120 protein-coding genes and 1 rRNA gene (2 of these 121 cut by a window edge) are annotated in these 102329 nt (G+C 31.1%); 60 read left to right on the top strand and 61 right to left on the bottom strand.

Features of this window, described 5'->3' with window-relative positions:
* A 16S ribosomal RNA gene (locus tag AC8GER_RS00910) occupies window positions 1-798 on the bottom strand (it extends 688 nt beyond the left edge of the window).
* Between the two features lie 404 nt (window positions 799-1202).
* Here AC8GER_RS00910 and AC8GER_RS00905 point away from each other — a divergent pair.
* Complete coding sequence (locus tag AC8GER_RS00905; RefSeq protein WP_506598107.1) at window positions 1203-2498, top strand: M23 family metallopeptidase; 1296 nt, start codon at window positions 1203-1205, stop codon at window positions 2496-2498.
* Between the two features lie 6 nt (window positions 2499-2504).
* On the opposite strand, the gene AC8GER_RS00900 is transcribed toward AC8GER_RS00905, so the two are convergent.
* The 5 genes from AC8GER_RS00900 to AC8GER_RS00880 form a co-directional block, all read right to left on the bottom strand.
* Window positions 2505-2939: a DUF4167 domain-containing protein gene (locus AC8GER_RS00900; RefSeq protein WP_506598106.1), complete on the bottom strand. Its 435-nt coding sequence runs from the start codon at window positions 2937-2939 to the stop codon at window positions 2505-2507.
* Between the two features lie 121 nt (window positions 2940-3060).
* The gene (prmC, locus tag AC8GER_RS00895; protein WP_506598105.1) at window positions 3061-3909 is read right to left on the bottom strand and encodes a peptide chain release factor N(5)-glutamine methyltransferase; all 849 of its coding nucleotides are present in this window, start codon (window positions 3907-3909) and stop codon (window positions 3061-3063) included.
* 4 nt (window positions 3910-3913) lie between these two features.
* The gene (gene prfA / locus AC8GER_RS00890; RefSeq protein ID WP_506598104.1) at window positions 3914-4990 is read right to left on the bottom strand and encodes a peptide chain release factor 1; all 1077 of its coding nucleotides are present in this window, start codon (window positions 4988-4990) and stop codon (window positions 3914-3916) included.
* A 6-nt stretch (window positions 4991-4996) separates the two neighbouring features.
* Window positions 4997-6103 (bottom strand): flavodoxin-dependent (E)-4-hydroxy-3-methylbut-2-enyl-diphosphate synthase, encoded by a 1107-nt coding sequence (gene ispG, locus AC8GER_RS00885; RefSeq protein ID WP_506598103.1) that lies wholly within the window; start codon window positions 6101-6103, stop codon window positions 4997-4999.
* A gap of 5 nt (window positions 6104-6108) precedes the next feature.
* Window positions 6109-7320, bottom strand: coding sequence for an aspartate kinase (locus tag AC8GER_RS00880; RefSeq protein WP_506598102.1), 1212 nt, complete (start codon window positions 7318-7320; stop codon window positions 6109-6111).
* Between the two features lie 67 nt (window positions 7321-7387).
* Between AC8GER_RS00880 and ubiG the strand changes: the two genes are divergently transcribed.
* Window positions 7388-8128 carry a bifunctional 2-polyprenyl-6-hydroxyphenol methylase/3-demethylubiquinol 3-O-methyltransferase UbiG gene (gene ubiG / locus AC8GER_RS00875; protein ID WP_506598101.1) on the top strand — a complete coding sequence of 247 codons (741 nt, stop codon included), beginning with the start codon at window positions 7388-7390 and terminating at the stop codon, window positions 8126-8128.
* Here ubiG and AC8GER_RS00870 read toward each other — a convergent pair.
* The 3 genes from AC8GER_RS00870 to AC8GER_RS00860 are packed head-to-tail and all read right to left on the bottom strand — an operon-like array spanning window position 8125 to window position 9537.
* The gene (locus AC8GER_RS00870) at window positions 8125-8559 is read right to left on the bottom strand and encodes a DUF1178 family protein (RefSeq protein ID WP_506598100.1); all 435 of its coding nucleotides are present in this window, start codon (window positions 8557-8559) and stop codon (window positions 8125-8127) included. The two genes, ubiG and AC8GER_RS00870, sit on opposite strands and share 4 nt — an antisense overlap.
* Window positions 8560-8597: 38 nt before the next feature.
* Window positions 8598-9155 carry a DUF3833 domain-containing protein gene (locus AC8GER_RS00865; RefSeq protein WP_506598099.1) on the bottom strand — a complete coding sequence of 186 codons (558 nt, stop codon included), beginning with the start codon at window positions 9153-9155 and terminating at the stop codon, window positions 8598-8600.
* Window positions 9127-9537 carry an NUDIX domain-containing protein gene (locus tag AC8GER_RS00860; RefSeq protein ID WP_506598098.1) on the bottom strand — a complete coding sequence of 137 codons (411 nt, stop codon included), beginning with the start codon at window positions 9535-9537 and terminating at the stop codon, window positions 9127-9129. The genes AC8GER_RS00865 and AC8GER_RS00860 overlap by 29 nt, the downstream gene beginning before the upstream one ends.
* 85 nt (window positions 9538-9622) lie before the next feature.
* Here AC8GER_RS00860 and AC8GER_RS00855 point away from each other — a divergent pair, with 85 nt between their 5' ends.
* The gene (locus AC8GER_RS00855) at window positions 9623-10723 is read left to right on the top strand and encodes an alkene reductase (RefSeq protein WP_506598097.1); all 1101 of its coding nucleotides are present in this window, start codon (window positions 9623-9625) and stop codon (window positions 10721-10723) included.
* Between the two features lie 3 nt (window positions 10724-10726).
* Here the strand turns inward: AC8GER_RS00855 and AC8GER_RS00850 are convergent, their stop codons facing one another.
* Entirely contained in the window at window positions 10727-11611 is an 885-nt protein-coding gene (locus AC8GER_RS00850) for a cation diffusion facilitator family transporter (protein WP_506598096.1), read from the bottom strand.
* Between the two features lie 97 nt (window positions 11612-11708).
* Between AC8GER_RS00850 and AC8GER_RS00845 the strand changes: the two genes are divergently transcribed.
* A complete protein-coding gene (locus tag AC8GER_RS00845; protein ID WP_506598095.1) occupies window positions 11709-12131 on the top strand; it encodes a DUF4149 domain-containing protein in 423 nt (140 codons plus the stop codon).
* A 7-nt stretch (window positions 12132-12138) separates the two neighbouring features.
* Here AC8GER_RS00845 and AC8GER_RS00840 read toward each other — a convergent pair whose 3' ends face one another.
* From AC8GER_RS00840 to AC8GER_RS00830, 3 genes are all read right to left on the bottom strand, one after another.
* A complete protein-coding gene (locus tag AC8GER_RS00840; protein ID WP_506598094.1) occupies window positions 12139-13581 on the bottom strand; it encodes a sodium:solute symporter family transporter in 1443 nt (480 codons plus the stop codon).
* Between the two features lie 146 nt (window positions 13582-13727).
* Window positions 13728-14447, bottom strand: coding sequence for a TorF family putative porin (locus tag AC8GER_RS00835; RefSeq protein ID WP_506598093.1), 720 nt, complete (start codon window positions 14445-14447; stop codon window positions 13728-13730).
* Between the two features lie 145 nt (window positions 14448-14592).
* The gene (locus AC8GER_RS00830) at window positions 14593-15051 is read right to left on the bottom strand and encodes an Lrp/AsnC family transcriptional regulator (protein ID WP_506579607.1); all 459 of its coding nucleotides are present in this window, start codon (window positions 15049-15051) and stop codon (window positions 14593-14595) included.
* Window positions 15052-15211: 160 nt separating this feature from the next.
* On the opposite strand from AC8GER_RS00830, the gene AC8GER_RS00825 reads away from it, so the two are divergent.
* From AC8GER_RS00825 to AC8GER_RS00805, 5 genes are all read left to right on the top strand, one after another.
* Window positions 15212-16129: a sulfurtransferase gene (locus AC8GER_RS00825; protein ID WP_506598092.1), complete on the top strand. Its 918-nt coding sequence runs from the start codon at window positions 15212-15214 to the stop codon at window positions 16127-16129.
* A 115-nt stretch (window positions 16130-16244) separates the two neighbouring features.
* The gene (locus AC8GER_RS00820) at window positions 16245-17429 is read left to right on the top strand and encodes a YeeE/YedE family protein (RefSeq protein ID WP_506598091.1); all 1185 of its coding nucleotides are present in this window, start codon (window positions 16245-16247) and stop codon (window positions 17427-17429) included.
* 10 nt (window positions 17430-17439) lie between these two features.
* Window positions 17440-18420, top strand: coding sequence for a cysteine synthase A (locus AC8GER_RS00815; RefSeq protein ID WP_506598090.1), 981 nt, complete (start codon window positions 17440-17442; stop codon window positions 18418-18420).
* Window positions 18417-19550, top strand: a complete 1134-nt coding sequence (gene metX, locus AC8GER_RS00810; RefSeq protein WP_506598089.1) for a homoserine O-acetyltransferase MetX — start codon at window positions 18417-18419, stop codon at window positions 19548-19550. The genes AC8GER_RS00815 and metX overlap by 4 nt, the downstream gene beginning before the upstream one ends.
* A gap of 4 nt (window positions 19551-19554) precedes the next feature.
* A complete protein-coding gene (locus tag AC8GER_RS00805; protein ID WP_506598088.1) occupies window positions 19555-19956 on the top strand; it encodes an OsmC family protein in 402 nt (133 codons plus the stop codon).
* Here AC8GER_RS00805 and AC8GER_RS00800 read toward each other — a convergent pair.
* Window positions 19953-21254, bottom strand: coding sequence for an O-acetylhomoserine aminocarboxypropyltransferase/cysteine synthase family protein (locus tag AC8GER_RS00800; RefSeq protein ID WP_506598087.1), 1302 nt, complete (start codon window positions 21252-21254; stop codon window positions 19953-19955). The two genes, AC8GER_RS00805 and AC8GER_RS00800, sit on opposite strands and share 4 nt — an antisense overlap.
* Window positions 21255-21482: 228 nt before the next feature.
* Between AC8GER_RS00800 and AC8GER_RS00795 the strand changes: the two genes are divergently transcribed.
* The 3 genes from AC8GER_RS00795 to AC8GER_RS00785 are packed head-to-tail and all read left to right on the top strand — an operon-like array spanning window position 21483 to window position 23852.
* Complete coding sequence (locus AC8GER_RS00795; RefSeq protein WP_506598086.1) at window positions 21483-21788, top strand: DUF1476 domain-containing protein; 306 nt, start codon at window positions 21483-21485, stop codon at window positions 21786-21788.
* An 8-nt stretch (window positions 21789-21796) separates the two neighbouring features.
* On the top strand, window positions 21797-23095 hold the full coding sequence (locus AC8GER_RS00790; protein ID WP_506598085.1) for an NAD(P)H-dependent oxidoreductase: 1299 nt from the start codon (window positions 21797-21799) through the stop codon (window positions 23093-23095).
* Window positions 23088-23852, top strand: coding sequence for an LOG family protein (locus AC8GER_RS00785; protein ID WP_506598084.1), 765 nt, complete (start codon window positions 23088-23090; stop codon window positions 23850-23852). The genes AC8GER_RS00790 and AC8GER_RS00785 overlap by 8 nt, the downstream gene beginning before the upstream one ends.
* Here AC8GER_RS00785 and AC8GER_RS00780 read toward each other — a convergent pair.
* The gene (locus tag AC8GER_RS00780) at window positions 23849-24793 is read right to left on the bottom strand and encodes a 2-hydroxyacid dehydrogenase (RefSeq protein WP_506598083.1); all 945 of its coding nucleotides are present in this window, start codon (window positions 24791-24793) and stop codon (window positions 23849-23851) included. The genes AC8GER_RS00785 and AC8GER_RS00780 overlap by 4 nt on opposite strands.
* 64 nt (window positions 24794-24857) lie before the next feature.
* Here AC8GER_RS00780 and AC8GER_RS00775 point away from each other — a divergent pair, with 64 nt between their 5' ends.
* On the top strand, window positions 24858-25988 hold the full coding sequence (locus tag AC8GER_RS00775) for an MBL fold metallo-hydrolase (protein WP_506598082.1): 1131 nt from the start codon (window positions 24858-24860) through the stop codon (window positions 25986-25988).
* 43 nt (window positions 25989-26031) lie between these two features.
* Window positions 26032-27099: a dual-specificity RNA methyltransferase RlmN gene (gene rlmN, locus AC8GER_RS00770; protein WP_506598081.1), complete on the top strand. Its 1068-nt coding sequence runs from the start codon at window positions 26032-26034 to the stop codon at window positions 27097-27099.
* 3 nt (window positions 27100-27102) lie between these two features.
* Here rlmN and AC8GER_RS00765 read toward each other — a convergent pair whose 3' ends face one another.
* The gene (locus AC8GER_RS00765) at window positions 27103-27393 is read right to left on the bottom strand and encodes a TIGR02300 family protein (RefSeq protein ID WP_506598080.1); all 291 of its coding nucleotides are present in this window, start codon (window positions 27391-27393) and stop codon (window positions 27103-27105) included.
* 91 nt (window positions 27394-27484) lie between these two features.
* On the opposite strand from AC8GER_RS00765, the gene aroA reads away from it, so the two are divergent.
* The 10 genes from aroA to AC8GER_RS00715 are packed head-to-tail and all read left to right on the top strand — an operon-like array spanning window position 27485 to window position 37060.
* On the top strand, window positions 27485-28783 hold the full coding sequence (gene aroA, locus AC8GER_RS00760; protein WP_506598079.1) for a 3-phosphoshikimate 1-carboxyvinyltransferase: 1299 nt from the start codon (window positions 27485-27487) through the stop codon (window positions 28781-28783).
* Entirely contained in the window at window positions 28780-29466 is a 687-nt protein-coding gene (gene cmk / locus AC8GER_RS00755) for a (d)CMP kinase (protein WP_506598078.1), read from the top strand. Before aroA ends, cmk begins: the two co-directional genes overlap by 4 nt.
* Entirely contained in the window at window positions 29441-31171 is a 1731-nt protein-coding gene (locus AC8GER_RS00750) for a S1 RNA-binding domain-containing protein (RefSeq protein WP_506598077.1), read from the top strand. The genes cmk and AC8GER_RS00750 overlap by 26 nt, the downstream gene beginning before the upstream one ends.
* A gap of 58 nt (window positions 31172-31229) precedes the next feature.
* The gene (locus AC8GER_RS00745) at window positions 31230-31568 is read left to right on the top strand and encodes an HU family DNA-binding protein (RefSeq protein WP_029167474.1); all 339 of its coding nucleotides are present in this window, start codon (window positions 31230-31232) and stop codon (window positions 31566-31568) included.
* Window positions 31565-32251 (top strand): orotidine-5'-phosphate decarboxylase, encoded by a 687-nt coding sequence (gene pyrF / locus AC8GER_RS00740; protein ID WP_506598076.1) that lies wholly within the window; start codon window positions 31565-31567, stop codon window positions 32249-32251. Before AC8GER_RS00745 ends, pyrF begins: the two co-directional genes overlap by 4 nt.
* Window positions 32252-32860 carry a phosphoribosylanthranilate isomerase gene (locus AC8GER_RS00735; protein ID WP_506598075.1) on the top strand — a complete coding sequence of 203 codons (609 nt, stop codon included), beginning with the start codon at window positions 32252-32254 and terminating at the stop codon, window positions 32858-32860. It abuts the gene before it with no gap.
* Window positions 32857-34095: a tryptophan synthase subunit beta gene (gene trpB, locus AC8GER_RS00730; protein WP_506598074.1), complete on the top strand. Its 1239-nt coding sequence runs from the start codon at window positions 32857-32859 to the stop codon at window positions 34093-34095. Before AC8GER_RS00735 ends, trpB begins: the two co-directional genes overlap by 4 nt.
* Window positions 34088-34891, top strand: a complete 804-nt coding sequence (gene trpA, locus AC8GER_RS00725; RefSeq protein WP_506598073.1) for a tryptophan synthase subunit alpha — start codon at window positions 34088-34090, stop codon at window positions 34889-34891. Before trpB ends, trpA begins: the two co-directional genes overlap by 8 nt.
* Window positions 34888-35829, top strand: coding sequence for an acetyl-CoA carboxylase carboxyltransferase subunit beta (locus tag AC8GER_RS00720; protein WP_506598072.1), 942 nt, complete (start codon window positions 34888-34890; stop codon window positions 35827-35829). The genes trpA and AC8GER_RS00720 overlap by 4 nt, the downstream gene beginning before the upstream one ends.
* The gene (locus tag AC8GER_RS00715) at window positions 35771-37060 is read left to right on the top strand and encodes a bifunctional folylpolyglutamate synthase/dihydrofolate synthase (protein ID WP_506598071.1); all 1290 of its coding nucleotides are present in this window, start codon (window positions 35771-35773) and stop codon (window positions 37058-37060) included. Before AC8GER_RS00720 ends, AC8GER_RS00715 begins: the two co-directional genes overlap by 59 nt.
* Here AC8GER_RS00715 and trxA read toward each other — a convergent pair.
* From trxA to rmuC, 3 genes are read right to left on the bottom strand one after another with little or no spacing between them, the layout of a single operon-like run.
* Window positions 37057-37377: a thioredoxin gene (gene trxA / locus AC8GER_RS00710; RefSeq protein WP_506598070.1), complete on the bottom strand. Its 321-nt coding sequence runs from the start codon at window positions 37375-37377 to the stop codon at window positions 37057-37059. The two genes, AC8GER_RS00715 and trxA, sit on opposite strands and share 4 nt — an antisense overlap.
* A gap of 55 nt (window positions 37378-37432) precedes the next feature.
* Window positions 37433-38857, bottom strand: a complete 1425-nt coding sequence (locus tag AC8GER_RS00705; protein WP_506598069.1) for an exonuclease domain-containing protein — start codon at window positions 38855-38857, stop codon at window positions 37433-37435.
* Window positions 38854-39753: a DNA recombination protein RmuC gene (gene rmuC, locus AC8GER_RS00700; RefSeq protein ID WP_506598068.1), complete on the bottom strand. Its 900-nt coding sequence runs from the start codon at window positions 39751-39753 to the stop codon at window positions 38854-38856. The genes AC8GER_RS00705 and rmuC overlap by 4 nt, the downstream gene beginning before the upstream one ends.
* Before the next feature lie 235 nt (window positions 39754-39988).
* On the opposite strand from rmuC, the gene AC8GER_RS00695 reads away from it, so the two are divergent.
* Window positions 39989-40429, top strand: coding sequence for a hypothetical protein (locus AC8GER_RS00695; RefSeq protein WP_506598067.1), 441 nt, complete (start codon window positions 39989-39991; stop codon window positions 40427-40429).
* Between the two features lie 683 nt (window positions 40430-41112).
* Here AC8GER_RS00695 and AC8GER_RS00690 read toward each other — a convergent pair.
* Window positions 41113-41820 carry a hypothetical protein gene (locus AC8GER_RS00690; RefSeq protein WP_506598066.1) on the bottom strand — a complete coding sequence of 236 codons (708 nt, stop codon included), beginning with the start codon at window positions 41818-41820 and terminating at the stop codon, window positions 41113-41115.
* Between the two features lie 121 nt (window positions 41821-41941).
* Between AC8GER_RS00690 and AC8GER_RS00685 the strand changes: the two genes are divergently transcribed.
* On the top strand, window positions 41942-42247 hold the full coding sequence (locus AC8GER_RS00685) for a hypothetical protein (RefSeq protein WP_506598065.1): 306 nt from the start codon (window positions 41942-41944) through the stop codon (window positions 42245-42247).
* Between the two features lie 100 nt (window positions 42248-42347).
* Here the strand turns inward: AC8GER_RS00685 and AC8GER_RS00680 are convergent, their stop codons facing one another.
* Together AC8GER_RS00680 and AC8GER_RS00675 are read right to left on the bottom strand one after the other, a co-directional pair.
* Window positions 42348-45650: a DEAD/DEAH box helicase gene (locus AC8GER_RS00680; protein ID WP_506598064.1), complete on the bottom strand. Its 3303-nt coding sequence runs from the start codon at window positions 45648-45650 to the stop codon at window positions 42348-42350.
* Window positions 45647-45820, bottom strand: coding sequence for a DUF4177 domain-containing protein (locus tag AC8GER_RS00675; protein WP_506598063.1), 174 nt, complete (start codon window positions 45818-45820; stop codon window positions 45647-45649). The genes AC8GER_RS00680 and AC8GER_RS00675 overlap by 4 nt, the downstream gene beginning before the upstream one ends.
* Window positions 45821-46249: 429 nt before the next feature.
* Here AC8GER_RS00675 and AC8GER_RS00670 point away from each other — a divergent pair, with 429 nt between their 5' ends.
* Window positions 46250-46684 (top strand): hypothetical protein, encoded by a 435-nt coding sequence (locus AC8GER_RS00670; protein ID WP_506598062.1) that lies wholly within the window; start codon window positions 46250-46252, stop codon window positions 46682-46684.
* Here the strand turns inward: AC8GER_RS00670 and AC8GER_RS00665 are convergent.
* Complete coding sequence (locus AC8GER_RS00665) at window positions 46681-47040, bottom strand: hypothetical protein (protein ID WP_506598061.1); 360 nt, start codon at window positions 47038-47040, stop codon at window positions 46681-46683. The genes AC8GER_RS00670 and AC8GER_RS00665 overlap by 4 nt on opposite strands.
* A gap of 161 nt (window positions 47041-47201) precedes the next feature.
* Between AC8GER_RS00665 and AC8GER_RS00660 the strand changes: the two genes are divergently transcribed.
* Window positions 47202-47834 carry an outer membrane beta-barrel protein gene (locus tag AC8GER_RS00660; RefSeq protein WP_506598060.1) on the top strand — a complete coding sequence of 211 codons (633 nt, stop codon included), beginning with the start codon at window positions 47202-47204 and terminating at the stop codon, window positions 47832-47834.
* A gap of 109 nt (window positions 47835-47943) precedes the next feature.
* Window positions 47944-48378, top strand: coding sequence for a hypothetical protein (locus AC8GER_RS00655; RefSeq protein WP_506598059.1), 435 nt, complete (start codon window positions 47944-47946; stop codon window positions 48376-48378).
* 60 nt (window positions 48379-48438) lie between these two features.
* On the opposite strand, the gene AC8GER_RS00650 is transcribed toward AC8GER_RS00655, so the two are convergent.
* Window positions 48439-48867 (bottom strand): CBS domain-containing protein, encoded by a 429-nt coding sequence (locus AC8GER_RS00650; protein WP_506598058.1) that lies wholly within the window; start codon window positions 48865-48867, stop codon window positions 48439-48441.
* A gap of 771 nt (window positions 48868-49638) precedes the next feature.
* On the opposite strand from AC8GER_RS00650, the gene AC8GER_RS00645 reads away from it, so the two are divergent.
* Window positions 49639-50475 (top strand): DMT family transporter, encoded by an 837-nt coding sequence (locus tag AC8GER_RS00645; protein ID WP_506598057.1) that lies wholly within the window; start codon window positions 49639-49641, stop codon window positions 50473-50475.
* Here AC8GER_RS00645 and AC8GER_RS00640 read toward each other — a convergent pair.
* Genes AC8GER_RS00640 through AC8GER_RS00625 form a run of 4 tightly spaced genes read right to left on the bottom strand, consistent with a single transcriptional unit; the run spans window position 50465 to window position 54189 of the window.
* Complete coding sequence (locus AC8GER_RS00640; protein WP_506598056.1) at window positions 50465-51394, bottom strand: dihydrodipicolinate synthase family protein; 930 nt, start codon at window positions 51392-51394, stop codon at window positions 50465-50467. The two genes, AC8GER_RS00645 and AC8GER_RS00640, sit on opposite strands and share 11 nt — an antisense overlap.
* Window positions 51391-52506 carry an NAD(P)/FAD-dependent oxidoreductase gene (locus AC8GER_RS00635; RefSeq protein ID WP_506598055.1) on the bottom strand — a complete coding sequence of 372 codons (1116 nt, stop codon included), beginning with the start codon at window positions 52504-52506 and terminating at the stop codon, window positions 51391-51393. Before AC8GER_RS00635 ends, AC8GER_RS00640 begins: the two co-directional genes overlap by 4 nt.
* A complete protein-coding gene (locus AC8GER_RS00630) occupies window positions 52503-53924 on the bottom strand; it encodes an FAD-dependent oxidoreductase (RefSeq protein WP_506598054.1) in 1422 nt (473 codons plus the stop codon). The genes AC8GER_RS00635 and AC8GER_RS00630 overlap by 4 nt, the downstream gene beginning before the upstream one ends.
* A gap of 7 nt (window positions 53925-53931) precedes the next feature.
* Window positions 53932-54189: a (2Fe-2S)-binding protein gene (locus AC8GER_RS00625; RefSeq protein WP_506598053.1), complete on the bottom strand. Its 258-nt coding sequence runs from the start codon at window positions 54187-54189 to the stop codon at window positions 53932-53934.
* A 107-nt stretch (window positions 54190-54296) separates the two neighbouring features.
* Between AC8GER_RS00625 and AC8GER_RS00620 the strand changes: the two genes are divergently transcribed.
* The 7 genes from AC8GER_RS00620 to hydA are packed head-to-tail and all read left to right on the top strand — an operon-like array spanning window position 54297 to window position 60705.
* Window positions 54297-55094 (top strand): transporter substrate-binding domain-containing protein, encoded by a 798-nt coding sequence (locus AC8GER_RS00620; protein WP_506598052.1) that lies wholly within the window; start codon window positions 54297-54299, stop codon window positions 55092-55094.
* 38 nt (window positions 55095-55132) lie between these two features.
* Complete coding sequence (locus AC8GER_RS00615) at window positions 55133-55843, top strand: amino acid ABC transporter permease (RefSeq protein WP_506598051.1); 711 nt, start codon at window positions 55133-55135, stop codon at window positions 55841-55843.
* Between the two features lies 1 nt (window position 55844).
* Window positions 55845-56528 carry an amino acid ABC transporter permease gene (locus AC8GER_RS00610; RefSeq protein WP_506598050.1) on the top strand — a complete coding sequence of 228 codons (684 nt, stop codon included), beginning with the start codon at window positions 55845-55847 and terminating at the stop codon, window positions 56526-56528.
* Complete coding sequence (locus AC8GER_RS00605) at window positions 56509-57246, top strand: amino acid ABC transporter ATP-binding protein (RefSeq protein WP_506598049.1); 738 nt, start codon at window positions 56509-56511, stop codon at window positions 57244-57246. Before AC8GER_RS00610 ends, AC8GER_RS00605 begins: the two co-directional genes overlap by 20 nt.
* Window positions 57247-57249: 3 nt before the next feature.
* Window positions 57250-58155, top strand: a complete 906-nt coding sequence (locus tag AC8GER_RS00600; protein WP_506598048.1) for a DUF6282 family protein — start codon at window positions 57250-57252, stop codon at window positions 58153-58155.
* Complete coding sequence (locus tag AC8GER_RS00595; protein WP_506598047.1) at window positions 58148-59293, top strand: ArgE/DapE family deacylase; 1146 nt, start codon at window positions 58148-58150, stop codon at window positions 59291-59293. Before AC8GER_RS00600 ends, AC8GER_RS00595 begins: the two co-directional genes overlap by 8 nt.
* Entirely contained in the window at window positions 59290-60705 is a 1416-nt protein-coding gene (gene hydA, locus AC8GER_RS00590; protein ID WP_506598046.1) for a dihydropyrimidinase, read from the top strand. Before AC8GER_RS00595 ends, hydA begins: the two co-directional genes overlap by 4 nt.
* Window positions 60706-60805: 100 nt before the next feature.
* Here hydA and AC8GER_RS00585 read toward each other — a convergent pair whose 3' ends face one another.
* Together AC8GER_RS00585 and AC8GER_RS00580 are read right to left on the bottom strand one after the other, a co-directional pair.
* Entirely contained in the window at window positions 60806-61162 is a 357-nt protein-coding gene (locus tag AC8GER_RS00585) for a DUF2784 domain-containing protein (protein ID WP_506598045.1), read from the bottom strand.
* Window positions 61163-61209: 47 nt separating this feature from the next.
* Window positions 61210-61503, bottom strand: a complete 294-nt coding sequence (locus tag AC8GER_RS00580) for a hypothetical protein (protein WP_506598044.1) — start codon at window positions 61501-61503, stop codon at window positions 61210-61212.
* A 220-nt stretch (window positions 61504-61723) separates the two neighbouring features.
* On the opposite strand from AC8GER_RS00580, the gene pal reads away from it, so the two are divergent.
* The 3 genes from pal to AC8GER_RS00565 all read left to right on the top strand — a co-directional run bounded on the left by pal (window position 61724) and on the right by AC8GER_RS00565 (window position 62833).
* Window positions 61724-62191: a peptidoglycan-associated lipoprotein Pal gene (pal, locus tag AC8GER_RS00575; protein ID WP_506598043.1), complete on the top strand. Its 468-nt coding sequence runs from the start codon at window positions 61724-61726 to the stop codon at window positions 62189-62191.
* A 318-nt stretch (window positions 62192-62509) separates the two neighbouring features.
* Entirely contained in the window at window positions 62510-62653 is a 144-nt protein-coding gene (locus AC8GER_RS00570; protein WP_506598042.1) for a hypothetical protein, read from the top strand.
* 3 nt (window positions 62654-62656) lie between these two features.
* Window positions 62657-62833: a hypothetical protein gene (locus AC8GER_RS00565; RefSeq protein ID WP_506598041.1), complete on the top strand. Its 177-nt coding sequence runs from the start codon at window positions 62657-62659 to the stop codon at window positions 62831-62833.
* Between the two features lie 84 nt (window positions 62834-62917).
* Here the strand turns inward: AC8GER_RS00565 and AC8GER_RS00560 are convergent, their stop codons facing one another.
* On the bottom strand, window positions 62918-63184 hold the full coding sequence (locus AC8GER_RS00560) for a hypothetical protein (protein ID WP_029167410.1): 267 nt from the start codon (window positions 63182-63184) through the stop codon (window positions 62918-62920).
* A 167-nt stretch (window positions 63185-63351) separates the two neighbouring features.
* The gene (locus AC8GER_RS00555; RefSeq protein ID WP_506598040.1) at window positions 63352-64215 is read right to left on the bottom strand and encodes a DUF6279 family lipoprotein; all 864 of its coding nucleotides are present in this window, start codon (window positions 64213-64215) and stop codon (window positions 63352-63354) included.
* 78 nt (window positions 64216-64293) lie between these two features.
* Here AC8GER_RS00555 and AC8GER_RS00550 point away from each other — a divergent pair, with 78 nt between their 5' ends.
* A complete protein-coding gene (locus AC8GER_RS00550; RefSeq protein WP_506598039.1) occupies window positions 64294-64959 on the top strand; it encodes a cupin domain-containing protein in 666 nt (221 codons plus the stop codon).
* 155 nt (window positions 64960-65114) lie between these two features.
* A complete protein-coding gene (locus AC8GER_RS00545) occupies window positions 65115-65708 on the top strand; it encodes a superoxide dismutase (protein ID WP_506598038.1) in 594 nt (197 codons plus the stop codon).
* A 1-nt stretch (window position 65709) separates the two neighbouring features.
* On the opposite strand, the gene AC8GER_RS00540 is transcribed toward AC8GER_RS00545, so the two are convergent.
* Both AC8GER_RS00540 and AC8GER_RS00535 read right to left on the bottom strand, forming a co-directional pair.
* Window positions 65710-66783 carry a PQQ-dependent sugar dehydrogenase gene (locus tag AC8GER_RS00540; protein ID WP_506598037.1) on the bottom strand — a complete coding sequence of 358 codons (1074 nt, stop codon included), beginning with the start codon at window positions 66781-66783 and terminating at the stop codon, window positions 65710-65712.
* Window positions 66784-66788: 5 nt separating this feature from the next.
* Entirely contained in the window at window positions 66789-66926 is a 138-nt protein-coding gene (locus AC8GER_RS00535) for a hypothetical protein (RefSeq protein ID WP_506598036.1), read from the bottom strand.
* A 67-nt stretch (window positions 66927-66993) separates the two neighbouring features.
* Between AC8GER_RS00535 and AC8GER_RS00530 the strand changes: the two genes are divergently transcribed.
* A complete protein-coding gene (locus tag AC8GER_RS00530) occupies window positions 66994-67377 on the top strand; it encodes a phosphate-starvation-inducible protein PsiE (RefSeq protein ID WP_506598035.1) in 384 nt (127 codons plus the stop codon).
* 121 nt (window positions 67378-67498) lie between these two features.
* On the opposite strand, the gene AC8GER_RS00525 is transcribed toward AC8GER_RS00530, so the two are convergent.
* Entirely contained in the window at window positions 67499-67723 is a 225-nt protein-coding gene (locus tag AC8GER_RS00525) for a DUF6552 family protein (protein WP_506598034.1), read from the bottom strand.
* Window positions 67724-68064: 341 nt separating this feature from the next.
* Complete coding sequence (gene katG / locus AC8GER_RS00520) at window positions 68065-70236, bottom strand: catalase/peroxidase HPI (RefSeq protein WP_506598033.1); 2172 nt, start codon at window positions 70234-70236, stop codon at window positions 68065-68067.
* A 120-nt stretch (window positions 70237-70356) separates the two neighbouring features.
* On the opposite strand from katG, the gene AC8GER_RS00515 reads away from it, so the two are divergent.
* The 3 genes from AC8GER_RS00515 (at window position 70357) to AC8GER_RS00505 (ending at window position 72023) form a co-directional block, all read left to right on the top strand.
* On the top strand, window positions 70357-70713 hold the full coding sequence (locus AC8GER_RS00515) for a thiol-disulfide oxidoreductase DCC family protein (RefSeq protein ID WP_506598032.1): 357 nt from the start codon (window positions 70357-70359) through the stop codon (window positions 70711-70713).
* Between the two features lie 5 nt (window positions 70714-70718).
* Window positions 70719-71288: a peroxiredoxin gene (locus AC8GER_RS00510; RefSeq protein ID WP_506598031.1), complete on the top strand. Its 570-nt coding sequence runs from the start codon at window positions 70719-70721 to the stop codon at window positions 71286-71288.
* A gap of 135 nt (window positions 71289-71423) precedes the next feature.
* Window positions 71424-72023: a CBS domain-containing protein gene (locus tag AC8GER_RS00505; protein WP_506598030.1), complete on the top strand. Its 600-nt coding sequence runs from the start codon at window positions 71424-71426 to the stop codon at window positions 72021-72023.
* A gap of 3 nt (window positions 72024-72026) precedes the next feature.
* Here the strand turns inward: AC8GER_RS00505 and AC8GER_RS00500 are convergent, their stop codons facing one another.
* The 4 genes from AC8GER_RS00500 to AC8GER_RS00485 are packed head-to-tail and all read right to left on the bottom strand — an operon-like array spanning window position 72027 to window position 74640.
* Window positions 72027-73028 carry an asparaginase gene (locus AC8GER_RS00500; RefSeq protein WP_506598029.1) on the bottom strand — a complete coding sequence of 334 codons (1002 nt, stop codon included), beginning with the start codon at window positions 73026-73028 and terminating at the stop codon, window positions 72027-72029.
* Between the two features lie 20 nt (window positions 73029-73048).
* Window positions 73049-73255 carry a PspC domain-containing protein gene (locus AC8GER_RS00495; protein WP_506598028.1) on the bottom strand — a complete coding sequence of 69 codons (207 nt, stop codon included), beginning with the start codon at window positions 73253-73255 and terminating at the stop codon, window positions 73049-73051.
* 43 nt (window positions 73256-73298) lie between these two features.
* Window positions 73299-74222 carry an ATP-grasp domain-containing protein gene (locus tag AC8GER_RS00490; RefSeq protein WP_506598027.1) on the bottom strand — a complete coding sequence of 308 codons (924 nt, stop codon included), beginning with the start codon at window positions 74220-74222 and terminating at the stop codon, window positions 73299-73301.
* 40 nt (window positions 74223-74262) lie between these two features.
* Window positions 74263-74640, bottom strand: a complete 378-nt coding sequence (locus tag AC8GER_RS00485) for a thioredoxin family protein (RefSeq protein ID WP_506598026.1) — start codon at window positions 74638-74640, stop codon at window positions 74263-74265.
* Window positions 74641-74854: 214 nt separating this feature from the next.
* On the opposite strand from AC8GER_RS00485, the gene pyk reads away from it, so the two are divergent.
* The 4 genes from pyk (at window position 74855) to AC8GER_RS00465 (ending at window position 77185) form a co-directional block, all read left to right on the top strand.
* On the top strand, window positions 74855-76267 hold the full coding sequence (gene pyk / locus AC8GER_RS00480; RefSeq protein WP_506598025.1) for a pyruvate kinase: 1413 nt from the start codon (window positions 74855-74857) through the stop codon (window positions 76265-76267).
* Window positions 76267-76464 (top strand): DUF2905 domain-containing protein, encoded by a 198-nt coding sequence (locus AC8GER_RS00475; RefSeq protein ID WP_017943870.1) that lies wholly within the window; start codon window positions 76267-76269, stop codon window positions 76462-76464. The genes pyk and AC8GER_RS00475 overlap by 1 nt, the downstream gene beginning before the upstream one ends.
* A 17-nt stretch (window positions 76465-76481) precedes the next feature.
* Window positions 76482-76823, top strand: coding sequence for a CopM family metallochaperone (gene copM, locus AC8GER_RS00470; RefSeq protein WP_506598024.1), 342 nt, complete (start codon window positions 76482-76484; stop codon window positions 76821-76823).
* Window positions 76824-76939: 116 nt separating this feature from the next.
* Entirely contained in the window at window positions 76940-77185 is a 246-nt protein-coding gene (locus tag AC8GER_RS00465) for a hypothetical protein (RefSeq protein ID WP_506598023.1), read from the top strand.
* A 52-nt stretch (window positions 77186-77237) separates the two neighbouring features.
* Here AC8GER_RS00465 and AC8GER_RS00460 read toward each other — a convergent pair whose 3' ends face one another.
* Both AC8GER_RS00460 and AC8GER_RS00455 read right to left on the bottom strand, forming a co-directional pair.
* A complete protein-coding gene (locus tag AC8GER_RS00460; RefSeq protein WP_506598022.1) occupies window positions 77238-77675 on the bottom strand; it encodes a hypothetical protein in 438 nt (145 codons plus the stop codon).
* Window positions 77676-77826: 151 nt separating this feature from the next.
* The gene (locus tag AC8GER_RS00455) at window positions 77827-79053 is read right to left on the bottom strand and encodes a cation:proton antiporter (RefSeq protein ID WP_506598021.1); all 1227 of its coding nucleotides are present in this window, start codon (window positions 79051-79053) and stop codon (window positions 77827-77829) included.
* 131 nt (window positions 79054-79184) lie between these two features.
* Here AC8GER_RS00455 and AC8GER_RS00450 point away from each other — a divergent pair, with 131 nt between their 5' ends.
* Window positions 79185-79928, top strand: coding sequence for a serine hydrolase family protein (locus AC8GER_RS00450; protein ID WP_506598020.1), 744 nt, complete (start codon window positions 79185-79187; stop codon window positions 79926-79928).
* Here the strand turns inward: AC8GER_RS00450 and AC8GER_RS00445 are convergent.
* The gene (locus AC8GER_RS00445) at window positions 79925-80311 is read right to left on the bottom strand and encodes a hypothetical protein (RefSeq protein WP_026371185.1); all 387 of its coding nucleotides are present in this window, start codon (window positions 80309-80311) and stop codon (window positions 79925-79927) included. The genes AC8GER_RS00450 and AC8GER_RS00445 overlap by 4 nt on opposite strands.
* On the bottom strand, window positions 80311-80685 hold the full coding sequence (locus tag AC8GER_RS00440; RefSeq protein ID WP_506598019.1) for a Fur family transcriptional regulator: 375 nt from the start codon (window positions 80683-80685) through the stop codon (window positions 80311-80313). Before AC8GER_RS00440 ends, AC8GER_RS00445 begins: the two co-directional genes overlap by 1 nt.
* A 97-nt stretch (window positions 80686-80782) precedes the next feature.
* On the opposite strand from AC8GER_RS00440, the gene AC8GER_RS00435 reads away from it, so the two are divergent.
* Window positions 80783-81268 (top strand): arsenate reductase ArsC, encoded by a 486-nt coding sequence (locus AC8GER_RS00435; RefSeq protein ID WP_506598018.1) that lies wholly within the window; start codon window positions 80783-80785, stop codon window positions 81266-81268.
* The gene (locus AC8GER_RS00430; RefSeq protein ID WP_506598017.1) at window positions 81261-81911 is read left to right on the top strand and encodes an aquaporin; all 651 of its coding nucleotides are present in this window, start codon (window positions 81261-81263) and stop codon (window positions 81909-81911) included. Before AC8GER_RS00435 ends, AC8GER_RS00430 begins: the two co-directional genes overlap by 8 nt.
* Window positions 81912-82080: 169 nt before the next feature.
* Here the strand turns inward: AC8GER_RS00430 and AC8GER_RS00425 are convergent, their stop codons facing one another.
* The 6 genes from AC8GER_RS00425 to AC8GER_RS00400 form a co-directional block, all read right to left on the bottom strand.
* Window positions 82081-82275: a hypothetical protein gene (locus AC8GER_RS00425; protein ID WP_029016248.1), complete on the bottom strand. Its 195-nt coding sequence runs from the start codon at window positions 82273-82275 to the stop codon at window positions 82081-82083.
* 177 nt (window positions 82276-82452) lie between these two features.
* Window positions 82453-83040, bottom strand: a complete 588-nt coding sequence (locus AC8GER_RS00420; protein WP_506598016.1) for an SOUL family heme-binding protein — start codon at window positions 83038-83040, stop codon at window positions 82453-82455.
* Window positions 83018-83623 carry a YjbE family putative metal transport protein gene (locus AC8GER_RS00415; RefSeq protein ID WP_506598015.1) on the bottom strand — a complete coding sequence of 202 codons (606 nt, stop codon included), beginning with the start codon at window positions 83621-83623 and terminating at the stop codon, window positions 83018-83020. Before AC8GER_RS00415 ends, AC8GER_RS00420 begins: the two co-directional genes overlap by 23 nt.
* A 9-nt stretch (window positions 83624-83632) precedes the next feature.
* Window positions 83633-84232, bottom strand: a complete 600-nt coding sequence (locus tag AC8GER_RS00410) for a YjbE family putative metal transport protein (protein ID WP_506598014.1) — start codon at window positions 84230-84232, stop codon at window positions 83633-83635.
* A 30-nt stretch (window positions 84233-84262) separates the two neighbouring features.
* Entirely contained in the window at window positions 84263-84955 is a 693-nt protein-coding gene (locus AC8GER_RS00405; RefSeq protein ID WP_506598013.1) for a formylglycine-generating enzyme family protein, read from the bottom strand.
* Window positions 84955-85677, bottom strand: coding sequence for an SDR family NAD(P)-dependent oxidoreductase (locus AC8GER_RS00400; RefSeq protein ID WP_506598012.1), 723 nt, complete (start codon window positions 85675-85677; stop codon window positions 84955-84957). The genes AC8GER_RS00405 and AC8GER_RS00400 overlap by 1 nt, the downstream gene beginning before the upstream one ends.
* A gap of 50 nt (window positions 85678-85727) precedes the next feature.
* On the opposite strand from AC8GER_RS00400, the gene AC8GER_RS00395 reads away from it, so the two are divergent.
* Window positions 85728-86075 carry a hypothetical protein gene (locus AC8GER_RS00395; RefSeq protein ID WP_506598011.1) on the top strand — a complete coding sequence of 116 codons (348 nt, stop codon included), beginning with the start codon at window positions 85728-85730 and terminating at the stop codon, window positions 86073-86075.
* An 11-nt stretch (window positions 86076-86086) separates the two neighbouring features.
* On the opposite strand, the gene AC8GER_RS00390 is transcribed toward AC8GER_RS00395, so the two are convergent.
* From AC8GER_RS00390 to AC8GER_RS00380, 3 genes are read right to left on the bottom strand one after another with little or no spacing between them, the layout of a single operon-like run.
* Entirely contained in the window at window positions 86087-87586 is a 1500-nt protein-coding gene (locus AC8GER_RS00390; protein WP_506598010.1) for a cryptochrome/photolyase family protein, read from the bottom strand.
* A 12-nt stretch (window positions 87587-87598) separates the two neighbouring features.
* Window positions 87599-88876 (bottom strand): Y-family DNA polymerase, encoded by a 1278-nt coding sequence (locus tag AC8GER_RS00385; RefSeq protein WP_506598009.1) that lies wholly within the window; start codon window positions 88874-88876, stop codon window positions 87599-87601.
* Window positions 88863-89240 (bottom strand): LexA family protein, encoded by a 378-nt coding sequence (locus AC8GER_RS00380; protein WP_506598008.1) that lies wholly within the window; start codon window positions 89238-89240, stop codon window positions 88863-88865. The genes AC8GER_RS00385 and AC8GER_RS00380 overlap by 14 nt, the downstream gene beginning before the upstream one ends.
* 137 nt (window positions 89241-89377) lie before the next feature.
* Here AC8GER_RS00380 and AC8GER_RS00375 point away from each other — a divergent pair, with 137 nt between their 5' ends.
* Genes AC8GER_RS00375 through AC8GER_RS00365 form a run of 3 tightly spaced genes read left to right on the top strand, consistent with a single transcriptional unit; the run spans window position 89378 to window position 90673 of the window.
* On the top strand, window positions 89378-89929 hold the full coding sequence (locus tag AC8GER_RS00375; RefSeq protein WP_506598007.1) for a YeeE/YedE thiosulfate transporter family protein: 552 nt from the start codon (window positions 89378-89380) through the stop codon (window positions 89927-89929).
* Between the two features lie 2 nt (window positions 89930-89931).
* Window positions 89932-90462 (top strand): YeeE/YedE thiosulfate transporter family protein, encoded by a 531-nt coding sequence (locus AC8GER_RS00370; protein WP_506598006.1) that lies wholly within the window; start codon window positions 89932-89934, stop codon window positions 90460-90462.
* A gap of 25 nt (window positions 90463-90487) precedes the next feature.
* Window positions 90488-90673: a YgaP family membrane protein gene (locus AC8GER_RS00365; RefSeq protein WP_506598005.1), complete on the top strand. Its 186-nt coding sequence runs from the start codon at window positions 90488-90490 to the stop codon at window positions 90671-90673.
* Between the two features lie 7 nt (window positions 90674-90680).
* Here the strand turns inward: AC8GER_RS00365 and AC8GER_RS00360 are convergent, their stop codons facing one another.
* The 4 genes from AC8GER_RS00360 to AC8GER_RS00345 all read right to left on the bottom strand — a co-directional run bounded on the left by AC8GER_RS00360 (window position 90681) and on the right by AC8GER_RS00345 (window position 93989).
* Window positions 90681-91430, bottom strand: coding sequence for an enoyl-CoA hydratase/isomerase family protein (locus AC8GER_RS00360; protein ID WP_506598004.1), 750 nt, complete (start codon window positions 91428-91430; stop codon window positions 90681-90683).
* Between the two features lie 8 nt (window positions 91431-91438).
* On the bottom strand, window positions 91439-92635 hold the full coding sequence (locus tag AC8GER_RS00355) for an acetyl-CoA C-acetyltransferase (RefSeq protein WP_506598003.1): 1197 nt from the start codon (window positions 92633-92635) through the stop codon (window positions 91439-91441).
* Window positions 92636-92659: 24 nt separating this feature from the next.
* Window positions 92660-93382, bottom strand: coding sequence for an acetoacetyl-CoA reductase (gene phbB / locus AC8GER_RS00350; protein ID WP_506598002.1), 723 nt, complete (start codon window positions 93380-93382; stop codon window positions 92660-92662).
* A gap of 151 nt (window positions 93383-93533) precedes the next feature.
* Window positions 93534-93989, bottom strand: coding sequence for a phasin family protein (locus tag AC8GER_RS00345; protein WP_029792924.1), 456 nt, complete (start codon window positions 93987-93989; stop codon window positions 93534-93536).
* A gap of 194 nt (window positions 93990-94183) precedes the next feature.
* On the opposite strand from AC8GER_RS00345, the gene AC8GER_RS00340 reads away from it, so the two are divergent.
* Together AC8GER_RS00340 and AC8GER_RS00335 are read left to right on the top strand one after the other, a co-directional pair.
* Window positions 94184-96049 (top strand): PHA/PHB synthase family protein, encoded by a 1866-nt coding sequence (locus AC8GER_RS00340; protein WP_506598001.1) that lies wholly within the window; start codon window positions 94184-94186, stop codon window positions 96047-96049.
* Window positions 96046-96519, top strand: a complete 474-nt coding sequence (locus AC8GER_RS00335; protein ID WP_506598000.1) for a polyhydroxyalkanoate synthesis regulator DNA-binding domain-containing protein — start codon at window positions 96046-96048, stop codon at window positions 96517-96519. Before AC8GER_RS00340 ends, AC8GER_RS00335 begins: the two co-directional genes overlap by 4 nt.
* 1 nt (window position 96520) lies before the next feature.
* Here the strand turns inward: AC8GER_RS00335 and AC8GER_RS00330 are convergent, their stop codons facing one another.
* Genes AC8GER_RS00330 through AC8GER_RS00320 form a run of 3 tightly spaced genes read right to left on the bottom strand, consistent with a single transcriptional unit; the run spans window position 96521 to window position 100671 of the window.
* On the bottom strand, window positions 96521-97486 hold the full coding sequence (locus tag AC8GER_RS00330; protein WP_506597999.1) for an NAD(P)/FAD-dependent oxidoreductase: 966 nt from the start codon (window positions 97484-97486) through the stop codon (window positions 96521-96523).
* Between the two features lie 19 nt (window positions 97487-97505).
* Window positions 97506-100022, bottom strand: coding sequence for an ABC transporter permease (locus tag AC8GER_RS00325; protein WP_506597998.1), 2517 nt, complete (start codon window positions 100020-100022; stop codon window positions 97506-97508).
* Window positions 100006-100671, bottom strand: coding sequence for an ABC transporter ATP-binding protein (locus AC8GER_RS00320; RefSeq protein WP_029166892.1), 666 nt, complete (start codon window positions 100669-100671; stop codon window positions 100006-100008). Before AC8GER_RS00320 ends, AC8GER_RS00325 begins: the two co-directional genes overlap by 17 nt.
* On the opposite strand from AC8GER_RS00320, the gene AC8GER_RS00315 reads away from it, so the two are divergent.
* Window positions 100670-101284, top strand: coding sequence for an arylesterase (locus tag AC8GER_RS00315; RefSeq protein ID WP_506597997.1), 615 nt, complete (start codon window positions 100670-100672; stop codon window positions 101282-101284). The genes AC8GER_RS00320 and AC8GER_RS00315 overlap by 2 nt on opposite strands.
* A 1-nt stretch (window position 101285) precedes the next feature.
* Here AC8GER_RS00315 and AC8GER_RS00310 read toward each other — a convergent pair whose 3' ends face one another.
* On the bottom strand, window positions 101286-102329 hold the 3' portion of the coding sequence (locus AC8GER_RS00310) for a protein adenylyltransferase SelO (protein ID WP_506597996.1). 393 nt of this gene lie beyond the right edge of the window; only the last 1044 of its 1437 coding nucleotides appear in the window; the start codon falls outside the window, past its right edge; the stop codon is at window positions 101286-101288.

Raw genomic sequence — 102329 nt, 5'->3', positions numbered from 1 at the left:
CGATACTGAAAATAAATTTCCAACATCTAGCAATCATCGTTTATGGTATGGACTACGAGGGTATCTAATCCTCTTTGCTACCCATACTTTCGCGCCTCAGCGTCAGTGTTGATCCAGAAAGCCGCCTTCGCAACTGGTGTTCTACATAATATCTACGAATTTCACCTCTACACTATGTATTCCGCTTTCCTCTATCAAACTCTAGTCGAGCAGTTTTAATTGCAGTTCCAAAGTTAAGCTTTGGGATTTCACAATTAACTAACTCAACGGCCTACGCGCGCTTTACGCCCAGTAATTCCGAACTACGCTAGGTCCCTTCGTATTACCGCGGCTGCTGGCACGAAGTTAGCCGGACCTTATTCTTAGGGTACAGTCATTATCTTCCCCTACAAAAGAGCTTTACAACCCAAAGGCCTTCTTCACTCACGCGGCATCGCTGCATCAGAGTTTCCTCCATTGTGCAAGATTCCCCACTGCTGCCTCCCGTAGGAGTCTGGGCCGTGTCTCAGTCCCAGTGTGGCTGATCATCCTCTCAGATCAGCTATTGATCATTGTCTTGGTGAGCCATTACCTCACCAACTAACTAATCAAATGCGGGCTCATCTTATGGCATTAAAACTTTCCCCGTAAGGGCTTATCCAGTATTAGCATCGGTTTCCCAATGTTGTCCTGAACCACAAGGCAGATTCCCACATGTTACTCACCCGTCTGCCACTCAGTATTGCTACTGCGTTCGACTTGCATGTGTTAGGCGTGCCGCCAGCGTACGTTCTGAGCCATGATCAAACTCTCAAGTTTAATAACGGCGTACACAAGCTTTTACTATCTGTTTAATTAAAAACAGCTTGTACAAAATTACTTTTGTATTTTTATAGAAGTGTGTACAGCCAAATTTTTTTTACAAATATAGCCGTCCACGCTTCTCTTCCTAATTTACGTTTTTAAAGAGCTCAACAAGACAACAAGAAATCTGTTAGGATTTCTTTTTGTCTTATTTAAATTTTTATTAATTTGCCCCTAAATAATTAATTATTCAGGGCAAGGGACGATGTATGTACGTCTAAAATGTTGCTAAGTCAACACAGCTATTGGCTATTTAAACCCAATAAAATAGCCTCTAATTAACTATAATATACATACTTAACAACTTAAAATTGAGGTTTGGGATGACTCTAAAAAGCTAATGAGATATTTAAGTCCAAATGTATAAAAAAATCCTAAGTTACAGGCCAAGCTTTAAGCCTAGTTTAGTATTTTTAATAATTCCAATCCTGATTATTTTTATTTTTATCTCTAAATATTTTGATCAATATAGTGAGAATAGCGAGAGTAAAGATCAGGAGTTAGAAAATAATTTAATAACAGTAAAGGATTTTTTATTTAATCAATTTAATTCTGGGGCAACAAAAGTTGAGCTTAAAGTAAGAAACGGAGATAGCATACAGAGAATTCTTTATGATCAAAAAATTTCACCTACAGAAGTTAATAATGTTCTTAACGCTCTACGAAGAGAATATAATGTTGGCACACTAAGAAATGATCAAAAAGTTTATTTAATTGTAAAAAGAGAAAAAAATGGAAATTTTGTTTCAAGACTAACGGTCAATATAGACAACATTACTTCAGTTCATGTTTTCTTAAACAAAGATAATGTTTACGAGACAAAAAGAGTTACAAAAATTTTAACAAAAAAAAATCATTTAGTTGAAACAACAATTGATAGAGGGATTTATAGAACAGCTAAACAATCTGGTATTGAAAATAGTATCGTAGCCCAGTTTGCAAGGCTTTATGGATTTGAAGTGGATTTCCAACGTGATTTGAAAAAAAATGATAAAATTAAAATATTTTACGAAAGATATTTAGACGATGATGGTGTGTCACAAAGAACAGGGAATATTATTTACAGTGAGATTACCAATGTTGAAAGAAATATTGCCCTTTATCGTTACGAATATCCTAATGGAAGTATTGCTTACTTTACTCCTGAAGGAAAAAGTATTGAAAAAAGTTTAATGAGAACTCCAATAAATGGAGCAAAATTATCTTCACGTTACGGATTTAGAATTCATCCAATTTTAGGTTACAACCAAATGCATCAAGGTACAGATTTTGCGGCGCCTATTGGAACACCTGTAATGGCCTCTGGAGCTGGCACGGTTGAATATTCTGGATGGAAAGGTGGTTATGGAAAATTTATTTCAATTCGTCACAGTCCTGTTTATCAAACAAACTATGCTCACTTACAAGATTATGCCAAAGGCATGAGACGTGGAACTAAAGTTCAACAAGGTCAGGTAATAGGATATTTAGGAAGCACTGGAAGTTCTACAGGTCCGCACTTGCATTATGAAGTTGTGGTAAATGGAAGAAAAGAAAATTCACAAACATTAAAGTTACCTTCAGCAGCACCGTTGGAAGGCAATAATAAAAACTTCTTTGAGATACAAAAGCGAAATGTCGATAACTTAATTTTAGAAGCTTCTAAAAAGAAATAATAAATTTTAAGAATTTCCGTCTGCTTGTTCTGAATTAGCAGCAGCTGTTTCTTGCGGTTCATCTAAATGAACGCCTGGGATTTTATTAATAATTTCGGTCGTTCCAGTTGGCGCCTCTGTCTCAGTTCCATTTCTTTCTGATCTGTGTTGTGGAGGAGCTATTCTTATATAATGATCTGCATGCTGATAATAATTTTCAGCTAAAATAATATCACCTGAGGCAAGAGCTTCTCTTGCTAGGTTGTTATACTTTTCAACTAACTTATGCGCACCATGAGCTGATCCGTTATTTCTATAACCATTATTTCCGTTATTATTAAAAGAGTGCTCAATGTTTTGAGATCTATTAGTTCTAAAACCACCATTACTTGGTCTTCTCATTCCACCACCGCTTCTTTGATCTGGGCGTCTTCTTGGTGGTCTCCTTACAAAACTATTCATCAATTATTTAAATTAAAATTATTATTTTTTGTTTGATTTTTTCTATTTCAATTTCAGGGAAGTCCTTAAACTTCCATAAATGCCATTTAATGTCAATTCTTAGTTATTATTATAATGTTTTCTAAAGTTTAGTTGCTAATAAACAACGAACTTGTTTGTTAATTAAAATATATTTATCTAAAATTTTAAAGCGATTTTTTTTTAAATATGTCGCTAATATGTGAAACTGATTATCACCAATTTCAAGCGCTAGCAAACCATTTATTTTTAAAATTTTTGAAGCTAAATTTATAATTTTGCATAAAAAATCAACACCCTGCACACCTCCTTGCAGAGCAATTTTAGGTTCGTAAAGTTTAATATCTAGATTCAAATTCTTTAATGAAACATCTGGTAAATATGGGGGGTTCGAGACAATAAGATCAAATTTTTTATCAAACTTTATCTCTTCTAAATTAACATTTTTAAATGATGCACGATTATCAACCTGCTGTGAAATTGAATTTTTCTTTGCAATAGCAATTGCTTTTGTAGATTTATCTACTCCAATTCCTTTGGCTTTAACTATCTCTTTTAATAAAGATATTAGAATACATCCAGAACCTGTTCCAATGTCTAAGATATTCCAATAATTATTCTTATTACTAATTTGAGACAAAATTAAATCAATTAATACTTCAGTTTCAGGTCTTGGTATTAGCACCGAACGATCAACGTAAAAATTTGTACTCCAAAATTCTTTATTATTTAATATATAGGCAATAGGTTCTTTTTTTACTCTTCTGCTTACTAACTTCTGTAGTTCTTCAGTTTTACTGTGCGAAAGATTTTCTTTTAATTTAGAATAAATGCTCTCTCTTGGAATATTAATTAAATGAGAAACTAATATCTCAGAATCTAATCTAGAGTTTAAATTATTACTTCTTTTTAATTCTTGTTCTGCAAAGGCAATTGCTTCATTTACTAACATATATTCATATCTTTAAGTTCTCCAACTGCTCTTCTTGGAATTGAATTTGTATAGCGTCTGACAATTCTTTAAACGCATCACCGGCTAAAAAATCTGTTAATTTATAAAGGGTCATATTAATTCTATGATCTGTAACCCTTCCTTGTGGAAAGTTATAAGTTCTAATCCTTTCAGATCTGTCTCCTGTTCCAATCTGACTTTTTCTAGCTTTCGCTCTTTCACTTTCTTGTTGAGATCTTTGCAAATCATAAAGTTTTGATCTTAAAATTTTTAAAGCCTTTGCTTTATTTTTATGTTGTGATTTTTCATCTTGTTGCGAGACAACTATTCCTGATGGAATGTGAGTTACTCGAACTGCACTATCAGTCGTGTTAACTGATTGTCCTCCTGGACCGCTTGATCTAAAAACGTCAATTCTTAAATCTGCATCATTAATTTTTACATCTACTTCTTCAGCTTCAGGCAGAACTGCAACTGTTGCTGCTGATGTATGAATTCTTCCTTGTGTTTCTGTATCGGGTACTCGTTGAACTCTATGAACTCCTGACTCAAATTTTAATTTAGAAAAAACATTACGACCTACAATAGATGCGATAATTTCTTTGTAACCACCACCCTCACTGTTTGATAAATTTATAATTTCAACTTTCCAACCATTTAGCACTGCAACTTTTTGGTACATATTAAATAAGTCAGCGGCAAATAAAGCGGCCTCCATACCGCCTGTTCCTGCTCTTATTTCAATAATAGCGTTCTTTTCATCTGCTTCATCTTTTGGAAGTAAGAAAACTTTAAGTCTTTTTACACAATCTTCTTCTTGCTGTTTTAAGTCCTTAAGTTCTTTCTCAGCCATCTCATAGAATTCTTTATCAGTAGACTTGTCCTCTAAAATATTCTTGGTGCTTTTTAAATCCTCTAAAACTTTTAAATAATCTTTCGCATAACTTATTATATCATTAAGGTTTGAATATTCTTTCGAGTTACTAACAAACTCATCTTTTTTAAGATCAGGTTTCGCTAAAATATTTTCTAGCTCATTGAATCTACTTACGATGTTCTCAACTTTATCTATGGGTATCATTTAAATTTAAAGAGCTTGATTTCTAATCTGTTCTGCTTTTTTTTCAACAAGACCTACAATGTGATCAATAATGTTTTCACTAGGAACTTTATGATCTGCTAAGCCCGACAAGTAAATCATATTACTACCTTTGCCACCACCTGTTAAACCGATATCTGTTTGTGATGCTTCACCTGGTCCATTTACAACGCAACCAATAATAGACAATGTTAAAGGTTCTTTAATGTGAGATAATCTTTGCTCTAATATTTCTACAGTCTTAATAACTTCAAATGCTTGTCGTGCACATGATGGGCAAGAAATTATTTTAACACCTCTATTTTTTAAATTTAAACTTTTTAATATTTCAAGTCCTGCTTTAACTTCATTTACTGGATCCGAAGAAAGGGAAATTCTTATAGTATCTCCAATCCCCTCGCTTAATAACATTCCAATTCCAATTGAAGATTTAATAGTTCCTGCGAAATAACTTCCAGCTTCTGTTATTCCAAGATGTAGTGGATAATCACATTTTTTTGAAAGTTGTCTGTAAGCATTGACTGCTAAGAAAATATCTGAAGCCTTGACACTTATTTTAAAATTAAAAAAATCTAAATCTTCTAAAATCTTAATATTTCTGTCAGCGCTTTCAACTAAAGCTTCTGGGCATGGTTCTTTATATTTTTCTAATAAATCTTGCTCTATTGACCCACCATTAACTCCAATTCGAATTGAACAACCAAAATCTTTTGCAGCTTTAACAATTTCTTTTACTCTATCTTTTGAACCAATATTTCCTGGATTAATTCTAAGACAACTTGCTCCTGCTTCTGCAGCTTCAATTGCTCTTTTATAATGAAAGTGAATATCTGCAACGATTGGTACGTTTGCATGTTTTACAATCTCTTTTAATGCCTTTGTAGATTCTTCATCTGGACAAGAAACTCTAACAATATCAGCGCCTGCTTCGGCTATTTGATTAATTTGTAAAATGGTCGCTTTAGCATCCGTTGTTAAAGTATTAGTCATGGACTGCACAGATATCGGAGCATCACCACCAACATAAACGTTGCCTACTTTAATTTTTTTTGTTTTTCGTCTTAAGATTTCTCGAAAAGGTCTAATACTGCTCATATAATTTAATCTAAATCAAATGCAGCATGAATAGCAACTACAGCTTTTTGTGTTTGATTTTCATCTATTAATACAGAAATTTTAATTTCTGAAGTTGATATTACCAAAATATTTATGCTTTGATCTGATAATGCTTTAAACATTTTAAAAGCAACGCCTGGATGGGTAATCATACCGGCACCTACTATTGAAACTTTAGCAACTTTGTCATCAAAAGTAATTTTTTCAAATTTAAGGTTACTATTTTTTTTAATAAGATTTACAGATTTATCCAGATCTTCTCTTTTAATTGTAAAAGTAACGTCAGTTCTTTTATTATCGGCTGATACGTTTTGGACAATCATATCAACGCTAATATTATTTTCATACAAAGGTTTGAAAATGCTAGCTGCAATTCCAGGTCTATCTTCAACTCCTATTAAAGTTATTTTGGCATCATCTTTAGAGTAAGCAACACCTGTTATAACTTTGTCATAAGAAATTTTATCGTCGCTCGTAATGCTGGTCCCTTCATTATTTGTAAATGTTGAACGAACATGAATTTCAACATCGTTCATCATGCCTTGCTGTACAGAGTTACTTTGCATAACTTTTGCTCCTAAAGATGCCATCTCTAACATTTCTTCATAAGAAATTTTTTCAATTTTTTTTGCTTTAGGATTAATAGCGGGGTTAGTTGTATAAACGCCATCTACATCTGTATATATTTCACAATAATCAGCTCCTATGCATTTAGCTAAAGCAACTGCTGAAGCATCAGATCCACCTCTTCCTAATGTTGAGAGCCTAAAATCTTTTGAAACTCCTTGAAAGCCTGGAACAACTGGAATTTCACCTTGATCCAAAGACTTGTTAAGTTTTGTAGTCTCAATTGAAACTATTCTAGAGTTAGAATGAAAGCCTTCAGTTACAATTGGAATCTGCCAACTCAACCACGATCTTGATTTAAGACCAAGTTTTTTTAAAGCACCCGCGAATAATGTTGAGGTAACTTGTTCGCCCGTTGAAAGTAGAGCATCATATTCCTCTAAATCAAAATTCTGATCTATTTCTTTTGATTTTTTTATTAAATCATTAGTAACGCCAGACATTGCTGAAACTACAACAACAACTTTATGACCTTCGTCTACCTTACTTTTGATAAGTTTTGCGGCATTTAAAATTCTTTCTATGTTTGCAACAGATGTGCCGCCAAATTTAACTACAATTTTACTCATGAATGCTAATTTATATATTAAAAATTTAGATTTATAATTACCCCTATGTTAAATATTTCGCAAGAAAATGAACATAGATAATAAAAATAATCAAACAGATGATCTACGAGAAATAAAAAAATTCTCAGAAATGGCTTCTGAATGGTGGGATCCAAATGGAAAATTTGCACCCTTACATAAATTTAATCCTATTAGACAAGAATATTTAGTAGATAAAATTAAAAATCATTTCTCAATACTACCTAATGGATCTTATCCATTTAAGAACTTAACTTTATTGGATGTTGGATGTGGAGGAGGTTTAATTGCAGAACCTATGACAAGATTAGGTGCAAAAGTTACTGCAATTGATGCTTCTGAAAAAAATATAAATGTTGCAAAGTTTCATGCCGAACAAATGAATTTAAAAATTAATTACTTATGCGCAACTCCTGAAAAGTTAAATGAACAATTTGATGTTATTTTATGTTTAGAAATAATTGAACATGTTGCTGACGTTGATTTATTTATAAAATCTTGCGCTAAATTATTAAAAAAAAATGGCGTTATATTTTTTGCAACATTAAACAGAACTGCTAAATCATTTTTGTTTGCAATTGTAGGAGCTGAATACATATTAAATTGGCTACCCAAAGGTACTCACGATTGGAATAAGTTTTTAAAGCCCAATGAAATAATCTCAACGGCCTCTAATTATCAACTAGCGCTTAAAGAAACGGTAGGTTTTAAATTTAATATTTTCTTAAGGGAATGGCAGAAAAGTAAAGACATGGACGTTAATTACGCGGTAAGTTTTAAAAAAAATTAAGCGTCTTCTTTTGGAGCCCAAGGAATGGTCGCAACATCAATTCCCTCTTCTTGTAATTCTTTAGTCTCTTCTAAAGTGGCATTGCCATAAATGTTTCTTTTTTTCTTTTTGTCGTAATGAATAGATCTAACCTCTGATACAAATTTATCTCCTACAAACTCAGCGTTCTTAGCAACATAATCATTCAATTCTCTGATTTTGCTTTTTACATTTTTGAAAAACTCTTTTTTTTGCTCAACATCTTTTTCAGGGACAGAAGTTTTAGAGGTTGCAACACTTGGGGCCATTATACTCTTCTTAACGGTTTTTGAACGACCACATACGTAACAATTTATTAAATTCTTTTTTAATAACTTTTCATATTCATTGGAATTTTGAAACCAGCTTTCAAAGGTTTCACCACAAGAACATTCAAGATTATATTTAATCATACCCTTAATGTAGTAACGTTCGTCTTAATTTCAATACGTTAAGTTTTATTGAAGAATAGAATAACTTTTCCAAGCGTTATTCCAAATTTTGACATGGTTGCAATATTGACTAAATAATTATTGTCCTGCAAAAACATCCAGTCATCAAAGCTAACTTTGTATTTGCTAGAGCCAATTGGAAGATCAAAATCATATTTCCAATTAAATGCATTTCCAGAAGTTGAACCTGAGGCAAGACCTATAACTCCGTCAGCATATCCTTGATACTGATTGGTGCCAATTTTTTCAAGTTTCCACTCTCTATATTCTTTAGTTCCATCGTCATAAATAAAATTCTCCTTCATAATGAGATATTTTCCGTCCCAAGTCCCATCGATATCAACTTTAAAACTTTTTTTAATGTTACCAAAACGATCTTCGAATACTCCACGTGCAATTGTTTTGCCCTTGAAATACTCTTCTAATTTAAATTCAGGTTTATTATTTTGAAATTGTTCTAATTTCATAGATGAAGAACACTGTGTTACACTAAAAAAAATAAAAAATATAAATAATATTTTAATATTTTTATTTAAAAAATTTGTAATAATTTTCATATATTCTATCAAAAACAATCTGACTTCCTGGTAAAAAATTAAACTCTTTTATTTGCTTACGATTTATCCAGTTTAATTGTTGTTTTTCTTTAAGTTTAACCTTTCCTGACCAATATTCTACCAGATAAATCATCATAATAATTATGTTATTTTTGTAACGATGTGTAATTAGATCTATATTTTTTAAATCTTCTTTATCTATATTAACTCCTATTTCTTCGTATAATTCTCTAACAGCACAATCTTCGAAAGACTCGTTGTTAAAAAGTTTTCCACCTGGTATCTCCCAAAACCCACTTAAAAATTTACCATTAGGTCTACTGGTAATTAAAATCTTATTAGACTTTTTAAGTAAGCATGATGAAACGTAAGTTATTTTCATAAAAAATTTAATAAATATTTAATATTAACAAAATTGACATTGATGACTATGCTACTTATACAACACTTCAATCAAAGAGAAACATATGCCAACAATTTTCGATAATTTAAAAATAGGCAATCTAACACTTCCAAATAGAATTATTATGGCTCCGCTTACACGTATGCGAAGCAAACAGCCTGGCAATATTCCTTGGGAATTAAATGCTACTTATTATGCTCAACGTGCGTCGGCTGGTTTTATTATAACTGAAGCAACACAAATTTCTCAACAAGGTCAGGGTTATCCTGGGACTCCTGGAATTCACAGCAAAGAACAAGTGCAGGGATGGAAATTAATTACTGACGCTGTACATAAAAATGGAGGTCATATTTTTTTACAATTATGGCATGTAGGAAGAATTTCTCATTCATCTCACCAGCCAAATAATAGTTTGCCCGTTGCACCTTCAGCAATTGCTGCAAAAAATTCAGGAACATTTACTGCTGATTGGAAACCTACTCCTATTTTAATACCAAGAGCATTAGAAGCATCAGAACTTCCAGGGATTGTTCAAGATTATGTGAACGCTGCAAAAAATGCAAAAGAAGCTGGCTTTGATGGCGTTGAAGTTCATATGGCTAATGGATATTTGCTCGATGAGTTTTTACAAGATGGAAGCAACAAAAGAACCGATGAGTTTGGCGGCACCATAGAAAATAGAGTTAAATTTCCTATACAAGTATTGGATGCTGTCATTGATGTTTTTGGAAAAGATAGAGTTGGCGTAAGACTTTCTCCTTATGGAACATTCAATGATATGAGTGACTCTAATCCTGTAGAATTATTCACTTATTTAATAGATCAATTAAATCAAAGAGAAATTGCATTCCTAGATATGATTGAACCTAGAGCAACATTAGCTGGTGGTGGTGATGCTGTTGATGCTAACGCTCCTTCTGCTACAAAATTATTTAGAAAAAAATTTAAAGGAATATTTATTTCTGCTGGAGGTTACACGCCTGAAGATGCAAAAACAGCCGTTGAATCAAATGATGTGGATGCTGTGGCATTTGGTAGAATTTTTATTGCGAATCCAGATTTGCCAAAACGTGTCAAAATAAATGCGCCTTTAAATCCTTATAACCGCGCAACTTTTTATGGTGGTGATGAAAAAGGCTATACTGATTATCCAGCTTTAAACTAAATTTTAAACAGGATCAATGTGAGTCATTAGGTTTAAGACCCTAGAGCTGCGCATAACTCTATTTCTTGCCTCAACTGCAATTGCATGACCTTCCGCTACTGTTAAAGTTCCTTTAACTTCAATATGAACATCTGCAATAATACTATCGCCTACTTTTCTTGTTCTTAAATCATGAACATTAACAACGCCTGGCGTTTCTAATATTATTTTTTTAATTTTTTCAACTTCATAAGTATCAGCAGCTTTATCTGTTAGAGCATGAATTGCTTCATGACTAAAAGTCCATCCCATTTTTAAAATCATAACACCAACAATGATTGCAGCGATTAAATCAAAACTATGATATCCAAGAAGATTAAAAATAATTCCAATTGCAACAATTAAAGACGATGCTGCATCAGAACGTGCATGCCAAGCATTGGCCATTAACAGACTTGATTTAGCTCTTTTTGCAATATTTAAAAGATAACGAAATAATAATTCTTTAACTACTAAACAAATAATTGATGCATACAAAGCTGTAACATGCACTGCCACTATCTGATCAGAGTTTTCGAGCTTTTTACCTGCGCTCCAAATCATGGCACATCCAACAAAAAATAAAAGAACTCCTAAGAATAAGCCTACGGCATTTTCATATCTATGATGACCATAATTATGATCATCATCCGGTGGATTTAAAGATTTCTTACTTGTAATTAAAACTATTAAGTCGGAGAGCATGTCAGCTAAGGTATGAAAACCATCTGCTATCAATCCTGATGATTTAGAGAAAAATCCAACAACTATTTGAAAAATAACTAGAAAAAAATTAACGACTACACTTGTCCATGTACTCTTGTTCGCAATTTTTCTTTTTCTAACATAATTGGATAAAGAATCTGACATGTGTTCTGGTGTATAAAATATAGAATATGAATAAGCTATTTTATTTATTTGATTAAATAAAGTTTACCTATATGGTCTTTTTTTTATTAATATTTAAATGCCAACAATACTTGATTACCTTCTATTAACAGTTATCACGATATTTCCAGTTTTAAGTCTTGGAATAATGTTATTTTTTTCTTTTGTAATCGCACCAACTGTTCATAAATTCTTACCTACTACACAGTCAGGTCCATATATTAGAAGATTGTTCCCTATTTATTATATTATTAATGCAGCTCTTGCTTTGGGTTCCCTAATCGCAATTGCTTCTCTTGGTGTGTTTAATGCAATTTTTTACGCAAATGTAATTATCTTTGTTTTATTTGCGCTTTGTTATTTTTATTTAATGCCAACAATCAATAAACAAAAAGCAAAAGATAATCGCACATTTAAAATCTTACACGGTAGTTCTATCGTGATAAATTTCATTCAGATAATTCTACTAATATTAATTACTGTAGTACTATTAGATTTTTAAGATCCTTTTACTTAGCTCTTCGATAAATAATATCAAAAACCATCGGTGAAAAGGTTGCAAATAAGAAAGACCAGAATAACAACGAATTAGTAAAAATTTCATTAAAAATACTTTTATTAAAAATAACTCCAATTAATAAAGATTTAGAAAAATCTGTGCTTGGAAAAAATAATAATCCTAAACAAAGTCCAATCATTATTAAAACTAGAGATCTAAAAGGATAAGTTTTTTTTTGGTATAAACCTTTAAACACTACGTAAGCACAAGCGCAACAAAGAAGATCTGCTAATAAAAATAAATAAAGAACACTAAATTGATAAAGAGCAATAATTAAACAAATAATTGATAATAAAATTAAAATAATATTTGAAAGTCTTTTATCTTTTAAATATTTAAAATTAAAAAAATCTTTGCTGTGAACAATTGTAAGGCTTGATATTGAATTTAATAAAGTATCAACAGTACTAATAGTTAAGCACAGAGAAAAAATAAGAATAATTAATGAAATTAAAATATCACTTTTATTTAAAATAATAGAAAAGAAAGCAAGATCATCATTAAATTTTAATCCATTTAATTTAGAAACGCTTCCGGTCAGTCCCATTAATAAAACAATAAAAAAAATAATAAAAAATGAAATAAGCAAACTATTCACTAAAATCTTGTCATTCTTAGCTGCATAAACCCTTTGCCAATTTCCTTGATGAAATAAATTAGTTGCAGCTACTGCTATAAAAAAAACAAAGCCAAATTGAAAAGAGGATATTAAAGATTTGCTATCAAATTTAATAAAACCATCTTGAAAAATATTAAGATTTAAATTGTTATTATTCTGTAAAAATACTGAAAAAATTAAGTATAAAAATAATAAGATGATAACAACAAATTGAATACCATCACTTCTAATAGTTGCTTTTAATCCGCCAAATAGAACGTATGTTAGTGTAAAAAATAAAATAATAGATGCTGAAATCCAAATATTAAGTCCTGAAATATAATAAATAAGCTTGGATATTGCAGTTACTTCTGCGCATAGAAATATAAATAAATAAAAGATCATTAAGGAAAAAATTAATTTGAATAAATTCTTTCCAAACTTCTTTAATACTAATTCAGTTAGAGATTTTCCTTTAGGTAATAATACTCTTATTTTTTTTCCAAAAAATATTAGCAAAATCATTGGAAAAGCAGTTCCAAGAGCATAACCAATAATAGATCCAAAACCACCCCATGTTGCGGCTGTTGGTGGTCCAAATAATATCCATGCACCAAGAGATGATGCAATTAAAGTAGCACTTAAACTAAAGACACCTTCATTACGATCTGAAACTAAATAAGTGTTTAAGCTAACTTTTTTTCTAGAATAAAATATTCCAATAAATAAAAATAACGTTGAAATAAAAACTACAACTGTGAATGCAAGATTTAAACTTAAGAAACTATTTATCATTTTTCCCTAATTGAATTACCAATCCAGGTTCAAGAGTCTAATCTCAGCCTCTTTCGAAGCACCCCTAAAACTTAGTGAAAGAAATACTAAAACAGTATTTAGAGACTTACAATCTCTAAATACTGAATAGTAATAATGTTATTTAATTAAAATACTTTCTTAGCAGAAAGTGTAACGTATTCTCTGTCTTTATTTAAATAAGTACCGTTGCTTCCATCTTTCTGCGCGTCTATGTAAGAAAGAGTAAAACCAATGCCTGCTATTTCTTTTAAAGCAGAAACTGTGATTGTTTCGCTTTCATACTCATATAATCCATAGCTAACCAATCCTTGAACTGGACCAAAATTATATGTTGCATTAAATTCATAGTAGCTTCCAGCAACTTCTTTTGTTGAGTTTTTGTATCCACCTGTATCATCAACGTAATAAGCCGCACCAAAAGTGTAAGGCTTTTTATCTGGAGCGATAGTAACTTTTGCATAAGCTTCTGAAACTTCTTTTTCAGATTTAATGCTTGCGCCAGGATATGTCATAATGATGTAACCTAAATCAAAAGTCGCAGGACCAAAAGATTTTGTAATTCCAGCATAGTAATCAATTTCTTGTCCACCAGCTCCTGTTACGTTATCTTGAGCTCCAGTCCAAGCTCCTAAGTATAGATTAAAATCTCCTACTGGATGAGTAAAATCAGCTCCTACAAATGGAGAAGCAGCATCTTTATTTTGATCGATTCCTCTAAAAATATACTGGCTAGAAACTCCAGCGTTGAATGTTAAAGAACCTTTTCCAATTTTAATTTCAGCATTTGCAGCTTGCGATAAAAAAAACAAAGAAGCAAAAGAAGAAAGAATTATTTTTTTATTCATTTTTTTCCTTAATAATTAAATTAGTTAATGGAAGAACTTCTATATAAATTTCATACTTAATGAAGATCTAAATGCAAATAACAGTAGTGTGTTGCTTGCATGACACGCTATGCATTTGAAACATATGCATTAGATGCATAATTGTTCAGACGTAATTTAATGGTAGGCTTGATGTTTGTTTTATTTCTTCCATTGAAAAAGAAGTTGCTACTGAAAAGATATCTATTTGATCAGTGAGTTTGGTATAGAACTTATTGTATTCTTCCATAGTTGGAACGAGTACTTTTAATAAGTAATCAATGCTTCCACTTAATCTATAAAACTCAACAACCTCAGGCATAGAGCTTATAATGCTTATAAACTTCTTGGCCCATTCCATATTGTGTTGATTGGTTCTAATAGAAACAAAAGCTACAGTTTTAAGATTAAGCTTATTACGATCTGCCACCGCAACCTTCTTCTTTATGTATCCCTCTTTATATAATTTATTAATTCTAGCCCAACATGGAGTGGCTGAAAGGTTCACTTTCTTCGATAATTCAGCAATTGGAATATCCGCATTCTCTTGGAGTTGGGATAATATTTTTTTATCTATCTCATTCATATAATTTTATTCTGATATAACTAGCATATTTAAAATAAAATACTAGTTTTTGTCTATTAAAAGCTAATTTTTAACTTATTTTTCTACATATATGGAATTAAACAGAAATAAATACTAAATCAGTTTCACATTAAAAAATTATTACAGAAAGAAATATAAAATGAAACTAATTAAAAAAGTTGTTCTACTTTGGGCTCTGTTATTTACGGCTCCAGTAGTTGCGGCTCCAAGCGATTTTTTAGTAACTACTGATTGGTTAGAAAAAAATCTTAACAACCCTAAACTTCGATTAATTGAAGTAAGTGTTGATACTGGAGTATACGAAAGAGGTCATATTCAAGGTGCAGTAAATTTTAAATGGCACACTGATCTAGTAGATCCTGTAAAAAGAGATATCGCTAGCAAAGAAAATTTTGAAAAATTACTTCGTCAAGCAGGCGTTAACAATGACAGCACAATTGTAATCTACGGAGATAGTAATAACTGGTTTGCTGCATGGGGCGCTTGGGTGTTTGATGTTTACGGAGTAAAAAATGTTAAATTGCTTGATGGTGGAAGAAAGAAATGGGAAGCAGAAAAAAGACCTTTAACTCCGCTTGCAACTAAAGTTGCTGCTGGAAATATCAAAGTATCTGATGCTAACAATGCTTTACGCGCAAGATTAATTGACGTTGTTGCAATTGTTAATAAAAAATCTGATACAGCATTAGTAGACATTAGATCACCAGATGAATTTACTGGAAAGATTTTTGCTCCAGCTGGTGTTCAAGAGACTGCGATTAGAGCTGGCCATATTCCAGGTGCAGTGAATGTTCCTTGGGGACAAGCTGTTGCTGAAGACGGTACGTTTAAATCTCCAGAAGAACTTAAAAAAGTTTACGCGGCAGTTGGTATTGATGGAAAAAAACCAATTATCACATATTGCAGAATTGGAGAGCGTTCTAGTCATACTTGGTTCGCACTAAGTAAAATCCTAGGTTACAATGTTAGAAATTATGATGGTTCATGGACAGAATATGGAAATTCTGTTGGTAACCCTGTAATTAATACAGCTGGAACTGTTTGGGGTGGAAAATAATAACTAATTAGCGAATTAAATCGCTACTTGTTATCTTTCTAGAATTTAGTAAATCTTTTCTATTATAAAATAGTGGCACACGTAGTGCCGCTATTTTTTTATTTTAGGAGTTAAAATGGCAAAAGTGAATTATCAGATTAATAGCAGTATTCCTGCTTTTAAAAATTTTTTAGGAATAGTTGTAATTCTTATTATTGCTTTCATTTTAAATTCTCGAATTGAAAATTTACAAGGAGGCACTGCCCTCTCTTTATCTTTGTGGCTTGGAATTGCCTTTGGTGCAGTTTTGCAAAGAAGTAGATTTTGTTTTTATTGTATAAGCAGAGATTTTATTGAAATAAAAAACGCTAAAGGATTATTTGGAATTATCGTAGCTCTTATTATTGGAACACTAGGTTATCATTTAATATTTGGTGCTTTCCTTATTGATCCAATAGCACCTCGTCTTCCACCAAATGCTCATATCGCTCCAGTTAGTTGGGTTTTAGTATTAGGATCTTTTAGCTTTGGTCTTGGAATGGCAATTGCTGGATCCTGCATTAGTGCTCAACTTTATAGACTTGGTGAAGGTCTCTTGTCTGCGTTATTTGCATTTATTGGAATTATACTTGGGTTCGTTTTAGCTTTTTTAAGTTGGAACTTTCTTTATCTTAAAGCTATTCAGCAAGCGCCTCTTATTTGGTTTCCTCATTATCTTGGATACAAAGGATCAATCGTTTTACAAATTACATTATTAATTTTTTTAGCTTTGTTACTTTTAAAATTTCATAAAAAACAAAAAGAAATAAATAAAATTCAAAAATGGTGGCAAATAAAATGGCCAACTTATGTTGGTGGAATTTTAGTTGCCCTAATTGCAACTGTTGCATTCTTAAGAGTATCACCTTTAGGCGTTACAGCTGAGATTGGAAGTATAGCAAGAACAAGCGCTAGTTATTTTAATATTTTACCAGCACGTCTTGAGGGCCTAGATGTTTTAAGAGGATGTTTAACGATTGTTAAAGAGACATTCTGGTCTAATAACGGCTTATTTATTTTTGGTTTAGTGCTTGGATCTTTTGCTCTTGCAATCTTCTCTGGTGATTTTAAAATTCAAATTCCTAAAATTAAAGAAAGTGTACAATCATTTGTAGGTGGAATATTAATGGGGTTTGGTTCTATGATTGCACTTGGTTGTACAGTTGGAACTTTATTATCAGGTATTATGGCAGCATCATTATCTGGTTGGATATTTTTAATATTTTGTGGAGCTGGGTTATATTTAGGCTGGTTTCTTAGAAAAAAATATAAACTTAATTAAAAAAACTTAAATGACTACAACAAGTTTAATAAGCAAAATTGGAAATACTCCTTTAATTTATTTAAAGAAGGCATCAGAGATTTCTGGCTGTAAAATTTATGGTAAAGCAGAATTTTTGAACCCTGGAGAATCTGTAAAGGATAGAGCTGCGCTTTATATTTTAAATGATGCCATTAAAAATGGTAAATTAAAAAAAGGTGGAACTATTGTTGAGGGGACCGCTGGTAATACTGGAATTGGAATTGCATTAATTGCAAAAGAACTTGGTATTAAAACAGTTATTGTTATTCCAGATACACAATCAAAAGAAAAAAAAGACACTCTAAGACAGTTAGGTGCTGAACTAATTGAAGTTCCAGCTGTACCTTATGATAATCCAAACAATTATGTAAAACATGCAAAAAAAGTTGCTGATGACATTGGCGGTTATTGGGGTAATCAATTTGACAATACAATCAATCAACAAGCTCATATTGAAACAACTGCTGAAGAAATTTGGACTCAAACCAATGGTGAAATAGATGGTTTTATATGTGCCTCAGGAACAGGTGGAACAATTTCTGGTGTTTCGATTGGTCTAAAGAAGCATAATAAAAATATTAAAATTGCAGTAAGTGATCCGCATGGTTCTGCTCTTTATAGCCATTTTAAAACTGGAAAATTAGTAATGAATGGCAGTTCCATCACTGAAGGCATTGGAACATCAAGAATAACTAAGAATTATGAGGGTGCTTTGCTTGATGATGCTTTTCAAATTAATGATACTGATGCTTTAAATATTGTGTTTGATTTGCTACGTGATGATGGATTGTGTCTTGGCAGTTCGTCTGGAATAAATGTTGCAGGAGCAACTGAACTTGGAAAGAAAATGGGACCAAACAAAATTATAGTTACAATTTTATGTGATGTTGGAACTAGATATGCAAGCCGACTGTTTAATCGTGAATTTTTAAAATCAAAAGGACTACCGTGTCCAGATTGGATTAAATGATTATTGATAAAAGTAAAATTAAAACCATAGATATAAAAAAACCTCTACAATTAGAGTCAGGTCAGGTTCTAGATAGCTTTACAATTGCCTATGAAACTTTTGGAACGTTAAACCAAAATAAGGATAATGCTATTTTAGTATTTCATGCTTTAAGTGGCGATCAATTTGCAACAGGAACTAATCCTATTACAGGAAAAGATGGCTGGTGGGTGACAGCAATTGGACCTAACAAGGCGGTCGATACGAATAAATATTTTATAATTTGCGCAAATGTTTTAGGTGGTTGCATGGGAACAACGGGTCCAACATCTGTTAATCCTAAAACTAAAGAATTTTATTGCAACTCTTTTCCATTAGTTACTATAAAAGATATGGTTAATGCGCAGGTTTTATTGCTTGATCATTTTCAAATTGAAAAAACTTTATGTGTATTAGGTGGCTCAATGGGTGGAATGCAAGTTCTTCAGTTTTGTTCGTCCTATCCTGATAGAACTTATTCTGCGATTCCAATTGCGTGTACAGCAAGTCACTCTGCACAAAATATTGCATTTAATGAATTATCTCGTCAGGCCATTATGGCTGATCCTGAGTGGAGTAATGGTGATTACTTAAAATTAAATAAAAATCCCAGAAAAGGATTATCCATTGCCCGTATGGCAGGTCACATTAGTTATTTATCTGAAAAAGGATTACAGGAAAAATTTGGAAGAAAACTTCAGCAGACTGGTGATTTTAAATTTACTTTTGATGCGGACTTTCAAGTTGAAAGTTATTTAAAGTATCAAGGAAGTGCTTTTGTTGATCGCTTTGATGCGAATAGCTATTTGTATTTAACGCGCGCTATGGATTATTTTGATTTATATCGTGAGAATAATGGTGTGCTTGCTAATGCATTTAAAGATGGAAAAATTAAACATTGTTTAATTTCTTTCTCAACAGATTGGCTTTACCCAACAAGTGAGTCAAAAAAAATTCTTATTGCGCTCAATTCAATTGGCGCTGATGTGAGTTTTGTTGAAATTATTACTAATAATGGTCACGATTCTTTCCTTCTTAATGAGCCTGAGTTTTTAAGAAGTCTTAAAGGATTTTTAGATTCAGCTTATGAATCTTTGAAATCAACTCATTAATTATATGTCAGAAATTAATAAAGATAATACCGTTACAGTTTCTGAGGTTGGCCCTGGCCCTTTTGTACAAAGCGTAACTGTTAGAGGACATAAGCTTTTTGCTGATGAACCATTATCTTTTCCTGAAGGAACAGATAAAGGCTTAAGTCCAAATGACTTTTTACTTTCCTCACTTGGTTCTTGCACTTCTATAACTCTTAGAATGTATGCTCGTTTAAAAAAATTACCTCTCGATAAAATTATTATTACTCTAAACAGAAATGAAAATGGGGATATTGATAGAAAGATTGAGCTTATTGGTAATTTAAATGATGAACAAAGAAACCGATTATTTGAAATTTCAAATAAGTGCCCTATTCACAAAGCTCTGACGAATTCTGTAAAGATTAATTCTAAATTAATCTAAATAATTGCAAGTGCCTGTTCAATATCAGCTAAAATATCATCTGGATGTTCAATTCCAATTGATAATCTTACATACCCTGGTGTAACTCCTGCTTTTAATTGTTCCTCAGGAGAAAGCTGAGAATGCGTTGTTGAAGCTGGATGGATTGCAAGACTTCTTGCATCACCAATATTTGCAACGTGATATAAAAGTTTTAAAGCATTAATAAATTTCTTGCCGGCATCTACGCCACCTTTTAATTCGATACCACACAAAGCTCCAAAGCCACCTTTTAAATATTGTTTAGCACGCTTTCCAACTTCACCATCGTAAAGACTTGGATAAATAACTTTTTGAACTTTGCTGTGTTTAGTCAAATATGAGACAACTTTTTCAGCATTAGAACAATGTTGTTTCATTCGTAAAGCTAACGTTTCTAATCCTTGAATTATTTGCCATGCATTAAATGGTGATAATGGCGCTCCTAAATCTCTAAGCAAAACAACTCGTGCTCTTATTATAAATGGAATGTTAGCACCTGTTAATTTTGGAACAACTTCACCCCAAACAGCACCACCGTAAGAAGGATCTGGCTCATTATAGAATGGTTGTCTTTTTTTATTTGCAGTCCAATTAAAATTTCCACCATCAATAATTACACCACCAATAGAATTTCCATGCCCACCAATAAATTTAGTAAGAGAATGCATAACGATTGCAGCACCATGCTCTAGAGGTTTGCAAATAATTGGTGAAGCAGTGTTATCCATAATTAATGGTATTCCAAATTTTTTACCAATTTCTGCAACTTCTTTAATTGGAAAAATTCTAAGATAAGGATTTGGACATGTCTCTCCATAATATCCTCTTGTCTTATCATCTGTTAATTTTTCAAAATTTTTAGGATCAATTGGATCTGCAAAACGAACTTCAATGCCTTGATCTTTTAAAGTATTTTTAAATAAATTTACTGTTCCACCATATAAATCAGTGGATGCAACAATATTGTCTCCAGCTTTACATAAATTTTGCACACAAAATGCAGACGCTGCTTGCCCTGATCCTACAGCTAGAGCTGCAACTCCACCCTCTAAAGCTGCTACTCTTTTCTCAAGAACATCTACCGTTGGATTCATAATCCTTGTGTAAATGTTTCCAAATTCTTTTAAGGCAAATAAATTTGCCGCATGATCAGTGTTATTAAATTGATAACTTGTTGTTTGATAAATCGGTACTGCAACTGATGTTGTTGCTGGATCGCTTCTATAATCTCCGCCGTGTAAACCTATGGTCTCTGGATGTTTGCTTGATGTAGTCATTTATTTTTTAGTTAAATAATTTTTATAGGAAATATAAGTTATTTAATGCTCTTAAATCAATAATAATTAAAATTACTTCCTTCTAAAAAGTAAAATTAATAAAAGTATGATTACAATAAGTAATCCTATGATAATAATGGCCATCCACTCATTATAGCTTATTTTTTATAAATTATCTAAATTAATAGCCACTTTATTGAATCTTTTTTTAAGTTTATAATAATTAATATGAATACATTTAAAGATAGAGAAAAAGGATTTGAAAAAAAATTCGCTAACGACCAAGAGGCAGAATTTAAAATAAGTGCAAAAAGAAATAAACTTTTAGGAAGTTGGGTTGCTGATATTTTAAAATATGATGAAGAAAAAAAAAAAAATTACATAGTTGAAGTCATAAAAGCCGATTTTCAAGAAGCGGGTGATGAGGATGTGTTTAGAAAGATTAAAAAAGATTTAGAAGGAAGTAACATTCAAGATGCAGATATTAGAAAAAAAATGTCTGAATTTTTAGAGGCGGCTAAGCAACAAATATAAATACTATAATGTATTTATATTCTAAACTTCAAAGTCTAAATAAAGATATTTCTATTTGTTTTATTGGATGTGGAAAATTTATTTCCATGTTCTTATCTCAATACAATCAATTACAAAAAATTAAAATTACAGCAATTGTTGATGTTAATATTGAGAAAGCAAAATCTAATTGCAAAAATAGTGGCCTTAGTCAAAAAACAATTGATCAAATTCAATTTACTAATTCTTTAGATGAGGCATTAAAAAAAGATATAGATATTTTTATTGAAGCAACAGGCGATCCTATTATTGGAACTGAACACGCGGTTAAAGTTATAAATAATAAAAAAAATATTATTATGGTGAACGTTGAAGCGGACGTTCTTTGCGGAAAATATTTATCAGATCTTGCTAAAAAAAATAATGTAATTTACAGCATGGCATATGGTGATCAGCCAGCACTCATTATGGAACAAATTGAATGGGCAAAACTTAATGGTTTTTTAGTTGTTGGTGCAGGAAAAGGTACAAAATATCACCCAAGTTTTGAATACTCTACACCTGATACTGTTTGGAAAAATTACGGGATGACGGATGAGCAGGCAAAGAAAGCTGGAATGAATCCTAAAATGTTTAATTCCTTTACGACAGGAGATAAATCTTCAATAGAAATGGCGGCTGTTGCAAATGCATCGGGACTTAAATGCCCAAAGAATGGTTTAACTTATCCGGCTGTTGGCGTTTATGATATTGCAAATAAGCTTATTCCAAAATCTGCTGATGGAGTTTTAGATTTTGAAGGACAGGTTGAAGTTATTTCTTCAATTGGTGAAAATAAAAATAATATTCCAAATGATTTAAGATGGGGTGTTTACATCGTCATTAAGGCTCAAAATGAATATTCAAAAAATTGTTTTAAAGAATATGGAATGATTACAGATAAATCTGGTAATTATTCTGCTATCTGGAGACCTTATCATTACATTGGTCTTGAGCTTGCGCAATCTATGTATGTGATTGCAATAGACAAGCGTGCAACAGGACAAACTAATTATTTCAATGCAGATGTTGTTTGCGTTGCAAAAAAAGACATTAAAATTGGTGAAGTATTAGATGGTGAAGGCGGATTTGCTGCCCGGGGTCGATTATTTACTGCAGAAAGAAGTATTAAAGAAAACCTTCTACCCTTGGGTCTTTCAAGTGGTGCGGTTGCTAAAAAGAATATAAATAAGGATGATCTTATCTATATGAACGATGTTGAGATCAAATGGAATAAGGAAGTATTAAAAGCTAGAGAGTATCAAAAAAATCTAATTATCAATGGATAACCCAAAAGAAGCATTTAAAGATGAACAATTTCTAGAAAGTCCCGAAGGAAGATCTATTAGAATTTTATCTGAATATGAGAAAGTAAAATCCTTATTTGAAATACATAAAATCATCGATACAATCACTTTTTTTGGTAGCGCTAGATTTAAATCAAAAGAACATCAAAATAATAATTCAGAAAGAGATTCTGAAAATTCAGAATACTATGAACAAGCTCGCACTCTCGCATTTAAATTTACTACTTGGGCAAAAGAATATTCAAAGCAAAGTAATCGATTTGTAGTTGCTACAGGAGGGGGGCCTGGAATTATGGAGGCTGCAAATAGAGGGGCGCTCGAAGCTGGTGGAAAAAGTATAGGACTTGGAATTAGACTTCCTGAAGAACAAAAAAATAATAATTACATAACTCCAGGTTTAAGCATGCAGTTTTATTATTTTTTTATGAGAAAATTTTTTCTAACCCAGCCTACCAAAGCAACGATTATGTTTCCTGGTGGCTTTGGAACACTGGATGAGTTAACAGAAATTTTAACTTTAAAACAAACTGGTAAAGCTCAACAACCCTTGCCCATCGTATTAATAGGAAAAAAGTTTTGGAATACCACTCTTAATTTTAACTATTTAGTTGAAAAAAAAGTCATCGGTAAAGACGATCTTAATTTATTTTTAATCACTGATTATGTTGATCAGGCCTTTGATTTTGTATCGTGCATTTTAAAAGAAAAGTGCTTGGATAATACACAACCACTCATTTAATATCCTCTTTTTAAATCTACTGATTTTGGAATTTTACTAGTCAGTCGGTAAAATTTAATATTTTTACAAACTATATTAGATGCAGTGTCCATGTCAGTGTGAGCTGAGATATGCGGAAGCACTGTTACATTTTTATGTTTCCATAAAATACTTTTCTTAGGCAAAGGTTCTTGTTCAAACACATCAAGTACTGCATGTTTAATTTTTCCAGAGTTTAAATATTTTACTAAGTCTTTTTCGTTAATAATTGCCCCTCTTGCAAAGTTAATGATGCTCGCACCTCTTTTTAAATAAGAAAGTGTTTTAGAATTTAGTAAATACTTAGTCTTTCTAGTCAAAGGTATTAGGCACACTAAAATGTCAGTTTTTTTTAGCATTTTTTTTAAACCTAATTCACCTGTAAACGATTTAACTTTTCTAATATTTTTCTTACCCCTGCTCCAGCCACAAACATTAAAACCATTCTCTATTAATTTTGCAGCAGATGTCGAGCCAAGTTCACCTAAGCCTATAAAGCTGACAACTTTTTTTGACGGTTTTATATAATCGCTCTCTTTCCACAATCTTTTATTCTGCTGAAGTCTATAAAAATGCATATCGCGATGAAGATATAAAACCCAAGATAATACAGCCTCCGACATAGTTCTGTTCATCTCAGGATCAACAAGACGAACAATTTTAACTCTCTCACCCTTAAAGATTTCAACTAATTTTTCTACACCCACCCAAACGCTTTGGATCCACTTTAAATTTAATAATTTTTTAACTTCAGTTGGATTTGGATTTGCAACAATAGCTACATCTATTTTTTTGTAATCTGATTTTTTTAAATTTGAGAATTTAACAATTCTTTCCTTTGGAAGCTTTTTCTTTAAAATTTTTAACCACTGATCGATATCAGCTTTTGGAAGCATGGATATGAATGGAACAATTGATTTCATTGGTAATATTTATTTAATATAATTGACAACAAAATAACATAAAATTAGTTTATCAACTAAATTCATGAATGCTTTTAATAACAAACGAAATTTCTTTAGAGTAGCAAAAGACAAATCTTTATCATTTTTATTATTATTACTTGCAAGTTGCACTTCAGTTCCTGTCACTAATAGAAGTGGTAAACAAGATCCGGAAACAGTCTTCAAAACAGAAGAATCTTACATCAGACCCTACCACCATTTACCTGATGGAACTTTTAGAAATCCTGAAGGAAGTATTGAAAGAGAAGATTATGAATTTCCTTGGTTTAAATTCACTAAAGAAAGAATGTCAATCAAAGTTAAAGTTCCTGAAGATCATGTTATTCCAAAAGATAAAGTTCTTCCAGATTTGGCAGCTTTAGAAAATGAAGATACTATCACTTGGATTGGTCATGTGACTTTTCTAATTCGATTAGGGGGTAAAACTATAATTACAGATCCTTTCTTCTCGCCCAATGCAGGTCCATTAGCATTAGGTCCAAGACGATATATTAATCCTGCAATTAAATTGTCTGAACTTCCAAAGACAGATTTATTGTTACTCACTCACAATCACTACGATCACTTAGATGAGGAGGCGACTAAAAACTTTCCACATAAAAAAGCGAAAGTATTATGTCCTTTAAAACTTTCGAAATTTTATAAAGATCATAGATTTAGAGATGTTAGCGAGATGGATTGGTACCAAGAAAAACAAGTAGATGATTTAAAAATAACTTTTCTTCCAGCAGTCCACTGGTCAAAAAGAGAATTATTTGACCGTAACAGAACTTTATGGGGAAGTTATTTAATTGAATATCAAAGAAAGAAAATTTTATTCTGCTGCGATACTGCAACGGGTGAAGTTTATAAAAAATTAGGAAAAGAGTACGGTCCAATTGATATTGCCTTTATAAATATTGGCGCCTATGAGCCTGTGGAAATTATGAAATACTCCCACGCAAATCCTGCTGAAGCCTTAGAGATTGGCAGAAATTTAAGAGCTAAAAAAATAGTAGGCACACATTGGGGTACTATCTTAATGTCTTTAGAGGATCCATTCGAACCACCTGCAAAATTCTTAGCTAATGCTAAAAATTTTGGTTATGAAGAAAAAGACGCTGTACTTTTTAAAATTGGTGAAACTAAAACAATTAATCAAATTTTAAGCTAAAATTTCAAAGTAATTTAATAAATTTCAAGTAAAAGTATTGTTCATGAGTTTAAAAAACTTCTTCGATTTTAACTTTCAAACTTTAAAACAATTTTTATTAACGGACCTAAGAATTGAAGAGAAGAAAACCTCCATGCGTGCAAAACAGCTTTGGCAGGCTGTTTATAAAAAAGGATTAGAAGAGTTAAATCACTTAACAACTTTACCTGTGGAACTTAGGGATGAATTAATTTCAAAAATAACATTAGAAAAACCTAAAATTGCAGATACGCAAACATCTGAAGATGGAACTATAAAGTGGTTAATTGAGTTATTAGATGGGAATAAAGTTGAGTGTGTTTTCATTCCAGAGAAAACTCGAGGCACTCTTTGTATTTCATCACAAGTTGGCTGCACATTAAACTGTAGATTTTGTCATACCGGAACCCAAAGACTTGTAAAAAATTTAGATTTTTCTGAAATTGTTAACCAAGTCATGATTGCAAAAGAACAATTAGATGATTGGAAAGAGCAAAAAATAATTACCAACATTGTACTTATGGGAATGGGTGAGCCTTTTTATAATTATGACAATGTTAAAACTGCAGTTGAAATCTTAAAAGATAAAGACGGTCTAAATTATGGACCAAAGAAAATAACAGTCTCAACGGCTGGTATTGCAGATAAAATTCCACTAGCTGCAAAAGAAATTGGAACTTATTTGGCCTTATCATTACATGCCCCAACAGATGAAATTAGAGAATTAATAATGCCTATTAATAAAAAATTTAAAATCAAAGATTTAATTGAGCAGTGCAAATACTATGCGGAAACCGTTAATGAAAAGATTACTTTGGAGTATGTGATGTTAAGAGGAATTAACGATAGTAAAGAATGTGCAAATCAACTTACAAAAATAATGGCGCAGTTCCCTTGCAAAGTTAATTTAATCGAATTTAATCCATGGCCTGGCGTTAATTATTTGCCAACGGAGAGAGAAGATATGGAAAGTTTTTCTAAAATTATTCAAGATGCGGGCTACGTTTCAACGATTAGAAGATCTAGAGGACAAGATATTTTAGGCGCCTGTGGTCAGCTTAGAACTGAAAGTGAGAGAAAAAAACTTAATTAAGTTTTAGTTATCTTGATCTTTTTCTAAAGTTTCTTCGATTTCTTTTTGATCATCTAAAGAAATTACCATTTCTTCAGCCTGATCCTCTTTAGCTACAAAATCTTCTCCATCTGCTATTGCATCTGGATCAATCTCTTTTTTTGCACTCACTGGTTTTACTGCTGCAAGTTTTGCAAATTTATCTTCGTAATTTTGAGTTTTTCCACAAGGACAAACGATTGGATTTTTATTGAAATCGTAAAATTTTTTACCGCACTCACAAAGTCTTTTGGTACCCCAGTTTTTTTTATCCAATGTAGCCTCTAAATATTGTTAAATTTGTCGATTAATTTTTGCTTGTATATAAAGTTTAATGTAATTATCAACTTAATAAAAAATCAGCAAAATGGATAAAAAATTGCCAAAATTTGTAGGAACTATCAACATCCCAGGCGATAAATCTATTTCACACCGAGCACTCATCATCGGATCACAAGCAACGGGAATTGTAAAAGTTTCAAATCTTTTAGAATCTGCAGATGTTTTTAGTACAATGAACGCGCTTAGAAAATTTGGCGTTCATATTGTTAAACGAGGAAAAGATTACTACGTTTATGGTTTGGTAGTTGGCGGACTTAGAGAATATAACGGCACGATCAATTGCGGAAATAGCGGAACCACAGCAAGATTAATGATGGGACTGCTTTCGACATATCCAATTACAATAAATTTTATCGGAGACAAGTCTCTATCTAAACGTCCAATGGCTAGAGTGATTAATTTACTTAGAGAATTTGGTGCAAATGCATTGCCAGAAAATAAAAATACAATGCCATTTAAATTTCTAGGCTCTTATGTTGGATTGCAAAATGATCAAAAATTAAACGTTCCAAGTGCACAATTAAAATCAGCTTGGTGTTTAGCTGCATTAAATACAAAAGGAATTTCAACATTAGAAGAGCGTTTTGAAACGCGTGATCATACTGAGATCATGCTTAAATATTTAAATGCTAATATTAAAGTTAAAAAATCAAAGAATAAAAAGATCATCTCTATCTTTGGAAAAACTCCAATTGATGCAAAAGATATTTCAGTTCCAGGAGATATTTCATCTGCAGCCTTCATGATCATCCTTGCGCTTATTTCTAAAAATTCAACAGTGATGATTAAAAATGTTTTATTAAATCCAACACGAACTGGGATCTTAGATGTTCTTAAAAAAATGAAAGCTAAGATTAAAATTAAAAATAAAAAAACTGTTTGCGGAGAAATCGTTGGCGATATTGAGGCTAAAAGTTCTAATTTAAAAGCAACAACAGTTTCTGAAAAAATGGCACCACGTTTAATTGATGAGTACCCTATCCTTTTTATTGCAGCTTGTTTTGCAAAAGGAGCTTCTAACTTTAAAGGAATAGAAGAGCTTCGTGTAAAAGAATCTGATCGGATTAAATCTATGGAAGATGGATTAAAACCATTAGGTGTTAAAATTAGCTCAACTAAAAGTTCGGTAAAAATTACAGGTACAAATTATTTTAAATTAAATAAAAAAATTAAAATCGATGCTAAGGGAGATCACAGAATTGCAATGTCATTCTATGTGCTTTCACAAGTTCTAAATAAATCATTCAAGATTAAAGACTTTAATTACGTAAAAACTAGTTTTCCAAGTTTTACTAAAACAATTAACACACTTAAAAAAAATTGAAAAAAAAAGTAAATAGATTACGAGTTGCAATCGATGGGCCAGCAGCCTCTGGTAAAAATACTTTAGCTAAGCAAATTGCAAAAAAATATAAACTTCTTCATTTAGATTCTGGAAAACTTTACAGATACTTTGCTTTACAAGTGTATCAGAGCAAAGATCAAAAGGTTAATTATACAAAACTAAATCAAGCTTTAAAAAAATTAACCCTTAAAAAACTAAAAGATAAAAAACTTACAACAGAACCTGTTACGAAAATTGCATCCATCATCTCAAAGAAAAAAAGAATAAGACAAATGTTAAAAAAGGTTCAACATGATCTTGCTTATAATCCACCAAAAAAATTTAAAGGATCCATTCTAGATGGACGAGATATAGGAACAGTGATTATGCCTGATGCTCATGTGAAAGTTTATCTAACAGCGAGCTTAAATGTCAGAGCGGTACGCAGATATAAAGAGTATAAAAAAATGGGGATTAAGACGACCTTAAGCAGAGTTAAAAGTGATATAAAAAAGAGAGATTACGAAGACACACATCGTAAGATTTCTAGCTTAAAACCAGCAAAAGATGCTGTATTGCTAGATAGTTCTTTTTATAATACAAAAGCCGCCTTCGTCGAAATAGATGAAGTGATAAGGAATGAAATTAAACGACTGAATGCGACAAAACATAAAAGCCTATAACAACGACTCATCGAGCAACGAATTCGCAGCTTTACTTCAAACAGATCTAGATAAACGAGTTACAGCGGAAAGTTCATTAGTGAACGGCATCGTATCGCGTATTGAAGAAAAAATTATTTTAATCGATGTTGGTCTAAAATCTGAAGGCGTAATTAATAAGAGTGAGCTTACAAGTGAAGAACTTGAGACTTTAAAAGTTGGACAAGAGCTTGAAGTGTTTATTGAAAGATTAGAATCTAAACACGGTGAAGTTATTTTATCTCGTGAAAAAGCAAAACGAGTTAAATCTTGGAACAGAATTCAAAAAGCGTTTGATGATCAGACCAAAGTGACAGGAACAATTAAGAGCAGCGTTAAAGGTGGATTTGCTTGCGAGATATTTGGAATTCAAGCATTCGTTCCATCATCACAACTTGCGGACGCGCCAATTAGAAATCCAAACGACTTTATTAATAAACCATTAGAATTTTTAATTATCAAAATTGATAACATTAGAATGAACGTGATTGCATCACGAAGAGTTCTATTAGAAGAAACTAAAAACGTTAGCAAAGATGAAGTTCTTGCGAAATTTAAAGTGGGCGATATCGTTAAAGGAAAAATTAAAGCGATCCAATCTTATGGTGCTTTCGTATCCGTTGAGTCTTTGGACTGTCTACTACATACATCTGAAATCTCTCACCTAAGAGTTTCGGCGCCTGAAGAAATTTTCACAATCGGTGAAGAAGTAACAGCGCAGATTATTGAAATTGATAATACACAAAAAAGAATGTCGCTTTCTATTAAAGCAATGACTCCAGATCCATACATTGGTGTTGAGAATAAATATAAAGTGGGTGAAGTTTATGAAGTTAAAATTTCTAAATTAACTGACTTTGGTGCATTTGCAGAACTTGATGCTGGCATTGCAGGATTAATTCATACATCTGAAATTAAACACTTAAACAAAAACGTAAATCCTAGAACAGTATTTAAAGTAGGAGATGTTGTTAAAGTTAAATTAAAAGAATTAGATTTAGAGAAAAAGAAACTTGTTCTTTCTTATAAAGATACACAAGAAAATCCAATTGAAGATTTCAAAAAACGTTATCCAATTAACACTGTATTAGAAGCTAAAATTGTAAATAAAAAAGAATTCGGATTATTCTTAAATACTGGAGATTCTGAAATCGATATTTTCATTCACTACAAACAATTAGATTATTCTGAAAGTTCAGATGCTTTAAATTCTTATAAAAAAGGTGACACTGTTAAATTTAAGATCATCGACATTAAAGATGATAAAGTTAACGGTTCAGTTAGAGCTCTATTGGATGATCCATTTGATGTATTCAAAGGTAAGAAAAAAGGAGATATTGTAACTGCAAAAGTTGCTGAGATTTTAGACAATTATATTAGAGTAAATGTGGGTGAGAAACGTTTCCCAGTTATTATAAGAAAAGCAGAAATTGCAGTTGAAAAAGCAGATCAAAGAACAAATAGATTTGCGGTGGGCGATGCATTGGATGCGATGATTGTTCTTTTAGATGAGAAAGAAAGAAAAGTGGAATTGTCAGTTAAAAAATTAGAAGAGAAACAAACTAAAGAAACGATTAAGAAATATAAAAACGTCGACAGCGGAGCAAGTTTGGCAGATATCTTAGGCCCTGCTATGCTATCTGAGAAAAAACCTAAAAAGTCTAAAAAAGATAAAAAAGAAGAGTAATCCCCTACAACTATAAAAAGATTGTAAGTTCAATCACTTACCCATAAAAATAGGGTCAATGAAGCGTTCCACTTTAATAAGTGATTTAGCCATCCGCTATAAATATTTAAACCATCCGCAGGTAGAAAAAATGGTGGAGCTGGTATTTAAACATTTAGCAAACGCACTCTCGCAAGATCAAAGAATTGAGATCAGAGGTATTGGAACTTGGCATGTTAAAACTAGAAAACCAAGACTGGCTAGAAATCCACGAACAGGTGAAAAGGTTCAGGTGGGCATAAAGAAGAATATCGCATTTAGAATGGCAAAAGATTTAAAATTTAGAATTAACTCAAATACATCTCCAGCAGAAATAGATAAAAAAATTGAGATGATGTACGACAATAAAAAAAAATGAAGAAACAACCTATCTTTGTTGCGGTTGATACCAACAACATCAAGCGTGCAACGCAAATTGTAAATGCAACGAATAAATATATTTATGGGGTTAAATTTGGACTTGAGTTCTTCTGTTCAAAAGGCGGACGTGAAGCTGTTAAAAAATTTAAAAACAAAAATATTAAAATATTTCTAGATTTAAAATTAAAAGACATTCCAAATACAGTTTATAAAGCAATTAAAAGTTTAAAAGACGTTAGTCCTGATTATCTAACTATTCATGCAAGTGGTGGATTAGAGATGATGAAAGCTGCAAAAAAAGCGCAAAGCGAGACAAATAAAAAATTAAAAATATTAGCAGTTACAATTTTAACGTCACTTACAAATAAAGATTTAAAACAAATGGGATCAAACTCAAATGTAGAATCTCAAGTACAAAAACTTGCACAAACTGCAAAACTTGCAAAAATTCATGGAATCGTTTGTTCAGCTCATGAAATAAAAAAAGTTAGAAAAGTTTCAAAGGATTTTGAAATTGTTGTGCCTGGAATAAGACTAACAAACAAAGTGCAGGATCAAAAAAGAGTAATGTCTCCAAAACAAGCATTAAAACTTGGCGCAACACATTTAGTCATTGGTAGAGACATCACTAAAGGAAATCCTAAAACTAATATTAAAAAAGTTTTAAACGCTTTAATTTAAATGCACCCAAAAATTAAGATTTGCGGCATGACCAATGCTGAAACCATTCAAACTGCAATCAAACATAAAGTCGATTATTTAGGTTTTGTATTTTATCCAAAATCACCAAGAAACTTAACACCGGATCAAGCAAAAGAATTGACTAAAAATATTCCGCAAAATGTAAAAAGAATTGCGGTACTAGTAAATGCAAAGGATGAATTTATAGAACAAATTAAAGATTACTTTGATTGCTTTCAATTACACGGTCATGAAGATGTAAAAAGAATTAAAGAATTAAAACAAAAATTTAACAAAGGAATTATTAAAGCAATTAGAGTAACCGATGAAGCAAGTGCTAGAACATTTTCTCAGTTTGAAGATGAAGTCGACATGCTAGTCTTTGATAGTCCGGCGATGGAAAAAACTGCAAAGTTTGATTGGGAAATTCTAACTAAACTTAAAATAACAAAACCTTATTTAGTTGCAGGCTCATTAAATATTAATAATGTGGATGAGATTTTAAAGTACAATCCATATGGTATTGATGTATCGGCAGGAGTAGAAAGTAGCGTTGGCGTTAAAAGTAATGAAAAAATTATAGAATTTTTAGACAAAGTTAAATCATGATTAGAATACAAAAAGGAAAACCCGTCATCGATCAGCATGATAAAAACTATATGTATGCTGGTAAATTTGGCGGTAACTTTGTTCCAGAAACACTTAAGAAACCCATCGATGATCTTACAAAACTGTTTAACAAACTAAGAAAAGATAAAAAATTTATCAAAGAACGAGATTATTATTTTAAACATTACGTAGGCACTCCCACTTCATTCATAAAACTTTATAATTTATCCCATCAATTAGGTGGTGCGCAGATTTACGCAAAAGTTGTAAGTGAAGCAAGAGGTGGAGCGCATAAGATTTACAATGCAATCGTTCATGCCCTTATTTGTAAACATGCAGGTAAAAAATACATCATTGGGGATACGGGCGCAGGTTACGCTGGAAAAATGCTTTCAATGGCCGCTAAAAAATTTGGGCTTAAATGTAAAATATTTATGGGCACCAAAGATATGGCAAGGCAAAAACCAAATTGTGATGCCATTCGTGCAAATGGTGCAGAAATTATACCAGTAGATTCTGGCAGTAAAACATTAGTAGATGCTGTTTCAGAATGTATGCGTTACTGGGTTTCAAATTGTGACACGACACATATGTGTGTTGGCTCAACGGTAGGTCCTAATATATTCGTTAAAATTTGCGCGTGGAGTACTGCACAAATTTCAAGGGAACTTATTGTTCAAATAAAAAAAGAATTTGGAAAAGTTCCAAAGAAATTAAAATTAATTAATTGTGTAGGCGGTGGATCTTCTGCAATTGGTTTTTGGAATTCATTTATGGATTACAATAAATCTCAAGTTGAGTTTATTGGTGTTGAAGCAGGTGGTCCTAATAATAGCAGACTGCATGCGGCACCTCTTACCAATAAATCTAAAATTGGAATATTGCATGGAGCTGCACAATATGTAGTGCAAGATAAAGAAGGACAAATTAGTAAAACGCAATCCATAAGCGCAGGCTTAGATTATCCAGGCGTGTCCCCTCTTCATTGCTTTTTAAAAGATGCAAAAAGAGCAAGATACACTTCTGCCTCAGATGAAGAAGCATTGGCTGCTTATAAATTAGTTGCAAGTATGGAAAAAATTAGACCATCGCTTGAGCCATCGCATGCATTTGCAACAGCTATAAAACTTGCACCAAAATTAAGTAAAGACACAATCATCGTTGTAAATTCCTGCGGTGATGCAAAAAAAGATGAATCAATTTTATTAAAGCGACTTGGTAAAAATCATGATTAACGAAAACATCACACTCGCATTTGAAAATTGTAAATTAGAAAAAAGACCAGCTCTACTTACTTATATTGTTGCAGGTGATAGCAATAAGAAGATGAGTTTAGATATTCTAAAATCAATTTCTCCATATGTTGATATTTGTGAAATTGGAATGCCACACAACACATCTGTTGCAGATGGTAAACAAATTCAAAACAGTTCATACCGTGCTTTAAAAAATGGAATAAAATTAAATGATGTATTTGAAATCGTTAAAAATTTTAAAAAAACTATCACTGCAAAGCCGACTATTCTGATGGGTTATTATAATCAGATCATCCAATATGGTGAAAATAAATTCTTAAATAAGTGTAAAAATATTGGTGTAGATGGGATTATTGTGGTGGATCTACCCTTTCCGGAAAATAAAGAATTTGCAGATAAATGTAAAAAACATCACATCAATTTTGTCCAACTTTTAGCTCCAACAACGTCAGATGAGCGTATGAAGCAAATCGTAAAACACTCGCACGATATGATCTATTACATCTCCATGTTATCAACCACAGGCGGAAAATTAAAAGTAAGCTCAAAAAAAATATTAAAAAATTACTTTAAAATAAAAAGAATTAACAAAAATAAGAACATCGTTATTGGCTTTGGTATAACTGAGAAAACTATCAAATCTTTAAGAGCGGCCGATGGTTTGGTTGTTGGCAGTCAATTATGTAAAGGAATTACAGACTCATTAAAGGCTAAGAAGAGCCCTGTAAAAACACTCAACAAAATAGTAAAATCATTAAGATCTAAAATACAATGAACTGGATTACAGATAAATTTAAACGGATTAAACCAAAAATTAAAAATCTATTCCGTGTAAAAATTGGCCCTGAAGGAAAATTGTGGGAAAATTGTTCTTGTGGTGCCGTTCTTTATAAACAAGATTTAAAAGAAAATTTATTTGTTTGTAATAAATGTAACAAACATCATCGCATCGAACCTAAAGAGCGATTTCAAATTTTATTTGATGAGGGACAGTATCAAGAAATATCTCCGATGCTTCCAGCAATCGATGATCCACTTCTTTTTACAGATTCAAAAAGTTATGGAATGAGATTAAAACAAGCTCGAGAAGACACGGGTCAACATGACTCGGTGGTGCTTGCGACGGGCAAAGTAAATAATGTTTATCTTGTAGCGGGTGCAATGAATTTTAATTTTATGGGTGGATCTGTAGGGCGTGCTGCAGGTGAAGCTTTTGTTGCAGGTGCTGAATTTGCTTATGCTAATAAACTTGCTTACGTTTTCTTTTCAACAAGTGGCGGTATGCGTATGCAAGAGTCTAATTTTTCATTAATGCAAATGCCAAGAATGATTGCAGCCATCAATTCTTTAAAACAAGAAAAACTTCCATTCATTTCAGTTTGTCTTGATCCAACAACTGGTGGAACTACAGCATCCATTGCACTCCTTGGCGACATTAATATTGCAGAACCAAAAGCACTGATTGCATTTGCAGGTGCTAGAGTTATTAAAGAAACAGTTAGAGAAGAACTTCCCCCAGAATTTCAAACCGCAGAATATTTACAAGAGAAAGGTCAAATTGATTTAGTCATACAAAGAAAAGATTTACCAAAAGTAATAAGTACTTTAATATCGCAACTTACTAATAAAAATAAGTACTTCAACAGTGAAATAAATGCCATCAGTGATCAACAACAAAGTCCTCTTGGATCAATTACTCAGCCTACATCCTAAAAAAATAGATCTATCTTTAGATAGAATAAAAATTCTTCTTCAAAAACTTAACAACCCACAAGATAAATTAAAAAACGTTATCAATTGCGTTGGTACCAAAGGCAAAGGCTCAACTTGTGCATTTTTAAAATCCATACTGGAACATCACGGTAAAACCGTGAACATGTATGTCTCTCCACATCTGCAAAGATTTAACGAACGGATCATCTTAAAAGATAAAGAAATTAGCGATGAATTGCTCAATGAAGTCTTAAAACAAACTATGGATACCATTCAAAAAAACAATATTAGCTTAACCTTTTTTGAGGCGACAACCTCAGCAACTTATCTAGCATTTCAAAAACAGCCTGCAGATTACACAATATTAGAGTGCGGACTTGGTGGACGATTAGATACTACTGCAGTTATTAATAACCCAATTGCACAAATCATAACTCCAATCAGTTATGATCACATGGAATTTTTAGGAGATACATTAGAGAAAATTACAGCAGAAAAATGTGGAATATTAAAACAAGACACGCAGATAATAATTGCAAAACAATCATCACCTGTTTTAAAGCAAATTGATAAAGAAACAGAAAAGAATAGTTCGCCAAGATTTATTTTTGGTGAAGATTTTCAAGTCAGTAAGGAAAATGGAAGATTTATTTATCAAGACGATCAATCTCTATTTGATTTAGATTTACCAAGTTTACAAGGCGATCATCAACTTATTAATGCTGGAACTGCAATTGCAGCGGCACAAAAGATTTTAAAAAAACTAGACACAAACAAATTAAATCAAGCCTTAAAGAATACAAAACACCGAGCAAGATTAGAAAAGATCACAAAGGGAAAACTACTAGAATACATTAATCCAAACAATCAACTTTACCTTGATGGTGCTCACAATGAAGCTGCAGCAGATGCGGTGCATAAATTTCTTGAAACTTTAAAAGGAAAAAAGATTTATATGATCCTTGGAATGTTAAATACAAAAGATCCAAAAGTTTTTTTAAAACATTTCTCATCCACAATCACTGCACTTAAAACAATCTCAATTCCAAATCAGGACAATTCTCAAGATCCAAAAGTTTTAGCTAAAGTTGCAAATGAATTTGGTATTAAAGCAAATACTGCAAAAGGAATAACAGAAGCTCTTCATGAAATTGCAAATGAAGATCCTAATGCAATCATCATCATTACAGGATCACTGTACTTAATGGGTGAAGTTTTAAATCTTAATTAGATCTTAGATAAAATCCAATCTTTGATTTGCTGTTTAGAAGATGCACCAACCTTAGTGTCGACTACCTTGCCACCTTTAAACAACAACATAGTCGGTATACCGCGTACTCCAAATTTTGTTGGAGTGTTTGGTTCATCATCAATGTTATGACTCCCAAATAAAACTTTATCTTTCAACTCATCTGATAACTCTTCAAGTAAAGGAGCAATCATCTTGCAGGGACCACACCATTCTGCTGTAAAACGTTGAACAAAAGGTTTCTCGCTTTTTAAAACGACTTGGTCAAAATTTTCATCTGTTGTTTTAATTGTTGTCATAGAATCTCTAAAGGTTGTTATAAATTAAGAATAGTAATCGTTGATAAATTGTCAACTAAGCACTCTCATATTTTGTTTGAATTTCCTCAATATATTCACTTAAATCATTAAGCATACCTAAAGTTTTTTCATCCTTAAGCTCATCATATTTAACTCTCAAATCATCAATATCTTTGAAAGCCTTAGGAACTGTGTTCCACTTCTCGTCATTGGTTGAAAGAATTTGTCCTGCAATAGCTCTGTGTATTTTTTTATACTCATCTTTTCCTAAAACCTCAGGATTTTCCTCATAAATTAACCGTTTTGCAAAATAAGAAAATCTCTCATCTTTAAACTTTTCACTCAATCCAATTTTACCTTTCCAATCAGATTTATGAAAATCCACCATCATTTTTTGATCTTCTGGTTTTGCAAATCCTCCAGCATAAATAGATTCCTCCGCCATAACACCAACTTGTGAATCTAAAGCTTCTTTATCATCAGCTTCTTCGCTTAAAATTTTAGCAACTTTATCTTTAAATTCTTTATTAGATTGAATCATATTTGCTCGCTCTAATAATTTAGAAGCGCCTAATTGCTTATATCCTTCAAAGTTTATTGCATAATTTGGACTCATAATTACAGGATGTTTGTTATTCTTAATGCTACGAATAACTTTAGGACTCTTTTTTAATTCATCTTTCAGCTGCGCATAAGGCATTTTTAAATAAGTGCTTGGATCAATTTTTAAATCAAAACATTGCGGCCAGTTATATTTTGGATGGAAACAAACGAAGGTGACAGCAAAGGGACGAGCCTTGCCGTAGAAATATTCATTCACACAAAATATTTTCTCTTTCTCAACAATAGCATTCACTTCAGTTTTTGATGTTGTCATTAAACTTGCCTTCCAAACAGATGGAGCTTTATCTTTTATAATTTGTGCAATACCAATTGTTGCCATCACATCTGATAAGGCACTGTGTGCGTTATCATGTTTAATTCCATTCATCTCCGTAAGCTCAGCTAATTTAAATACAGCATTACCTTTGTCGCTCATTGGAGTTTTTATACAATCTGGATAATATAAATGCGCGGTTCTAATTAAACCTAAAATATCTCCACGTTTATTTCCAGAATACTGAGTTAGATAAGGTTCGTTCAAAGTTTTAAATAAACTTTTACGAAGAAACTCTTCATCAAACGAAATGGAATTATATCCAACAAATACTGCAGGTGACCATTTATTAAATTGCTCAACCATTTGTGATAGCATCCCATAATGTGATAAATTTGTTTTTCTTAGAATTTGTGGTGTCGTATTATTTACAATTAATGCATAAGGTTCTGGAACAAGACCTGGCTTTAATGAACAGCGAATATTAAGTGGATCTGCTAAAACTTTAAAATCATCATTTACTAAAACAGCACCTACTTCAATGATCTGATCCCAAGAACTGGATCTGCCCGATGTTTCAAAATCATAAAATACGTAGTTCATTTAGTAATCTCATCTTTCGATTCTAACTCTTGAATCTTTTCAGCTCTGCTTTGAATTTTATCTGCTGAAACTTTAATTCCTCTAAACTGCTCTGACACTTGATTAAATCTATTCTCAACATCTGCAACACGCTCTACTAAACGGCTTATATCTTTACCAATTACTCCAATTTCCTTAATAACCACTTGCGCTTTTTTACTCATCTCTGAGTCTTTTAAAAACATACGCAAAGTATTTAATAGTCCCCAAAGTAGACTAGGAGATACTATTAAAACATTCCTCTCTAAACCTTTAGCAACTAAATTCCCCTCACTAATTTCTCGGTAAACTGCTTCTGACCTAATAAACATAATGGCATGCGGAGTCGTTTCGCCACTAATAATGTAGTCGTTTGAAATTTTCTTAATGTTATTTAAAACATCATCCTCAAATAACTTTTTATATCTTTTTACCTCATCATCACTTTTTGCAGCACGCAAATTCTTAAAATTATCTAATACGAACTTGGAATCGATACCAATTTTTTGTGAATCTTCGCCTAAATCAATTAAACAATCTACCCTCTTATTATTACTTAAAGTGTGCTGAAATTTTAAATACTGTGATGGCAGACGATCTTTTAATAACTTCTCTAACTCCATTTCAGAAAAAGCACCACGCTCCTGTCTATCATTCAACATCCCTTCAAAGCTTTTAAAGGTGTTATCAATTGACACCTGTGTACTTGAAATATTTTTAGTGGCTTCTTCAACTTTAGAAAAACGTACCAACAAATCTGCTAGCTGGGAGCTTAGAATAGTGTTGTCTGCAGTGCCTCCGCTTTTTTTAACCAAAAAGTAAATAGCCACCGCCCCAACAATAACACCAATTATTAAATACAATATCTGCCCGTCCATAGTTAAAACCCTCAAAAGTTGAGTTAATTATTACTAGTGGTGTAAGGGTAATAGGAATGTGAATTGCTATTAGTTTTACATTACTAGGTTAAACTAACTATAACTTCACTATATTTTGTAGCCAACCCCCAGTCAACACACAAAACACCCCCACAAATATACCCAAAAAATATTTCACACCCCCAGCCCCACTCATAAATAGAATCAAAACAAGTAGAGGAACAAAGGTATGAATATGAAGCAGGAGATGGTGAGTTGGCTTAGAACTACGCATTGGGATGTTTTTGGTTGTTTAAATTTTAAACGTATACCCAACGAAATACAGGCGCAGCAGGTTTTGGCTTATTTTTGGAATAGGATGGATAGGCATTATTTTGGTAATGCTAGTCACCGCAAGAATTTGAGGGTGGAGCGGATGTGTTTTTTGCATACGGGTAAGAGTAATACTAACTACCATTTCCACTTTGTAGCTAATGCACCAAGACTAGTTAGCAAACAAGAATTTGCGAATAAATTAAATAGGACTTGGGTTTATGATGTTAAGGAAAGTGGTTGGTTTAACTACATCCAGCCTGCTAGGTCACAGCAGGCGGTTTGTAATTATTTGGTACATGAATTTTATAAGTTAGGCATGGATAGTTTTAATACTTTAGGCTCATATAAAAATCTCAATTAGGCAGGTAAAGGCAGGAAAAGGCAAAAAAAGTTAGGCTGGCTGTAGTTTTTTAGGCTGACATTGGGGCGGATGGAGCGATGCTTATCCGTCCCACTCCCCCGTTATATTTAACTGAATTAATTAAGTTTAGTTCTTTATCAGTAGAGTATTACCCAAAAAGTATTTGAACTATGCCTGTCACGACCACTGAAGCACCTAAGAAAAGAGTAATATGGAATGCGAAAACTGCATCTTTTGAATCAAAACCTACAATCATCTAAAAGTTTAGTAAGTAAATTTCCAAAACCAACTAACCGACCATTCTTATCACGGGTCTGATTTTGTTTTTGATAGTAGTAACCTAACAACCTACCCCCAGCATCACGTAACTCCGTCCTTCCATCATGATCTCTGACCAATCCTAACAACCTACCATTCTGATTTCTTAAGGGTTTAAACATTTTTCGATATCCTCCTTTGTCGTTCAATTTCACGTTGTCTCCTCTGTCTCTCTTTCTCAGTATTCAACCGTTTCTTACTATTCTCCACATTAGTCTTTAAACTTTTTATAAAAGCTTTAGCTAGTAAGTTATTCTCGTATTCTTCTAAGTTAATTATAAATTCACTTGCACGCATGGTGTTACCTCTTTCTTTTAAATTATTTATGCAAATCACCCCAAGAATGCTGGAGATTTTGGTAGGAATTAAATAAACTGCCCCTGCTCTGTTAACGCAATTAACTTTTTTGCTTTTTTTAATGCTTTGCTAGCAACAATATTAAAATACTCCCGCTCGTGTTTTTTTACCTTATCAAAATCAAGTCCTCTAGCTGTAGCCACACACTCCCAATGCTTCAACCCTAACAGCTTAGCATCATAAATTTTTAAATACTCTTTTAAAGAGTTGATATTATGTGTATTTGATCTTGGAATATAACGAGCACGTTTAAACCCAACCTTATTAGTAGTCACCTTACTTTTCCAAATATCTTTGAGCATCTTTAAAGTCTTTTTCTTATCCGCAAACTTATCAATAACAAAAACAAAATACTTTTTTAAATCAACCACCCCAAATTGTTTATCACTAGTAATTTCTCTAAGTGCTGTTACGTGTGGGTATGCAAATAAGTACTCTCCACGCACCACACCGCTAACCTCAGCGCTAAACCACTCATCAAAAGTATCTTTAAACACATCACCAAAATCTGCATACAATTCCTCCATCCCTTTTCCCCCATTCTTGCAAGCAGCAAAATATTTGCTACTCCTGCGCAAATACTCAAACCACAAATAATAAATGCAATCTTCTTGCTTAACGAGTTTAAGGTTTGTAACAAATCTTGAATTAAAATTCGGTGGACTAAAAGGGAAATTCTTAGGTTTGTAATAAACTCTTTTTTTAAATTTATACATTTAAAAAATTATAAATTTTAATTTTATAGTTACCACCCCCCATAACCTCATGGTGGTAATTAATTTATGAGGAAAAATGTTGTAAATTGACATTAAACAAACAACAAAAAAGGTAAAAACTATGTATATAAACAAAAGTACTTACATTCCCGATGTAAATACAAAAAATAGTGTTTGGGCAGTTATAGTTAAATGCTATCCAAAACACTTAAATCAAGAAGCGTTTAAGCACTTAACCAAACAAAATGATTTTATCATTTCAATAGGTATTGACGCTGAAAGCAGAGAGGAGGCTATGGAGCGCGTAAAAGCATTTACCAATATAAATTTTATAACTACTGACATAATACAAGCTGTTATTGAAGTAGGTAAAAAAAATCAAAATGCTTTTAGTAAATATCCTAAAAACACTAGTTTTGTTAATTAGCAATTAATTTAACTTATTAAAGCCCTGCTCAAAGTGGGGCTTTAATTAAAAGTTACTTTTGATACCTTTATTCCACTGAACTTAGACATAAATTTAATAATTAATTTTTATTTACAATTTTTGATCTATATATTTTATAAAACTCAGAGAATTTTTTATTAGAAATTTTTTTATATAAATTTGTAATCCCGCTATCAATATAAGCCTGACAGTTAATTTTTATAAAGTTATTAGTAATCATTTTTTTGATTACACCTTTGTCTACATTGTAAAATTTAGCAAAGTTTGTAATTCCACAAAGATTTTTTGGAATATTACCTAGATATTTTATTTTTTTTAAATTCATAAACTCTTTTTTATTTAGTTGTTTATAGAAATGAGCAACACCACCGGTACTTTGAACGGAAGATATACCTAGTCCTACGGGTTTAATTAATCCCTCTTTTTCACATAAATTAAAATAACCCATTAAAGGTTTATCCATAATATTTTTAACAAATTTATTTTTAGTAACGTAATTATCGGGATTAAAAATATTTACTCCTGTAATTTTAGTAATAAAATCTTTTGATAATGGCTTATAATAATGCGCAATACCACTACGAGTGCCTGAAATTCTTGTTTCGACTGAGTTAATCTTTTTCTGTTTTATTAGTTTATGTATTAGATTTTGACCATAATTTTTTATTTCTTTACTACTAAAAATTGATTGGTGTAAATTTCTAGCTGGATACAATCCTTTAATACCTGAGGTTGTAATCCCCTTAATTTTATTAAATTCTTTCTTTGAAATTTTTTTATAATACCTAGTTATCCCGCCAGCTCCACCACTTCCAATTGCCGTTCCAAAATATTTTATTTTATTTTCTTTTATCAAATTCTCTACCACTATCCTATCAACATTTAAATTTTTAGAAATATTTGATAATGGTTGATATTTGTTATTATTTAATTTTAAAAAATCTACGCCTAATATTTTACAAAACTCTTTTTCAGTATAATTCTTATATAATGGTAATGGTTTTTTTATACCGCTTCCAAAATACATTTGTTCAGGCTTGATTTTATTCAACGCTCTGATTACTGGAACTTTATTTATGCCAAATTTTTTGCTTAAGTCTCTTGTAGAGAGTAATTTATCTCTGTTATAGGTAGTGGCTCCTGGTTCTACAAAAGAAAAACCTATTTTTTTTAATTGTTCAATCTGAAAATTATAAAGTTTTTTATCACGATATCGTAATCTAATTTTTGACACCCACTTCCTTTCTTCAGTAAATTCATTGTTATTGAAGGGAATATTTGAATGGCCATATTTATCTTTATAAGCAAGTAAACGACCAATCATAAAATCCCATTTGAATCTAAGATTTCCTATTACACTTGCTCCTACCGCTTTAAACATAATACTTTTTTTTATTTCTGGATTAGAAAATTCAAGTATGTTCTTTAATTTTTTATAACTTTCTTCTGCGAATCCTTTTCCGCGAGATTCGCTTACTAATATCTCCTCAATAATTTTAGCTATTTCACCATCATGTTCCCTTAATGCTTTAAGAATAATAACGATGGCATCAAATTTTGTTCGGTTTAAAGATTCTTCTAAAGTTTCATTGATTTTTCTTTCAATAAAAATTGGAATAAAAACATAGCCGTTTTTTTTCTTCACACCTCTATTCCTTAAGGCCCGTCCAATGGCTTGTACAATTTCAATTTCACTATTTTTAGAATCTATGAAAGAAACCATATCTACACTCGGGACATCCACACCCTCGACCAAACATCTAGCATTTGAGACGATACCTTTCTTACTAGACTTAAATTCTTGCATAATTAAATCTCTTTTGCGCATTTTCATACTTCCATTTACATGTGATACAAAAAAATCTTTTAAATAAAATTTTATGCTATCTGGCCCATCACCATTCGTGAATTGGCTCGCTCTAGAAACTTTAGAATGAAAAGTAAAAATTTTTTTTATATTATATTTTTTTACAGTTTTCTGCATTGCTATCATATGAGCTAGATAATCAGATTTTAATTTGACTCCACTAACATGAGTAGATGATATTGTTCTTCTTTTTTGGTCAATTTCGTCTAAAAAAACTTCAGATATAATTAATTTTGGTCTTGCTATTGCTTTTTTATTCGCAGCAGAAAGAAAGCTAAGAGTATAACAAACCTTGCCATAATACTCTTCATCCTCCATACTAATTTTAGGTACAGCATCACCTTCTTTGAGAATTTTTTTACTCATAATTCTTCTGGTTGCTGTCATAAATAATCTTTTTCTAATCGGTATATTTTTATCAAAAAGTGCAAAACGAAAATTTGAATCTACTTTTCCTTGCCCAGCTGTTCTGTGAGCTTCATCAAAAAATGCAAAATCTATTGGATTTATTTTATTAAAAATATTCTTTAATTGTCTAGAAGATTGGTATGTCGAAAAAATAATTTTTTTATTTTTTTTATTTTTTTTTAACCATTTTTTTAATTCGTTTACACCGTCTACACCGTCATAAAACTCCATATTTAAATCATTTTTTCTTACTCTTATGGAATCTTCACCTTCGGTAATATCTTTGGAGGAGCATAATTGAAAGGTTACAACTGGTTGATTTAATTGCGATAACCAAGAAGCCCTGATTTGTTTAACTAGCGCAATTGAAGGCACCAAAACTAGTGCAACATTTGGTTTCATTCTTTGATAAGTCCAGAGAGCTATCTCTGTTTTGCCTGTTCCACATGCCATTATAGCTGTTGTTTTATTAGCAATATTTAGTTCTTTAAGAATTTTATTAACAGCTTCTTGTTGATATGGATCTGGTTTATGTAGTTGATCTGTTATCTTTTCGCTTTTTAAAAAATTTTCAATTTTTAAAAAATCATCTTTATTTAATAAATTAAATTCAGTTCTTAAAGTTGTTAAAATTCTATCTTGACGTAGAAATTCTGGGGAAGGATTATTTACAGTTGCTAAAAGATGTCTTCTGTAGGCTTTTTCACTAACAGCTATAAATGATGAAAGACCATTCTTTCCTTGCCAATTTAACTTCTCATTTTTCGATCTATATTTGCACTGATAAGTAAAATAATTACCATCAGTTGTTTGGTAAACACCATCGTAACCCTTATCATTTGTATTTAAATTTAGTTTTTTTAGAATATAAAAAGGAACATAGCCTTGTGGAAAAACCTCTTTTATTTGTAATTCTTTTTTTGTAAATAAATAAGCTTCACAAAAAATTTCAAAAATATCTCCCTTGGTTTTATCTTGTCCTCTTTTATTAAAATCGTAATTATTAAGAATTCTTATATTAAATTCATCGAATGATTTTAAATCATTAAAAATACCAGAATTTACTATTTCAAAACAAAGTTTATTTTTTGATCCACGTTTTATCACTTAATTTCTCTTTTAAAATATAACTTCACTAAAATTAAAGAAGATTTATCTACGGGCTCATTATGAATTTGAACTAACTCCCATCCTTCTGAACCCATCTTGTTCAGAAATTCTTCTTCAGGATGATCCAATTCATCAATATCAAAAACTTTATATTCAAATTTTTTCATCTAGTTAAATAAACAAGATTTCTTAAAGTATAGAAAATTGACACAAGTATAACCAGTAAAATAAAGAGTAAATACACTGTCCAATACTTATCTTTTGTTATTTTTTTACTAAATGGTGCGTTTAAGAATTGCCAAATGTTTAGTCTCAATTCCTTGCTTCTAACCAAAAAGAAAATGGTTACTACTCCAGTTACAAAAGCTAGTGACTCACCTAACCATGGACTTATAAAAAGCATAATTTAAAGACCTAAAGAGATTCTAGACTAGATAAAATTATAAAGAATATATGTATTATTACTTATAGTGGGTGTGGAGAACTTTGATCAATAAGTAGATAATTTTTTTTTAAATATTAGTAATAATTTTTAGACTTAATTTTGTAAGAATATTCTGTCCTTATATATAAGTTTTGTTAAATTAATGACTGAAATGCCTACTAAAAAAAGCCAAAAACCATTACCTCCCTTAAAAAAAGTAAACATAAATTTAAAAAGAACTTCATATCTTTTTAATGAATTCTTTGTGACTACAGTAAAATATAAAACTCTTGCCTATCTTCGTAGAGATGCAAAGGGGTGGGTATTAATGAATAAATTGATGGAATATTATTATGCAGAAAAAGAACTGCATGTGGAAGAGCTTATATCAATGATCCCTGGCAAAGTTTGTTCTCGTGCCACATTACTTTCTTTATTAACAGACTGTGCAATAAGAAAAATTTTAACTAAGACTGCAAGTCCACACGACAAAAGAATTAAGATTGTAAAACCTACCCCAGAATTCGTTAATGAATTTGAAAAATGGTCAGAAGAGTTTTACAGTGATGATAATTGGGAAATGAAGACAGATTATAAAAAGATCTAATTATCCAACTCCAACATCCACTGTTTATATTCCTTAATCATTGAATCTGAGGGTTTAATTGTCTTAGTTCTCTTATCGTCCTTCCCTTCGCTCTTAACCAAAATGCCATACTCAACAGCACTATCAATATAAGAAAAAACGCTAGGACGTGAGACAATAGCGGTTGGAATTTGCTCTACTAATTCCTCCACATGCAAATCTTTATTTAGAAAATAACAATGCATAATCTTAAACATCATTAATGCACCACCAGGCGTTCTTCTAAAAAATGCCAATTGTTTAAACTTATTATTATTGGTTAGAAATTCCCTAAAATACTGCTCACTTCTATCAGCAATGACCTTATCTTCTAGCATCTGTTTTTTCTAGAGTCAAATATAGACCTTAAATAATTTATTTTTAGGAAAAATATTAGTGTTAAAAGTTAGTAGTAATTTTCATTACTAATAATTGTTATTTTTAAACGACCCCCAACCTTTAAAGCTTCTCTTAATTATTAAAAATAAAAGGAAATATAATGAAAATAAGAAACAAAATAATTAGTTTGTTTGCATCGGCAGCTATAATTGCCTGTGCTGCAGCAACTAATGTACTTGCTCAAGCAAAAAACTTTGCTGGACCAAGCTTAGCCATCTATGGTGGTTATACAGGCGCAAATACAGACGTTACTTACACCACAACAACATTATCTCTTGGACAAAATGATACTGTTTATGGTGGAGATTTATCTTTTGGAATACCCATAGATAATAATTTTTTTATGTCTATTGGTGCCACTTATGATTTAGACAAAATTAAAGCTGGCAGAATAGGTGCTGGAGCAAGCAGCATAAATTTAACACTTGATAAACACTATTCTTTCTATATCCAGCCTTCTTATGCAATTAACAATACTTCAGCAATATTTGCAAAATTAGGTTATCATAAAGCTGATGGTAAAATTTCAGTTAGTTATGACAACCAAACAGCTAGCGGAACAAAAGATTTTGAAGCTTGGGGTTATGGTCTAGGGGTTAAAACTTTTTTAAATAACAACGTATTCATACAAGCAGAAGCAAGCTTTGTAGATTTCGATAAAGAAACAGAAGACGGTGTTGGTTTTAAGCCAGAAGTAGCCGCGGGAATAATCAGTATTGGTTATAAATTTTAATTACTTAACTTGAAAAATATATTTCTCGTTATTTTTTTTACTCTACTATCTCTAGCTTCTGTTGAGGCTAGAGATATAGCGGTGAGTGGCTACACATTAGGCTGCTAATATGAATTTAAAAACTTTATTAATAATCAGTTTATCCTTAGGACTAGCTAACTGCGCTTCTATTACAGGAGAAAATTATCAGCCAATTAATTTAACTGCTAAAGATGATAAATCTAATTCAGTTGAAGGGGCTAACTGTGTTTTAGTAAACGACAAAGGTTCTTGGGAAGGTAAAACTCCATCTTTTGTAAATATCACAAGATCAGCAGAAGACATGTCGATTACTTGTAAAAAAGCTGGGATGCAAGATGGTTTAGTAAAAGCAGTATCACGTGCTAGAGGAAGTATGTGGGGAAATATTGTTTTTGGTGGAGGGGTTGGAGCAATCATAGATCATAGCAAAGGAACTGGATATGCTTACCCAGATCAAATACAAGTCATCATGGGAAAATCTAGAACTCTTGATAGAGACGGCACAACAAACACTCCTCAATAATACTTATTGTAAGTTCCAATAAGGTTATAAAGATTGCTATTTAGTTGTGAACTGAGTGGCCTAGCTAGTTACAAATTTTTGCAGCTGTTCTATTAAGTACTTCTGCTCATCGATCATAAGACGCACCACATCACCAATTGAAATAATTCCTATAGATTTACCATTATCTACTACCGGTAAATGTCTAACACGCTTATCCGTCATTAATTGCATACAAGCATCAATTTGCATGTCGGATGATATGGTTATTACGTCTTTACTCATAACTTCTGCAAGTTTTGTATCAGTACTATTCTTTCCCTTTAACACTACTTTTCTAGCGTAATCTCTTTCTGAAAAAATTCCTGTAATCTTATCCTGATCCTTAATAACAATGGCGCCGATATTTTTATCTGCCATTAACTGCAAGGCTTGTCTTACGGTATTATTTGAACTGAGTGACCAGGTTGGTCTTTTTGTCTGCTCTATAAATTGTCCCGCTGTCAGCATAATTTAATATATTCCAATTTAATAATTATTATTAGCCCCAAAAGGGGGAGGTCCCCCTTTTTATCAGGTTTAAATAACCTATAAAATTTATGTAATGTGGACCTTTTTGGGAAGAGCAGAGGTCCGTAAGCTCTTATTCAGTATTGATACTTTTTAATTCAAGTATCAGGTATTGGCATAAACATATTTACCGCCTCCTGATAAAAATATGTTCTTCCTTCATACTAAAGTCAAATTTTCTGCAAAAAAGAGAGCTAAAGAAATAAGTGTTATAGATGAGCACGTTGACTGTGATTAAGGCAAAGACAAAAAAATAAATTTGCAATAACCCCTGTGTTATAACCCCTCATTAATTTTGAAATAAATACTAAAGCAAAATCAGTCGTTTAATAGTGTTTTACTTTCATTCTCTTTTAGTAATATGGCACGACACTTTTTTTTAAAATTAAAACCCCGCTACTAAGTTACTTCCGTTAAATAACTTTTAAGGGTTTTGTCGTCTGGTATTTTATATTACTAAAATTTTAAAAACTGCAATAATATATAATTTTTCAATAACTCGTAAAGAAATAGTATGGAGCTAAAAATTATATATAAAAATTTAATATTTTATTTTATTGATAAAATTATCATATGACTAAATTTTTTTACCTATAGCAATATTAATAGCATCAATTTTTTTAAACGATATTGTTGAATAATAAAGATTAAGTATTTTTATTTTTGAAAATTTATACCAGTAATAATGATTTATGAAATTCTAATTTAAAAATGATCAGTATACTTCTTAGTTTATCTGCATATGGGATGTTAGTATGTATGGACTCTATAGCTAAACATTTAATAAACTTTTTAAGTGTAAACCAAATTATTTGGGGAAGATATTTTTTTCATTTTATTTTTACAATTTTAATTATTCTAATTTTTAAAATTAAAATTAATTTAAAAAAAGATTACAAAAATCAGGTTTTAAGATCTTTTCTTCTCATAATTGGGACTGTCTTTATGTATATTGCTCTCAAGGAATTAGACTTAGTAAATATTTTTATCATTTATTCTACTTCACCATTATTTCTTGTCTTGTTTTCAATTATATTTCTTAAGGAAAAAATAAGTTTGTTAGGAATAATTTTAATGTTCTTGAGTTTTCTTGTAATTACTTATTCGTTGGAAATCTCAGCTGATTTCTTAAATATTTATATTATATTTCCAATATTATTGGCAATTTCATTTGCTTTGTATCAGCTCGTAACTAAAAAAATCTCACATAACAAGGATCCCTTTGCAGCTGTTTTTTATAGTGGACTTTTAGGTTCATTATTTTTTTCTGTCTATCTCTTTTTAGATTACAAAAATTTTACAAATGACTTTTGGTTATATTTAATTTTAATAGGGTTATTAGGATTTTTTTCGCATTTATTTTTGATACTTGCAATTCAATATTCTAACGTTTCTTTTGTGTCATATTTTCAATATTCTCAGTTAATATGGGCTAGTATAATAAATGTTTTATTTTTTAATATTGATCTTACCAATCAAAAAATAATTGGAATAGTTCTTATTGTTTTTTTTGGGATCTTGTTTATTAAAAAGGAGCTTAATAATTAATTAGCTTAAATTTACTTAAAATTTTATCTAAATTTTTTTTATCGTTGCTATCCAATTCAATTGTAGATCTCATGAAATCAGTTGAAATTTTTTTCATTTTTTTTAGACAATATTTTAGCCTTGCGGTTGCGAAACTAGCTGGATTATTTCCATATATAGCTTTAGCAAAAAGATTAATTTTTTGGCTCAAATATTTTGCTTCTCTCATTTTTTTTTCTTTTATTAAATTGATCATATTGGCAACATCTTCAGGCAAGATAATTGCAAGGCTTACCAAACTTCCATCGCTTCCTTTTCTATATTTAAAACATGGATATAAATGTTCGTCACCAGACGCCATAACTAAAAAATTTTTTTTATTATTTTTAAATAGATTATAATTTTCTTGGTAAGCTCGCACATTCCAACTGCCCTCCTTCACACCAATTATTTTTTTTAATGTCAAAAATCTTTTGTTGAGAATTTTTTCATAGTTTAAACCATTAGAATGAATCGATGACTGATAAGTGAAGATTGGTATTGATATAAAATCATGTATTATTTTATGATGATCAAAAATTTGATCTTGCGAGCGTGAAAAAGACCAGGAGAAGGGTGGAAATATTAAAATTGCATCCGCACCATTTTTTTCCATTTCCTTCGCAACAACACGAGCTTTATACGGATCTTCAAAATTTACGCCAGATACGATTAACTGATTTTTCTTGATTATTTTTTTTGCAATTTTTACAATTACTATTTGCTCTTTATCAGTTAATGAAAAATTTTCTCCAGCATGCCCATTAATCAACAAACCTTTTATGTTTTTTTTATTTACAATATCTTTTAGGTGGTTTTTTAATTCTATAATATTTATCTGTCTATTTTTTTTTAAAGGAACAATAGTTGCTGCGTACAATCCCTTGAATTTTTCGTTCATTGCTTTTGAATTAGTCTACTAATATTGAATGAATCTAAATTAACATTTTTACCTAGAATGTATTCTGACAAAAGTTTGCCCATATATGGACCACTTGTATAACCTGAATGGACAGATCCTATTATATAAGCTCCTTCATTATCGGGTATTTTACCTATAATTGGCATTGCATCGTCTGTTTCTGCTTCTAAGCCAAGCCAAATTCTTGAAATTCTAGTATTTTTTAATTCAGGTGTAGCATAACAAGCTAATCTAATATTTCCTATTAAGTTCTCTGGTATAGTTGATGTAAACTTATCTGCAGTTGCTCCAACGCCTGGCCAACCACCTCCTATTAAAACATTTCCATTGCTAAATTGCTTCAATGAAAGTTTTCCATTTGCTATAGTAATAACACTATTAAGAAAATTATTCATTCTTTCAGTTACTATTAATTGTTGTGCCAAACATTTTAAATTGATTTTAACGTTCATCATTTTCAGAATTTCACCCAACCAAACTCCACAAGCCAAAACTATCTGATCAGCATAATAATCTTGGTTAATATTTTTATTACTTATGGTAACTGAAAAATTAGCATTTTTTTTTATTTTTATGACTTCAGAATTTTCTAAAATTGTTATATTTTCTTTTTGTAGTGCTTTTTTGTATGCAAGGCCAGTTTGATTAGCGTACGCGTAGCCATCGATCTCAGAGAAAGCTGCACATCTAATTTTTTTAGATAGAGACGGCTCAATTTTCTGAGCTTCAGCTGAATTTAAAATTTTAATATTTGCACCGTTATCATTCCTTATTTTTGATCGTTCAACTAGCAATTTTTCTTCCTCCTCAGTAAAAGCTAAACACAAACCAGGCTGATGCTTAACTTCGATATCTCTAGATAACCATTCACTTAGGTTCATCCACATTTCCCATCCCTTTAAGGCGTAAGGAACAAGGCTAGCTCTAGTCATATGAATAGTGAGTGTTCCAGCATTAGAACCAGAAGCTGATCTGAAAATTTGTGATTTATCAATTAATAAAACTTTTTTGCCAGCTCTTGCTAAAAATAATGCAACTGTTGAGCCCATTATTCCTGCACCGACAATAATCGTATCAAATGTCTTATTCAAATTGGTGTGCTTTCAATTTTTGTAATTTCCTCATAAGTAAAATCTCCTGCCGCTGCATAAAAAGGTATTGGTCTAACAGGAGCTCTTCCCGTCCAGTATCCTAAGTCTTCAATTTTTTTGTTAGTACATTTTGCCAACACTAAGCTTGTAGCGTAGTGGCATGTTCTGCCTTGACAAGGACCCATGCCGCATCTGGTCCAGGTTTTTAATTGATTCAAATCATGAGCACCATTATTTGCCGAGTTTTCAATGTCTTTTCTTGTTATGTCTTCACAGCGACAAACAATTGTTTCAGGAAGAATTTGTTTATAAAGCAAATCATTTGGAAATGAAATTTTTGATATAGCTTCTCCAAAAATTTTTAATCTTTTTAGTTTTTTAGATAAAATTTTATATTGTTGATCAAGCTCATAGTCTGAGAGCAAATTCATTTTATGAATTATTGATATTGCAGCTATTTTGCCCTTTTCATAGGCAGGCATTGCTCCTAGCACTCCAGAGGCATCCCCTATTTGATAAAAATTAGGAACAGATGTTTCAAAATATTTGTTCACTTCAGGTATCCAACCACCGAGATATTTATCAAATTTATGATGAGCATTCATTAGTCTTGAGAAATCTGTTGATGGAATTAATCCATGGCCCACGCACAATGTATCACACTGTAATTTTATAGATTTACTATTTTCAATATTATTTAAGTTTTTTATTTCAACATTTAAGAAATCATTATTATTTTCAGCGCTTGTAACCGTACAATTTGAATAAATAGGAATCCGGCACAATAAAATTTTTAATATCCACTTAAATCCTTTTATAAATAATGGTATATTGGAAAATAAAAAAATAAAATTTTTTAACCAAGTCCACTTAGAGTTGGTGTCTATAATCGCTTCGATTTTACCGCCTAGCTTTAGCGTATAGTATGCTACGACTAAAAGAAGTGGACCACATCCTGCAATTATAATTTTTTTACCTGGTATTGTTTGTTGTGATTTTAAAATTATAGTAGTGGCTGCAAGACCTATTACACCTGGATTTGTCCAACCTGAAAAAGGTACTATCCTTTCAGTAGTTCCTGTTGCTACTATTATTTTATTAGCTCGCCAAACAAAAGCTTCACTTTCAGTAAAGCCATCAATTCTAAAATTTTCAGAAATTTGCCAAACGGTATGATTGGGTTTGTAAACAATATTCGATTTTTTTATTTTTTCCTCTAAATCTTTTTGGATCTGCATCTCCTCAACGCTTTCATCACACTTAAATTCTGGAGGCGATGCTCTATATATCTGTCCCCCCACTCTCTCATTGTTATCAATAAGTAAAATATTAATATTATATTTTGATAATTCTAATGCGGCCGCAATCCCACTTGGGCCAGAACCAATTATTGCTACATCATAAACTTTATTATTCATTCTTTATTTATATAAAAATTTTAGTATTTTTTTTTATTTTAGAGATACAAGATAATTTTTTTACACCATCAATATTTACTATGCATTCTTGACAAGAACCCATCATACAAAATAATCCTCTATCTGTTTTTAATTTAGGAGATTTTCTTATTTTTTTATAATTATTATTATATAAAGCCAAAGCAACACTTGTTCCTTCTCTCGCAAAATATTTTTTTTCGTTTATGTAAAATTCTACAATTCTATTTAAAGTTGTACTGCTCATGTTTATGAATTTATTACGTTGATTATACTTAAGTATTTAAATTGTTTTAATATTAAATTAACAATGTATTCTAAAGAGTAAATAATAACTAAAATAGGGGTATATAAATGTTAAAAAAAATTATCTTATCTTTTTTTCTAACTTTTTTGCTTTTTACCGGAGCCGAAGCACGAACATTAGATGAAATTCTAAAATCTGGTGTTTTAAAAATGGGTGTAAATCCAGGACTTCCTCCATTAGCAAAATATGATGAAAAAAATAATTTAGTGGGGTTTGATGCAGACATCGGTGCAAAGTTAGCAGAAATGCTAGGTGTGAAACTTGAGTTAGTAGTAGTGGGATCGCCAGATAGAATACCTTTTGTATCAACCGGAAAAGTTGACATTGTAATGGGTGCTATGACTCGAAATGCGGAGAGACAAAAAATTATTGACTTCACATTGCCAGTTCATACTGAAGTTTTTGGCGCATTAACAACAAGTAAAAAACCATTTAAAGCAGTAATGGATATGAATAAAGCAGATGTTAAGTTAGCTCAAGTTAGAGGCACAATGCCAGCAGATTGGGCGGCAAAAAATTTGACAAAAGCTCAAATTACTCTTTTTGATAACTATCCAGATGCTATGAGATCAATTGCTCAAGGTAGAGCTGATGCAATTGTTGATGTTGTTGATTTTCTTGGAGAACATATGAACAAGTATAAAGATGTCAAATGGCAAGTAGTTGATAAGTCGATTGACACTTGGTATTGCGGCATAGGAGTTAAAAAAGGGAATTATACTCTTCAACAGTGGCTAAATGTTGCAATCTACACAATGCATAGAGATGATTTTGTAGATAAGACATGGAAGAAATGGTTTGGTATTGGTCAACTTACCAGCGTCCAAGCAACACCATATTTTTAATAATATAAAATTAAAAAAAATCTCAACCCTCCTAAGTTATGCTTAGGAGGGATGAAAATAGTACTGATCATATCATGGGCTATACATTAATTTACAGCCAGATTTACGAATATATTCCTTACTTAATTAAAGGCTCTTTGTTGAGCTTTACTATAGCAATACTCTCATTTTTTGGGGGAATGTTTTTTGGTCTGTTATTTGCAACCATAAGAACATTCGGTCCATTTTATTTAAATAAAATAGTTGTAATGTACGTAAATTTTTTTACAAATACCCCACAACTAGTTCAAATTTACTTTTTATTTTTTGCACTGCCTGAATTTGGTATTTTACTTTCTCCTTTTACTGCAGTGTTGTTAGGAATGACGCTTAATGCAGCAGCCTATTTAACAGAAATACAAAGGGCGGGTTTTTTATCAATTAAAAATGAAGAGTTAGACGCCGCCAAAACTATGAATTTTTCTATAAGTCAACAGGTCAGACTAATTATATTACCACATATTATAAAAACTATTTTTCCTGCTTTATCAAATCATTACATTCTTATGACATTAGGAACTTCGATGGCGGCGATTTTTGGAGTCGAGGAATTAATGGGTAGAGCTTTTAATATAAATTCTTTAACTTTTCGTAGTGTTGAAATTTTTTCTTTAACTGCTTTGATTTACATATTGATAACAATATTGGCTACATTTTGTCTTGCCACAATTGGTCGATATTTTTTTAAAGTTAAAATGAAAATAATTTAATATGCAAAATTTATTAGCAGAGTTCCCGAGTTTTTTTACATACTGGAATATAATTTTTCTTCTAAAAGCCATGTTAGTAACCTTTCTTTTAACCGCTATTGGTTGCTTATTTGGTTTTACTTTTGGGATTCTACTTGCGGTTATTAGAAAAACAGAGACAATTATACTTTTGCCTTTAAGAATTATTGTTATTTTTTATATTGAAATTTTTAGAAGAATACCATTTTTAGTTTCTTTATTATTAATTTTTTATATCTTCCAGATTTTAAAATTTTCAGATTCTTTATTTTTTATTGCTGTGGTTACAGTTTGCTTAATTGGAACAGCTTTTATTTCTGAAATAGTAAGAAGTGGCATTGAGTCCATAAATATTGCTCAATGGGATGCAGCCAAAGCAATGAATTTTAGTTATTTGCAAATATTAAAGGAAGTAATTTTTCCACAAGCGTGGAAAGTAATTTTACCTCCAGCCTTTGGTTTTTTTATTTTATTTATCAAAGATACTGCGCTAGCTTCACAAATTGGAGTTATGGAATTAACTTATGTTGGAAAGGTTTTAAATAATAAAGGATTTTCTCCTGTGTTAGCTTTTGGCTCAATACTTGTTTTGTATTTTATTTTATCATATCCATTATACATGCTTGGAAAAAAATTGGAAAAAAAATATGGCACACATAAAAATTAAATCTGTATCTGCTTTTTACGATTCTTTAAAAGTCTTAGATGATTTGTCACTAGATATAAACAAAGGTGAAATTGTAAGTCTTATTGGTCCCTCCGGATCTGGAAAGAGTACTTTGTTAAAATTGTTAGTTGGATTAGTAAAATTCCGCCAAGGAGAAGTTTTTTTAGAGGAAAAAAAAATTAATTATCAAAATACTAAAGACCTTAGTTTTGTCAGAAGTAAAATTGCTATAGTTTTTCAACAATACAATTTATTTCAAAATATGAGTGTTTTAAAAAATGTTTGTATTGCTCCAGTAAAAATACAAAAAAGAGATAAACATGAAGTAGAACAAAATGCCATTAAATTACTCGAAAAAGTGGGATTAAAAGATAAAATTAATTCATATCCTGAGGAACTTTCTGGAGGACAACAGCAGCGCGTTGCAATTGCCAGAGCATTAAATTTAAAGCCCGAAATTTTATTATTGGATGAAATAACTTCTGCCTTAGACCCTGAGTTGGTAAATGAAGTTTTAAACACTATTAAAATATTGGCATCAGAAGGAATTACGATGTTTATTGTCTCTCATGAAATGGGATTTGTTAAGGAAATATCAAACAGGGTTGCGTTTTTGGATAAAGGAAAAGTTGTAGAAATTAACCATCCAGAAAAATTGTTTAATCAGCCAGAAAATCCAAGAACTAAAGACTTTATGCTCAAAATCATAAAAGATTAAAATATGCTCAATATAAATAACATAAGTTTGGAAGGCAGATATGACAATCACATTCACTGTTGCCCTCATATTAATGCCAGAAGTTTAAATCTATTTGAAGCTATTGAAGATGCAGAGAAAGAAAAGATGAAGGCGATAGGATTGATGGATAATTTTTCTAATACATCTGGTTATGCGTCATTATTAAAAAAAAATTATAAAAATTATAAATTAGATATTTTTGGTGGCCTAATAATGGAGCCTTATACTGGTGGAGTTAATTCATCGATAGTTGAAATTTTAACTAATTATGCATATGAAGATTCTACAAAAAGATTTAAATTCATTTCTTTTCCCACTCACCATACGCAATATATCGCTAAACAAGAAAAGCGAAGTAAAGTTTATATTGATAGTTGTTTTTCATTAACCAATATTAAGAAAGTTGACAATAATATATTAAAAATATTAGAAATTATTTCTAAAAAAAATCTAGTTCTAAATACAGGGCATATATCAGGTGAGGAAATTATTAATTTAATTAGTCTTGCAAAAAATTTTGAAATTAAGAAAATATTAATACCTTCGAATCATTTATCTGCTTCGGATATTAAAGAGTTAAAAAAAATAACTAATGTTTTTTTTGAGTTTTCGTATTTTTTTATTTCCAAAGCTACTACTATACCGCTTACACATATAGACGGAGAGAAACATATCGTTGAAGGTATTAATAAAAATATTTTAAAAAATTTAATTAATGAAGCCCAATGTAAAAATGTGATACTATCGAGTGACTGCGGTGTGTCCGTTTTGCCTAAACCAACTATTGGTTTTAAAAACTTTATTAGTGAAATTTTAAGCCTAGGTTTTAATAATGCAGAATTAGATTTAATGACTAAAGATAACCCGCGGAAACTCTTTTATGAATAAACAAGATAAATCTGAGATAGTAAAAATTTTGTCAAATTTAGTTTCAATTAATACAGCTTACCCACCCGCTCATTCAGATAAGATAAATAGTTTTATCTACAACTATTTAAAATATTCTAAACTTAATTTACTTTTAAAAGGGCCTAATAAAAATAAAATAAGTTTAATTGCTAAAAATTTTTCGGGGAATGCAAAATCAATTGTATTTAATTCTCATATAGATACCGTACAGCCTAATAAGAAAGATTGGAAAACTAACCCTTATAAACTTACTAAAATAGGCAACTATTTGCACGGTCTCGGCTCTGTTAATTGTAAGGGGAGTGCTGCAGTACATATTTATTTGGCAAAAAAATTTAACCAATTTTTTCCAAAAATAAGTGAAAAAGTAACTTTTACCTTCGTTACTGACGAGGAAAATTTAGGTTCAGAAGGAAGTTTTTATTTAAGACAAAATCAATTAATAAATCCACATACTTTAATTTTAGGAGCGCCGACAAACAATAATCTTATAGTGGAAGAAAGAGGAGTTTTTTGGACAAGTGTTTATCTCAAAGGAAAAACTTCACATGCAGGAGAACCTGACAAAGGCATAAATGCAATAGAGAAAGCAAATAAAATTATTTTTAAGTTACAAACTAGTTATAAAAAATATATTCAACGTTATAATTGTAAAAATCAAAAATCTACTATTAATATTGGACTAATAAAGGGTGGCCATAACGTTAATGTTGTACCGGCACAGGCATATTTTCAAGTCGACCGAAGAATAACCAAAAAAGAAAGTATTCGATCGTCATTTAAAGAAATGAAAAAAATAATTCAAAAAGAGGATAAAACTGCAAAAGTAGTATTTAATACAGGCACTAATAGTTTTGCTTCAAATAAAAAAAATCAATATCTACAAAATCTTTACCATTCATATTTAGATGTTAAAGGAAAAAAACCAAAATTTTTATCTTGTATTGGAGTAAGTGATGGACGTTATTTTGCTAATGACAATATTAATATTATCAATATTGGTCCTGGCGATGGTGATCAGGGTCATAGGTCTAACGAAAAAATGAAAATAAATGAATTGTATGATTACTTTAAAATACTTTTTAAATTCTTTCAGAATATTAATAAAAATGTATGAAATTTGATTTAGTTATAAAAAATGGAGATGTTTTTTTTCAAGATAAAATAAAAAAGTTAGATATTGGTATATTAGAGGGCAAGATAAAAGCCATTGAAAATAAAATTGAACAAACATCAGATGTAATTGACGCAAAAGGTTTACTTTGCTTACCGGGCGGCATTGATAGTCATGTTCATATTTCTCAGCCATTTGGCCCTGACATTCAAATTGCAGATGATTTTATCTCAGCGACTAAATCAGCAGCTGCGGGTGGAAACACTTGTGTGATTCCTTTTGCGCTCCAGCAAAGAGGAGAGTCTATTAGAGCTGTTGTACAAAATTATCATAAATTAGCAGAGGGAAATTGTTACATCGATTATGCTTTTCATTTAATTATTTCAGATACTAGTCCTCAAACACTTGGACAGGAATTACCAGCATTGATCAATAATGGTTACACATCTTTAAAAATATTTATGACTTATGATGATTTAGTTCTTAAAGATCTTGAAATATTAAATGTAATGAAAACAGCAAAAGAACATAAGGCTTTAGTTATGGTTCATGCTGAGGGTTATGATGCTATTAGATTTTTAACTAATGAAGCTGAACAAAAAGGAAATATTGCCCCTTATTTTCACGCTGAGACTCGCCCTGATATAGTTGAAAGAGAAGCTGTTCATCGTGCAATCAGCCACGCAGAAATTGCGGGAATTCCTTTAATGATAGTGCATGTATCATCTGAAATAGCATTGGAGCAAATTAAGTGGGCAAAAGAAAAAAGGGAATTACCAATTTATGCTGAGACTTGTCCGCAATATATAACTTTAACCAAAAGTGATTTAAGGGGTTTAAATATGGATATGTCGGGCTCTAAATATGTTTGTAGTCCGCCACCAAGAGATATTAACTCACAAAATGCTATTTGGCAGGGCATACAAGAAAATGTATTTAGTATATTTTCAAGTGATCATTGTCCTTTTAGATACGATGATATTAAAGGAAAATTAAATCCTAAAGCCAAAACATCCTTCAGGTGGATACCAAATGGAATTCCAGGAGTTGAAACTAGATTGCCTATTTTTTTTTCTGAGGGGGTTTCAAAAAAAAGAATTTCTATAAAACAATTTGTAGAACAAACCTCCACTAATCACGCAAAAATTTATGGATTATGGCCTCATAAAGGTTCTATTGATATTGGATTTGATGCAGACATCGTACTATGGGATCAAAATAAAAAAACTAAAATTCATCAAAAAAATCTTCATCATGGTTCTGATTATACACCCTGGGAGAACTTTGAAGTAACCGGGGTTCCAATTACAACAATAACAAACGGTAGAGTTGTTTTTCAAGACCAAAAATTTATTTCAACAAAACCTCTTGGAAAATTTATTAGCCGTGGATATTCATCTTTAATAGAAAATTAATACTAAAGTAAAATCAGTCGTTTAATAGTGTTTTACTTTCATTCTCTTTTAGTAATATGGCACGATACTTTTTTTTCAAAATCAAAACCCCTTACTTCACTCACTTTTTTCTTTTAATAATAAACCCATAAATTATTCCATTTATAATCAGCAGAGCAATTCCAAGGCTAATTTGGATCTCTTTAGTTAGATTGATTGGGTAAATAATTGCATACAGATAATTTTGGATAAAGGTTGTGGAATAAGTTGCAAGATTTGCTTTGGTTAATAGATAATTTTCTAAGTAAGTGAGCGGGCAAACACTTTGTGTAAATTCTATATAAACTCCGTAAAGAAATGCTGGAACATGAAAATACAATGTCCAAGGTTTTATAAAGAATAAAAGACCTCCAAAGATTACAAATATAATAAAGAGAAAATGAATGATGAGCGTAAGCGTTGCAAGCGATTCATACATGGATGCTACAAATAGTATATGAACTTAAACTTTATTATTATTTAATATCAATCCCAACAAGTAGACACAAATCCAGAAACAGTATTTTTATTGTCAATTGTAAACTTTCTCTGACAATTGAATACTTTGCCTTTTACTTCATAAACATAAATCGTCTGATCGTTTTCAGCTAAAGTTTCTGTGGGTTTACCAAAAGTTTTTACAAGATTAGCTGAGGGCGCTTTTAAGAAAGTTGAAAGATACGCATTTTCTTTTGCAGCTTTTTCTTCGGCTTTTTCAGATATTGCAGTGCAAGAATAAAGGCCTAGTAGAGCTAGTAAAAATAATATTTTAATTTTCATAATTTTTATAAAAAAACTAATAATAAAAATAATCCTGCAAATACTATCATGATTATTTCTTTTTCTTTCATTAACAAATTCTATCTTAATAAGATCTGGCAATCATCATTATAAATAATAATCACTTTCTGATTGAATATTAAATCAGCAGTTGCATAAAACCTTATTTAAAACATATTTTAAAAATAAATTTTAGAAAAATATTTAAGGAGTCCAAATAATGAAAAAAATATTAACTCTACTTTCAGTTCTTGCTTCAACATTAATTGTAAGTTGCACAACACAACAAGCAACAGCACCGCAGATTGATGGCGATATTTATACAGGAAATGAAACTATTAAATATTTAGCTGATGGAGTTCCTGACAGGATATTTTTTGCAACAAATAAATATAATATTTCATCAAAAGGAACTGAAACACTATTAAAACAAGTGAACTACTTAAAAAATAATCCAAATCTAAATGTAACTCTAGAAGGCCATGCCGATGAAAGAGGAACAAGAGAATATAACTTGGCATTGGGTGAAAAAAGAGCCACTGCTGTTAAGGATTATTTAATGGCCAATGGATTAGCTTCTAATAGAATAAAAGTTGTCAGCTATGGAAAAGAAAGACCTGTTAATCCTGCTTCAAATGCTATTGCTTGGTCACAAAATAGAAGAACAGTTACTGTAAAAATTAATTAGTTCATTAACTTAACGCGAATAGTTAGTTAATTAATGAATTACTTTATTTTTATTGTAGTTTATTTTTTGCCGTGGATTATGTTGGCCTTAAGCATAATCCTACTAGGTTTCTTCTTATTTTATATAATTTTTAAAAATAAGAGCGATATCAACTATCACTTACGCTCATTATTTAATATTTACGGAAAATATTTACTTTTTAACCTTATTTTTTCATTGGTTATATTGAGCGTAAGGCTGAATATGGAACTAATTGTTGGGTACGCAATAATGTATATAGGCGTATTCTTTTTATTAAATCTTTTCAGTTTCTTGATTATGGAATTTAATTTTTTAAAACTTGAATCCTCTGCTTACTTAAAAAATATTCAGAATAAAAAATTATATTTAGTATTAATTGCAGAACACTCTCTTAAAATCTTCTTTATAATAATGATGATTATGAACAATATTGAGTATTAATTAATGAAAAATAATAAAAAAAAAGTTGATAATAAACTAAAAGAAACAATCAAAGAAAATAATTTTTTTAAAAAAATAATACTTTTAATTATTATTCTTGTTCTAATTACTTTCTTTTTTTCATCTATATTCTTAAATTTACTAAATTACTTACTCAATTTCTTATTTCCATTTGTATAAAGTTTAATAACTGCGCTGTTAAAATATGTATTTAATCAGTGCAGCAGATGCAAAAATTAGTGAATGTAATAATAAAAAGACGTTTTATTTTGAATTTAGTTTTACTAAATATTGAGTAAGGAAAATAGAGCCTGCGATAAAAATATAAATAACGAAGTAGTATAAAGTTCCTAATAATCCAATTGTAATTAAGGAATAAAAAACACAAGCTGTAAGAGTTCCTAAAATTAAAGCTGCTGCAATAATGTAAGGGTTTGCAATATTGGCACTATCGGTAATTTTTTTATAAATCGATGGTAATAAGGATGAAATCATCGCCAATATAATAGCCACGATAAGCTCGATGTTCATTTAATTATACCGTTTATAAAAAATTAAATATGTATTTATCGCCTAGATAAATAGCAAAGCCTAAAGCTAAGCCATATAAAATATAAATGTACCAATCTTTTAGCATTGCTTTGATAATATCATAGATCGATATAAATTGAGAATATAATTTAAAAAAATAATTAAATTTAGGGTTTGATTAAAGTTTCAAAATCTTTTCGATAACCGTTTAATTTCTGTGCTGCTTTTTTTCGTTGTTCTAATGTAGTTTTGTTATGTAGTTCAGATAATTGACTGCAGCCATCTTGTAACATTTTATCACTGTAAGCTGCATAATTTGGATTCGGTGATTTTTGATTACGGTCCCACACTGCTTTTAAAGTTGGATAAGGTTTTGCCCCAGATTGGATAAGCTTTACTGCATTGATTGAATCAGAGTGTCTGCGTTTTCTTTCTGGTAAAACTTGCTCAACATTAAACACACTTTTTTCTAATCGTTTAGCCAAAGCTTCTTTTTGATTTGCATTCAATGTTCCATAAAGCATCTCTGCTCGTTCAATGGCTCTTTTTAATCTTTTCTCGTTAATAATCTCACCCTTCTTACCTTTGCCGAAATTTTCAACAAACTCTTTATCTTTTTCTTCCTGATACGTATTCCAATTATCAATTTGAATTGGCGTTAAAGTTGTAGCTATTGGAATGAGAGCTGGGATAAATTTTTCAACTGCTTCATTGGTAAAAGTTCTAATCACATCCACTTCTTTACAAAACTGACTTGGAGTTAAATCTTGTATAATCAGTTTTTCCCATTGTTCTAATTTTACAATGTATTGCGGAAGATGCTTTTCGCGGTGCCATTCTAACCAAGCATCAAGTTGAATGCGTGAGAGGTTTTCTTGTTCTTCAGTTAAATCAACAATGGAGTCTAATTCAAAAATTGTAAGAAACGGTAGGCGGTTGTAGCCTAAAGTCACAACACTACATCCAACGATAAGAAGTGAAGTAATTATAATTAAAGTTCTTTTTAACCAAATATTAAAATTTATTACCATTAAGATTTTATATTAATTGATATTACACGGTAATTCTTGAAAATTATAAACTAAGTGATAGTTAATTTTTAAGTTAGTATGGATGCTATGAAAATAAATGCAGATTTTAATTTAAAAGTTGTAATAAAGCCTGAAGAAATGACTTGGAACCCATCACCTGTTCCTGGAATTAATAGAGCTTATTTAGACCGCGTTGGTGGTGAAGTTGCAAAAGCAAGTTCAATTGTAAAATACAAACCAAACTCAACTTTTACTCAACATGAGCATGGCGAAGGAGAGGAAATATTAGTTCTTGATGGAACATTCTCTGATGAAAATGGTAATTATTCTGCAGGTACTTATTTGCGAAATCCACCCAATAGTAAGCACTCACCCTATTCAAAAACAGGCTGTACATTATTTGTTAAATTAAGACACTTTCATCCTGAAGATATTGCAAGTGTTAAAATAAATACTCAAACAGAAATTTGGCACCAAGGATTAGTTCCAGGTTTATCGGTTATGCCGCTACATGAATTTAATGGAGTTGGAACTGCTTTAGTGCGTTGGGCGCCGAATACTATTTTTACCCCGCATGTTCATCCAGGGGGTGAAGAGATTTTTGTATTAGATGGAGTATTTCACGATGAACATAATTATTATCCAAAACATACTTGGATAAGAAGTCCTTGTTACAGTAAACATGCGCCATTTACAAAATCAGAAGGCGCACTAATTTATGTCAAAACAGGGCATCTTAATTAAATTACCTATTTAGCAAGGGACTACGATCAGTATTGCTTTCAATTTTCAAATAAGGGGTTTTTTGGTTTTAAAGAACAAATCCCTAAAATTTTAGTAAAATTTTTATAAAAAATTGAAAGTTTATTTTTAAAAAATTTAATATACAGTCAATCATTATGATATTTACTTTACCTAACTTAAATTATGCAAAAAACGCACTTCATCCTGCAATGAGTGTTGAAACATTAGAATTACATCACAGTAAACATCATCAGACTTATATAACAAATTTAAATAATTTGATTAAAGGCACCCCTCTTGAAAACGATACTCTTGAAGATATTGTAAAAAAAACTGCAAATGATTCAAGTAAAGCTGCAATCTTTAATAATGCCGGCCAACATTATAATCATATTTTATTTTGGCAGTGCATGCGCCCAAGCGGTGGTGGCAAAATGCCAGGAAAATTAGAGAAAAAAATTATTGAAACATTTGGTACAGTTGAAAAATTTAAAGAAGATTTTATTCAAGCAGGTGTTACTCAATTTGGTTCTGGTTGGGCTTGGCTTTCTCTAAAAGGGGATCAATTAGTTATTAGTAAAACCGCAAATGGTTCAAATCCGTTAGTAGATAATTTAAAACCTATTTTTGGCTGCGATGTGTGGGAACATGCTTATTATGTGGACTATAAGAATCGAAGACCCGATTATCTCAAAGCCTTTGTTGAAAAATTAGCAAACTGGGAATTTGTTGAGTCGCAATTAAGTTAATTTATTTCTTTATTACAGATAGTGCCCCTGCACCATTAGAAAGGATGTAAATTTTTCCATCTTCTGCAATTTTTAAATCACGAATTCGATTTAATTTACCCTTTAAAATAATAACTTCTCTGCCCACTTCATTATCATTTATAAATTCAAGTTTTCGAATAGTTTCATCCTTTAAAGAAGTCATTAGTATATGACCATTCCACTCTTTAAATTCATCTCCCTTATAAATTTGCACTGCACTTACTGCAATGGAAGGACTCCAGGTATATAATGGCTTTGTAAAACGACGATCCCATTGCTCTGTCTCGCCACATTTTGTTCCTGAATAATTAACCCCACCCCAACACCAAATCTGCCAACCATAATTTTCTCCAAATTTTACCTCACCAAAAAAATCTCCACCTTTTGCCCCGTGATTTGAAATATAAATTTTACCATTAAAGGGTGATAACGTCATACCTTGCGGATTTCGAATACCGATTTGATAAATTTCAGGCAGCCAATCGTCTTTGCCTTTAAACTTTGGATTATTTTTTGGGGCAGATCCATCTAGATTAATTCTAATCATTTTACCCACATGGGTTTTTGGATCTTGTGCAATGTTGCCATTTCCACGCTCGCCTGCACTTGCATAAATCATATTATCTTTAATGACTAATCTGCAGCCAAAATGATAACCACTATTGATTGGTGGATTTGCTTGAAAAATATTTTTAAAATTTAAATTCTCTTTTGCAAAAGTTGCCTTTGCAATACTAGTGCTTGTTTTGCCACCCCCTCGATCTTCCGTATAGCAAATAAAAATATCACTATTATGTTTGATAATATCAAGGAGTCCGCCTTGGCCATCTACTTTATAATTTAAATTATGTTTTACTTTTTTAACTTCTTTACTTTTAATATTTGCAAGTACAATCTCACCCTCTTTTTCAGTGATCAAAACCTCATCTTTATTGATAAATGTTAAACCCCAAGGATCTTTAAGATCTAAAATTTTCTCAATCTTAAAATTTTGTGCATATCCTGACTTTGATAAAATAAAAAAAATAAAAAATATTTTTAAAAATTTTTTCAAACTAACTAGATTCCGCCGAAGAAATGCAGATAAGACATAAGAGCTATAAAAAAACCTATTAACAATGACAATTTCTCAAGACCTATTGCCATTAGAAAACCAATACAAAAAACTAAAATAATTACTCCAATTAATGGTGACATTTTTATCTAATATCATTCATAATAACATAGGCAAGTATTTGCAAACAATGATATTACTTAAATTAATATGGTAAGTTTTTTTAGAAAATTACAGCTTGTATTTGCATCGGTCATCCTAATTGCAACCTCAATTGCCTTTGGACTTGAAGTTCTGCATATGGTTGAGATTCGCGATGTAAATCTGCCAGATTTATTATTGCTATTTATTTATTTAGAGGTAATTGGAATGGTGACAAGTTATTGGCGAACACAAACGATTCGTCTGACTTACCCTCTATTTATTGCAATCACTGCATTATCGCGATTAATTATATTACAAAAAAAAGATATTGATCCATCAACACTTGTTTATGAAGCGGGAGCAATATTACTTCTTGCTATAGCAATTGTGATATTGAAATTTAGAAGATCTAAACTTCTTGGCATCAAGTTTGATAAAGACGAACTATAAAATTAAAATTTTATTAAATTTATAAATAACGGTGATAGTGCAATCAGCACTAATATAATCACAACCGTTTTAGGTCGTTTAATAATATAATCAATTATTTTAAATAAATCTTTTTTAATCATTAAAAAAATACTTTTGCATAACCTAATGCAAAGATTGGAATTTGTATTCCAAAATTTACCATCAACGCTCTATCTTTATTCACATACCCAACAAGCGTCCAACCTAATGAACCAGCGCTATGCACGAATATATTAAGTGGATAAAGGTTTACACTCGTCAGCAAAATCCCACTCAATATAAGAGCTGTGCTTGCCCATTTTACATATTTATTTACAAATTTCATGATTTCTCCAAAGTTAAGTTATTAAGTTTTCTCTACCAGTGCCTAATCACATTTGCGATAATAAACGCACAAGTGATCACATGAATCACAGTCCAAAATGTTTTAAGGTACAAAGCAATACGTGCTTCTCGTAAAGTTAAAATAGGTACATCGGGTTTATCACTATCGGTGCTGCCCATTAAATGACCAGTAGCTCTGGCCCATATTTTTTCCATAGATCTTAGCATTTGTTCCATCCTTTCATGGCTGTTTTGTCTTTAAATCTTCTAAAATATAATTTTTATAAATGCTATAAATTTCTAGCAAATCTAAAGTGGGCTAATAAAGGAGTAATTAAAATTTTAATTTAGGCTTGGAAGATCGGCATTCATAATTTTCGTCCAAACTTCAACGAAATCTTTTATGAATTTTTCTTGATTGTCATCTTGTGCGTAAACTTCTGCATACGCTCTAAGAACTGAGTTTGAACCAAATACAAGATCAACTCGAGTTGCTGTGAATTTTTTCTTACCCGATTTTCTTTCAATAATATCGTAGCTGTTTTTGCCCGTTGGATTCCAAGAATATTTCATATCTGTTAAATGTACGAAGAAATCATTAGTTAATGCGCCAACTTTATCTGTAAACACTCCATGTTTTGTATCATCAAAGTTGGTACCTAAAACTCGCATACCGCCAATTAAACAAGTCATCTCTTTTGCAGATAATCCCATTAAAGATGCTCGCTCTAACATTAATTCCTCTGGCATCACTACGTAATCTTTTTTAACGTAATTTCTAAAGGCATCGTGCACGGGCTCTAATACTTTAAATGAATCGATATCTGTTTGGTCCTGACTTGCATCACCTCGACCGGCTCTAAATGGAACTTTAACTTTAGATCCAGCTTTTTTAATAGCTTTCTCTAAACCAACAACGCCGCCTAAAATAATAGTGTCAGCGACGCTTGTGCCCGATTTTTTAGCAATGCCTTCATAAACTTTTAAAACTTTTTTAAGTTTAGCTGGTTCATTTGCTTCCCAATTGATTTGTGGAGATAATCGAATACGTGCACCATTGGCACCACCTCGTTTGTCGGTACGTCTGAAAGTTCTCGCACTGTCAAAAGCGGTTGTAACTAATTCTTGTGTACTTAGACCACTTGCTGCAATTAATTTTTTAACTTTCTCAGCATTATATTTTTTCTTTAATGCTGGAACTGGATCTTGCCAAATTAACTCTTCTTTTGGCACCCAAGGACCAATATAGTTTTTACGTGATCCTAAATCTCTGTGTGTTAATTTAAACCAAGCTCTGCCAAATTGTTCATCTAAATACTTTGGATTTTTATAAAATTTTTCTGAAATTTTTCTATACTCTGGATCCATTTTCATAGCCATATCAGCATCGGTCATGATTGGATTATGTCTAATTTTTGGATCTTCTAAATCTTTTGCTTTTTTATGTTCCTCTAATCCAATAGGTTCCCATTGAAAAGCACCTGCTGGACTCTTCTTTAGTTCCCATTCATAATTTAATAAAAGATCTAAGTATTCGTAATTCCATTTATCAGGATTAGTCGTCCACGCGCCTTCAAGTCCTGAAGTTACTTGATATTTACCAAGTCCATTTTCTTGATTCCAACCTAAGCCTTGTTCATAAATTTCAGCACCAGCAGGCTCCGGTCTTAATTTTGCAGCATCACCGTTTCCATGACAACGTCCGATACTGTGACCACCCACAGTCAGTGCGCAAGTTTCAACATCATTCATTGCCATTCTTGCAAATGTTTCTCTAACATCGTGGGCTGTTTTTAATGGATCAGGTTCACCATCCACCCCTTGTGGATTTACATAAATAAGTCCCATCACCACAGCTGCTAGAGGATTATCTAAAGATGTTCTATCTTGTTTGTTTGGATAACGTTTATCTTGTAACCATTCTTTTTCGCTTCCCCAATAAACATCTTTTTCAGGATGCCAAATATCTACTCGTCCAAATGAAAAACCATAAGTCTTAAGGCCGGCATGTTCATAACCCATGTTACCAGCTAAGATCATAAGATCAGCCCAACTTAATTTATTTCCATATTTCTTTTTAATCGGCCAAAGAAGTCTTCTTGCTTTATCTAAGTTTGCATTATCAGGCCAAGAATCTAATGGAGAAAATCTATGATTTCCTGTTCCAGATCCACCACGACCGTCTGCAATTCTATAAGTTCCTGCAGAGTGCCAAGCCATTCTAACAAATAAACCAGAATATGTTCCAAGATCGGCAGGCCACCACTCTTGACTATCTGTCATTAATTTCAGTAAATCTTTTTTTAAAGCGTTATAATTTAATTTCTTAACTTCTTTTTTATAATCAAATCCAGGAAGTGGATTAGTTTTAGTATCGTGTTGATGCAAAATATCTAAGTTTAAAGATTTTGGCCACCAAGCAGCTGTTGGTGATTGGTCTGCCTTTGTTAAAGAACCATGCATCACTGGGCATTTTCCTGAACCGTTTGTTTTTTTGAAAGTTTCTGTACTCATAATTTTTGAAAGAGGATGATTCTTATCAAATTAAAGTTAGAAAGTTAAGTAAACAATATGTTTATTTCTACTTTAGGTTTAGTCCGTTTGATATAAAATGACGCAGATAAAATCCTCTTTATGCAGATTATTAAAATTTATTACAACCAATCTTGCTCCATTTGTAACTGCGAAATTAATTATTATAAAAAAAAAATTAAAAACCCCCTTTTTGAGTGGGTGGATATCAATGACAACATTAAAGCTTATATTGAAACTAAAAAAACTAAAGACCAGTTAATGAGACGAATGCATGCTTCAGTGCATGGTCATTTAATTGTGGGTGCAAAAGCTTTTCTTATTATTTGGGAGGAAATAAAATATTTAAGAATTTTAGCAAAAATATTAAAAAATCCAATTGTGTACCCAATTTTCTTTATTGCTTATGAAATTGTGGCGCTACCCTTATATTTAAAGAGTAAATATTTAAATCGGTAAAACGCTTGAACCAAAAAAGTTTAACAAATATCGATTGGTCTAAAATTCCAGCACCAAAGGGAGAGGAAAACTTAAATCATTTAAATAATTATATTATTAAACCAATCAAACTTAAATCCACTGCTGATACATTAGTGGATTTATCTGAAATAAAGGGTTTAACAATTATTTATATTTATCCAATGACCGGTCAACCTGATAAACCCCTACCTGACAATTGGGACAACATACCAGGTGCGAGAGGATGCACGCCTCAATCATGTTCTTTTAGAGATAATTTTAATGCACTTAAAAAGTTAAACATTAATAATATTTTTGGGCTATCGTCACAAACGAGTGAGTATCAAAAAGAAATGGCGAAAAGGTTAAATCTGCCTTATGAAGTTTTATCTGATGAAAAGCTTAAATTTGCTAATCAATTAAAATTACCTATTTTTCAAGTAAAAGATTTAAAATTATTAAAAAGAATTACTTTGATATTAAGTGATAATAAAATCTTAAAATATTTTTATCCAATTTTTCCACCCGATGAAAATGTTAATGAAGTAATTAAATTTTTAGCTAATAAATATTAGCTGCTAACAATTATTGTTTCATCTAATATATTTTCCACCAAGACGTGTTTCCAGTTTTTAAAGTCACTAATTTATTGGTCATTTTGCGTTAATAAATCTTTAACATTAATCTAATATTATTATAAAATAATAATTATGAAAATTGCATCTTTACGAGATCTTAAAAGTTTTAAAGAAAATTTTGCATTTGGAACCGAAACACCCATTAGTGAAATAGCTTTAGCATTAAAGGATAAAAAAATTGGCGCCGTTCCGATTGTTGATGAAGATAATAAATTATTAGGAATCGTCTCTGAGCGAGATATCGTTTCAAAACTAGTCGTTGAGGCAAAGGATGCAGATTTAACAACTGCTAAAGAGATTATGACTAGTAAAATTATTACTGCAAAATTAAACGATGATATTAATTACACCATAGACGTAATGAAAAATAATAATATTCGTCATATGCCTGTGTTAGATGCGAATAATCGCTTAACGGATTTCTTCTCTATTCGAGATTTTCTAAAAGCTGAAATGCAAGATAATGTAGAAATTAAACAAAAGCATAAAAATGTTGTGCGTTATCAAATTATGGTGTCTGTTTTATTAATTGGAACAACTGCTGCTGGAGTTTTTTTTGATTTTTTTGAGAAAAAGAATTTAGTAGTTATCTTTTCTGCACTTTTTTTAATTATTGGAATTTCAGCAGTGATGACTATTCGTAGTAATAAACGCTATAACCGCGAAGATTAATAATTAGTTACCCAACCAATACATTTTTCCACTCTTTGTACCTGCAGAATTTAAAATTGGCTGACTGACTAATTTTTTAACCTCATCATTATCTAAAAATTTTAGCTCTTTTAGCAATCCTGCAATTGCAACTTCCGCCGCTTTCATATTGCCATCTTTAATTTTAACAACAATCGATACTTTTTCTTCAGGAATAATTGCAGAAAATACTCCATCGGCACCATTTTTAACTAAAATTTTTTTATCACTGCTCTTTGTTAAAATAGAATTAACACTTTCAGAGCCACCAAATAATATAGGATATTTAACGCAGCAATCAAAAATCTTTTTAACTGCTTTTTGTTCAATCCCTTCTAATTTAGAAGGATCTGCAAATTTAGTTAGTGCGTAAGCAAATCGCTCTAGAGGTAAACTTGGCGCAGGCAATCCACAACCATCAATGCCAAGATGATTAATTTTTGTCTCGGATAACTTTTCTAAATTTTCAATAAATAGCTTTTGTACGGGATGTTTTGGATCTTGGTATTTTAAAGTTTTAAATTTTTTATGAACGCAAATAGATAATTGTCCGCAGTGTTTGCCAGAACAATTATGATAAATTCTAGATTTTCGACCTTCATGTCTTAAAATATAATCTTTTCTTTTTGGACCTAGTGGCCAAGCTGTCCCTAAAGTTAAATCTTCCTCATCTAATTTTAATTCAGTTAGCCAAGACTTAACCATATCAATATGAACAGGTTCTGCGTGATGAGAAGATGTGGCTAATGCTATTTGTTCATCTTTAAGTTTTAAAGCTTTATCAGCGCCTGAGGTAATGATGCCAAAAGCTTGAATGGGTTTTAATGCAGATCTTGGAAATATCTCAGTTTGTGTATCACCCCACTTTTTAATAATTCGATAATCAGAATCTATAGCTATAGCTACTCCTTGATGAATATTTTCAACAACATCCCCTCTCGTTACTGCAACCAAATCAACAAACGGATTAATTTTTTCTTCACTCATAATTTAAATTTAAAAAAAACTTAACGATTAAAGGTAGGACGAGGTTTAAATACCATCCAGCAGATAATATAGGCAAGAATCGTAATTCCATAAAATAAAGCGCCAACGATAAATGCAAAACGAAGCCCCCATTTGCTAAAACCTAGCTTATGAGCAAGACCTGAACAAACACCAGCTAAGAACTTGTCATCGCTGCTTCGGTACATATTATTATCATTATCAGCCATAATTTATTTTATATAAATTATTTACAAATTTTCAAATCTAAAATTATAATTTTGCAAGTTCTGCTTTTATAAACTCAGCTATTTTGAGCATTCCAGATAATCCTGCTTTCTTTTCAGCAATAGAATTGTAATTGGTATTGGTATTTACATCGTAAGTGAACATCGTGCCATTTTTATCAAGCATATATTCAATCCCTGCAACCTCAACACTATTAGCTTTTAAAAATTTTTCATAATTTTCAATGAGAGGATTTTGATAATTTTTTACAATCATAAATTTATTGCCATCAGGATTAGTTGGGCAAAATTGCTCTTCAATATTGCAGGCATCGGCTGGACATAATTCAAAGCTATCACTTGCATCCACTTGAACTGCATAAAAGAATTTAGAATTAATAAACTCAATACGAGTGACCACTTTTGGATCGGCTTCAATAAATTCTTGTAAAATAGTAATACCATCAATGGAATCTTCAAACTGATTTCCAGTTATATACTTTTCTAATTCAGCTTTATTTTGAAATAGTTTAACTCCAAGGCCTCGTCCAGCGCGATTATGTTTAGTTATGAAAGGTTTAGTAAAATGATCTGCCGCAGATAAAATGCTTTCTTTTCCTGAACAGAAAATAGATTTTGGGGTTTTAATATTATGTTCATTTAATTTTTTATACTGAAGAGATTTACTAATTTCTAAAGCTAAAGCATTTTCACCATTGATAATTCTTCTATTATGAGCTGATAACCAATTTAAAATCACCGCTGTATATTCAGGAGCAAATCGATGCCCTCTTGAATGGGAAGAAGCGCTCATACGATTATAAAAAACTCCAACAGGTGGAATAGATGCAGTATTTAAATTAACTTTTGCCATGTGCCAATCTTCAAAGGGCACTGATAGTTTTTGCAATTGTTCTTTGAGTGGTAAAGTCCACTCATCATTTTCATGAATGATGTAAGCTTTCATCAATTAATTTTAAAATGTTATTAGTATTTTAATTTAAAGTTTATTAAGAACCTTTTTTTAACAATTCCTTAATTGAACTTTCTTTTGTATCGCCCAAAGATCGACCCTGTTCTTTGCCTTGCTTAAATACAATAATAGCACTTTGTCTTGAAACTTTTAAAGTTTTTAGAAGATCTTTGCTGGTATCAAAATCTACATTATAAAAAGTAAAATTCTTAAACTCTGTTGTTTTCATCAAAGAATTTAAAATAGGATCTTGTGTTGCACAAGTTGAGCACCATTTAGCATGAACGTGCAGCACTACTGGTTTTCCATCTTTAATTAATTTATCAAATTCTGTTTGTGAATAAGGTTTGCCGGCTGCAAATAATACTGATTGGAATAGAAATAAACTAAAGATTATCTTTATAAAAGTTTTCATTGGAACTAACTTAATTTAGTTTCTTTTAAAATCAAAGAGTTTTAAAACCGACCTCGTGGAAAATTCCAAATAATAATAAACAAAACCACTAGTAACAGTACGAGCTGGATAAGCTCTGGCTGAGTTAAATTCATAGTAAATACCTGCTAACAAAACTAATATATCATAAACATCTTAGATTTGCCAAAATGGTATTTTATAATGAGTTTAATTGATGGATAAAAAAGCTAAAATTCTAGCAACTTTAGGGCCTGCAATATTTAAGAAAAATATTATTAATAATTTAATCCGATCAGGTGTAGATGGGTTTAGAATTAATTTTAGCCACAACTTAAATGGAATTAACAAAGTTGTAAAAATTATCAGAGACTGCGAAAAAGCAAATACAAAACCCATTGCAATCGTTGCAGATCTGCAAGGGATAAAACTTAGAATTGGTAAAATTTTAGAAAATCAAGTTTCTCTTAAAAGAGGTGATACTTTTAATTTTGATTTAAATAAAAAAATAGGCAGTCAAAGTCGAGTGTATCTTCCCTACCCTGAGATCTTTAAGAAAATAAAGAAGAGTAATAAAATTTTAATTGATGATGGAAAATTTGTATTTAAAATTAAAAAACTTACAAAAAATTCAATTCAAACTGTTTGTCAAAACGATTGTATTATCAAAAACTTTAAAAGCATTCATATTCCAGGACTTGAAGTTGATTTTGATGATCTAACGATAAAAGATAAGAGAGACATTACTATTGCAAAAAAATTAAGCTGTAATTGGATTGCGCTTTCTTATGTAAAGAATTCAAAAATTATTAAACAAACAAGAAAACTTATCCCACAAGATACTGGCATTATTGCAAAGGTTGAAAATAAAAGTGCCATTAAAAATATTAAAGACATTATTAATACTTCAGATGCCATCATGGTCGCGCGAGGCGATCTTGCAGTTGAAATTGGTGCTAATGAAGTGCCGCACGTACAATTAGATATTGTTAAAAAATGTTCTGAACTTGGCAAACCCGTAATCATTGCAACACAAATGCTTGAGAGCATGATTGAAAATAATAAACCAACACGGGCTGAAATTAATGATGTAGGTACTGCTGTATTTCAAGGAGCAGATATTGTGATGTTGTCTGCTGAAACAGCCGTTGGAAAATATCCACTTCAAGCAGTGCAGGCTATGAAGAAAACTATTGTCTCAACTGAAAAATATAAAAAAGAAAATATAACTTTATTTAAAAGTAATACTAAAATTAACAATGAGCCTGTTAAAGCAATCGCCCTTGCAATCAAAGATATTGCTTACAACATTAAAGTTGAAGCTATCATTGGCTTTTCAGTTACAGGAAATACTGCAAAATTAATCTCAGCGATTAGACCTTCTGCAAAAATTATAACAATCTCTCCACACATTAATATCTCAAGGCAGTTGTCATTACTGTGGGGCATTACTTCTATTACCAATAGCGATGCTAAAAACTGGAGACAAATGATGAAAATTTCAAAGGAAATTATTAAATCTAGAAAATTAACGAAGATTGGTGGCTATGCAATCATCACAGCAGGACTTCCCTTTGGCAAATCGAAGATGACCAACATGATCAGGTTATATCAATTAGGTAAAAACTAATGCAAAAGGCACTGATCATCATTGGGATCTTAATATTAATTCTTGGATTATTTTGGCCCCTTGCTAAAGAAATTCCCCTTGGCAGATTGCCAGGTGACATTAGTGTGAAGGGAGAAAAGTACTCTTTTTATTTTCCAATCGTCACTTGTATTGTGATTTCAATTATTGTTTCATTATTCTTTAAATTTTTTAAATAACTCACTATAATCATCTTATGAAAAAAATATTATTAGCTCTTTCGATCGTTCTTCTCTCAACTGTGTTTGCATTATCCTCTATGCATCAAAATGATCATAAAAATCATGGCGATGTTCCATTTAAAAAATCTATGGACAAAATGCACAAAGATATGATGATGAAATCTTCAGGAAATATTGATATCGATTTTTTAAAAGGCATGATCCCACACCATCAAGGTGCAATTGATATGTCTGAGGAATTAATTAAAAAAACAAAAGATCCTGAACTTAAAGCGTTTGCACAAAAAATTATCAAAGATCAAAAAGCTGAAATTAAGCAAATGCAAGATATTTTAAAAAAGAAAAAAAAAAAATAATTTAGCTTAGGATAAAACCTAAAACCGTAAATTTTTATTGAAAATAAAGACTTTTATTCAAAGGACTTTTTTTTAAGTTTATAGTAAATTCGCTCATCAACTTAACAGTTAATAAAATGAAAAAAGTACTAGTACTATTAGTAAGCATGTTTTTAGTAACTTCATCTGCTTATGCAAAAATGTGTCCAAAATTATGGGCGCAGTTTGATGCTGATCTAAAAACTACAAAAGCTTCAGCAGCAGATGTTACAAAAGCTAAAGCATTAAGAGTTGAAGGTGAAAAACTTCATAAAGCTGGAACTCATGATAAGTCTGAAAAAGCTTTAAAAGACGCTTTAAAGTTAATCGGATCTAAAGTTTAATTAATTATTATATTATTTCTAAAGCGGGCAAAAATTTTTGTCCGCTTTAAAATTACAATTTTAAAGGCAAATCTTTATATTCTTCTTTTAAGCGATTTAATTCCTCATCTTCTTTAATTGCTTTTATTCTTAAATACTCGAGTAACTTTTCATTTTCAGGACTAGTTTCAATATTTTCTAGTTTAACTATTTTATTCTTTAAAATATCAATGCCGTTTGTTTTGTTTAAAATAAGTTCCCTTGCATATTTTAAATGAATGCCATCAACAAAATATTCCTCATTATTAATATTAAAAAAATAAATAAGATCTTTTAAACATGCTTTGCATGAAAATTTTTTGATTTGTTTATTAATATCTGTGATCGCTCTGGTTGGAATTAACAATTCTGCTTTTTGAAAAATATTGAAAAACTTTTTAAGACTATAAGATAGATGGAAAATTTTTTGCAAGTTGCTGCAATAAGGACATGTTATTTTGGCTGTTCTCATAAAACAAAAAAAACACCTATAGCCACGACATCAAAAGGGATCAAAATCTGATTGTGAAACTATAGGTTTTGTAAATTAAGTGTTATGCGTAATTAGCATACCCCCCCCCACAATCAAATATAATTTTAAATTATTTTATTTTTATCAACAATTAGTAATAATATTTTCTTTTTCTCTCAAACCATTCCAAAATAGGTTTGCTAAATTTAAATAAAGTTGGATTGAGAGCGATACTAATAAAAGCTCCAACCAATATTAAGTTATAAGCATTTCTTGAGATAATTTTTAACTCAAGACCCATGCTGGCAAGGATGAATGAAAACTCGCCAATTTGCGCAAGTCCACAACCAATGACTAAGGCAGTTTTAAATGGGTATTTAAAAATTAAACAAAGTACAGTGGTTGCAATTAATTTTGCAACGATAACAATGAGTGCAATAATTAATACTTTGTAAGGATACATGATTATAGTTATGGGATTAAACAACATTCCAATGCTGACAAAAAACAATATAGAAAATATATCTCTTAGTGGCAGGGAATCTAGTTCAGCACGTTTTGAAAATTCAGTTTCTTTTAAAATAGTTCCTGCAAAAAATGCACCTAGCGCCATTGATACTTCAAAGAATTTTGCTGAAAAAAAAGAAATTGTCACCGCCGCACTCACAATGGCTAACGTAAATAACTCACGAGAATTAGTTTTAACGATAGCTTTTAAAATTTTAGGTAAAATTTTTCTACCAACAACTAGCATCAAAATTATAAATAAGACTATTTTAAAAACGGTAATCATTGCTGGGGCAAAACTTTGATATAAAGTTTGCTCGGCCTGATTAATCTGTGGGTTTAGGAATACTTGAGAAAAAACTGGTAAAAATACTAATACTAAAATCATTATAATATCCTCAACCACCAAGCGACCAATTGAAAATTTACCTATATCGGTTTCAATTAAATCTCTTTTTTCTAAAGCCCTCACTAAAACGACGGTTGAGGAAACAGATAAACAAAGTCCTAAAATAATCCCACCCATTAATGAATAACCCCAATACTCAATACTGATGAATGCACTAATCAATGTGATGATGAAAATATTTATAATTGCAGTTGGGATTGCAATTCTTTTTAGTCGATCTAAATCGTGCAAACTAAAGTGTAAGCCCACACCAAACATTAATAATACAACACCAATTTCAGCGAGTTGATTTGCAAGTTGTTGATCTCCGATATACCCTGGTGTGAAAGGACCAATCACAACGCCAGCAAATAAATATCCAACTAAGGTTGGAATTTTAAAATAATTGGCAAGATATCCAAAAATTAACGCAAGTCCAAAACCAGTTGCAAGCAGCGCTATTAAATTTGTGCTATGGGCCATTTATTTAAAATTAACTAAAAAATATTTATTTTAGAATTTATAACATAAATTTTTAATATTATTGAGCATTTACGGTGCTTTTTCTAATTTTAAGTTTTTTTAATTATGAATTCATATAATTAGGGCAGAACATGTTTAAAATAATTTCTATCCTTACTGCAGTTCTGTTGTTGCTTACATCCTCGGTTGACGCACATAAAACTAATACTGCAAAGAAAAAAAGAGTTCCTATAAGTGCAAAGAGTTGGGTGATTGCAGATGTTAATGGAAAAATTATAAAAGGAGCCAACACTAACGATCTTCGCAGCATTGCAAGTATTACAAAATTAATGACCGCTATGGTTGTGCTGGATGCTAATCAAAATTTAGATGAGAAAATTAATGATATTTCAAGACGGCAACATTTAAGATTAGCGCTTATTAGATCTAATAATGACTCCTCAGATTTGCTATGCGAGCATTACCCAGGCGGTTATCAAGCTTGTGTGAATGCTATGAATGCAAAGGCAAGATCTTTAAAAATGAGAGACACTTCATTTGTTGATGCCTCCGGACTTGATGATGATAACGTTTCAACATCAAGCAGTTTAATTAAACTTGTTCTTGCAGCACAACAATATCCTCTTATTGTAAAATCATCACAGACGCCAAAAATGCGAATTAAATTAGATGAGGGTTATTATTCATATAAAAATACAAATCCATTAGTTAGTAAAAAATTTATAGTAAGCAAAACAGGTTACATTAGAGCTGCAGGTGGTTGCATTGCTTTATTAATGGATACTAATAAAGGTAAAAGAGTTGTGATTATATTAGGTAGTAAAAATACCCACACCCGAATCCCAGAGGTTAGACATTTAGTTAGAAATTATTAGTCTTTTGACTGATGATGATGATCTAAGTCTTTTTTAACATCATCATGATCTCCAACCACAATGTGATGTTTGGATTTAACAACATACTTTTCAAGGAAAGGTATAAGTACAAGCGGAGTTAAGCCGCCAAGAAAAATTCCAAGAGTTGCGGGACGAATATCTGGATCAACTAAAGATGCAATTAAATCTGCGATAACATGTGCAAAAATTGCACCAAAAATTCCAGCAATATAACCATTGGATGCTATTTTCAGAAGACGATTAATGCTCCAACCCGTGTAATAACCAATAACAATTAAGCCTGCGTGAATTACACCAAATACGTATCCTCGAAGTAAAATTTTGTCCTGTAGAAAAGTAATGTTCTCTAATAAATGTTCCATTAATTACATCCTTTACAAGTTGATGAAACTTCCATTTGAAAATTCTGAAATTGAAACTGTGCTTTTGTCTTAAGATTAGCTAATAATTTTGAAAAAGTATTAACCTCTAATTCTTCTGTTTTTCCACAATCTTTGCAAATAACTAATACTGGATTATGGACATGCTCGTGATCATTTTCGTTGCACAATAAAAAGCTTTTGTTTTGATTGGATTTGTGAATTTTGCCTTGAGTTTGTAAATTTTTAAGTGATCTATAAACGGACATAGGTTGGATCTTTTTAACCTTTTGAACTTTGCTTAAAATTTCATATGCCGTTAATGACTTTGTATTCGTTTTGATTATATTCAGGATTAAATCATCATTATGTTTCATTGTTATGTTATAACATAACAAAATAGACCAAGTCTAGTACAATTTTAATTAATTTATGTAATATATGTGTAATAATTTTTTGATAATTATTGATTAAATGATTAACGTTTTATTTCTTTGTACTCATAATTCTGCAAGATCCGTTGTTGCAGAAGTATTATTAAACACATTAGCTAAGGGAAAATTTACAGGTTTTAGCGCCGGTTCTTCTCCTAAAACAGATGTTAATCCCATCGCAAGAGAGATTGCTGAAGAGATGCGCTATGACACTAAAAAACTTTACTCTAAAAGTTGGGATGAATTTGCAAAACCAAATGCTCCGAAGATGCATATAGTTATTACTGTTTGCGACAGTGCTGCAAATGAAATGTGTCCTATTTGGCCAGGTCATCCCTTACAAGTTCATTGGGGATTTAAAGATCCATCAGCTGCAGGGGGTGATAAAGTTGAAAAACGTAAAGCATTTGATGAATTAATTAAAACTTTAAAACCTAAAATTGAAAAACTTATAAGACTACCTGTTGCAACAATGGACACTATTAATTTAAAATTTAAACTTAGAGAAATTTATAACAATGAATAAAAATAAATATTTTGCTGAATTTATTGGAACCGCCTTATTACTAGCAGTAATTACTGGCTCTGGATTTATGGGTAGTGTACTTGCAAAGAACAATAGTGCGGTTGCTTTGCTTGCCAACAGTATTGCAACGGGTGCTGCTCTTTATGTTTTAATTTCTTCATTAATGCCAATTTCAGGAGCTCACTTTAATCCGGTTGTGAGTTTAGTGGACTGGGCTAATAAAAAATTAAAAACAAGTGAACTGATTAAATATTTTATCTGCCAATTTTTAGGTGCAATTTTTGGAGTAATGCTTTGTCATTTAATGTTTGCTCTACCCATATTACATGAATCTACAAATCCAAGATCTGGAATTAATTATTATTTTAGTGAATTTATCTCAACTTTGGTTTTATTAAGTGTAATTTATTTTGGGATTAAGAATGATAAAAAACAAATTCCAATGTTAGTCGCATTAACTGTTACAGCAGGTTACTGGTTTACTTCTTCAACTTTTTTTGCAAATCCAGCAGTTACTATTGCTAGAAGCTTAACGGATACTTTTGTTGGGATTCAAAGTGCTGATGTAATTCCTTTTATTATCGCACAATTTATTGCTGCTTTTATTTTTATAGTAATTACAAAATCTAAATCGAAAAAATAATCTTAAAATTGTAATTAACTAAATAATTTCTTTAGTTAAAACTAACTGAACCATTTATTGAATATTTTTGGTTTAGGTATGCCTATAGCATAGTCAGAAAAAAGGGATCTTTTGTGATGTTGTGCTATAGGATTTTGATTTACCTAGCTTTCGCTAGGCAAACAAAACTTTAAATTTCGGACTTTACTCTTTGGATATGACCAACAACTTTTCCGGCGTTGACACCGTTTTTAATTCTGTAACCTGTTGTGCCGTTTCCGTAGGTATCAACTGATTTCATGTTGCGGTTTAAATTATCTATATTCTTTTCCTTTTGCTTGTTTTCAAAATTTTTAGCTATTAAGCCTTTTGATCCTTCTAGCATTTTAACTCCTTATTTAATGTTAACTTATCTAATTTGCGAATCGTGCATATCAGATATGCACTTTTCACATAGATATGCATATAAGTCAATCCTTCAATTTAACTAAATTATTAAGCTTTATTTGATTGTTTTATTAGTTGTATCTTAGATCGTCTTTAGTTCTACGGTGAAATATTTTTAGTTTACCAGTTTAAATAGAACTTCATTTCTTTTTAAAAACCAAAGTGTCCAAGGTGCGTTGTAGCCTGCGTAAATTGCTGGCTCTTCAATCTTTAATCCTTTTTCTTTTATATAACTTCTAATCTTTGCTTCATTCTCTTTAATATTAGCGTCACTAAATAAACCTGAAAAAGTGATGACGATCACTTTAAGATTTGCGTTGTTTATAATTTTTACACTTTGATTATCGGGTTGTGGCACGTTTTGTAGATTAAATTTTTTAGGAACTACAAATGAAACATTCCATTTATTATTTCCTGTGCTTTTTTGCATCACTGGTACTGTCATGGAGATACTTTCTTTGTTTTTATTTTCGCCGCTTATATATTTAAATAAAATTCTAAAACCTTTACCAATTGCATCATCACGCTCACCTTCGGTTTCAACCGTTGCAGTTAGAAAATTAGTGTATTGACGAATTTCGAATTCATTATCTTTTTTTATAACGGTATAATCAGGTTGTTCATTTGCCATAATATTTGTATTTAAAATTAATAGAACAACTAGTGCTCTACTAATTTGTTTAAAAAAATAATTTAAAATCATCTCTAATTAAATCAACAGCTACCCAAAGAATAGATAAAATTCCAAGCCAACCCACCCATTTATGCTCTTGTAAATATTTTGATATCGCATTAGCAAGAGTGATCATCATGATAACGGAAAGCGTAAGACCAAAAATAAGTAAGGTATAATTAGACTTTGCAGCACCCGCGACTGCGATGACATTATCAAAGCTAATAGTCATATCTGCAACTACAATAGTAAAAATAGCTCTCCAGTAATTTTTTTTATCATTTTCTTTAATTAGCTGAGATTTTTTTATTTTTGCTTGCTGTTCAGGATTATCTTTTAAAATATCCCCATAAAGTTTGTAAGCAATATAAAATAATAAAATTGCGCCAAAAGTTCTCACGCCCTTGTATTGGAGAAAATAAGCAACTAAAACTGCAAATAATATTCTAAATAAAACTGCAAGACTGGTTCCAATAATTAAAACTTTTTGTCTAATTTTAGGATCAAATTGTGAGGCAACCAGACCAATAACGATTGCGTTATCTGCTGATAAAATCATATCAATTAATATGATCTTTATCGTCAGTCTTAAATCATCAGCAAAAAATTCCATTGAATAATTTTAAAGCAATAACTGAATGTCGTCCCAAATTAAACCAGCAGCAATCCAAAGGATTGATAGCAGTCCGAGCCATCCTATCCATTTATGTTTCTGAATAATAATAGAAAGATAATTGGCAAGTGTCACCATTAGAATAATAGCTAGTGCAAGACCAAATATTAACATAGCATAATTTGTGCCAGCAGCTCCAGCAACAGCGATCACATTATCTAAACTTAAAGTGATATCTGCAACAATCACCGTCGTTACAGCTTTTCTAAAATTACTTCTTTCGGATTTATCAACTTGATACTTGTTTAGATCTTTTGCTTCTTTTTTTTCCTTTAAAATATCTACGTATAATTTGTACGCCACCCAAAATAGTAAAAGCCCCCCAATAGTTCGAATACCTTCAAACTGCAACAAATACGCAGTCATTGCTGAGAATATTATTCTAAAAACTACGGCAAAGGCTGTGCCGATGATTAAAACTTTTTTTCGGATTGCTGGATCAAATTGCGATGCCGCCATTCCAATGATCAATGCGTTATCAGCTGATAACACTAGATCGATTAAAATAATTTGGAGAGTTATCCGTAATTCTTCTGAAAAAAAATCCATTAATGATGTGCTTATATAAAGTAATTATGGCTATTTTTCAAACGCACAGCGAAAGCCAACATATATGGCATAAAAATCAGCTGCTTTAAATTGTGCTCCACTTTTAGTTGTATTGCTTGAGCTATACCACCAAGAAGAACCTGCGGTTAAAGCAGAGTTATCTTTTCTATCCTTTGTCCACTCCCAAACATTTCCACCCATAGCAACTAAACCATTAATTCCTTTTGGTAACTTTAAAACGTCGTAATGTTTTTTGTAGGCAAGAAGATCTGTTGAATTCATTTTCTCAGCTTTATCTCCACTTGGATAAGTGTAAGTTTTATTTTTCTCAAATACTTTTGAATCTAAAACTTGCGTATAAGCTGCAGTTGACCATTCTGCAAAACTTGGCAGCCTTCCATTTATAAATTTACAATATTGCTCAGCCTCAAAATAACTAACATGAACTGCGGGTTCAGTTAAACTTTCAGGATTTTTTCCATAAGGAGTTTTGTAATTCCAATTTTTTCTCTTCTCCCACCCCACTCCATACTCATAACCAAAGCCTTGTTTTTCAGCTTCAGTTTTAAAATTTTTTTTATTTGAAAAATTCAAAAACTCAGCAATGGTTACTTCGTATTTTTGAATATAAAAATTATTTATTTTAACTTTAGGGTTTTCAAAAGCTTGTGATTTAAAACAAATTAAAAATAAAAATAAAATTATTTTTAAATAAATTGTCATTACGTTTCTAAATTAATTTTTCCACCATCCACATGAATAACTTGTCCTGTAATCCAGCTTGAATTTGGTAGTAATAAAAATTTTGCAGTCTCAGCTAAATCCTCAGGACTACCTACTCTCTTCATTGCATGCTTTAGAGGAATTTGTTCTGCAATTCTCGCATTGTCTAAAATTGGTTTCGCCATTTTTGATTGGGTAATACTAGGTGCTATACAATTCACTCTTATCTTTGGTGCAAATTCTGCAGCTAGTGATGTGGTTAGTCCTTGAATAGCTCCTTTTGCAGATGAGATAACGGAGTGCATATTAAATCCTCGATCCACTGCAACTGTTGAAAATAAAACAATTGAACCATTATTTTCTGCAAGCTGTTTTTGTAATTTTTTTATGAAATGAATGGCTCCTAATACATTGAGATTAAATGTATTTATAAAATCATCGGTTTTTGTAGTTTGAAAAGATTTAAGAACAATTGAACCAACGCAATATGCAAAGCCTAAAATTTTATCATTTGCAATTGAACTTAAACTTTCATTAACACTTTGTTCCTCACTAACATTGCTACAAACCGAATAGGACTGGCCCGTTTCGTTTGCTAATTTTTGCAGCTCTGCTTCATTTCTACCTATTAAATGACAGTCGATATTTTCTTTTTTTAATGATTTTGCAAGTGCAGAACCTGTGTAGCCTGTAGCGCCTACAATAATTATTTTTCCATCCATAAAATCAGTGTATATATAAATGTTATATGTTTAAAGATTTTAGTAATTGGATGCATAACACTGCGACAGTTTTATTTGATGACACTAAAAATGATTTACGGGCTTTACCTAAAACAGTTCGTTTGCAAATATTAATTGTTTTAAGTGCTCTTTGGTCCACCGCTTTCAGTGTTTGGGTGTTTACGGTTCCTATGTTTGTCTATGGATGGTTAGGGATGTTTTTGGGCCATTTACTTGTAATTTTTGTTGCCTATTACACCTTTCAACAATTTAAGGATATCAGAAGATTTAGAACGGATCCTAACTATCACACACCAACGCGGTCTAGACAAAACATTTGGATTAACGGTAAACAAACAAAATTACCAAAAGACGATCCGGGTGGAGAGCACGAATAAATTAAAGTTTTTTAATTCGTATTTTTTTTAATAAAATCATCAGCTGCAGAGTAAATTCTTTTCTTTTTATCTTTATCCATTTTCTCTAAAATTTTAACCATCATCGACAGTCTGTAATTTTTACCAAAGAAAACTTTGTTTTTTTCAATAAACTGCCAATACAATCCATCTAATGTATCGCACCAATCGCCTCGTTTAAAATCACTCATTTTAAGTAAATAACTAGAGGCACAGATGTAGGGTTTAGTTGCAAAAATTCCGCCATCACTAAATAAACCCATGCCATAAACATTAGGTGCCATCACCCAATCCGATGAATCCACATACATTTCCATAAACCAACGATAAACGGACTTAGGTTCGATACCTGAAAGATTCATAATATTTGCAACGACCATCAAACGTTCAATGTGATGGCTCCAGCCATATTGAATGCAGTTTTTAATGGTGTGATCTAAAGGATCAATTCCAGTAGTTCCTTCATACCAACTTTTGGTTAACTTTTTATTATGTTTAAAAAAATTAGTATTTTCTAATTTGCTCTCATAATTTTGATAAATGCCGCGCATAAATTCACGCCAACCAATAATCTGTCGAAGATATCCCTCAAGGCAATTTAGTTTAACTTTATTTGTTTTTGCATAAGCTAAAGTTTCGCTAACAATTTGCTCTGGTGTTAGAAGTCCTAAATTAATTAACGGACTTAACATACTGTGAAATAAAATATGAGATTTGTGTGAGATGGCATCTTCAAAATCTCCAAATAAATTCAATTTATTTTTTAAAAAATCAAAATATAAATTTAAAGTATCTTTTCGAGTGGTTGGAAAATTAAAACTTTCAATTTCTCCTGGATGATCTAGAAAATTTTTCTCTAAGAATTTTTTAATATTCTCAGTATGATTTGTTTTTTTAAAGGTAATATGTTTTGGAACTATAACTTTAGGATCAAGTTTATTTCTATTATCTTCATCAAAACTCCACTTACCCCCAAGCGGTTCATTCTTACTCTTCATTAAAATATTAAATTTAATTCTTTGAATTTTGTAAAAATTAGCCATGAATGGCTTTTTATTATTTTGTAAATATTCTTTAAAATCATCTCTAGTTGATAAAAACATTGGCGATTTTATAAAATGATATTCGATTTTATTTTTTTTGAAAAAATTGATTAATTGAGTTTCAAAAAACTTATCTTCAACTTCAAATAAGCTGACGTATTTTGTTTTAAATTTATTTAAAAAGTTTAAAATTTTATCTTCATAACTTTTCTTAAATAATTCGTGCTTACAATCAAAATAGGTTAGTGAGAAATTAGCTTTTTTTAACTCATCGGCGTATGAGCGCATGGCTGATAAAAATAATAATATCTTCTGACGGTGATGTTTAACGTAACTACATAACTGATAATCTTCAGCCATCATGAAATGATGGTCTTTAAAACTTTTTAAATGAATGGGTGAAAAAAGTTGATTACCGAGGATGATAAAGGCTTTTGCTTTATTGATCATTACAATCAATAATTAATGTGCCCTAACCTTTGGGGCAAGTTTTATAAATGAAGTGTCTATTTTAGATGAATAACGTCTATTCATTTTTGAGTTATTATTTAATCTTGCTGCTGCAACAGAAATCGCACCTCTGCCAAATTTGCTATTGGTTTGATCAATAACCTTCATCAAATGATCTAAATTTAAATTTTGATCAGAAAATAAGTTTTTTTCATAATGATCTTTAGGTTTTAAATCTGAAAAAATAACTCCTGCTTTGCTATAAAAATAACCCTTAATGTAGATATTTTCTAAAGCTTTTGCGCACACATTAGTCAGTTCTAAAGTGTTATTCGTTGCAATAGGCAAATCTACTTTTTGAACTCGTGATACGTAATCTTTTTTAAATCTGCTAGTTTTAATGAATACATAAACTGATTTTACAATTAATCCCTCTGATCTAATTCGCTCTGCTGCTGTCATACAATGATTAACAATGGCCTCTTTTAAATCATTAAGGTCAACGATGGTTTTTCCAAATGATCTTGAAACGCAGCAATTCTTTCTTGCAACATATTGAAAGTTTAATGGAAAACAACAAATACCATTCAGTTCATGAATAGTTTTTAAAACTACAACACTACTATTTTTTCTAACCCAATAATTATCAACATACTTAAGCTGATGTGCATTATAAAAATTATTATTATTAAAAAACTTAGAAAGTTGTCTGCCAATCCCCCAGACTTCTTGTACAGGAAATGTTTTTAAAATTTCATCCACTTCAGTTTTGTCTTTGGTAATAAACTCCTCAACTCCTAATTTATTTTTCTTTGCAACATGATTTGCAATTTTTGCAAGTGTTTTAGTATTTGCAGCGCCAATTGAAACAGGAATCCCTGTCCACTGTAAAATTACTTTTCTAATATGCAAAATATATTCTTGAACATTGTCCATTTTAATATTTGTTAAATCTAAAAATGCTTCATCAATTGAATAAAATTCAATATCTGGTGAAAAGTTTTTTAATATTTTCATCACTCGTCGTGACATATCACCATACAATTCGTAATTAGATGAAAATACTGAGACTTTATATTTATCAATTAATGGCTTTGCTTTAAAATAAGGCTCCCCCATTTTAATGCCTGCTTGCTTTGCCTCAGTTGATCTTGAGATAATGCACCCATCATTATTAGATAAAACCACAACGGGTTTTCTTTTTAAATCAGGTCTAAATAATCTCTCACAGGAAACATAAAAAGAATTACAATCTACTAAAGCGATAATTCTATTATTAATGGGCTGCATGAATAATGTACGTTACGATCCCCCAAACATTGATGTCTGAGTTTTCATTAATTAAAATTTTCTCTAATTTGTTTTTGATATAAAAATTATTGTTCTCTTTAATAATATTTTTAACAACTAATTCGTTATTAAAATTAATAATTGCAATACAATCATTTTTTAAATTTAAACTTCGATCCACTACTAATAAATCTCCATTTATAATTTTATGATCAGTCATGGAGTTGCCCTGTACTCGAATTAGAAAAGTTGCTGGAGGATTTTTTATCAGCTCGCTGTTTAAATCGATTTCATCTTGAACATAATCTGTAGCTGGTGATGGGAAACCTGCTGATACTTTCTGCAATATTACTGGTATTTTCATAGCAAATATGTTCTTGTTTTGTTCTAGCCATTCGATAGAATAAAGTCAATGAATGCTATTTTTTAAACGCACAAAAATTATGCGTTAATTTGTTCTTTGTGAAAGATTTAAAATGAGAGTAGTCACATAGCATCTTTATGAAAATTAACATTCCAGAAGTTAAAGAAAAAAATAAAGGCTGGAATCCTTATGTCGCTGGAATTTATCTTGGCTTACTTGCAATCGCATCAGTTTATTTAACAACAACCCTTTTAGGAAAAAGTACATACCTTGGTGCTTCAACAACATTTGTTCGAGCTGCAGGATTTTTATTTCAAACTATTGATCCTGAGCATGTGGCTGAAAATATTTATTATGCCAAAGAAAAAGTTAAATTAGACTGGCAATTTTTTGTGATCATTGGCGTATTGATTGGCGCTTTCATTTCATCAAAATTAGATAAAAGTTTTAAATTAGAATCTGTACCTCCAGTATGGAAACAAAAATTTGGTGGCTCTGTTGTTAAAAGAGCAATCTTCTCTGTGCTTGGTGGAATTGTTGCAATGATTGGAGCAAGACTTGCTGATGGTTGTCCAAGCGGACACGGTTTGAGCGGAATGATGCAACTTTCATTAAGTTCATTTTTTGCAATGGCAATGTTTTTTGGATTTGGAATATTAGTTGCTAACTTTATTTACAAAAAATTATAATTATGACTATTGAACAAATTTTAGGACTTTTAACTGGTGTCGCTTTTGGTTTCATATTACAGCGCGCTCGAGTATTGCGTTATGAAAAACAAATTGGTGCGATGTTACTTCAGGATATGACAATTTTAAAATTTATGTTGTCATCCATTCTTGTTGGCATGTGTGGAATTTTACTTCTTCAAGATATGGGAATTATTACATTAGCTCACAAATCAATGAACTTTGGTGGTGTGTTAATTGGTGGAGCTTTATTTGGAATAGGTTGGGCAGTAATGGGGTTTTGTCCTGGAACATCTGTGGGTGCAATTGGTGAAGGAAGATGGCACGCTGCATTTGGTGCTTTGGGAATGATTATTGGTGCTGCAATTTATGCTGAAATTTATCCGTTCTTAAAAAATACAGTTTTATCTTGGGCTGACATAGGCAAAGTTGGAGTTGCTGATATCCTTGGCGCTTCCCATTGGATGGTTGTAATTGTCTTTACATTTGCTGTATTATTTTTATTTAAATGGTTTGAAAAAAAGAAACTTTAAAATTTAAATTAACAAAAGAGATAATATGAGAATAAACATTGGTAGCATTGATAGAGTTTCTAGAATTGTTATTGGAGTTGTAATTTTAACTCTAACTGCTTTAAATATTATTAGTGCTTGGGGATGGCTTGCAATTGGATTTATCGTAAGCGGAGTTTTTAAATTTTGCCCTGCCTACTCTTTTTTAGGCATACATACTCGTAAGAAATAATTTAAAACTATTTCCACTCAGGCTTTGTTTTTTCAAAAAAACTTTTTATACCAATGTATTTATTTTCACCATCAAGAAGCTTATAAAAAGTTTGTCTTTCATCTTTTAACGAAGCGTCTTTATTAATTAATCTTTTAATTTCAACTAGACTTGAAAGAGGTTTTTCCGAAATTGATTTTAATATTTTCATTGCGCCTTCTTTAAATTCCTCAGCTTTTAAAACAACGCTAACAAAGCCTGTATTGTGGGCCTGTTGTGCTGAAATAATCTCACCCGTCATACATAAATAATTTGCATTATATTTTCCTGCAGATCTTTTAAGTCTTTGTGTGCCCCCAATTCCAGGAATTAGTCCTAGATTAACTTCCGGTTGTCCAAATTTTGCATTCTCAGATGCAATAATAAAATCACAAATGAGTGCAAGTTCCATCCCGCCTCCTAAAGCATAGCCTTCAACTAAAGCAATAACTGGTTTTTTAATATTATAGATTTCATCAAAGGCATCGAAAAGCTTTTGCTCTGCAGCTTTATTTTTTGTCAAATTTTGAAGTTCTTTAATATCAGCGCCTGGTGAGAATAGTTTTTGATTACCTTCAATAGCAATACATTTGATGGCATTATCCTGATCAAAGTTTTGTAGTGCTTTTAAAATTTCTTTTGACGTTTCGATATCTAAAGAATTTTTTTCAGTAACTCTATCAATTTGAACATAGCCAATAGCTTGTTCAGATCTTACTTTAATGTTTTTAAATTCCATTAAAGAAACTATTTGTGATCAATAAAATTACGTTCAATACACATTGCAATTCCCATTCCGCCACCAATACAAAGTGTAGCAAGTCCTCTCTTTGAATGAGATTTAATCATTTCGTGAATTAACGTTGTTAAAATTCGAGCCCCCGATGCACCAATTGGATGACCGATTGCAATTGCACCACCATTCACATTTACTTTATCAGCAGTCCAACCCATTTCTTTATTCACTGCAATTGCTTGTGCGGCGAATGCTTCGTTTGCTTCAATTAAATCTAATTCATCTTCACCCCAACCTGCTTTTTTTAGCGCAAGCTTTGATGCTGGAATTGGACCTGTTCCCATAATAGTTGGATCAACTCCACACTGTGCCCATGATACAATTTTTGCAAGAGGTTCTATGCCTCTAGCTTTTGCAGTTTTTCCTGACATCAAACAAAGTGCAGCGGCGCCATCATTAAGTCCTGATGCATTTCCTGCTGTCACCGTTCCGTCTTTTTTAAAAGCTGGTTTTAAGTTTGCAAGTTTTTCAACTGTCGTGCCATCTTTTGGATATTCATCTCTGTCAAATACCACATCTTCTTTTTTCATTTTTACAGTGATGGGTACGATTTCATCTTTAAATTTTTTTGCTTTAATTGCATCAATTGCTTTTCTTTGTGATGCTGCTGCAAAAGTATCTTGGTCTTGTCGTGTAATTTGATATTTTTGTGCAACATTTTCTGCAGTAACTCCCATGTGATATTGATTATAAATATCCCAAAGACCGTCGATGATCATTGAGTCTTGTATTTTACCATCACCCATCTTGATTCCATTTCGAAGATTAATAAAATGAGGTGAGTTACTCATACTTTCTTGTCCACCTGCGATAATAATATTTCCATCACCACACTTGATCGAATTATAAGCCAGTGCAACAGATGCAAGTCCTGAACCACAAACTTGATTGATTGTGGTTGCAGTTTTATCTGCTGGAATTCCTGCATGGATTGCTGCTTGTCGCGCTGGATTTTGTCCAGCACCTGCTGTTAAAACTTGTCCCATATAGACCATATCAACGTCTTCAGGTTTAATTTCAGAATTTTCTATAGATTTTTTAATTACGTGAGCACCTAATTGTGCAGCTGTTAAAGATGACAGTGATCCTCCAAAAGAACCAACCGCTGTACGCACCGCACTAGTTATGACTATATCGTTATCATTCATTATATTTATTTTTCCTTTTTATTATTACTGCATGTACTGGCCACCATTAATTGAAAAGGTAGCGCCTGTAATGAAGCCTGCTTTATCACTAACTAAATAACTTGCCAAGGCAGCAATTTCTGTAGGCTCTGCTAATCTTCCAACTGGAATTTGAGATACGATTCCCTTTAAAATTGCAGGATCAATCTTTTTAACCATATCAGTGCCAACGTAACCTGGTGCTATAACATTAATTGTTATTCCTTTATTTGCATTCTCTAATGCAAGTGCTTTTGAGAAACCAATGATACCCGCTTTTGCTGCTGAATAGTTTGTTTGTCCAACCTGTCCTTTTAATCCATTAATTGAACTTAAAGATACAATTCTACCAAAATTTTTAGCTCGCATTTTTTCAATTACATTTCGGCAAATATTAAAAAGAGAATTTAGATTTGTATTAATAACTGCATTCCATTCCTCTGGTGCCATTTTATGCAAGAAACGATCTTTGGTAATTCCGGCATTATTGATAACGATTTCAACGTCGCCATATTTTTTTTCAATTTCAACAATTGCAGACTTGCAGCTTTCAAAATAAGCCACATCAAATTTGAAAACTTCTATTCCGGTTAGTTTGGTAAATTCTTGAGCTGGTTCATCTCTGCCAACATAAGTGCAAACAACTTTAAAACCATCCTCTTTTAATTTTTTTGCAATTGCAGCACCTATTCCTCTTGTGCCACCTGTGACTAAAGCAACTTTGGACATTCTTTGACCCCCAATGAATTAAATATGAGGAAAATTATACTAAAGAGGTTTTTAAATTACTAGGGAGATTTTGGAGTATTTTAGAGAGGTTTGGCCTAAATAAGGGGATATATAAGAACCAAACCTTCTAAATTTTGTTTAAAAACTAATATTAGTTTTTAACTGAAGCTTTTTTACCTTCGTCTTCGATAACTTTTTTGATTTCTGTTAAACCTTCTAAAAGTCTTTTATTAAGAATTTCAAAAGATTCTTTTGCAGTTTTTTCTGCAATTTTAGAGAAATCAGTAGCAATATTTTGAGCTTCAACGATTGATTCTTGGATCAATTCGATAGATTTGCCAGCTGATTGCTGAGGGTTTCCCTTAGCTAATTCAGAAGTAGCATCTTTAGCGCTAGAAATAGCTTTGTTAAGTACTTCTATTTGCTTTTTAGCAAGCGCATTGTAGCCTTCAAATAATACTTTAGATGCATTAGCAAATGTTTCTAAAGTTTTTTTCTGAGCATTGATTAAATTTTCAGAATTACCATCTACTGTTGGTACTTTAAGAGCTGCTAACATCTTTTGAAAATCAAAGAATTCAAAAGGGTTGTTTATGTTGTTCATCATTATTACTCCTTGTTTATTTAATAGATTGCATATATGTTGCACTGCAATATATTTCAAGTGATTAAACGCTAATTTTAGTTAAATTATTGATTTTAATGGCTTTTTTCTTTTGCGTTTGCAATATTTATATATTGCATAAGCACATATAGGTTGTTGCTCTCAGGATAATTATTAGGCTATTATTAGAAACTTAAATGACAAAAAAAGAAAAAGATAAGCAGCCTGATAAGATTAATTTTGAGGATCTAAGTAGTGTATTTGAAAACAATCTGAAAATTTATAATCAGTATGTAGACTCATTTAAAAATTTAGGAACAATTCAAAATAACTTCCCTTCTTTCAACACTAACAACCAAAATAGTAACAATTTTACTATCAACGATTTATCTAATTTAATTGCTCCAACAATGAACAAGATGATGGAGTCATTTAAAAATTTTCAAACAGGCATTCAGCAAAATCCAAATATTTACTTTGATCAGTTAAATAAATGGATTTCACAAATTGCAAATTTAAACTTCTATTTTGTAACTCGTGCATCAGGGGGCATGGCAAATCCCATCGTGTTCGAAGAAAAAACTGATAAAAGATTCTCCAATGAGGAGTGGAAATCAAACTTATTTTTTGATTTTATTAAACAATTTTATTTAATTACCTCAAATTTTTTAAATAATTTAATTGAGAATGTAGAGTTTAAAGATCCAAAAGATAAACGTTTAATGCAATTTTATTTAAAACAATTAAACAGCGCGTTATCTCCGTCAAATTTTGCTTTTACAAATCCAGAAGTTTTAAAAAAAACTGTTGATGAAAAAGGAAATAATTTAGCAAAAGGTTATGAAAATTATAAAAAGGATTATGAAAAACATCCTAATAAGCTTTTTATTCAACAATCTAAAGCTGGTGAATTTGAAATTGGTAAAAATTTAGCGACAACAAAAGGCAAAGTTATATTTAAAAATAATCTATTTGAACTCATTCAATACGATTGCTCAACTGATCAACAGTATGCAAAACCGATGTTGGTAATTCCTCCGTTTATTAACAAATATTACATTATGGATCTAAATGATAAAAAATCCATGATGAAATATTTAATTGATAAAAAGTTTAACACTTTTTTAATCTCATGGAAAAATCCAGATGCAAGCTCAAGAAACGTTTCCTTTAAAGAATATATTGAAGATGGAGTATTGGAGGCTTTAAGAGTTACTTGTGAAAAGACAGGATCTAATGCCGCAAATATTGCTTCATATTGTGTTGGCGGAACTTTAGCATCGCTGGCTCTTGCTTATTTAAAAGTTATTCCAAATAAATATAAAATTTCTACTGCCACTTATTTTGCAAGCTTAATTGACTTTGAAGATCCAGGAGAGATTGGAATTTTTATTACTGAAGAACAAATTACAAGTATTGAGCAACAAATGAAAAAAACTGGATACTTTGATGGCAAGGACATGGCTGCTGCATTTAATTTTTTAAGGCCTGCTGATTTGTACTGGAATTATGTAGTTAACAACTACTTACTTGGCAATGAGCCTACCGCTTTTGATATGTTGCACTGGAATTCTGACTCCACACGACTTCCAGAAAAAATGCACTCTGAATATTTACGCTGCATGTACTTAAATAATTTAATTGTAAAAAATAAATATAAAATTGGTGATGTAGAAATTGATCTATCTAAGATTGATACACCGATGTTTTCCGTTGCAACCACAGAAGATCATATCGCTCCTTGGCGATCTGTATATCAAGGATTAAATGCATATAATTCACACATTAATTTTGTCTTATCAAACTCAGGACATATTGCTGGTATCATTCAAGGAACTGAGAACAAGCCTGGAAAGCTTCACTTTTACACAAAGAAATTTGAAAAAGGTAAAACTCAAGATGAATGGTTTAATAGTACAAAAAAAGTTGAAGGTTCATGGTGGCCAATTTGGATTTCATGGCTTGCAGTGAACTCGGGCGAATTTAAAAAACCTTCAGAACTTAATGCAACAAACTTTGAAGTGCTGTATGAAGCTCCAGGACAATATGTAAAACAATCATGATAGAAATTAAAAAATATTCAAATCGCAGATTATATAATACTGAAACTAGCGCTTATATTACTTTAGACGATATCGTAACTTTAATCAAAAAAGAGTTAGATTTTAAAGTAGTAGATGTAGACACTCAAACTGACATTACGTCGAGTATCTTAACACAGATTATATTAGAGAAAGAAAATGCTGGGATAAATTTAATTCCATCTCATATTTTAAAACAAATTATTTTATTTAATGAAAATAAAAAAAATAACATGATGTTTGATTTTTTAAATACTACTATGAATTCTGCTAATTCTAATAATATCTTTGCAAAAAATTTTCCAAATTTTGCAGATTTTAATTTTTTCAACTTTGGACAAAAAAATGAAACTAAAAATCCAGCTCCAAAACAAGAAAAAAATATGGATGATTTAATGACTCAAATAGACAAACTAAAAAAAGAAGTCGAAGAAATTAAAAGTCAAAAATAATTTAAATTAAGTTAGCTAAATATTTTGCGTTAAAAAAGGCGCTCTCAGCATTATTTCCTGAAAACCAATCACCACAAATACCAAGCCTTAGATCTTTATCCCAATAACAATTAGGAGCTGCTGTATTTAGATTATAAGCATAAAGCCAACCATGAATATCACTATAATGTATTTGGTCTTTGCTAATATTTATTTTCAATTTATTAGAAAAATTTTTTAATGTTTCATCAATTAAAGTTTTTTTATTATTACGGTAGTTCATTATGTTTTTGATTGAATATTTCAGTGAGGATTGAATAGTCCACAATTCTAAATCTTTATTAATTAAATCTTTCTTTTTAGTATTCTCATTTGCAGCAAAACCTAAAACATCATCATTTTCAAAACTAATAGCACTTAAATCAAGGTTTAGACTTTTGTTTAAAGCAACCATCACTGTAAGATTTGGCTGCATTGAAAAATTAAACTTTGAGAAATAATTTTCACTAAATTGTTTGGTTAAATTATAGGCTTGCTGAAAAGGCGCTGTGATAATGACTGTTTTATATTGTTCTTGTGTATCGTCTTTAAAAGTTAACTGTAAATAATCTGATTTTTTTTCAATACTTTTTAATTCTTTATTTACAAATATATTTTCATTATTTTTAAATAAATTTTTTACTAATGTACTGTTACCGTTTTCATGAATAATTCTCTCTTTATCTTCATCATTTTTAAGTTGGTTATTTTCAAATATTTTAAAGTTTCCTTTCCAAACGCTATAATCGTTTAACATCTTCTTAAATTCAGAACTTGGGCTCTTAATATATTGAAGACCGTGATCAAATAACCCAACATTTTCAACTCTTCGAGTTGAACAACGTCCTCCTGCGCCTCTAGATTTTTCGTAAATATCTAAATCTTTTTTTATAAAATAAGAAAGCGATGCAGCTGAAAATCCAGCGCCAATTATTGCAATGTTTTTCATTAATAATTAAATCTTAGAATTATTCATTTCTAACTAATGGATAAACTTTTGGACTTAAAAATCTATAGTTGTTAAACAAAATCAATACAATTGTAAGGATGCCGATTAATAATAAAACTAACGCAGAATTAATAATTTCTAAGCTCCAACTTAATCTAAAGATTGTTTCAATTACAAAATAAGAAACACCAACTGAAAACAGTAAAGCAATAAAAACAATTGAAAAGAATGTAATTAAAAATTCAATAACGCTTGCTGAAATTAAATTATTTGTATTTATACCTAAAATTTTAAAGATTAAATTCTGATAAATACCAAGTCTTGCCTGAACAATAACTGCAGATGAAATAACCATTAATCCAATGATAACGGCAACGGATGATATCACGGTTACTGCTATAAATATTTTATTAACGATCTCTGTAATCTTTCCAAGATAATTAGAAACTTTAATAGCTGAAATATTTTTAAAGTTTTGTAAAAAAGTTCCCTCTTTAAAATTAATAGCACTACTAAATTTTGCAGTTGCGATATATTCGTGTGGAATGTTGACTGCAAATTTTGGATTAATGAGAATTACGAAATTTATAGATAAATCTCGATAATCAACTTTTCTAAAGTTTACAACTTTTCCCTCAACGTCTCTCCCGTAAATTTTCAAACTCATACTATCATTAAGTTTAATGTTTAAATCTTTTGCAACTTTAGCATCTAAAGAAATTTGCATTTCCTTAGAATTGTTATCAAACCACATTCCTTCAGTAATTGGATTATCTTTTGGAGGTGCATCAGACCAAGATATTCTTCTGTCTCTTTCTAAAACCCAATATGAATCATTAGTCGATTTAATATACGTTAAAGGATCTTTTTTATTTATCTTGGTTACTGATGCTGAAACAATTGGCATCATATCGATTAAAGTATTGGGGTCATTATTTTTAAGATACTTAACAAATTTATCTTTTTCTGTGTCCTGAACGCTGACAAAAAAATAATCGGGTGCTATTTCAGGTATTGATTTTTCAACTTCTTTTTTAAAATTATAACCAACTAAAGTTAACGATAATAATAAAGTAACCCCTAATCCTAAAGATAAAACTGTAATTGGAAAAATTGTTTTAGGATTTGTTATATTTTTAACTGCAAGTCGCAGTGGTAAAAAATCTATAAATTTAATTTTTCTTAAATAAAAAATAATAATTCTAGATAAGGCATAAAGCGTAAGGCAAATAAGAAAAAATATAAAAAAATATCCTACAGTATAAAGAGGTTTTTGACTGTCTAATGCGAATAAAAGAATAAGTCCAATTATTGATAAAATAATTAAAGAAATATTTTTTTTATTAAAATAAAAATCACAAGCTTGAAATACATTTCTAAATAAACTGCTAGGTTTGATTTGTTGAATTGCTGAAATTGTTGGCAGACAAAAAATAACAACTACTAAAAATCCACTTAAAAATACTTTGAGAAAATTCTTTAAAACAAACTCACTATGAACAGCTATTCCTAAGGTTTTTGATAGAAAAACATTAACAACGGGAACGCTTAAAACTGCTAATAAATAAGAGAGAATTGAGATTGAAAAAAGTACGGTAAAAATTTCAAAATAGAATATTTTTTTAATCGTGCTTGAAGTAAAGCCAAGCGATTTCATAATAGCAATGCTAATATTTTTTTGATTAATAAAAGAAATAAGTGTGTTTGAAATGCCGATTCCTGCAATCAACATTGCACTAATAGAAACTAAAGAAAGAAACTGAGAAAAATTATCAATTAGTTTTTTTAAATTATTTGATGAATTTTCAGGAAAACGAACACTATACGAAGGGTATTTTTTAGTAAGATTTGTTACCTGATCTTTAATATTTAAAGATTCATTGTACGCTTTAAGCCTGTACTCATAATTTATAAAACTACCTAAAGTATTTATATTTAATTTTAAAAATGAATTAGTACTAACAATTGCAAAATCACCAAACAGCAGTGCTCTACCAAGGTCTGGCACAGTTTCAACGTAGCCAACTACTTTAAATAGTGACTGCTTTATATAAACAACATCATTAGTTTTTAGATTTAATGTCTCGAAGATTTTTTTATTAACTACAATACTATTAGGAGTTTTTTGTAATAAATTTAAAGCGTCTTTAGGAAAAGACTCTACATTGCCATATAGAGGATATTTATCATCTACCGCTTTTAATCTAATAAAAAAGGTTTTTGCATTCTGCTTTTTAGAATCTGCAAGCATTGTACTAAATTCAACTGTTGACGATACATCGCCAAGTTTTTTTAGCTGATTTAAATATTCATCATTTACTTTTTCATTTCGAGTATTAATTTCAAGATCACCCCCTAATAATATTTTAGCATTAGAGTTGAGTTCTTTTTTTAGAGAGTATTCGAGACTAATGATGATGCTTAAAACAAATAAACTTATGAATAGTGTAAAAATAATAGTCGAAATTTTCTTATAACTTCTTGTAAGGTCTCGAATTGAATATTTAAAATCTTGAAAATTAAATAATTTTTCCATCTTTAATTTCAATAATTCTATCGCACTCTTTTGCAAGCATTTGATCGTGCGTCACAAGAACAAGACTTGAGCCATTTTGTTTACAATACTTAAATAGTAAACTCATAATTAATTTTGAATTTTCACTATCTAAATTCCCACTTGGTTCATCAGCTAAAATAAGTTTTGGATTTAAAACAATGGATCTTGCAATAGCAACTCGTTGTTGTTCGCCTCCTGATAATTGACTTGGAAAATGATTGATACGATCCTTTAATCCAAATTGTTCTAACAGTTCCATTGATTTCTTTTTCGCATCTGGAACCTTGTTAATCTCTAGTACTAAAGAAACATTCTCTAATGCTGTATAATTTGGAATTAAATAAAAAGACTGAAACACGATCCCAATTTTTCTCTTTCTGATATCTGCTAATCGGTCTTCGGAATATTGACTTATATCTTCACCTTCAAATATTATTTTACCGGAATTGGGTCGCTCAAGGCCCGCGATTAACATAATTAAACTTGTCTTTCCGGAACCACTTTTTCCGACAATAGCCACAGACTCGTTACTATTTATCTTTAAACTAACGCCTCGAATAACTTCAACTGCGGTACTTTCCGTTTTGTAATTTAAATGAATATCTTGTAACTCTAATAAATCAGACATGAAAAAATTTTTATCAATATTTTTTTTTCTCTTCTTCTTCATATTTAAATCTGAAGCTTTTGCAAGAATGCAAATTGTTCTCTTTGGCGACAGTTTAATGGCGGGTTATGGTCTTTCTAAGCCATATCATTTGTCTGAAGTTTTAAAATTGGAACTAAAGAATCTTAAAGTTGAAAGTGAAGTTATTAATGCAAGCGTAAGTGGAGATACAACGCGTGGTGGCCTTAATCGTATTCAATGGACTCTACAAGATAAAGCAGACCTTATTGTATTAGGTTTAGGAGCGAATGATATGTTGAGAGGAATTGAACCAAAAGAAATTAAAGAAAATTTAAATCAAATAATAAAGAGTATCAAAAACAAGAATATACCCATTGTTCTTGCTGGATTTGTTGCGCCTGAGAGTTATGCAAAAAATTATAAGGAATCTTTTGACGATATTTATAAAGCTCTTTCAAAAGAATATAATTTAACGCTTATGCCTTTTTTATTAGAGGGGGTTGTTTTAAATCCGAAATTAAATATTGAAGATGGAAAACATCCAAATGCCGAGGGTGTAAAAATAATTGCTAAAAATCTTGCCCCTTATATTTTAAAGGAAATCAAAAAATAATCTAAGTTCCGCAAAAAGTTTTATATTTTTTTTCATTATCTGGAGCTGGCTGTTGATACAGCGTCAAGTCACCACGTTCCGTATAAGGATCTTTAAGAGCATTCAAAAGATTGTTTAAGGATAATAAATTTCCTTTATGCGCTTCTTTTAAAGACTCTTCTACTTTATGATTTCTTGGGATCACCACAGGATTATTTTTTCTCATTAAAGTTAATACTTCTTGTTTGTCTCTATTTTGCTTATCAATTCTAATTTTCCATTTACTATAAAAATCTTTTAGATTTTCATTTGCAATATTTTCATTCATTAAATCTCTAAAAGTATTTGTGTAATCTAATTTATTTTTCTCCATTACATCTAATAACTCTTTAATTAAGACTGCATCTTCAGGTTCATCGGTAATAAGACCTAATTTTTTCTTCATCATTTCATGAAATTTTTTTTCATATTTTTCGTTAAAGCTTTCAATAATTTCCTCACCCACTTCAATTGCTTTATTTTGATCTTCATCAAGAAGAGGCAGAATAGCATCTGTAAGTCGGGCTAAATTCCACTGTGCAATGATGGGCTGATTCCCAAATGCATATCGACCATGATGATCGATGGAACTGAAAACAGTTTTAGGATCATAATGATCCATAAATGCACACGGTCCAAAATCAATACTTTCGCCGGAAATTGCCATGTTATCGGTATTCATTACACCATGAATAAAACCAACGCGCATCCAATCAGTAATTAAATCTATTTGTCTTTCCATAACTAATTTTAAAAATTCTGGCGCTTGTTTATCTAAATCTTTTATTTCAGGGTAATGACGGTTAACTGAATACTGTAAAAGTTTTTTAAGAGTTGTGAGATCTTTTTTAATTGCAACATATTCAAAAGTACCAACACGGATATGACTTTCTGCAACTCTTGTTAAAATAGCGCCTGGCAACACCGTTTCTCGCATGACATTTTCTCCCGTCGTTGCAACGGCAAGACTTCGAGTTGTTCTAATATTTAAATGATACATGGCCTCACTAATAATATATTCACGCAA

Source organism: Fontibacterium abundans (SeqCode), from assembly GCF_965235095.1.
Classification (GTDB): Bacteria; Pseudomonadota; Alphaproteobacteria; order Pelagibacterales; family Pelagibacteraceae; genus Fontibacterium; species Fontibacterium abundans.
This window is presented reverse-complemented; position numbering and strand designations above follow the sequence as displayed.

What these genes read in the sequence shown, in the direction of transcription:
- AC8GER_RS00630 (WP_506598054.1), bottom strand. Translation starts at nt 53,924, where the DNA reads ATGAATAATAAAGTTTATGATGTAGCAATAATTGGTTCTGGCCCAAGT.
- AC8GER_RS00715 (WP_506598071.1), top strand. Translation starts at nt 35,771, where the DNA reads ATGCCATCAGTGATCAACAACAAAGTCCTCTTGGATCAATTACTCAGC.
- AC8GER_RS00745 (WP_029167474.1), top strand. Translation starts at nt 31,230, where the DNA reads ATGAAGCGTTCCACTTTAATAAGTGATTTAGCCATCCGCTATAAATAT.
- trpA (WP_506598073.1), top strand. Translation starts at nt 34,088, where the DNA reads ATGATTAACGAAAACATCACACTCGCATTTGAAAATTGTAAATTAGAA.
- AC8GER_RS00380 (WP_506598008.1), bottom strand. Translation starts at nt 89,240, where the DNA reads ATGAAAATACCAGTAATATTGCAGAAAGTATCAGCAGGTTTCCCATCA.
- ubiG (WP_506598101.1), top strand. Translation starts at nt 7,388, where the DNA reads ATGAACATAGATAATAAAAATAATCAAACAGATGATCTACGAGAAATA.
- AC8GER_RS00525 (WP_506598034.1), bottom strand. Translation starts at nt 67,723, where the DNA reads ATGAAATTTGTAAATAAATATGTAAAATGGGCAAGCACAGCTCTTATA.
- AC8GER_RS00850 (WP_506598096.1), bottom strand. Translation starts at nt 11,611, where the DNA reads ATGTCAGATTCTTTATCCAATTATGTTAGAAAAAGAAAAATTGCGAAC.
- AC8GER_RS00640 (WP_506598056.1), bottom strand. Translation starts at nt 51,394, where the DNA reads ATGAACGAAAAATTCAAGGGATTGTACGCAGCAACTATTGTTCCTTTA.
- AC8GER_RS00500 (WP_506598029.1), bottom strand. Translation starts at nt 73,028, where the DNA reads ATGAGTGAAGAAAAAATTAATCCGTTTGTTGATTTGGTTGCAGTAACG.
- AC8GER_RS00545 (WP_506598038.1), top strand. Translation starts at nt 65,115, where the DNA reads ATGATATTTACTTTACCTAACTTAAATTATGCAAAAAACGCACTTCAT.
- AC8GER_RS00560 (WP_029167410.1), bottom strand. Translation starts at nt 63,184, where the DNA reads ATGAACATCGAGCTTATCGTGGCTATTATATTGGCGATGATTTCATCC.
- AC8GER_RS00475 (WP_017943870.1), top strand. Translation starts at nt 76,267, where the DNA reads ATGCAAAAGGCACTGATCATCATTGGGATCTTAATATTAATTCTTGGA.
- AC8GER_RS00900 (WP_506598106.1), bottom strand. Translation starts at nt 2,939, where the DNA reads ATGAATAGTTTTGTAAGGAGACCACCAAGAAGACGCCCAGATCAAAGA.
- AC8GER_RS00595 (WP_506598047.1), top strand. Translation starts at nt 58,148, where the DNA reads ATGAATAAACAAGATAAATCTGAGATAGTAAAAATTTTGTCAAATTTA.
- AC8GER_RS00425 (WP_029016248.1), bottom strand. Translation starts at nt 82,275, where the DNA reads ATGCTAGAAGGATCAAAAGGCTTAATAGCTAAAAATTTTGAAAACAAG.
- trpB (WP_506598074.1), top strand. Translation starts at nt 32,857, where the DNA reads ATGATTAGAATACAAAAAGGAAAACCCGTCATCGATCAGCATGATAAA.
- AC8GER_RS00385 (WP_506598009.1), bottom strand. Translation starts at nt 88,876, where the DNA reads ATGCAGCCCATTAATAATAGAATTATCGCTTTAGTAGATTGTAATTCT.
- AC8GER_RS00515 (WP_506598032.1), top strand. Translation starts at nt 70,357, where the DNA reads ATGCAGATTATTAAAATTTATTACAACCAATCTTGCTCCATTTGTAAC.
- AC8GER_RS00750 (WP_506598077.1), top strand. Translation starts at nt 29,441, where the DNA reads ATGCGACAAAACATAAAAGCCTATAACAACGACTCATCGAGCAACGAA.
- AC8GER_RS00565 (WP_506598041.1), top strand. Translation starts at nt 62,657, where the DNA reads ATGAAAAATAATAAAAAAAAAGTTGATAATAAACTAAAAGAAACAATC.
- AC8GER_RS00805 (WP_506598088.1), top strand. Translation starts at nt 19,555, where the DNA reads ATGTCAGAAATTAATAAAGATAATACCGTTACAGTTTCTGAGGTTGGC.
- AC8GER_RS00320 (WP_029166892.1), bottom strand. Translation starts at nt 100,671, where the DNA reads ATGTCTGATTTATTAGAGTTACAAGATATTCATTTAAATTACAAAACG.
- AC8GER_RS00690 (WP_506598066.1), bottom strand. Translation starts at nt 41,820, where the DNA reads ATGTATAAATTTAAAAAAAGAGTTTATTACAAACCTAAGAATTTCCCT.
- AC8GER_RS00855 (WP_506598097.1), top strand. Translation starts at nt 9,623, where the DNA reads ATGCCAACAATTTTCGATAATTTAAAAATAGGCAATCTAACACTTCCA.
- phbB (WP_506598002.1), bottom strand. Translation starts at nt 93,382, where the DNA reads ATGTCCAAAGTTGCTTTAGTCACAGGTGGCACAAGAGGAATAGGTGCT.
- AC8GER_RS00695 (WP_506598067.1), top strand. Translation starts at nt 39,989, where the DNA reads ATGAAGCAGGAGATGGTGAGTTGGCTTAGAACTACGCATTGGGATGTT.
- prfA (WP_506598104.1), bottom strand. Translation starts at nt 4,990, where the DNA reads ATGATACCCATAGATAAAGTTGAGAACATCGTAAGTAGATTCAATGAG.
- AC8GER_RS00610 (WP_506598050.1), top strand. Translation starts at nt 55,845, where the DNA reads ATGCAAAATTTATTAGCAGAGTTCCCGAGTTTTTTTACATACTGGAAT.
- AC8GER_RS00535 (WP_506598036.1), bottom strand. Translation starts at nt 66,926, where the DNA reads ATGTCACCATTAATTGGAGTAATTATTTTAGTTTTTTGTATTGGTTTT.
- AC8GER_RS00340 (WP_506598001.1), top strand. Translation starts at nt 94,184, where the DNA reads ATGACAAAAAAAGAAAAAGATAAGCAGCCTGATAAGATTAATTTTGAG.
- AC8GER_RS00880 (WP_506598102.1), bottom strand. Translation starts at nt 7,320, where the DNA reads ATGAGTAAAATTGTAGTTAAATTTGGCGGCACATCTGTTGCAAACATA.
- AC8GER_RS00355 (WP_506598003.1), bottom strand. Translation starts at nt 92,635, where the DNA reads ATGAATGATAACGATATAGTCATAACTAGTGCGGTGCGTACAGCGGTT.
- AC8GER_RS00615 (WP_506598051.1), top strand. Translation starts at nt 55,133, where the DNA reads ATGCTTAGGAGGGATGAAAATAGTACTGATCATATCATGGGCTATACA.
- AC8GER_RS00555 (WP_506598040.1), bottom strand. Translation starts at nt 64,215, where the DNA reads ATGGTAATAAATTTTAATATTTGGTTAAAAAGAACTTTAATTATAATT.
- AC8GER_RS00845 (WP_506598095.1), top strand. Translation starts at nt 11,709, where the DNA reads ATGCCAACAATACTTGATTACCTTCTATTAACAGTTATCACGATATTT.
- AC8GER_RS00620 (WP_506598052.1), top strand. Translation starts at nt 54,297, where the DNA reads ATGTTAAAAAAAATTATCTTATCTTTTTTTCTAACTTTTTTGCTTTTT.
- AC8GER_RS00365 (WP_506598005.1), top strand. Translation starts at nt 90,488, where the DNA reads ATGAGAATAAACATTGGTAGCATTGATAGAGTTTCTAGAATTGTTATT.
- AC8GER_RS00395 (WP_506598011.1), top strand. Translation starts at nt 85,728, where the DNA reads ATGCATAACACTGCGACAGTTTTATTTGATGACACTAAAAATGATTTA.
- AC8GER_RS00790 (WP_506598085.1), top strand. Translation starts at nt 21,797, where the DNA reads ATGTATTTATATTCTAAACTTCAAAGTCTAAATAAAGATATTTCTATT.
- AC8GER_RS00335 (WP_506598000.1), top strand. Translation starts at nt 96,046, where the DNA reads ATGATAGAAATTAAAAAATATTCAAATCGCAGATTATATAATACTGAA.
- AC8GER_RS00655 (WP_506598059.1), top strand. Translation starts at nt 47,944, where the DNA reads ATGAATTTAAAAACTTTATTAATAATCAGTTTATCCTTAGGACTAGCT.
- AC8GER_RS00860 (WP_506598098.1), bottom strand. Translation starts at nt 9,537, where the DNA reads ATGAAAATAACTTACGTTTCATCATGCTTACTTAAAAAGTCTAATAAG.
- AC8GER_RS00530 (WP_506598035.1), top strand. Translation starts at nt 66,994, where the DNA reads ATGGTAAGTTTTTTTAGAAAATTACAGCTTGTATTTGCATCGGTCATC.
- rlmN (WP_506598081.1), top strand. Translation starts at nt 26,032, where the DNA reads ATGAGTTTAAAAAACTTCTTCGATTTTAACTTTCAAACTTTAAAACAA.
- AC8GER_RS00670 (WP_506598062.1), top strand. Translation starts at nt 46,250, where the DNA reads ATGCCTACTAAAAAAAGCCAAAAACCATTACCTCCCTTAAAAAAAGTA.
- AC8GER_RS00570 (WP_506598042.1), top strand. Translation starts at nt 62,510, where the DNA reads ATGGAATTTAATTTTTTAAAACTTGAATCCTCTGCTTACTTAAAAAAT.
- prmC (WP_506598105.1), bottom strand. Translation starts at nt 3,909, where the DNA reads ATGTTAGTAAATGAAGCAATTGCCTTTGCAGAACAAGAATTAAAAAGA.
- pal (WP_506598043.1), top strand. Translation starts at nt 61,724, where the DNA reads ATGAAAAAAATATTAACTCTACTTTCAGTTCTTGCTTCAACATTAATT.
- aroA (WP_506598079.1), top strand. Translation starts at nt 27,485, where the DNA reads ATGGATAAAAAATTGCCAAAATTTGTAGGAACTATCAACATCCCAGGC.
- AC8GER_RS00455 (WP_506598021.1), bottom strand. Translation starts at nt 79,053, where the DNA reads ATGGCCCATAGCACAAATTTAATAGCGCTGCTTGCAACTGGTTTTGGA.
- AC8GER_RS00830 (WP_506579607.1), bottom strand. Translation starts at nt 15,051, where the DNA reads ATGAATGAGATAGATAAAAAAATATTATCCCAACTCCAAGAGAATGCG.
- AC8GER_RS00665 (WP_506598061.1), bottom strand. Translation starts at nt 47,040, where the DNA reads ATGCTAGAAGATAAGGTCATTGCTGATAGAAGTGAGCAGTATTTTAGG.
- AC8GER_RS00415 (WP_506598015.1), bottom strand. Translation starts at nt 83,623, where the DNA reads ATGGAATTTTTTGCTGATGATTTAAGACTGACGATAAAGATCATATTA.
- AC8GER_RS00870 (WP_506598100.1), bottom strand. Translation starts at nt 8,559, where the DNA reads ATGATTAAATATAATCTTGAATGTTCTTGTGGTGAAACCTTTGAAAGC.
- AC8GER_RS00705 (WP_506598069.1), bottom strand. Translation starts at nt 38,857, where the DNA reads ATGAACTACGTATTTTATGATTTTGAAACATCGGGCAGATCCAGTTCT.
- AC8GER_RS00505 (WP_506598030.1), top strand. Translation starts at nt 71,424, where the DNA reads ATGAAAATTGCATCTTTACGAGATCTTAAAAGTTTTAAAGAAAATTTT.
- AC8GER_RS00360 (WP_506598004.1), bottom strand. Translation starts at nt 91,430, where the DNA reads ATGGAATTTAAAAACATTAAAGTAAGATCTGAACAAGCTATTGGCTAT.
- AC8GER_RS00440 (WP_506598019.1), bottom strand. Translation starts at nt 80,685, where the DNA reads ATGAAACATAATGATGATTTAATCCTGAATATAATCAAAACGAATACA.
- AC8GER_RS00605 (WP_506598049.1), top strand. Translation starts at nt 56,509, where the DNA reads ATGGCACACATAAAAATTAAATCTGTATCTGCTTTTTACGATTCTTTA.
- AC8GER_RS00400 (WP_506598012.1), bottom strand. Translation starts at nt 85,677, where the DNA reads ATGGATGGAAAAATAATTATTGTAGGCGCTACAGGCTACACAGGTTCT.
- AC8GER_RS00865 (WP_506598099.1), bottom strand. Translation starts at nt 9,155, where the DNA reads ATGAAAATTATTACAAATTTTTTAAATAAAAATATTAAAATATTATTT.
- AC8GER_RS00820 (WP_506598091.1), top strand. Translation starts at nt 16,245, where the DNA reads ATGGCAAAAGTGAATTATCAGATTAATAGCAGTATTCCTGCTTTTAAA.
- AC8GER_RS00460 (WP_506598022.1), bottom strand. Translation starts at nt 77,675, where the DNA reads ATGAGAACAGCCAAAATAACATGTCCTTATTGCAGCAACTTGCAAAAA.
- AC8GER_RS00345 (WP_029792924.1), bottom strand. Translation starts at nt 93,989, where the DNA reads ATGATGAACAACATAAACAACCCTTTTGAATTCTTTGATTTTCAAAAG.
- AC8GER_RS00600 (WP_506598048.1), top strand. Translation starts at nt 57,250, where the DNA reads ATGCTCAATATAAATAACATAAGTTTGGAAGGCAGATATGACAATCAC.
- AC8GER_RS00660 (WP_506598060.1), top strand. Translation starts at nt 47,202, where the DNA reads ATGAAAATAAGAAACAAAATAATTAGTTTGTTTGCATCGGCAGCTATA.
- AC8GER_RS00420 (WP_506598016.1), bottom strand. Translation starts at nt 83,040, where the DNA reads ATGATTTTAAATTATTTTTTTAAACAAATTAGTAGAGCACTAGTTGTT.
- AC8GER_RS00495 (WP_506598028.1), bottom strand. Translation starts at nt 73,255, where the DNA reads ATGGCTGATAATGATAATAATATGTACCGAAGCAGCGATGACAAGTTC.
- AC8GER_RS00785 (WP_506598084.1), top strand. Translation starts at nt 23,088, where the DNA reads ATGGATAACCCAAAAGAAGCATTTAAAGATGAACAATTTCTAGAAAGT.
- AC8GER_RS00800 (WP_506598087.1), bottom strand. Translation starts at nt 21,254, where the DNA reads ATGACTACATCAAGCAAACATCCAGAGACCATAGGTTTACACGGCGGA.
- AC8GER_RS00325 (WP_506597998.1), bottom strand. Translation starts at nt 100,022, where the DNA reads ATGGAAAAATTATTTAATTTTCAAGATTTTAAATATTCAATTCGAGAC.
- AC8GER_RS00835 (WP_506598093.1), bottom strand. Translation starts at nt 14,447, where the DNA reads ATGAATAAAAAAATAATTCTTTCTTCTTTTGCTTCTTTGTTTTTTTTA.
- AC8GER_RS00405 (WP_506598013.1), bottom strand. Translation starts at nt 84,955, where the DNA reads ATGACAATTTATTTAAAAATAATTTTATTTTTATTTTTAATTTGTTTT.
- metX (WP_506598089.1), top strand. Translation starts at nt 18,417, where the DNA reads ATGATTATTGATAAAAGTAAAATTAAAACCATAGATATAAAAAAACCT.
- AC8GER_RS00550 (WP_506598039.1), top strand. Translation starts at nt 64,294, where the DNA reads ATGGATGCTATGAAAATAAATGCAGATTTTAATTTAAAAGTTGTAATA.
- AC8GER_RS00775 (WP_506598082.1), top strand. Translation starts at nt 24,858, where the DNA reads ATGAATGCTTTTAATAACAAACGAAATTTCTTTAGAGTAGCAAAAGAC.
- pyk (WP_506598025.1), top strand. Translation starts at nt 74,855, where the DNA reads ATGGATAAAAAAGCTAAAATTCTAGCAACTTTAGGGCCTGCAATATTT.
- AC8GER_RS00430 (WP_506598017.1), top strand. Translation starts at nt 81,261, where the DNA reads ATGAATAAAAATAAATATTTTGCTGAATTTATTGGAACCGCCTTATTA.
- AC8GER_RS00370 (WP_506598006.1), top strand. Translation starts at nt 89,932, where the DNA reads ATGACTATTGAACAAATTTTAGGACTTTTAACTGGTGTCGCTTTTGGT.
- AC8GER_RS00625 (WP_506598053.1), bottom strand. Translation starts at nt 54,189, where the DNA reads ATGAGCAGTACAACTTTAAATAGAATTGTAGAATTTTACATAAACGAA.
- AC8GER_RS00840 (WP_506598094.1), bottom strand. Translation starts at nt 13,581, where the DNA reads ATGATAAATAGTTTCTTAAGTTTAAATCTTGCATTCACAGTTGTAGTT.
- AC8GER_RS00390 (WP_506598010.1), bottom strand. Translation starts at nt 87,586, where the DNA reads ATGATCAATAAAGCAAAAGCCTTTATCATCCTCGGTAATCAACTTTTT.
- rmuC (WP_506598068.1), bottom strand. Translation starts at nt 39,753, where the DNA reads ATGGACGGGCAGATATTGTATTTAATAATTGGTGTTATTGTTGGGGCG.
- AC8GER_RS00315 (WP_506597997.1), top strand. Translation starts at nt 100,670, where the DNA reads ATGAAAAAATTTTTATCAATATTTTTTTTTCTCTTCTTCTTCATATTT.
- AC8GER_RS00330 (WP_506597999.1), bottom strand. Translation starts at nt 97,486, where the DNA reads ATGAAAAACATTGCAATAATTGGCGCTGGATTTTCAGCTGCATCGCTT.
- katG (WP_506598033.1), bottom strand. Translation starts at nt 70,236, where the DNA reads ATGAGTACAGAAACTTTCAAAAAAACAAACGGTTCAGGAAAATGCCCA.
- AC8GER_RS00720 (WP_506598072.1), top strand. Translation starts at nt 34,888, where the DNA reads ATGAACTGGATTACAGATAAATTTAAACGGATTAAACCAAAAATTAAA.
- AC8GER_RS00905 (WP_506598107.1), top strand. Translation starts at nt 1,203, where the DNA reads ATGTATAAAAAAATCCTAAGTTACAGGCCAAGCTTTAAGCCTAGTTTA.
- AC8GER_RS00825 (WP_506598092.1), top strand. Translation starts at nt 15,212, where the DNA reads ATGAAACTAATTAAAAAAGTTGTTCTACTTTGGGCTCTGTTATTTACG.
- AC8GER_RS00375 (WP_506598007.1), top strand. Translation starts at nt 89,378, where the DNA reads ATGAAAATTAACATTCCAGAAGTTAAAGAAAAAAATAAAGGCTGGAAT.
- AC8GER_RS00675 (WP_506598063.1), bottom strand. Translation starts at nt 45,820, where the DNA reads ATGAAAAAATTTGAATATAAAGTTTTTGATATTGATGAATTGGATCAT.
- AC8GER_RS00450 (WP_506598020.1), top strand. Translation starts at nt 79,185, where the DNA reads ATGTTTAAAATAATTTCTATCCTTACTGCAGTTCTGTTGTTGCTTACA.
- copM (WP_506598024.1), top strand. Translation starts at nt 76,482, where the DNA reads ATGAAAAAAATATTATTAGCTCTTTCGATCGTTCTTCTCTCAACTGTG.
- AC8GER_RS00735 (WP_506598075.1), top strand. Translation starts at nt 32,252, where the DNA reads ATGCACCCAAAAATTAAGATTTGCGGCATGACCAATGCTGAAACCATT.
- hydA (WP_506598046.1), top strand. Translation starts at nt 59,290, where the DNA reads ATGAAATTTGATTTAGTTATAAAAAATGGAGATGTTTTTTTTCAAGAT.
- AC8GER_RS00445 (WP_026371185.1), bottom strand. Translation starts at nt 80,311, where the DNA reads ATGGAACATTTATTAGAGAACATTACTTTTCTACAGGACAAAATTTTA.
- AC8GER_RS00580 (WP_506598044.1), bottom strand. Translation starts at nt 61,503, where the DNA reads ATGAAAATTAAAATATTATTTTTACTAGCTCTACTAGGCCTTTATTCT.
- trxA (WP_506598070.1), bottom strand. Translation starts at nt 37,377, where the DNA reads ATGACAACAATTAAAACAACAGATGAAAATTTTGACCAAGTCGTTTTA.
- AC8GER_RS00435 (WP_506598018.1), top strand. Translation starts at nt 80,783, where the DNA reads ATGATTAACGTTTTATTTCTTTGTACTCATAATTCTGCAAGATCCGTT.
- AC8GER_RS00795 (WP_506598086.1), top strand. Translation starts at nt 21,483, where the DNA reads ATGAATACATTTAAAGATAGAGAAAAAGGATTTGAAAAAAAATTCGCT.
- AC8GER_RS00645 (WP_506598057.1), top strand. Translation starts at nt 49,639, where the DNA reads ATGATCAGTATACTTCTTAGTTTATCTGCATATGGGATGTTAGTATGT.
- AC8GER_RS00780 (WP_506598083.1), bottom strand. Translation starts at nt 24,793, where the DNA reads ATGAAATCAATTGTTCCATTCATATCCATGCTTCCAAAAGCTGATATC.
- AC8GER_RS00485 (WP_506598026.1), bottom strand. Translation starts at nt 74,640, where the DNA reads ATGAAAACTTTTATAAAGATAATCTTTAGTTTATTTCTATTCCAATCA.
- AC8GER_RS00410 (WP_506598014.1), bottom strand. Translation starts at nt 84,232, where the DNA reads ATGGATTTTTTTTCAGAAGAATTACGGATAACTCTCCAAATTATTTTA.
- pyrF (WP_506598076.1), top strand. Translation starts at nt 31,565, where the DNA reads ATGAAGAAACAACCTATCTTTGTTGCGGTTGATACCAACAACATCAAG.
- AC8GER_RS00585 (WP_506598045.1), bottom strand. Translation starts at nt 61,162, where the DNA reads ATGTATGAATCGCTTGCAACGCTTACGCTCATCATTCATTTTCTCTTT.
- AC8GER_RS00650 (WP_506598058.1), bottom strand. Translation starts at nt 48,867, where the DNA reads ATGCTGACAGCGGGACAATTTATAGAGCAGACAAAAAGACCAACCTGG.
- AC8GER_RS00465 (WP_506598023.1), top strand. Translation starts at nt 76,940, where the DNA reads ATGAAAAAAGTACTAGTACTATTAGTAAGCATGTTTTTAGTAACTTCA.
- AC8GER_RS00815 (WP_506598090.1), top strand. Translation starts at nt 17,440, where the DNA reads ATGACTACAACAAGTTTAATAAGCAAAATTGGAAATACTCCTTTAATT.
- ispG (WP_506598103.1), bottom strand. Translation starts at nt 6,103, where the DNA reads ATGAGCAGTATTAGACCTTTTCGAGAAATCTTAAGACGAAAAACAAAA.
- AC8GER_RS00685 (WP_506598065.1), top strand. Translation starts at nt 41,942, where the DNA reads ATGTATATAAACAAAAGTACTTACATTCCCGATGTAAATACAAAAAAT.